Annotated in this window: 105 protein-coding genes and 6 tRNA genes (2 of these 111 only partly in view); 34 read left to right on the top strand and 77 right to left on the bottom strand. The window is 45.0% G+C overall.

What is annotated here, in order from left to right:
• From CSHOW_RS02830 to nhaD, 9 genes are all read right to left on the bottom strand, one after another.
• A protein-coding gene (locus tag CSHOW_RS02830; RefSeq protein WP_002948291.1) for a PIN domain-containing protein crosses the window boundary here: on the bottom strand, positions 1-706 show its 5' portion. 515 nt of this gene lie to the left of the window's left edge; only the first 706 of its 1,221 coding nucleotides appear in the window; its start codon is at positions 704-706; its stop codon lies beyond the left edge, outside the window.
• Between the two features lie 38 nt (positions 707-744).
• Positions 745-1,389, bottom strand: a complete 645-nt coding sequence (locus tag CSHOW_RS02825; RefSeq protein WP_002948288.1) for a cupin domain-containing protein — start codon at positions 1,387-1,389, stop codon at positions 745-747.
• A 133-nt stretch (positions 1,390-1,522) separates the two neighbouring features.
• The gene (locus CSHOW_RS02820; RefSeq protein WP_039895182.1) at positions 1,523-1,957 is read right to left on the bottom strand and encodes a very short patch repair endonuclease; all 435 of its coding nucleotides are present in this window, start codon (positions 1,955-1,957) and stop codon (positions 1,523-1,525) included.
• Positions 1,958-1,962: 5 nt separating this feature from the next.
• The gene (locus CSHOW_RS02815) at positions 1,963-3,267 is read right to left on the bottom strand and encodes a hypothetical protein (RefSeq protein ID WP_002948287.1); all 1,305 of its coding nucleotides are present in this window, start codon (positions 3,265-3,267) and stop codon (positions 1,963-1,965) included.
• Positions 3,268-3,269: 2 nt separating this feature from the next.
• Positions 3,270-4,244 carry an ATP-binding protein gene (locus CSHOW_RS02810; protein ID WP_002948285.1) on the bottom strand — a complete coding sequence of 325 codons (975 nt, stop codon included), beginning with the start codon at positions 4,242-4,244 and terminating at the stop codon, positions 3,270-3,272.
• A 167-nt stretch (positions 4,245-4,411) separates the two neighbouring features.
• The gene (locus CSHOW_RS02805) at positions 4,412-5,386 is read right to left on the bottom strand and encodes an ATP-binding protein (protein ID WP_002948283.1); all 975 of its coding nucleotides are present in this window, start codon (positions 5,384-5,386) and stop codon (positions 4,412-4,414) included.
• Complete coding sequence (locus tag CSHOW_RS02800) at positions 5,383-6,438, bottom strand: DNA cytosine methyltransferase (protein ID WP_002948281.1); 1,056 nt, start codon at positions 6,436-6,438, stop codon at positions 5,383-5,385. The genes CSHOW_RS02805 and CSHOW_RS02800 overlap by 4 nt, the downstream gene beginning before the upstream one ends.
• A 62-nt stretch (positions 6,439-6,500) precedes the next feature.
• The gene (gene guaA / locus CSHOW_RS02795) at positions 6,501-8,033 is read right to left on the bottom strand and encodes a glutamine-hydrolyzing GMP synthase (RefSeq protein ID WP_002948280.1); all 1,533 of its coding nucleotides are present in this window, start codon (positions 8,031-8,033) and stop codon (positions 6,501-6,503) included.
• 9 nt (positions 8,034-8,042) lie between these two features.
• On the bottom strand, positions 8,043-9,434 hold the full coding sequence (nhaD, locus tag CSHOW_RS02790) for a sodium:proton antiporter NhaD (RefSeq protein ID WP_002948277.1): 1,392 nt from the start codon (positions 9,432-9,434) through the stop codon (positions 8,043-8,045).
• 137 nt (positions 9,435-9,571) lie between these two features.
• On the opposite strand from nhaD, the gene CSHOW_RS02785 reads away from it, so the two are divergent.
• Together CSHOW_RS02785 and uvrC are read left to right on the top strand one after the other, a co-directional pair.
• Positions 9,572-10,054, top strand: coding sequence for a hypothetical protein (locus CSHOW_RS02785; protein ID WP_002948274.1), 483 nt, complete (start codon positions 9,572-9,574; stop codon positions 10,052-10,054).
• Positions 10,055-10,118: 64 nt separating this feature from the next.
• Positions 10,119-11,933 (top strand): excinuclease ABC subunit UvrC, encoded by a 1,815-nt coding sequence (gene uvrC / locus CSHOW_RS02780; protein WP_002948271.1) that lies wholly within the window; start codon positions 10,119-10,121, stop codon positions 11,931-11,933.
• Positions 11,934-12,178: 245 nt separating this feature from the next.
• Here the strand turns inward: uvrC and CSHOW_RS02775 are convergent, their stop codons facing one another.
• Positions 12,179-12,772 (bottom strand): tetratricopeptide repeat protein, encoded by a 594-nt coding sequence (locus tag CSHOW_RS02775; protein WP_002948268.1) that lies wholly within the window; start codon positions 12,770-12,772, stop codon positions 12,179-12,181.
• A 119-nt stretch (positions 12,773-12,891) separates the two neighbouring features.
• Complete coding sequence (gene dnaJ / locus CSHOW_RS02770; RefSeq protein ID WP_002948265.1) at positions 12,892-14,064, bottom strand: molecular chaperone DnaJ; 1,173 nt, start codon at positions 14,062-14,064, stop codon at positions 12,892-12,894.
• A gap of 161 nt (positions 14,065-14,225) precedes the next feature.
• Between dnaJ and CSHOW_RS02765 the strand changes: the two genes are divergently transcribed.
• Genes CSHOW_RS02765 through recR form a run of 3 tightly spaced genes read left to right on the top strand, consistent with a single transcriptional unit; the run spans position 14,226 to position 16,703 of the window.
• Positions 14,226-14,897: a response regulator transcription factor gene (locus CSHOW_RS02765; RefSeq protein ID WP_002948262.1), complete on the top strand. Its 672-nt coding sequence runs from the start codon at positions 14,226-14,228 to the stop codon at positions 14,895-14,897.
• The gene (locus tag CSHOW_RS02760) at positions 14,894-16,147 is read left to right on the top strand and encodes an ArsS family sensor histidine kinase (RefSeq protein ID WP_002948260.1); all 1,254 of its coding nucleotides are present in this window, start codon (positions 14,894-14,896) and stop codon (positions 16,145-16,147) included. Before CSHOW_RS02765 ends, CSHOW_RS02760 begins: the two co-directional genes overlap by 4 nt.
• Positions 16,131-16,703 (top strand): recombination mediator RecR, encoded by a 573-nt coding sequence (gene recR / locus CSHOW_RS02755; RefSeq protein ID WP_002948255.1) that lies wholly within the window; start codon positions 16,131-16,133, stop codon positions 16,701-16,703. Before CSHOW_RS02760 ends, recR begins: the two co-directional genes overlap by 17 nt.
• 290 nt (positions 16,704-16,993) lie before the next feature.
• Here the strand turns inward: recR and CSHOW_RS02750 are convergent, their stop codons facing one another.
• Positions 16,994-18,049, bottom strand: a complete 1,056-nt coding sequence (locus CSHOW_RS02750; protein ID WP_002948252.1) for a TRAP transporter substrate-binding protein — start codon at positions 18,047-18,049, stop codon at positions 16,994-16,996.
• A gap of 80 nt (positions 18,050-18,129) precedes the next feature.
• On the opposite strand from CSHOW_RS02750, the gene pyk reads away from it, so the two are divergent.
• Entirely contained in the window at positions 18,130-19,584 is a 1,455-nt protein-coding gene (gene pyk, locus CSHOW_RS02745; RefSeq protein ID WP_002948248.1) for a pyruvate kinase, read from the top strand.
• Here pyk and CSHOW_RS02740 read toward each other — a convergent pair.
• Genes CSHOW_RS02740 through gatC form a run of 9 tightly spaced genes read right to left on the bottom strand, consistent with a single transcriptional unit; the run spans position 19,560 to position 27,070 of the window.
• Positions 19,560-20,375: a shikimate dehydrogenase gene (locus tag CSHOW_RS02740; RefSeq protein ID WP_039895181.1), complete on the bottom strand. Its 816-nt coding sequence runs from the start codon at positions 20,373-20,375 to the stop codon at positions 19,560-19,562. The two genes, pyk and CSHOW_RS02740, sit on opposite strands and share 25 nt — an antisense overlap.
• On the bottom strand, positions 20,372-21,295 hold the full coding sequence (locus tag CSHOW_RS02735) for an SPOR domain-containing protein (protein ID WP_002948245.1): 924 nt from the start codon (positions 21,293-21,295) through the stop codon (positions 20,372-20,374). The genes CSHOW_RS02740 and CSHOW_RS02735 overlap by 4 nt, the downstream gene beginning before the upstream one ends.
• A gap of 9 nt (positions 21,296-21,304) precedes the next feature.
• Positions 21,305-21,847 carry a DUF1882 domain-containing protein gene (locus tag CSHOW_RS02730; RefSeq protein ID WP_002948243.1) on the bottom strand — a complete coding sequence of 181 codons (543 nt, stop codon included), beginning with the start codon at positions 21,845-21,847 and terminating at the stop codon, positions 21,305-21,307.
• Positions 21,847-23,091, bottom strand: a complete 1,245-nt coding sequence (locus CSHOW_RS02725; RefSeq protein WP_002948241.1) for a serine hydroxymethyltransferase — start codon at positions 23,089-23,091, stop codon at positions 21,847-21,849. Before CSHOW_RS02725 ends, CSHOW_RS02730 begins: the two co-directional genes overlap by 1 nt.
• A complete protein-coding gene (gene lysS, locus CSHOW_RS02720) occupies positions 23,091-24,593 on the bottom strand; it encodes a lysine--tRNA ligase (protein ID WP_232502002.1) in 1,503 nt (500 codons plus the stop codon). The genes CSHOW_RS02725 and lysS overlap by 1 nt, the downstream gene beginning before the upstream one ends.
• Complete coding sequence (locus CSHOW_RS02715; RefSeq protein WP_171992834.1) at positions 24,593-25,066, bottom strand: Fur family transcriptional regulator; 474 nt, start codon at positions 25,064-25,066, stop codon at positions 24,593-24,595. The genes lysS and CSHOW_RS02715 overlap by 1 nt, the downstream gene beginning before the upstream one ends.
• Positions 25,063-25,656 carry a CvpA family protein gene (locus CSHOW_RS02710; protein WP_002948235.1) on the bottom strand — a complete coding sequence of 198 codons (594 nt, stop codon included), beginning with the start codon at positions 25,654-25,656 and terminating at the stop codon, positions 25,063-25,065. Before CSHOW_RS02710 ends, CSHOW_RS02715 begins: the two co-directional genes overlap by 4 nt.
• Positions 25,656-26,771: a type IV pilus twitching motility protein PilT gene (locus tag CSHOW_RS02705; protein WP_002948233.1), complete on the bottom strand. Its 1,116-nt coding sequence runs from the start codon at positions 26,769-26,771 to the stop codon at positions 25,656-25,658. Before CSHOW_RS02705 ends, CSHOW_RS02710 begins: the two co-directional genes overlap by 1 nt.
• Positions 26,772-26,782: 11 nt before the next feature.
• Positions 26,783-27,070, bottom strand: a complete 288-nt coding sequence (gene gatC, locus CSHOW_RS02700; protein WP_002948231.1) for an Asp-tRNA(Asn)/Glu-tRNA(Gln) amidotransferase subunit GatC — start codon at positions 27,068-27,070, stop codon at positions 26,783-26,785.
• Between the two features lie 124 nt (positions 27,071-27,194).
• On the opposite strand from gatC, the gene CSHOW_RS02695 reads away from it, so the two are divergent.
• From CSHOW_RS02695 to hisG, 5 genes are read left to right on the top strand one after another with little or no spacing between them, the layout of a single operon-like run.
• Positions 27,195-27,761 carry a hypothetical protein gene (locus tag CSHOW_RS02695; RefSeq protein WP_002948229.1) on the top strand — a complete coding sequence of 189 codons (567 nt, stop codon included), beginning with the start codon at positions 27,195-27,197 and terminating at the stop codon, positions 27,759-27,761.
• Positions 27,758-28,768: a PQQ-binding-like beta-propeller repeat protein gene (locus CSHOW_RS02690; RefSeq protein ID WP_002948227.1), complete on the top strand. Its 1,011-nt coding sequence runs from the start codon at positions 27,758-27,760 to the stop codon at positions 28,766-28,768. The genes CSHOW_RS02695 and CSHOW_RS02690 overlap by 4 nt, the downstream gene beginning before the upstream one ends.
• Entirely contained in the window at positions 28,765-29,097 is a 333-nt protein-coding gene (locus tag CSHOW_RS02685) for a hypothetical protein (RefSeq protein WP_002948225.1), read from the top strand. Before CSHOW_RS02690 ends, CSHOW_RS02685 begins: the two co-directional genes overlap by 4 nt.
• Complete coding sequence (locus tag CSHOW_RS02680; RefSeq protein ID WP_002948224.1) at positions 29,084-29,713, top strand: type III pantothenate kinase; 630 nt, start codon at positions 29,084-29,086, stop codon at positions 29,711-29,713. Before CSHOW_RS02685 ends, CSHOW_RS02680 begins: the two co-directional genes overlap by 14 nt.
• Entirely contained in the window at positions 29,707-30,315 is a 609-nt protein-coding gene (gene hisG / locus CSHOW_RS02675) for an ATP phosphoribosyltransferase (protein ID WP_002948222.1), read from the top strand. Before CSHOW_RS02680 ends, hisG begins: the two co-directional genes overlap by 7 nt.
• 617 nt (positions 30,316-30,932) lie before the next feature.
• Here the strand turns inward: hisG and CSHOW_RS02670 are convergent.
• The 35 genes from CSHOW_RS02670 to hemB form a co-directional block, all read right to left on the bottom strand.
• On the bottom strand, positions 30,933-32,858 hold the full coding sequence (locus CSHOW_RS02670) for an EAL domain-containing protein (protein WP_002948218.1): 1,926 nt from the start codon (positions 32,856-32,858) through the stop codon (positions 30,933-30,935).
• A gap of 68 nt (positions 32,859-32,926) precedes the next feature.
• Positions 32,927-33,520 (bottom strand): LysE family transporter, encoded by a 594-nt coding sequence (locus CSHOW_RS02665; RefSeq protein WP_002948217.1) that lies wholly within the window; start codon positions 33,518-33,520, stop codon positions 32,927-32,929.
• 520 nt (positions 33,521-34,040) lie between these two features.
• Complete coding sequence (locus CSHOW_RS02660) at positions 34,041-36,203, bottom strand: endonuclease MutS2 (RefSeq protein ID WP_050770751.1); 2,163 nt, start codon at positions 36,201-36,203, stop codon at positions 34,041-34,043.
• A 192-nt stretch (positions 36,204-36,395) separates the two neighbouring features.
• Positions 36,396-36,743, bottom strand: a complete 348-nt coding sequence (locus CSHOW_RS02655) for a hypothetical protein (RefSeq protein WP_002948215.1) — start codon at positions 36,741-36,743, stop codon at positions 36,396-36,398.
• Complete coding sequence (gene murC / locus CSHOW_RS02650; RefSeq protein ID WP_039895214.1) at positions 36,740-38,029, bottom strand: UDP-N-acetylmuramate--L-alanine ligase; 1,290 nt, start codon at positions 38,027-38,029, stop codon at positions 36,740-36,742. Before murC ends, CSHOW_RS02655 begins: the two co-directional genes overlap by 4 nt.
• 542 nt (positions 38,030-38,571) lie before the next feature.
• Complete coding sequence (locus tag CSHOW_RS02645; RefSeq protein WP_002948212.1) at positions 38,572-38,931, bottom strand: MmcQ/YjbR family DNA-binding protein; 360 nt, start codon at positions 38,929-38,931, stop codon at positions 38,572-38,574.
• A complete protein-coding gene (locus tag CSHOW_RS02640) occupies positions 38,928-39,530 on the bottom strand; it encodes a DNA-3-methyladenine glycosylase I (protein WP_002948210.1) in 603 nt (200 codons plus the stop codon). Before CSHOW_RS02640 ends, CSHOW_RS02645 begins: the two co-directional genes overlap by 4 nt.
• Before the next feature lie 328 nt (positions 39,531-39,858).
• Positions 39,859-41,415 carry a flavocytochrome c gene (locus CSHOW_RS02635; RefSeq protein WP_002948649.1) on the bottom strand — a complete coding sequence of 519 codons (1,557 nt, stop codon included), beginning with the start codon at positions 41,413-41,415 and terminating at the stop codon, positions 39,859-39,861.
• A 378-nt stretch (positions 41,416-41,793) separates the two neighbouring features.
• On the bottom strand, positions 41,794-47,217 hold the full coding sequence (locus CSHOW_RS02630) for a DUF4214 domain-containing protein (protein ID WP_002947584.1): 5,424 nt from the start codon (positions 47,215-47,217) through the stop codon (positions 41,794-41,796).
• 415 nt (positions 47,218-47,632) lie between these two features.
• Positions 47,633-47,706, bottom strand: a tRNA-Arg gene (locus CSHOW_RS02625).
• 111 nt (positions 47,707-47,817) lie between these two features.
• Positions 47,818-49,896: an elongation factor G gene (gene fusA, locus CSHOW_RS02620; RefSeq protein ID WP_002947586.1), complete on the bottom strand. Its 2,079-nt coding sequence runs from the start codon at positions 49,894-49,896 to the stop codon at positions 47,818-47,820.
• Between the two features lie 12 nt (positions 49,897-49,908).
• Positions 49,909-50,379 (bottom strand): 30S ribosomal protein S7, encoded by a 471-nt coding sequence (rpsG, locus tag CSHOW_RS02615; protein ID WP_002947591.1) that lies wholly within the window; start codon positions 50,377-50,379, stop codon positions 49,909-49,911.
• A gap of 75 nt (positions 50,380-50,454) precedes the next feature.
• Positions 50,455-50,862: a 30S ribosomal protein S12 gene (gene rpsL, locus CSHOW_RS02610; protein WP_004322129.1), complete on the bottom strand. Its 408-nt coding sequence runs from the start codon at positions 50,860-50,862 to the stop codon at positions 50,455-50,457.
• Between the two features lie 99 nt (positions 50,863-50,961).
• The gene (locus CSHOW_RS02605; protein ID WP_002947599.1) at positions 50,962-51,351 is read right to left on the bottom strand and encodes a DoxX family protein; all 390 of its coding nucleotides are present in this window, start codon (positions 51,349-51,351) and stop codon (positions 50,962-50,964) included.
• Positions 51,352-51,456: 105 nt separating this feature from the next.
• A complete protein-coding gene (gene rpoC, locus CSHOW_RS02600; protein WP_002947601.1) occupies positions 51,457-55,965 on the bottom strand; it encodes a DNA-directed RNA polymerase subunit beta' in 4,509 nt (1,502 codons plus the stop codon).
• Positions 55,958-60,094 (bottom strand): DNA-directed RNA polymerase subunit beta, encoded by a 4,137-nt coding sequence (gene rpoB / locus CSHOW_RS02595; protein WP_002947602.1) that lies wholly within the window; start codon positions 60,092-60,094, stop codon positions 55,958-55,960. The genes rpoC and rpoB overlap by 8 nt, the downstream gene beginning before the upstream one ends.
• Positions 60,095-60,203: 109 nt before the next feature.
• Entirely contained in the window at positions 60,204-60,581 is a 378-nt protein-coding gene (gene rplL / locus CSHOW_RS02590) for a 50S ribosomal protein L7/L12 (RefSeq protein ID WP_002947609.1), read from the bottom strand.
• Positions 60,582-60,597: 16 nt separating this feature from the next.
• The gene (gene rplJ / locus CSHOW_RS02585; protein ID WP_002947610.1) at positions 60,598-61,080 is read right to left on the bottom strand and encodes a 50S ribosomal protein L10; all 483 of its coding nucleotides are present in this window, start codon (positions 61,078-61,080) and stop codon (positions 60,598-60,600) included.
• A gap of 110 nt (positions 61,081-61,190) precedes the next feature.
• A complete protein-coding gene (gene rplA / locus CSHOW_RS02580) occupies positions 61,191-61,895 on the bottom strand; it encodes a 50S ribosomal protein L1 (RefSeq protein ID WP_002947612.1) in 705 nt (234 codons plus the stop codon).
• A gap of 120 nt (positions 61,896-62,015) precedes the next feature.
• Positions 62,016-62,441 carry a 50S ribosomal protein L11 gene (gene rplK, locus CSHOW_RS02575; RefSeq protein WP_004322124.1) on the bottom strand — a complete coding sequence of 142 codons (426 nt, stop codon included), beginning with the start codon at positions 62,439-62,441 and terminating at the stop codon, positions 62,016-62,018.
• A 10-nt stretch (positions 62,442-62,451) separates the two neighbouring features.
• Entirely contained in the window at positions 62,452-62,985 is a 534-nt protein-coding gene (gene nusG / locus CSHOW_RS02570) for a transcription termination/antitermination protein NusG (RefSeq protein ID WP_100067254.1), read from the bottom strand.
• A gap of 6 nt (positions 62,986-62,991) precedes the next feature.
• Positions 62,992-63,171, bottom strand: a complete 180-nt coding sequence (secE, locus tag CSHOW_RS02565) for a preprotein translocase subunit SecE (RefSeq protein WP_004318614.1) — start codon at positions 63,169-63,171, stop codon at positions 62,992-62,994.
• A 14-nt stretch (positions 63,172-63,185) separates the two neighbouring features.
• Positions 63,186-63,261: transfer RNA gene (locus tag CSHOW_RS02560), tRNA-Trp, on the bottom strand.
• Positions 63,262-63,269: 8 nt separating this feature from the next.
• Positions 63,270-63,440 (bottom strand): 50S ribosomal protein L33, encoded by a 171-nt coding sequence (gene rpmG / locus CSHOW_RS02555; protein ID WP_004322121.1) that lies wholly within the window; start codon positions 63,438-63,440, stop codon positions 63,270-63,272.
• A 51-nt stretch (positions 63,441-63,491) separates the two neighbouring features.
• Complete coding sequence (gene tuf, locus CSHOW_RS02550) at positions 63,492-64,691, bottom strand: elongation factor Tu (RefSeq protein WP_002947618.1); 1,200 nt, start codon at positions 64,689-64,691, stop codon at positions 63,492-63,494.
• 63 nt (positions 64,692-64,754) lie between these two features.
• Positions 64,755-64,829 (bottom strand) — tRNA-Thr (locus CSHOW_RS02545).
• A gap of 132 nt (positions 64,830-64,961) precedes the next feature.
• Positions 64,962-65,038 (bottom strand) — tRNA-Gly (locus CSHOW_RS02540).
• Between the two features lie 8 nt (positions 65,039-65,046).
• A tRNA-Tyr gene (locus CSHOW_RS02535) sits at positions 65,047-65,131 on the bottom strand.
• Positions 65,132-65,188: 57 nt separating this feature from the next.
• Positions 65,189-65,264 (bottom strand) — tRNA-Thr (locus CSHOW_RS02530).
• A 118-nt stretch (positions 65,265-65,382) separates the two neighbouring features.
• Positions 65,383-65,823: a hypothetical protein gene (locus CSHOW_RS02525; protein ID WP_002947620.1), complete on the bottom strand. Its 441-nt coding sequence runs from the start codon at positions 65,821-65,823 to the stop codon at positions 65,383-65,385.
• 90 nt (positions 65,824-65,913) lie between these two features.
• Positions 65,914-67,167 (bottom strand): (Fe-S)-binding protein, encoded by a 1,254-nt coding sequence (locus CSHOW_RS02520; protein WP_002947621.1) that lies wholly within the window; start codon positions 67,165-67,167, stop codon positions 65,914-65,916.
• A 9-nt stretch (positions 67,168-67,176) separates the two neighbouring features.
• Complete coding sequence (gene hemN / locus CSHOW_RS02515) at positions 67,177-68,538, bottom strand: oxygen-independent coproporphyrinogen III oxidase (RefSeq protein ID WP_002947622.1); 1,362 nt, start codon at positions 68,536-68,538, stop codon at positions 67,177-67,179.
• The gene (locus tag CSHOW_RS02510) at positions 68,535-69,026 is read right to left on the bottom strand and encodes a DUF2603 domain-containing protein (protein WP_002947623.1); all 492 of its coding nucleotides are present in this window, start codon (positions 69,024-69,026) and stop codon (positions 68,535-68,537) included. Before CSHOW_RS02510 ends, hemN begins: the two co-directional genes overlap by 4 nt.
• 13 nt (positions 69,027-69,039) lie before the next feature.
• Positions 69,040-69,969 (bottom strand): ornithine carbamoyltransferase, encoded by a 930-nt coding sequence (argF, locus tag CSHOW_RS02505; RefSeq protein ID WP_039895143.1) that lies wholly within the window; start codon positions 69,967-69,969, stop codon positions 69,040-69,042.
• Between the two features lie 163 nt (positions 69,970-70,132).
• Entirely contained in the window at positions 70,133-71,104 is a 972-nt protein-coding gene (hemB, locus tag CSHOW_RS02500) for a porphobilinogen synthase (protein ID WP_002947625.1), read from the bottom strand.
• A gap of 61 nt (positions 71,105-71,165) precedes the next feature.
• Here hemB and ribA point away from each other — a divergent pair, with 61 nt between their 5' ends.
• The 7 genes from ribA (at position 71,166) to CSHOW_RS02465 (ending at position 75,085) form a co-directional block, all read left to right on the top strand.
• On the top strand, positions 71,166-71,738 hold the full coding sequence (ribA, locus tag CSHOW_RS02495) for a GTP cyclohydrolase II (protein ID WP_002947626.1): 573 nt from the start codon (positions 71,166-71,168) through the stop codon (positions 71,736-71,738).
• Positions 71,728-72,285: a 16S rRNA (guanine(527)-N(7))-methyltransferase RsmG gene (gene rsmG, locus CSHOW_RS02490; protein WP_002947627.1), complete on the top strand. Its 558-nt coding sequence runs from the start codon at positions 71,728-71,730 to the stop codon at positions 72,283-72,285. The genes ribA and rsmG overlap by 11 nt, the downstream gene beginning before the upstream one ends.
• A complete protein-coding gene (locus CSHOW_RS02485; RefSeq protein WP_002947628.1) occupies positions 72,275-72,499 on the top strand; it encodes a PP0621 family protein in 225 nt (74 codons plus the stop codon). The genes rsmG and CSHOW_RS02485 overlap by 11 nt, the downstream gene beginning before the upstream one ends.
• Positions 72,496-72,873, top strand: a complete 378-nt coding sequence (locus CSHOW_RS02480) for a hypothetical protein (RefSeq protein ID WP_002947629.1) — start codon at positions 72,496-72,498, stop codon at positions 72,871-72,873. Before CSHOW_RS02485 ends, CSHOW_RS02480 begins: the two co-directional genes overlap by 4 nt.
• Positions 72,870-73,205, top strand: a complete 336-nt coding sequence (locus tag CSHOW_RS02475; RefSeq protein ID WP_002947630.1) for a hypothetical protein — start codon at positions 72,870-72,872, stop codon at positions 73,203-73,205. The genes CSHOW_RS02480 and CSHOW_RS02475 overlap by 4 nt, the downstream gene beginning before the upstream one ends.
• 23 nt (positions 73,206-73,228) lie before the next feature.
• The gene (gene htpX / locus CSHOW_RS02470; protein WP_002947631.1) at positions 73,229-74,104 is read left to right on the top strand and encodes a zinc metalloprotease HtpX; all 876 of its coding nucleotides are present in this window, start codon (positions 73,229-73,231) and stop codon (positions 74,102-74,104) included.
• 144 nt (positions 74,105-74,248) lie between these two features.
• Positions 74,249-75,085, top strand: a complete 837-nt coding sequence (locus CSHOW_RS02465) for a TIGR01777 family oxidoreductase (protein ID WP_002947633.1) — start codon at positions 74,249-74,251, stop codon at positions 75,083-75,085.
• 492 nt (positions 75,086-75,577) lie between these two features.
• Here CSHOW_RS02465 and CSHOW_RS02460 read toward each other — a convergent pair whose 3' ends face one another.
• Genes CSHOW_RS02460 through pgp2 form a run of 3 tightly spaced genes read right to left on the bottom strand, consistent with a single transcriptional unit; the run spans position 75,578 to position 77,750 of the window.
• Positions 75,578-76,579: an alanine racemase gene (locus CSHOW_RS02460; protein ID WP_002947636.1), complete on the bottom strand. Its 1,002-nt coding sequence runs from the start codon at positions 76,577-76,579 to the stop codon at positions 75,578-75,580.
• Entirely contained in the window at positions 76,572-76,814 is a 243-nt protein-coding gene (gene cmeU, locus CSHOW_RS02455; RefSeq protein ID WP_002947637.1) for a CmeU family protein, read from the bottom strand. Before cmeU ends, CSHOW_RS02460 begins: the two co-directional genes overlap by 8 nt.
• Positions 76,815-77,750, bottom strand: coding sequence for a cell shape-determining L,D-carboxypeptidase Pgp2 (gene pgp2, locus CSHOW_RS02450; RefSeq protein ID WP_002947638.1), 936 nt, complete (start codon positions 77,748-77,750; stop codon positions 76,815-76,817).
• A 131-nt stretch (positions 77,751-77,881) separates the two neighbouring features.
• On the opposite strand from pgp2, the gene CSHOW_RS02445 reads away from it, so the two are divergent.
• The 13 genes from CSHOW_RS02445 (at position 77,882) to CSHOW_RS02385 (ending at position 89,572) form a co-directional block, all read left to right on the top strand.
• Positions 77,882-78,361, top strand: a complete 480-nt coding sequence (locus CSHOW_RS02445) for a copper chaperone PCu(A)C (RefSeq protein ID WP_002947639.1) — start codon at positions 77,882-77,884, stop codon at positions 78,359-78,361.
• On the top strand, positions 78,361-78,822 hold the full coding sequence (locus CSHOW_RS02440) for a hypothetical protein (protein WP_002947641.1): 462 nt from the start codon (positions 78,361-78,363) through the stop codon (positions 78,820-78,822). The genes CSHOW_RS02445 and CSHOW_RS02440 overlap by 1 nt, the downstream gene beginning before the upstream one ends.
• 28 nt (positions 78,823-78,850) lie before the next feature.
• Positions 78,851-79,429 (top strand): SCO family protein, encoded by a 579-nt coding sequence (locus CSHOW_RS02435; RefSeq protein ID WP_002947642.1) that lies wholly within the window; start codon positions 78,851-78,853, stop codon positions 79,427-79,429.
• A 156-nt stretch (positions 79,430-79,585) separates the two neighbouring features.
• On the top strand, positions 79,586-80,722 hold the full coding sequence (locus CSHOW_RS02430; RefSeq protein WP_002947644.1) for a hypothetical protein: 1,137 nt from the start codon (positions 79,586-79,588) through the stop codon (positions 80,720-80,722).
• Between the two features lie 15 nt (positions 80,723-80,737).
• Positions 80,738-83,332, top strand: a complete 2,595-nt coding sequence (nosZ, locus tag CSHOW_RS02425) for a Sec-dependent nitrous-oxide reductase (protein ID WP_002947645.1) — start codon at positions 80,738-80,740, stop codon at positions 83,330-83,332.
• 130 nt (positions 83,333-83,462) lie between these two features.
• Positions 83,463-84,224, top strand: a complete 762-nt coding sequence (locus CSHOW_RS02420) for a hypothetical protein (protein WP_002947648.1) — start codon at positions 83,463-83,465, stop codon at positions 84,222-84,224.
• Positions 84,221-85,456 (top strand): nitrous oxide reductase family maturation protein NosD, encoded by a 1,236-nt coding sequence (locus CSHOW_RS02415; RefSeq protein WP_002947650.1) that lies wholly within the window; start codon positions 84,221-84,223, stop codon positions 85,454-85,456. The genes CSHOW_RS02420 and CSHOW_RS02415 overlap by 4 nt, the downstream gene beginning before the upstream one ends.
• Positions 85,453-86,133 (top strand): 4Fe-4S dicluster domain-containing protein, encoded by a 681-nt coding sequence (locus CSHOW_RS02410; RefSeq protein ID WP_002947652.1) that lies wholly within the window; start codon positions 85,453-85,455, stop codon positions 86,131-86,133. Before CSHOW_RS02415 ends, CSHOW_RS02410 begins: the two co-directional genes overlap by 4 nt.
• Before the next feature lie 2 nt (positions 86,134-86,135).
• Entirely contained in the window at positions 86,136-86,708 is a 573-nt protein-coding gene (locus CSHOW_RS02405) for a c-type cytochrome (protein ID WP_002947653.1), read from the top strand.
• 9 nt (positions 86,709-86,717) lie between these two features.
• Positions 86,718-87,173, top strand: coding sequence for a c-type cytochrome (locus CSHOW_RS02400; RefSeq protein WP_002947654.1), 456 nt, complete (start codon positions 86,718-86,720; stop codon positions 87,171-87,173).
• A 3-nt stretch (positions 87,174-87,176) separates the two neighbouring features.
• Positions 87,177-88,082 carry a NapH/MauN family ferredoxin-type protein gene (locus tag CSHOW_RS02395; RefSeq protein WP_002947655.1) on the top strand — a complete coding sequence of 302 codons (906 nt, stop codon included), beginning with the start codon at positions 87,177-87,179 and terminating at the stop codon, positions 88,080-88,082.
• 10 nt (positions 88,083-88,092) lie between these two features.
• Positions 88,093-88,752, top strand: coding sequence for an ABC transporter ATP-binding protein (locus tag CSHOW_RS02390; protein ID WP_002947656.1), 660 nt, complete (start codon positions 88,093-88,095; stop codon positions 88,750-88,752).
• Positions 88,745-89,572, top strand: a complete 828-nt coding sequence (locus tag CSHOW_RS02385; RefSeq protein WP_002947657.1) for an ABC transporter permease — start codon at positions 88,745-88,747, stop codon at positions 89,570-89,572. Before CSHOW_RS02390 ends, CSHOW_RS02385 begins: the two co-directional genes overlap by 8 nt.
• Before the next feature lie 384 nt (positions 89,573-89,956).
• On the opposite strand, the gene CSHOW_RS02380 is transcribed toward CSHOW_RS02385, so the two are convergent.
• The 3 genes from CSHOW_RS02380 to CSHOW_RS02370 all read right to left on the bottom strand — a co-directional run bounded on the left by CSHOW_RS02380 (position 89,957) and on the right by CSHOW_RS02370 (position 95,037).
• Positions 89,957-90,736, bottom strand: coding sequence for a hypothetical protein (locus CSHOW_RS02380; protein WP_002947659.1), 780 nt, complete (start codon positions 90,734-90,736; stop codon positions 89,957-89,959).
• Positions 90,737-90,907: 171 nt separating this feature from the next.
• The gene (locus tag CSHOW_RS02375) at positions 90,908-94,390 is read right to left on the bottom strand and encodes an acyl-[ACP]--phospholipid O-acyltransferase (protein WP_002947660.1); all 3,483 of its coding nucleotides are present in this window, start codon (positions 94,388-94,390) and stop codon (positions 90,908-90,910) included.
• Positions 94,387-95,037: a MerR family transcriptional regulator gene (locus tag CSHOW_RS02370; RefSeq protein ID WP_002947661.1), complete on the bottom strand. Its 651-nt coding sequence runs from the start codon at positions 95,035-95,037 to the stop codon at positions 94,387-94,389. The genes CSHOW_RS02375 and CSHOW_RS02370 overlap by 4 nt, the downstream gene beginning before the upstream one ends.
• A gap of 130 nt (positions 95,038-95,167) precedes the next feature.
• On the opposite strand from CSHOW_RS02370, the gene CSHOW_RS02365 reads away from it, so the two are divergent.
• Entirely contained in the window at positions 95,168-96,571 is a 1,404-nt protein-coding gene (locus CSHOW_RS02365) for an amidohydrolase family protein (RefSeq protein ID WP_002947662.1), read from the top strand.
• 293 nt (positions 96,572-96,864) lie between these two features.
• Here CSHOW_RS02365 and CSHOW_RS02360 read toward each other — a convergent pair whose 3' ends face one another.
• The 4 genes from CSHOW_RS02360 to CSHOW_RS02345 all read right to left on the bottom strand — a co-directional run bounded on the left by CSHOW_RS02360 (position 96,865) and on the right by CSHOW_RS02345 (position 100,737).
• Positions 96,865-97,818 (bottom strand): TPM domain-containing protein, encoded by a 954-nt coding sequence (locus CSHOW_RS02360; RefSeq protein ID WP_171992806.1) that lies wholly within the window; start codon positions 97,816-97,818, stop codon positions 96,865-96,867.
• Positions 97,819-97,974: 156 nt separating this feature from the next.
• On the bottom strand, positions 97,975-99,006 hold the full coding sequence (locus CSHOW_RS02355; RefSeq protein ID WP_002947161.1) for a TPM domain-containing protein: 1,032 nt from the start codon (positions 99,004-99,006) through the stop codon (positions 97,975-97,977).
• Positions 99,007-99,165: 159 nt separating this feature from the next.
• Complete coding sequence (locus tag CSHOW_RS02350) at positions 99,166-100,125, bottom strand: TPM domain-containing protein (protein ID WP_171992805.1); 960 nt, start codon at positions 100,123-100,125, stop codon at positions 99,166-99,168.
• Positions 100,126-100,143: 18 nt separating this feature from the next.
• Entirely contained in the window at positions 100,144-100,737 is a 594-nt protein-coding gene (locus tag CSHOW_RS02345) for a LemA family protein (RefSeq protein WP_171992804.1), read from the bottom strand.
• A 264-nt stretch (positions 100,738-101,001) separates the two neighbouring features.
• Here CSHOW_RS02345 and CSHOW_RS02335 point away from each other — a divergent pair, with 264 nt between their 5' ends.
• The gene (locus CSHOW_RS02335; protein ID WP_236844702.1) at positions 101,002-103,245 is read left to right on the top strand and encodes a molybdopterin oxidoreductase family protein; all 2,244 of its coding nucleotides are present in this window, start codon (positions 101,002-101,004) and stop codon (positions 103,243-103,245) included.
• Between the two features lie 263 nt (positions 103,246-103,508).
• Here CSHOW_RS02335 and fdh3B read toward each other — a convergent pair whose 3' ends face one another.
• The 6 genes from fdh3B to tupB form a co-directional block, all read right to left on the bottom strand.
• On the bottom strand, positions 103,509-104,150 hold the full coding sequence (gene fdh3B, locus CSHOW_RS02330; RefSeq protein WP_004321074.1) for a formate dehydrogenase FDH3 subunit beta: 642 nt from the start codon (positions 104,148-104,150) through the stop codon (positions 103,509-103,511).
• Between the two features lies 1 nt (position 104,151).
• Complete coding sequence (locus CSHOW_RS02325) at positions 104,152-106,962, bottom strand: formate dehydrogenase subunit alpha (protein ID WP_081451800.1); 2,811 nt, start codon at positions 106,960-106,962, stop codon at positions 104,152-104,154.
• 46 nt (positions 106,963-107,008) lie between these two features.
• Positions 107,009-107,185, bottom strand: a complete 177-nt coding sequence (locus tag CSHOW_RS02315; RefSeq protein ID WP_004321077.1) for a twin-arginine translocation signal domain-containing protein — start codon at positions 107,183-107,185, stop codon at positions 107,009-107,011.
• Entirely contained in the window at positions 107,172-107,897 is a 726-nt protein-coding gene (locus CSHOW_RS02310) for a TorD/DmsD family molecular chaperone (protein ID WP_004321078.1), read from the bottom strand. The genes CSHOW_RS02315 and CSHOW_RS02310 overlap by 14 nt, the downstream gene beginning before the upstream one ends.
• A 300-nt stretch (positions 107,898-108,197) precedes the next feature.
• A complete protein-coding gene (tupC, locus tag CSHOW_RS02305) occupies positions 108,198-109,151 on the bottom strand; it encodes a tungstate ABC transporter ATP-binding protein TupC (protein WP_004321079.1) in 954 nt (317 codons plus the stop codon).
• Between the two features lie 94 nt (positions 109,152-109,245).
• Positions 109,246-109,938, bottom strand: coding sequence for a tungstate ABC transporter permease TupB (gene tupB, locus CSHOW_RS02300; protein WP_004321080.1), 693 nt, complete (start codon positions 109,936-109,938; stop codon positions 109,246-109,248).
• A 73-nt stretch (positions 109,939-110,011) separates the two neighbouring features.
• Between tupB and tupA the strand changes: the two genes are divergently transcribed.
• The gene (gene tupA, locus CSHOW_RS02295; protein WP_004321081.1) at positions 110,012-110,830 is read left to right on the top strand and encodes a tungstate ABC transporter substrate-binding protein TupA; all 819 of its coding nucleotides are present in this window, start codon (positions 110,012-110,014) and stop codon (positions 110,828-110,830) included.
• Positions 110,831-110,917: 87 nt separating this feature from the next.
• Here the strand turns inward: tupA and CSHOW_RS02290 are convergent, their stop codons facing one another.
• The 5 genes from CSHOW_RS02290 to fdhD all read right to left on the bottom strand — a co-directional run.
• On the bottom strand, positions 110,918-112,129 hold the full coding sequence (locus CSHOW_RS02290; RefSeq protein WP_004321082.1) for a hypothetical protein: 1,212 nt from the start codon (positions 112,127-112,129) through the stop codon (positions 110,918-110,920).
• A 56-nt stretch (positions 112,130-112,185) separates the two neighbouring features.
• Positions 112,186-113,511 carry an aminotransferase class V-fold PLP-dependent enzyme gene (locus tag CSHOW_RS02285; RefSeq protein WP_004321083.1) on the bottom strand — a complete coding sequence of 442 codons (1,326 nt, stop codon included), beginning with the start codon at positions 113,509-113,511 and terminating at the stop codon, positions 112,186-112,188.
• Between the two features lie 173 nt (positions 113,512-113,684).
• A complete protein-coding gene (locus tag CSHOW_RS02280; protein ID WP_004321084.1) occupies positions 113,685-113,873 on the bottom strand; it encodes a hypothetical protein in 189 nt (62 codons plus the stop codon).
• A 26-nt stretch (positions 113,874-113,899) separates the two neighbouring features.
• A complete protein-coding gene (locus CSHOW_RS02275) occupies positions 113,900-114,658 on the bottom strand; it encodes a winged helix-turn-helix domain-containing protein (RefSeq protein ID WP_004321085.1) in 759 nt (252 codons plus the stop codon).
• Positions 114,651-115,343, bottom strand: the 3' portion of a protein-coding gene (gene fdhD / locus CSHOW_RS02270) for a formate dehydrogenase accessory sulfurtransferase FdhD (RefSeq protein WP_004321086.1). Its footprint extends 90 nt past the window's final position; only the last 693 of its 783 coding nucleotides appear in the window; the start codon falls outside the window, past its right edge; its stop codon occupies positions 114,651-114,653. The genes CSHOW_RS02275 and fdhD overlap by 8 nt, the downstream gene beginning before the upstream one ends.

Below are 115,343 nucleotides of genomic sequence, written 5' to 3'. Positions count from 1 at the left end.
GCTCTTTTGCCTGGGCGCTTTGAGCGTGTAAAACCTCGCCGCTTAAATTTGACTCCGTTTTTAATTTTTCTCGCTCGTCAAGTTTTTGCTCATCGCCTTGAGTCGCCGGCCTAGATTTTGCGGAATTTGGCGCTGCGATACGCTTTACTTCGCCTTTTTGTGGGTTATCGAGCTGAGGCTTTTTGTAGATTTTTCTCGCGTCCTCTTTTAGCGCGTTATACACGCCGGCGCCGTTTTTGCTACCGAATTTTGAGATAAATTTCATATGAAGCTCACTTAGGCTTCCCGAGTTTCGTATCAGGATCGCGATTTCGTCTTGATTTTCTTCGATGAGCTGCGCCGTGTGCGAGCGATTGAAGTCAAATTTGAGCTTATGAAATTTGCCGCCGTTTTTATCTTGTTTATTAAAAAAATCTATCACGTCGTCGTAAAATTTATCGTTGCTGACGATATAAATTTTGTCTTTTTTGTGCGAGAGTTTACCCATTAAAAACGTAATTATTTTATCGGCATAGTCCTTGTGAGCGCTTTCTAAAAGTATGATTTTTATTTTGATTTTTCGCGCCAGAAACCACGCCAAAACGGAGATGCTTAGCTTTTGTCTATTGTTCGTTACGATGTAAATTTTATCTTTTTGTCCTAGCTTTTTTAGCGTTGCTAGATTATCTACGCTTATGTTTTCGTCATCTATTATAAATCTTGCCATATATTTCCTAAACGAGTCGGGGCAATCGCCCCGAAACTCTACATCTTATCTTTTGTTACGATGAGTAACATTTTAAATTTTTCCGAGATCTTTAACCCGTGCGGGATTTTACCCGGAAGCACGATGGTATCGCCCTTTTTGATATCAAAATGCTCGTCACCGATGGTTAGCTTCATCTCGCCGTCAAGCGCTATCAAAAGCGCGTCGCCCGGAGCCGCATGAGTGGAGAGTTGTTGGTCCTTTGAAAACGACAATAGCGACATCGAGCCGCTTTCGTTTTTGACGAGCGTTTTGCTCACGATTTTGCCTTCTTCGTATTCGACCGCATCTACTAGGCTAAAAATAGCCGCCTTAGGTAAATGATCTATCATTAAGTCCTCCTTAAAATCGATTGAGACGTATTTCGTCGGTTCGTTAAAAACTAGTTTTCGCCACACTTTTTTCTCTATCAGGCAGGCCTGTTCGCCGCCTAAGCGCATCTGCTTTTCGCCGTAGTGCAAGCTCGCACCGCCCTCCACGACCCACGCGAGGCTGTCGCAAAATAGCATCTCGTGATCTAGTTCCTCGCCCGCGTCAAAGGCAAATACGTCGACGTGAGCATTCTCGCAATCAAAAATCCTTTTGCTAACGACGCTTTTTGCGACGACTTTCGTGTCGGCGTTTAGATTGTAAATTTTACCCATTTTTCTTCCTTTCGTAAATTTACGCGTCATTGTAGCTAAAGTTTTTGGACGATTTGTTGATAAGGATTATCTCTTTATCGTATGTTATATTTTTGGTTCCAATATTTTTAGAATACATTAAAACTATACACTTTTAATAGTCGTTTATGTTGCATAACCTTATCTTATTTACAAGTTCGTCCAATGTTTTCTCTCTTTCTTTAATGCCTAATTCGCACTGCCAAACAACTAACACTTTATACCCTATGCCAGCTAATTCAACATATGTTTTTTCATCACGAATAATATTGTTTGATATTTTTTCTCTCCAAAATTCGGTGTTGGTTACCGGTAATGTTGCTTTTTTACAATTTTCGTGTCCGTGCCAAAAACAGCCGTTTACGAAAACAACCGCTTTGTATTTAGGTAAAACAATATCCGGTTTTCCAGGTAAATCTTTTGCATTCTTTCTATACCTAAAACCGTGTGCAAAAAGATATTTACGTACTAAAATTTCCGGTTTTGTTTCTTTTCCCGAAATTTTTGACATAATATCGGAACGTTTCGATTTTGAGAAAATATCCGACATATATTCTACTCTTTATTATTTTTTAAAGGGCCACTTAATTCCGGGATAATATTAGAAATTCCCAATCTGGCAGAATAGGAGGAATATTTTTGTAAAATATCGGCAAATAATCTCGATTTTGCCCTAAATATAATTTTATATTTTGAATCATTTTTAAGGTTTTCATCTGGAAATATAAAAGTGTATCGGAAATCAAAACAAAGTACACAAGGCTTAGTATCTATCTCTATAGGCCAAAAAAGATATTTATTATCTCCCTTGAATGCAGCATTCATAAATTTCCAAATTTTATCATTATCACTATTTGAAAGATCATATATAAAGCCGCCAATTAATTTTGAATTAATTTTTTTATGAGAAAAATCGCATGGAGGCGTCAACTCTATTCCAATAACTCTTGATTCCTTAGGTTGATTTTGTATTTTAAAATCAGACTTATTTTCTATAATTTCGTAAATATTTCCAGGCACGATAATATCTTGTTTTATATTAACACTATCTATAAAGTGTTTGGCATTTAATTTAGCATAATTAAATAGTTCTTCTTGTAAATTATTTTTCCATGGATTTTGAGGAATCGGGCTAAAAACATTCACACTATTTTTATTTTGCTGATTGATCAAATCGGAATAAAGTAATTCATCAAAAGCCTTATATGCGTCGGTCGTTAAATCGTATCCTTCCACTTGATCTTTAGGTATTCCGGTATGGCTCAATGCCATTTTATACAGGATATATATCAATTCGGTTTGTTGTTTATCATAATCCGTAACTAAAGAATATATATCAGATATTGCCTTACCACTGGCGGATTTAACGGAACTCATCCAGTTTACAAAAAAATATGCTGCCTTATCTTTTTGTAATATATCGTTTAAATCGTCTAAAATATTACCATATCCATTTTTTAAATAGTTTGATTTATCAAACGGCACAATAAACATAGGTAAACAATATTTGTCTTTATCCTCCAATAATTTATCTTTTAAGATTGAAATATCATCCGTATGTTTGGACCAAACTACTAATCCGTAACACCCATTTGTTTTAGGTAGAATTTTTAATAATATCGGTCTGATTTCCGTAGAAATATTATTTTTTATATTGATACTATCATCTAACGACAAATCCATAAAAATAAGTTGTCTGTATTTTTTAAGAGGTATTATGTCCTTAAATTGCTTATCTTGAGGATTTACTATTTGAATCTTTACGGAAATATCCTCTTCTTGCAATTTTTTTGCAAGTTCCTCTATTTCTTTCTCTTTGTCATCAATAATTACAACGCTATCAATAAAATCGGTTATCATAGTTATTCCTTTGTTTTTTCTTTTGGAAAACATAATGCAATAATTGCCTTATTAATTTGATTTTTTTCAACATCTTTCGGCAGTTCAATATCGTTTTCATCCAAAAATAATAGCTCGCCTTTCATTGCTTTCATCATTTCATCGGCTATATGCAGACCGAGCCCCATCCCTATGTTATGAGGCTTTCCGGTTATAAAAGGTTGAATTGCCGCATCTGTAGGAATATTAAATCCAGGACCGTTATCACTTACAATAATAGAGTTATAGTTTTTTATTTGATCTGTTATGTAAACGGATATTTTTCTATTTTCTTTTCGTGAATAACTCAACCAATAAATAGAATTATCCAATAGATTGGTCAAAACCGATATTGCTTCCGCCTGTGCCAAAAAAGCAGATATATTACAATTTTTAGGATTATTGTATACTTCTATTTTATGATCGGAAAATCTAAATTCATAATTTTCCAACGCTATATTTACTATATCCGACAATATTGTATCTTTAATCGCAGACTTTCTAATCATTGCCGTATAACCGCGAACTATTTTTTCCAGCCTTAAAGAAACTTTAATTATTTGATCTTTTTCTCCGTTTTTAACATAACCGAGTAATGCTGCAATCTGTTTTTCAATCTCATGGATAACAACACTTAAATTTAGTCCCGCATTTGCACTTTTTATAAGAACTTCTTTTACTTCTTTATATTGAATACTTATTCTGTTTAGATATTTTATAATATCCTTCTTGTCGACCTCATTAGTAACTTTTTTTTCAACAAGTTCCATAACTTCTGCCAAATCGGAAAGAACAGGTTCAATAACTTTATATGTTTTATATAGAGTTGTTAAACGGAATTTATCGACATTTCGTTGCCTAACAAAAATATTCAATACATAATTTATGGCATCTACGAAAGCGTTGTACACTTCATCTTCAATAAAGCCTTCTCTGTTTGTCTTTTCTCTCAGACCCAAACTTTCATTGCGTTTCAGTCTGACGTATCCCAAAATAATATTATTGCTAACATAGCTACCAACCCTATGCACTCTTTTTAAGTCTATACCAAGCCAATCGTTGTCTCGCTCACCATAATCATAGACCCTTACATTATCTCTATATACTCTTATTCCCCCGTTTTCGTTTAAATAATCGCTAATACTTTTTTTTCAGCATTTACATAATTAAAAATAACCGCATCTTTTTCAAAAATAATAATATCGAACTCTATCTCTCCTATTTGCAGTTCATCCAGATCAATCTCATATTCCACCAACTTTTTTTTCCCATCTTCTTCTTTTAGTCCTTTGAGATATAAGTCTTGCTCTCCTAAATTTGATAAATTCAATTTCCTCCCATCAATTTTATTCAATGAGCTCCATGGTCGAAATTCATAATTAAACTTTTTGATTCTATTACCATTTAAAATACAGCTACCAAAATACAGTCCGCCGTTTGCGATAATATCCTCGAGTTTCGGTAGCCCTTCAAAAATATTTTCATTGCTCCAAATATCGACTTTAAAAGAGTCATTATTGTCTGCAAACGGACTATTAAGGGATAATAAATTTCTATATATTTCTCTTATCTGCCTTCTATCCCATTTTGATTTTAGTTCTTCTATAATAATGGTTGTGCCTGTATTATTTTTTGAATATTGTTTTGGAACCGTATTTTCTATAACATCAATATCAAAATCATCAATCTGTTTAGCATTTTCCAATTCCGTCCAGTCTATCGATAACTCAACTTCTTTGTCATTTATGGTTTTTGAGAATAATCTGATTTTTTTGCCTAATTTATGCACACCTAATCTGCCTATGCCCTTTTCCCCTAAGGGATAACGTCCGCATTGATTTTTTTTTGCATTTTTTTTATGATTAGTACCCACGACAAGCCAAACATTTTTTATAATATTGGCATTCATTCCAAATCCATTATCAGAAATAACAATCTTTTCCAATTCTTTATTTCGGGAATAAAATTCTACCTTGCATTCTGTTGCACAGGCATCGTAAGAATTTTTTACCAACTCAAGAATTGCTATACTTTCGTTTTTTATTAAATCTTCACCAAAATGAGCAATAATCCTTGGTGTAATCGAAAAATGCTGCTTCATATACTATAATCCGTTTTCTTTATCGCTTCACCTAATTGTCTCGCATATTCAGGTGGTACAGCATTTCCAATCAACTTTGCAGCTGCCGCTATGCTGGTAGTTTTAAAAACATAATTTTCCGGGAAAGTCTGTATTGTCGCTCCTTCTCTTATAGAGATAGCTCTGTTTTCTTCAGGATGCCCGAAACGCCCGTTCGAAATACTAAAAAATTTTGTAGTAATGGTTGGTGCCGGCCTATTCCACCACATGCGTCCGTATGTATCTTTAAAACTATCGTCTTTACCCACAAAACATTTTAGTTGAAGGTCTGTTTCGTTTGCCCAATCAAGCCTACTTCCACCGTTATGTCTGGTTTTTTGCAGTCTTCTTAAGCTTTTATCGCTTAAGCCTGCTACCGTATGATAAAAATCGCTATCATCTCGATATCCAGCTTTTACTTCAGGAAAACCATTTTTTTTACCGATAACTTTATCAAGAGTAATCATTCCCGTACTCTCAACCGGCAAACAAATACGCATATTTTTTAAGCGTGTTGCTATTAATGAAAATCGTCTCCTATTTTGAGGAATCCCGTAACGACTCATATCAATTACTTTATATATAATGTTTTCGTAGCCTATTTTTTTTAACTCAGTAAGGAATCGCGGTAAGACGCTATCTTTATTGGTTATTATTCCAGGGACATTTTCAACAAGAATGTAGCCTGGAGTATAATACGCTACAAAACGAGCAAAATCCATTAATAAATCTTTAGATTGTAGCGAGTTGGTCTTATCTGAATTGATTATGCTGTAAAATTGACAAGGACTGCATCCCGCAAATATCAAGTTATCATCATTTCGATTAATATGAAAGTTCTGCTCAAAGTAATCAATTTTTAATTTCCGAATATCTGAATGAATAAAAACACTTCCTTTGTTATTATATTCATATGTTTCTTTTGCGTCTTTGTCAAAATCAATGCCGGCAACAACGTAAATCCCTGCCTGGCGGAGTCCACAAGTCATACCTCCTCCACCACAGAAAAAATCTATAGCTTTGTATCGTTTCATATTTTCCTTACCATTAGTTAAAATCTATAAACAATAAAGCAACCTGGATTTTAACAATATTCTCACTCCCACTCTATCGTCGCAGGCGGTTTGCTAGAGATGTCGTAAACTACGCGGTTGATGCCGTCTACTTCGTTTATTATACGGCGAGAGACGTTTTCTAGCAGATCGTACGGTAGGCGCGAGAAGCTAGCCGTCATACCGTCGCTAGCGTCCACTACGCGTATGCACACGGCGTTTTCGTAAGTGCGGTTATCGCCCATAACGCCTACTGAGTGCACGTTTAGCAGTACGCAAAACGCTTGCCACGTTTTGTTGTACCAGCCGCTAGATTTTAGCTCGTCGCGTAGGATCACGTCGGCTTTGCGTAGCAGCTCAAGGCTTGGCGTATTTACCTCACCCATTATGCGGATCGCAAGGCCCGGACCTGGGAATGGGTGACGGAACACGAGCTCTCGCGAAAGACCGAGCTCAAGTCCTAGCTGACGCACTTCGTCTTTAAAGATTTCTCTTAAAGGCTCGATCAGCTCAAAGCTCATCCAATCAGGCAGTCCGCCGACATTGTGGTGGCTTTTGATCGTCTTGCTAGATCCCACGACCGAGCTTTCGATGATGTCGGTATAAAGCGTACCCTGGGCTAAAAATTTGACGTTATCGTGCTTTTTGGCCTCTTTTTCAAAGATTTCGATGAAAGTTTCGCCGATTATCTTACGTTTTTTCTCTGGATCTGTTACGCCAGCAAGCCTTTCTAAGAAAGTTTTACTCGCATCTATGCTAACTAGCTCGACACCAAGCTTTGTTCTAAAAGTTACCTCGACCTGCTCGCGCTCTCCCGTTCTAAGTAGTCCGTTATCGACGAAAACCAGGATCAAATTTTGCGGTATCGCAGCAGCCAAAAGAGCTGCGGTTACGGAGCTATCTACGCCACCGCTAACGGCGCAAAGGACTTTTTTGTTGCCCACGGTTTCTTTGATTTTAGCGATCTGGGTTTTAGCAAAGCTGCCCATATTCCACGTGCTTTCGCAGCCACAGATATATTTGGCGAAATTTTTTAAAATTTGAGTACCAAACTCGCTGTGTTGAACCTCCGGATGAAACTGCAGAGCGTAAAATTTGCGCTTTTCGTCGCCAAACACGCAATAAGGCGAATTTTCGCTAGTCGCGATCGCCTCAAAGCCGTTAGGTAGGTTTTTTACGAGGTCGGAGTGGCTCATCCAGACGATTTGCTTTTCAGGCGTATCGGTAAAAAGCGGATGAGATTTTAGGACGTTAAGGCTTGCCTTGCCGTACTCTTTGTGAGAAGCCGGAGCGACCTCTGCGCCAAATTTATGCGCCAAAAGCTGCATGCCGTAGCAAATGCCTAAAATCGGCAGCTTTAGCTTAAATACGCCCTCGTCGCAAAAATACGCATCCGGTGCATAAACGCTAGCAGGCCCGCCGCTTAGGATTATGCCTTTTGGTTTTTTCGCTTTAATCTCATCGACCTTGACGTTAAAAGGCAAAATCTCGGTATAAACGCCCTGCTCACGCAAGCGTCTAGCGATGAGCTGAGTATACTGCGAGCCAAAATCCAAAACTATTATCGTGTTATTCATGATTGCCCTTTAAAAATACAAATGGAAAATTTCAAACTGTATGTACCAGATCACGACCGATACGATATAGCCGGCAACCACGGTCCATGCGTATTTCATATGCGCGCCGAAGGTATAGATGCCTTTTAGTTTGCCCATAACGCCAACGCCCGCAGCCGAACCGAAGCTTATCATAGATCCGCCGATACCCGCAGTTAAGGTAACTAATAGCCACTGGCTTAAATTTTCGCCCACATCCGCGCCCATCATAGGATTTGCTTTTAGCACGGCGGACATAACAGGGACGTTATCCACGATAGCAGACAGGAAGCCGACACCTATATTTACGGCAGTGGCGCCAAATTTATCATAAAGAGAAACGGCATAGTTTAAAAATCCGACGAAGTGCAGCGCGCCGACGGCGGCAAGGATACCGAAAAAGAAGAAAAGCGTGTTGTTTTCGATCTTTGACATATAGTGAAAGACGTGCATAGGCTCTTCGTTTTTATTAGTTTTTTTGTAGATGTAGGTGTAGATGCTAAGAAGCGAGAAGCCAAACATCATGCCCCACATCGCAGGTAGGTGAAAAAGCTGATGCATCATAACAGCCGAAAATATCGTAAATGCGCCAAGACCGATAACGACTTTACCGCCCTTTTTGATGCTTACTTTCTGCTCTGTCGCAGGGTCAAAATGCGGACTGCCCGCAGGTACGATGCGCGCTAGTAAGAAAGCCGTAACTAGCCAGCCGATAAATGAAGCAGGGAAAAGCGCGAAAAAGTCGATAAAAGGAGCCTTGCCCGCAGCCCACGCCATTAGCGTCGTGATATCGCCAAACGGACTCCATGCGCCGCCTGCGTTTGCGGCTACGACGATATTTATCGCGCCGGCTACTAGGAAATTCGTATTATTTCTATCTATCGTTAAAAGTACAGTGGAGAGGATAAGAGCGGTAGTTAGATTGTCGGCGACCGGGCTAATGAAAAACGCCAAAACGCCCGTTAGCCAAAAGAGTCTTTTGTATGTATAGCCTTTTGAGACGAGGTTGTATTTTAGCGCGTTAAATACGTCACGCTCGATAAGCGCCTCGATATAGGTCATCGCGACCATTAGGAAAAATACAATCTGCGAAATCTCTAAAATCAGGTGATTTACCTCATTTTGCAACAAATGCACGTCTAGGCCGTTTGCCAGCATATAAAAGCCGATAAGCAGAAACATAAAAGTGCCGATAAATATGGCCGGTTTAGCCTTGTCGATGTGAAAATTTTCCTCCGTAGCGATGAAAAAATATCCCACGACGAAAATGATGAGGCTCGCGATACCCACCCACGTAGTCGTTAAATTTAAAGCCTCGCCCGCAGCGTCGCCGCTACCGAAGGCCAAAGCGAAAAACAGACTCAAAAGTCCGACGATCTTCATTTGTTCTCCTTGATTTATAGTTTATTTATCTTTTCGGTTTTACTGTTTGAGGGCTCGGACGGCACTTCATAGAACGGATCACCCTTGTGGCCGCAACCTGCTATAAAAATTAACAAAAAAAATGCTAAAATCGCCTTATGAAAGACGCTAAAACTATTATTCGACATATTGTTGATAATCCTTTTTATAAAGAGTTAAAAAACCGTAGCGAATGCGGGGAATTTTTACGGCTTTTAAGCCTAAATCATCGCAGGCTCATCGCCTTTTGCTACGAGAAAAACGGCATTTTGTTTTTCGCCCTGTTTCATCCGCTAGGACTTCAGGAATTAAAAAGCGATAGTAGTATAAAAATGTTAAAAGGCTTATTAAAAATCTATTCTAGCGTAAATTTTGACGGCAGGCTCGCTCGCGTGACGGACGTTAAATTTTTTGTGACAAAGCATTTAAAATTTAAAAAAGCGACTGACCCATACGAAAAAAAGCGAATTTTTACCTACGCCGAGCCATCTAAAGGCGAGTTTATAAATTTAGCCAAAAGCGAGCGGATTTTCGAAGGATTTGAAAAAATTCGCCTTGCTATCAAGCAAAATTTAGCTAAAGAATCAAGCGAGGCGCGATGAATCAAATTTGGCCGAATTTAACCCCAAACGGCAAAAGCTCAAATTTACTAGCGGGAGCTAAAATTTGCTAATCGACGAGATCCGCTCGTTGCCCGCCAAGCCCGGCGTTTATCAGTATTTCGACAAGGCCGGCAAGCTGCTTTACGTCGGCAAGGCTAAAATTTTAAAAAACCGCGTCAAAAGCTACTTTTCATTTACGCCCGAGCTCGCCCCCTCGCCCAAGGTCAGCCCGCGCATACACAAGATGATCAGCGAGGCCGTACACCTCGAGTATATCGTTACTCCCAGCGAAGCCGACGCGCTGATACTAGAAAACTCCTTCATCAAGCAGCTAAGGCCCAAATACAACATCTTGCTGCGCGACGATAAGACTTATCCCTACATATACGTAAATTTGGACGAGGATTTCCCGCGCTTTGAGATCACGCGAAAGATCGTCCGAGGCAAAAATATCAAGTATTTCGGCCCCTATTTTCGCGGCGTGCGCGAGCTTTTGGATGCGCTAAGGCTAAGCTTTAAACTCGTGCAAAGCAAAAGCGCGCTCAAAGCCACGGGCGCATATCTACCTTATCAGATCGGCTACTCCGAGGCCCCTCTCATCAGCAAAATTTCGCCCGCAGACTACGCCAAGGTCGTAGAGAGCGCGATCGCGGCGCTAAATAATCCTCTTTCTATGCTGCCAAAGCTCGTAAATTTGATGAACAAATACGCCCAAAACGAAAACTACGAGCAAGCCGCCCTCGTGCGCGATAAGATCAACGCTATCAAAGACCTAGACGTCAAAATCGAGGTCGATCTGGCTAAGCTCGAGGACTTTGAGGTTTTTGCCGTGGGCGCGGAGCAAAATTTGCTTTGCGCGGTGCGTTTTAGCGTGCACGGCGGCAAGATCAGCGGCGTGTATCAAAACATCACGAACGCAAAAATGAGCTCGCAAGGCGATCTAAACGACGCTTACAAGCAAATCGTTTTAGAGAGCTTCCCGGCTGGCGCGCCAGTCGTGAGCGCTAAAATTTACACGCTAGAAGCCTTTGAGGACGCAAGTCTAGTAGAGGAGATTTTAACCGCTCGCCACGGCCGTAAATTTAGCATATCGGTGCCTAAAATCGGCGAGAAAAAGCGCATCTGCGAGATGGCGCTAACAAACGCACAGGTCTTTATCCAAAAGTACCTAAAAACCCACGACGACGCGTTTTTGGACGAGCTAAAGGAGTATTTTGGCCTCGCATGCGCGCCGCATGTCATCGAGACCTTTGACAACTCGCATATGTTCGGCGCGGCCGCAGTCGGCGCGATGGTGCGCTTTGAGCACGGAAACTTCGCCAAGGAGCACTACCGCCACATGCACCTCTCCCACGCAAACGACTACGATCAGATGCGCCAGATGCTAACAGAGCGTGCTTTGCGGTTTGACAAACTTAGTCCGCCCGATCTCTGGCTCATCGACGGCGGCCAGGCGCTGCTAGACCTCGCCTCGGATATCATCGCTAGCAGCGGCGCAAACGTCGATATACTCGCCATCTCAAAAGAAAAAATAGACGCCAAAGCCCACCGTGCAAAAGGCGGCGCGAGGGATAAAATTTACGCTAGCAGCGGCGTATTTACATTGCCCGTCGGCGACAGACGACTACAGTTTTTTCAGCGTCTTCGTGACGAGGCGCACAGATTTGCCATTACCTTTCATCAAAAAACCAAGCGCAAGGAGGATCTGGGCGCTAGCAAGCTAGCAGACGCCGGCGTATCGGCGGGCAGTATCGCAAAGCTCGTTAAATTTTACGGCAGCTTTGAAGCGATAATGACCGCAACGAGCGAGGAGATAGAAAAGGTGACGAATAGGAGCGTAGCGGCTAAAATCGAGCAGCTAAAAGAGAGTGAAATTTGAAGCTTATTTTGTAAAATTTGCCCTGAAATTTGAGCCAAATTTGACGCATTTGTTTTCGTTAAATTTGAAAGGGCAAATTTAACTCGCCGCTTTTGGGTAAATTTCGCCGCGGTTATTTGCAAATCAATCCGTCAAATTTGACGCAAAAAGCGATCAAATTTTCGCGCTAAACGCAAAATTTACGCGGGCGATTACGTAGCGCAAATTTAAATTCCGCGCCGCCGCCAAGGCCTGCTTCGGCAAATTTAGCGTTTCGCGGCTTTTTCTATCGCTTCGGCGGCTTCGCAGCCCTCATTCCAGCCGTAGGCGCACGCCTTTTGCAGATAGTTTTTTGCGCGAGCCACGTCTTTTTCGCCGAGCATTGCGTTGTAGTAAAGCGCGCCGAGATTAAAGCACGACATCCCGTCCTTTGCCTCGCAGGCTTTGCGCCAGATTTCGCCCGCTTTTTGCGCGTCTTTTTTGACGCCGAGCCCCTGCTCGTAAAGTGAGCCTAAGTTCGCACAACCCAGCAAATACCCGCTATCGCAGGCTTTTTTATAGAGCTCGGCAGCCTTTGGCTCGTCCTTTTTAACCCCTTCGCCTTTGCGGTAGGCGACGCCCAAATTTACGCAAGCGCGCACGTACTCCCCGTCGCACGCCTTTTTAAACAGCGCAAACGCCTTTTCGTAGTTTTTGTCCAGGTCGCACTCTTCAAGCTTGATGCCGATGTAGGCAAGCCCTAAGTTATCGCAGCTCTCAAAATCGCCCGCGTCGCAATCTTTTTGAAGCCAGTCCGTATCGCACCCCGCCGCATTTAAAGAAACCGCCGCAAAAGCGGCTAAAAATATAAATTTATTCATCTTGTATTTTCAATGCCGAATTTAACGCGCCGTTTTGTAACGAGCGCAAATTTAAGCCCGAGCGACTGGGCAAATTTAACAAAATATTGCGCCCGTCAAAAGGCAAATTTGACCTAAATTTACGCCTTTTTGCTCTTTTTCTTGCCTTTACTATCGGCCTCTTCACCCTTAAACCACCCTTTTATCTTGTCCAAAATTCCTTCGTCTTCTTCTTCGTCGTAGCTCGCCTTGCCCGCCTTGATACCGAAGCTTTCTTGCAGCTGATTTAGTAGAGAGATCTGCTCGTCCGTTAGCTCTTTTGGAGTTTTTATGGAGATTTGAGCTACGAGCCTGCCGTACCTTTTGCTATTTACGTTTTTTATGCCGAGCCCGTCAAATACGAACTGCTGCTTGTCTTTTGCGCCGACCGGTAGCTTTAGCTCGGTCGTGCCTTTTAGCGTCGGGATCGTGATCGTCTCGCCCAAAACCGCCTGCGTGAAAAATACCGGAATCTCGATATAAACGTCGCTTTCGTGACGCACGAAATGCTCGTCGGCCTCAACTTCGATATGCACGTATAGATCGCCTCTAGCGCCGGTTGATGATACATTGCCCTTTTCGCTCACGCGCATACGCATACCGTCGTCGATGCCTTCGGGGATATTTACTTTCACGCTTTGGCGTTCTTCTTTGTAGCCGCTACCGCCGCAATCAGAGCATCTATCCTTGACCGTTTCGCCCGTGCCGTTACAGTACGGACATTCCTGCACGAAGCTCATAAAGCCCCTTTGCTGCGATATCCGGCCCCTGCCCTCACAGTGCGGACATACGTGCGTTTTGCCGTCTTTCGAGCCGCTGCCTTTGCAGGTTTGGCACGGTTTTTTTATCGTAAATTCTATCTCTTTTTCGGTGCCGAACACCGCTTCGTTAAATTTGATCCTAAGAGCTATCTCTAGATCGAGCGGATATTTGTCGCTGCTTCTTTTACGGCTGCTTGCGCCAGGGCTAAATCCGCCGCCAAAAAACGAGTTAAAGATATCGCCCAAATCAAAATCCGCGCTAAATCCGCTAGAGCTAAAGCCGCCTCTGCCCTCAAGCCCCGCTTTGCCGTATCTATCGTATATCGCGCGCTTTTCCTCGTCGCCTAGCACCTGGTAGGCTTCGTTTACCTTTTTAAAATTTTCTTCCGCCTCTTTGTCGCCTTGATTGCGGTCTGGATGGTACTTTAGCGCTAGTTTTCTAAATGCTTTTTTTATGGTTTCAGAGTCGCTATTTTTACTGATTTCTAAAATTTCGTAGTAGTCTATTTCCACAAAATCTCCTAAAATTTTTAAATTTAAAGGGCGATTTTATCTTATTATTTATAAAAATTCAAAGCGGGGGAGAATTTTAAACGAGGATATTAAATTCGGAAAAAAAATTTAACTTTTTTTGGTTATAATCATTTTCGTTAAATCTATTTGAAAGGCTTAAAATGATTAATGTTTTAATGATTGAAGACGATCCGGAATTCGCGCAAATCCTATCCGAGTACTTGAGCGATTTTAATATAAAAGTAACAAATTTCGAAGATCCTTATTTGGGACTAAGCGCGGGAGTAAAAAATTTCGATCTGCTTATCCTAGACCTTACCTTGCCTGGCATGGACGGCCTAGAAGTGTGCAAAGAGATCCGTAGCAAATACAACATCCCTATCATCATCTCCTCTGCTCGCAGCGACATCAGCGATAAGGTCGTGGGCCTGCAGCTAGGCGCGGACGACTATCTACCAAAGCCATACGATCCAAAAGAGATGTACGCGCGCATAATGAGCCTAATCCGCCGCTACAAAAAGACCAACGAAGTGCAAGAAGAGGTCGTAGATACGCTGTTTAGGATAGACGAGCGCAGACACGAAATCTACTACAACAACGAAAGCCTAACGCTAACGCCGGCCGAGTATGAAATTTTGAGCTACCTTATCAAACAACATAGCTTTTCAGTCTCTCGCGAGCAGCTGGTTTATAACTGCAAAAGCCTAAAAGACAAGGACTCAAAGAGCCTAGACGTCATCATCGGCAGACTAAGAACCAAGATCGGCGACAGCTCAAAAGCGCCTAAACATATATTTTCGGTACGCGGAATAGGCTATAAACTCATAGGATGAGATACTCCTTAACCACGAAGATTTCGGTAGTTTTCGCGCTGGCGTTTTCGCTTGTTTGCATTTTGTTTTATACGTTTGCTAGCATACAGCTAGATAACGCGTTAGAAAAGATAAAAAACAAGCAGCTAAACGCGATAAACTACCTCATCGCCTCATACGAAAAGTCAAATCCGCCTAGCGATTTGACTAATTATTTTAGAAATTTCGGACTAACCTACGTCAAAAGCGACAAAACCGTCGCAAACGTCATAAGCACGGGCAAGACGGTCTTTGCCAAGCAAACGCAGCTGGGACTATTTCAGTCATTGCTTTTTCAGGATAGTTTGTATCTGCAGATCAAAAATCCTTCGTTTCAAATTTTACTCGAAAGCGACGATACGAAAAACATAAACGACCCGATTTGGGTGGGTTTTATCCTCACGACGGCGCTTCTTGTATCGCTTTACGTTTCGGTGATGAAGTCGCTGATGCCGCTTAAAAAACTAAGCTCTGATATCAGGAAATTTGGCGCCGGAAATATGGACGTAAATATCGCCAAACCCGACTCCGACGACGAGATCGCCAAGGTCGCGATAGAATTTGACGCCGCAGCTAGCAAGATCAGAGAGCTTTTGCGCTCTAGGCAGCTGTTTTTACGTACGATCATGCACGAGCTAAAAACGCCGATCGGCAAGGGGCGCATAGTCTCTGAAATGGTGCAAAATCCTACGCACAAAACGCGCTTGATAGCGATATTTGAGCGCCTTGACATGCTCATAAACGAGTTTGGCAAGATCGAGCAGCTGCTATCCAAAAACTACGCGCTAAACTATCAGGAGTCGTACTTTTCAAACATCCTTGACCAGGCGCGCGACATGCTGATGCTCGATAAATTTGAAGAAAAAGTGAGCGTAGATATCCGCCGAGATATATTGCTACGCGTGGATTTCGGGCTCTTTTCGCTCGCGATAAAAAATCTCATAGATAACGCCCTAAAATACGCCGACGACAAAAAGGCGCAGGTTATCTGCGACGCGGACGGTATCGTCGTGAGAAATCTAGGTCAACCGCTGCAAAATCCTATCGAGTACTACATGCAAGCCTTTATCCGTGAAAAGGGCAGCAAAAGCAGCGGCATGGGGCTAGGCCTTTACATCATCGACCACATCTGCCGTATGCACAAATTTAGCCTAAAGTATTCCTACGAGGACGGCTTCCACTCATTTAAAATTTGCACCGATCCAAAGGAAAGCGTTGAAAAAAGGGCTTGAAAAATTTAACGAACTCGTGGCAGCCTTTGAGCGGTTGCCCGGCGTTGGCAAAAAGTCTGCCCAGCGCTACGCCTATCACGTATGCCTAAAGGATAGCTTCGGCGGACTAAAGCTCGCTCAAAGCATCGAGGACGCCGTGAGATTTACGGGCAAATGTCAAATTTGCGGCGGGCTTAGCGAGGATGAAATTTGCGACATTTGCAGCGACGAAACGCGAGATAAGGAGCTACTAGCAGTCGTAGAAAGCCCAAAGGATATCCTAGTTTTCGAGCAAAGCGCGATCTACCGCGGTCGCTACTTCGTGCTAGAAGAGATAACGCCAGAGCAAACCGAGAAACTGCGCGAGGTCATCCGCCAAAACGGCGTAACCGAGATTATTTTCGCGCTAACGCCGGGGCTTAGCAGCGACGCGGTGATGGTATTTATCGAGGATAAGCTAAGCGATTTGGGAGTCAAATTTAGCAAGATAGCCCAAGGCGTACCAACGGGCGTAAATCTCGAGAACATCGATCTTCTATCACTCATGAAAGCGCTTGATAGCAGAACTGAGCTATAAATTTAAGTCGGACGCGTGAGGCTTTTTATAAATTTAACGCTACGTTTTTAAATTCGCTCGAATTCAAATTTAAGACTAGGCAAGCAAATTTCAATCGCATTTCAAACAGATAGACATCCTCAAATTTAACCCGCTGCCAAAGCTAATCAAATTTACAACGACTCAAATTTAGTACGTAGTCCGAAAATAAAATTTTACAAGCACGATAAAGAATAAAAAGAAAAATTTAAAAAGAGAAATTTACGACCCGAAGGCCGTAAATTTAAGCCGCCCGAAACGAGCGAGAGAAGTTATTTCGTAGTTTTTTGGATATATGAGAACTCGGAAATTTTCGTCCACTCGCGAGCCTTAGCCAAAAACGCTCTTTGAGAGTCCAAAATCTCCTTAAATAGTGGATCTTTCGCCGCCTCTTCGTCTAGGATTTCGTCGCTCGCCTTTCTAAGCGCGTCCATAACGTCCTGCGGAAACGAGCGAACCTCGATATCAGGATACTCGGCCTTCATTTTGGCCCAGTACTCGGCGTTATCAAAGAACGAGCGGCTATTTAGCATGCTAGCTACCTCGTTAGCCGCAGCCTCGATCACGGCCTGAAGGTCGGCAGGTAGCTTTTCGTAAGTCTTTTTATTTACGAAAAACTGAGTCTGACCGCTCGGCTCTTGCCAGCCGGTGTAGTAGTATTTAGCGATCTTGTGAAAGCCAAGACCCATATCAAACGCAGGGCTAACCCACTCGACCGAGTCGATCGTGCCCATCTCTAGCGCCATATATAGCTCGCCGGTTGGGATAGTGTTTATCGTCGCTCCCACGCGCGCCATAACCTCGCCGCCAAAGCCAGGGATCCTGATCTTTAGGCCTTTTAGATCATCTACGCTTTTGATCTCTTTTTTAAACCAGCCGCCCATTTGCGTGCCGGTATCCCCCGCAAGGAAAACTTTAATATTGTATTTGTCGTAAACTTTTTCCTCTAGCTGCTTGCCGCCGCCGAATTCATACCAAGCGCGAAGCTCAGTTGCGGTCATACCGAAAGGTACGGCGGTAAAAAACATAGTATTTGCGTCCTTGCCCTTGTAGTAGTAAGACGCCGTGTAGCCGATATCGTACTGGCCGCCTTTTACGAAGTCTAGGATACCAAACGGGGATTTGTGCTTAGAGGGATAGTCTATCCTAACCTCTAGCCTGCCATCGCTTAGCGTCTCGACGACGCGCTTAAATTCTTTCGCCGCATCGCCCAAAACCGGAGTCGTGCTCTCCCAGGTGCTGGCTAGCTTTAGCTTATAGGTTTTGTCCGCTGCGTTCGCGCTTAGCGCTAAACCGAAAGCAGCCAAAACCGCTAAAAACTTTTTCATTTTTGCTCCTTAAAATAAATTGGCCGATTATACTTATTTTTTTTAAAAATTTGGTAAAATTGCGCAAAAAAGGGGCATCCATGAATAAAAAAACCAAAATCCTAGCCACGGTCGGACCAGCCAGCGAATCCATAGAGGTTATGGAGCAATTAGTTTTAGCAGGAGTCAATGCTTTTAGGCTAAATTTCAGCCACGGTACACACGAATACCATAAATCCAACATAGATAAAATCAGGCAAGTAGAGGCGAAACTCGGGCGAAAGATAGGTATATTTCAGGATATCTGCGGCCCAAAAATAAGAGTCGGCAAGCTAGACAGAAGCGAATTTAAACTAAAAGTCGGTGATACGCTAATCTTTGTAAAAGACGAAATAATCGGCGAGCAAGTAGACGAAAATCACTATAAGCTCTGCATAAACCAGCCTCAAATTTTGGCCGCGTTAAAAACGGGCGAGTACATATATCTATGCGACGGACAGATCCGCGCTAAAATCACGCAAGCAAGCGCCCAAAAAGTAGAAGCCGTGGTGGAAAACGACGGGATACTCCGCTCGAACAAGGGCGTAAATTTCCCAAACACCAAGCTAAATATCGAGGTTATCACGCCTAAAGATTTAAAAGATTTGGAATTTGGCGCCAAAAACGGCGTTCATTTCGTCGCGATCTCTTTCGTACAAAACGCAAACGACATAAGAAAAGCTAGGGAGATACTAAAGGGCTTTGGCTCCAAAGCTCAAATTTACGCCAAAATAGAAAAATTTGACGCCGTGGAGAATATCGACGAGATCATCGAGGCCAGCGACGGTGTGATGGTCGCTCGCGGAGATCTGGGTATCGAGGTGCCCTACTACAAGGTGCCGACGATCCAAAAGCTCATTATCAAAAAAGCAAACGAAGCAGTTAAACCCGTCATCACCGCTACGCAGATGATGCTAAGTATGGCCGAGCACGAAACGGCTACGAGAGCCGAGATCAGCGACGTGGCAAACGCCGTACTAGACGGAACTGACGTAGTCATGTTAAGCGAAGAAAGCGCAGTCGGCATAAACCCGGTCGCCGTCGTAGAAGCGATGAGCAACACCATAATCCAAACGCAGCAAATTTATCCTTTTAACAAATTTGATTTCGACCGCTATGATGACACGGACATGATGGCGTCTAGCACCGCCAGGCTCGCCTCTGCGCTAAAAGTAGACGGAATAATCGCGCTAACATCATCGGGCGGCTCGGCAGCAAAACTAGCCAGATACCGCACCGATATAGATATCATAGCCATAACGCACAACGAGCAGGCTGCATATAGGCTGACTCTTTGCTGGGGCATAACGGCGGCGTTCGTGATAGAAAAAGAAGAAAGGCTGCACACGCTCATGGCTAAATCGATCAAGGCAGCAGTCGAAAAAGGCTACATAAAAGACGATAAAAGCTATATCATGACGGCGGGATATCCGACGGGAGTGGCGGGCAGCTCGGACTTGATCAGGATTTTAAGAAAAGCTCAGATAGATTATTATCTAGAAGAAGCCGATAAATAGAGGGCTTTTCGCATCGAGGCCTCGATTTTGGCCTCGTCAAGCGAGCCCCCAAAAAATAAATTTAACGCTAAAACCGCCTGAAAAAGTAGCATCTCAGCGCCGTCTTTATGCGTGAGCCCGCTAGCGGCGGCTAAATTTAAAAAAGGCGTTTTTTTGCCGTAAATAACGTCAAAGGCAAATTTGCTTTCATCAAAAATCGGACACAAAATCTCGATCGGTGCGGGCAAATTTTCGTCTTTTAGTCCTGCCGAGGTCGTATTTACGACGAGATCAAATTTGCCGCAATTAAATTTGCCAAAATTCGCCCAGCTAAATTTTTCAATTTCAGCAAAATTTGCCAGCCTCTCCTCGCTTCTATTTAGCACGCAAACTCGCACACCGAGGCTTTTTAAAGCGTAGGCTACTGCTCTAGCCGTTCCGCCAGCGCCCAAAATGAGAGCCGAATTTATATGTCCAAAACTCTCTACTGCCCGCAAAAACCCGGGCGCATCGGTATTGTAGCCGTAAATTTTATCGCCGCGAGCTACAAGGGTATTTACGGAGCCGATTTTGGTAGCCGTTTCATCTTCGATATCGCACTGCGCGAGCGCGGCTTCTTTGTGAGGTACGGTTACGTTCGCGCCGCTTAGTTTTAGTTCTTTAAATTTGGAAATGAGTTGCGAGCTGTCCGCTAACTCGTAGCGAGTATAGAGGGCTTCGCGAGATAGACCGAGCTCGCCGAGAGCTAGGTTGTGCAGCCTCGGCGAAACGGAGTGAGAGATAGGGTTGCCAAAAACGGCAAAAACCATCATTTTATATTTACGATAAAGGCGTTTGGAGCCGCGCTTTGCTTGATTTTAGCAAGCTCGCTTTTTAACTGCTCGCCGCTATAAGGGCCGACTAGAACCTTGATGATTTCATTGCCGTTTACGTTCGTCCTATATAGCTTATAGGCGTATCCTGCGGCTTTTAGTTTGCCAAGCTCAGGCGCTTTTTCATTAAAGTGTTTAACGGCAAAAACTTGCACGTAACTACCGCTGTGAGCATCGCCGCCGCTAGCTGCAGGAGCTTGTTTAGCCGGCTTTTGTTTTGCTTGTTTTTCTTTAGCTACATCGTTTTTAGGCTGTTTTGCAGCTTTTTCTTGCTTAGGCTCTTTTTGTTTTACTACGTTTACGTGCTGCTTAGGCTCGGCTTTTGATTCGCCTGGCTGAGCGCTTGGAGCGTCATTTTGCTTTAAAGCACCTTGTATAGTAGAAGACTCGGTCGGCGTAGGAGCTGGCACACCTGCATCTTGTTGCCTTTTATCCTCTTTTTCCTTAAGCGCTTTTACCATATCCTCAAAGCTATCTTGGCCTTTGTTTTCAGGCACGATAGGCACCTGCTCAAAGGCGGGATTTGGCTGCTGCGCCTGAGGCTCGGATGGCGGCGGAGCGACTGGCGGGACGTTAGCTTGTGCTACTTGCGGCGCAGGCTCGTTAGGCGGTGTAGCAGGCACGCTCACTTGTTGAGGGATACTTCGTGTATTGTCCGGCTCAGGCGGCAAAACCAGCCTAGAGTCCGTTTGCGCAATCTGATCGTTAGTTTCGGAGGAATTTAAAAATTTCATCACGATGAGAACAGCTAAAAAGATGATGACAAAAACTGCGACGAGGATGAGTATCCTCTTAACGCTTTTGCTCTTTTTATCCTCGTTATTATCAAGCATGATGTCTCTTAGCTCGTTATATTCCATTTTCACTCCTTACATATGTTTTGACCAGCTTGCGCCGCGCTCTTTTTGATAAACTTTGTACGGCAACGTCAAGATATTAAATTCTTTCGGTAACTCCATCGTCGGAAACACTCTCCACTCTTTAACCAAACGCGAACTAAGCAACATAGATAGTTTATTCGCTATCTGATAGCCCTCATTTAGCGTCGTGTGCCCTTTGTGTATATAAAGGTGCAAGTGCCCCGGCGTCTTGCTCTCGTAGGCGGTAAAATTTATAAATCCCTCCTCGCGGAGCAAAAGCTGAGCTCGGTGCCAAAAGCGCTCAGGCATCCTACCGTTGTAGTCAAAGACGATATTTTCTACCTTATCGCCCGGCAGTATCAGCGAGTGTGCGACCGTGATCTTACCCTCGTCGTGATCTTTTATCACCTGATAGCTTAGAGGCTCGTTTATGAGCTCAAATTTGTTGAAAAACGTCCGCCCTTTATACTCAATCTTACTTACGATATTGTCGCGCTTGATCCAGTAGTGGCTCGTGTTCATTTTAATTAGCGCGGTGTCTATACTCTGCATTAATAAGTCGCCTTATCATAGATGATAAATTTGCTCGCAAGCTCTTTTAGTTCGGCTTTTACTTTTTCTTGAAGCGCTGCGTTATTGATATCGCTTAGCACGTCGGCGATTTTGTTTGCGATGATCTCAAATTCCGCCTCTTTCATGCCGCGAGCCGTAAGCGCCGGACTTCCGATGCGGATACCGCTTGTAACAAACGGGCTTCTTGTTTCTCCCGGAACCGTATTTTTATTTACCGTTATACCCGCATTGCCAAGAGCTATATCGGCATCTTTACCGCTAAATTCGCGATTTAAAAAGCTCATTAAAACCAGGTGATTATCCGTACCGCCGCTAACTAGATCAAAGCCGCGTTTTACTAAAATTTCGGCTAGTTTTTTGATATTTGCTTTGACTTGCTTGGCGTAAATTTTCCATTCAGGCGAAAGGTTATGTTTAAAGCCAACCGCCTTTGCCGCGATAACGTGAACGAGCGGTCCGCCCTGAATGCCAGGGAAAATAGACGAATTTATCTTTTTAGCGTACTCTTCGTTATTTGTCATGATGATACCGCCTCGAGGTCCGCGAAGCGTCTTGTGAGTAGTTGAGCTCACCACGTCGCAGTGCGGGAACGGGCTCTGATGCTCGCCGGCCACGACTAGGCCCGCGATGTGCGCTACGTCTGCAAATAGTATAGCGCCCACAGCATCGGCGATCTCGCGGAACTTCTTAAATTCGATCTCGCGAGTGTATGCGCTTGCGCCACACACGATCATCTTAGGTTTTACGATTTGCGCGATTTCCATTACTTTATCGTAGTTTATGCGTCCGTCAAGCTCCACGCCGTAGAAAAAGCTCTGATAAATTTTACCAGAGCTGCTTACTTTTGCGCCGTGAGTTAGGTGTCCGCCATGGCTTAGATCCATGCCTAAAATTTTATCGCCCGGATTTAAAAGCGCGCCGTAAACACCCTGGTTTGCCTGCGAGCCTGAGTTTGGCTGTACGTTTGCAAATTCGCAACCAAAAAGCTCTTTGCAGCGATCTATCGCTAGCTGCTCAATCTGATCGACGTATTCGCAGCCGCCGTAGTAGCGTTTGCCTGGATAGCCTTCCGCGTATTTATTGGTTAGAATCGAGCCCATTACTTCCATTACTTCAGGATAGGTAAAATTTTCACTCGCGATCATCTCGAGATGGTCGCATTGGCGTTTTAATTCCAAATTTACTAAATCAAAAATTTCTTTATCATAACTTTGCAAACTCATTAATTCTCCTTGGTTTCGTTTTTTTGCGGTCTCATCGCCGGGAAAAGTACCACGTCGCGGATGGATTTTTTATTGGTTAGTAGCATCACGAGCCTATCTATACCGATGCCCTGCCCCGCAGTCGGAGGCATCGCGTAGCCAAGAGCCCTCACATAGTCCTCGTCCATCTCGTGAGCTTCATCGTCTCCTGCATTTTTAGCTTCGATTTGTGAAGCGAAGCGGCCGTATTGATCAATCGGATCGTTTAACTCGTTAAAGCCATTTGCTAGCTCGCGCCCTGCGATAAACAGCTCAAATCTCTCCGCGATATTAGGATCTGCATCACTTCTGCGAGAAAGCGGGCTGATCGAAATCGGATAGTCTATGATAAACGTCGGATCGGTTAGCTTGCTTTCTACATAGTTATCAAAAAGCTCGGCTTGCAAATGCCCTAAATCAAGCTTTGCGTTTGCCTCAAAGCCGTCCGCCTTGAGCTTAGCTAAAATTTTATCCTTATCGCCGATGATCGCCTCGTCTAGACCGCCGATTTCTACGAGTGCTTTTTTGTAGCTTATGCGTTTAAACGGCTTGCTAAAATCGATCTGCATACCGTCAAATTCGATGATTTTAGGCATATCTAGTTTATCAAGAAGCACGTTAAATAGCTCCTCGGTTAGCCCCATCAAATCGTGATAAGTATGCCACGCCCAGTAGAACTCAATGCTGGTAAATTCTGGATTGTGCGTTAAGTCCATACCCTCGTTGCGGAAATTTCTATTCATCTCGTAAACGGCATCAAAACCGCCCACTATGAGCCGCTTTAGATAAAGCTCAGGCGCGATGCGTAAAAATCTCTCCACGCCAAGTGCGTTATGAAACGTAACGAAAGGCTTAGCGTTCGCTCCGCCAGGGATAGGGTGCATCATCGGAGTCTCGACCTCCAAAAAGCCCTTATCCTCGAAAAATCTGCGAATCGTGCTAACGATAACCGAGCGGCGCTTAAAATCAGCTCTGACCTCTGGATTCATTATCATATCGAGGTATCTCTGACGATATCTAGTCTCTATATCCGTTAGTCCGTGAAATTTCTCTGGAAGCGGCGAAATGGCCTTTGACGCTAAAGTTAGTTCGCTAACGTGCATAGAAAATTCGCCCGTTCGCGTGACGAAGGCATATCCGCGCACGTATATTATGTCGCCTACTTCGATATTTTTCTTTACGACCTTAAACCAATTAGGATCAAGCGTCTTATTACTAAAGTAAATTTGAAGATTGCCGTCCTCGTCTTCAATGTTGGCAAATATCGCCTTGCCAGCATCCCTGATGAGCTTTACGCGTCCGGCGAGGCTTACTAGCTGACCTTCGGCACTCTTTTCTTCAGTGTCTATAATGTGTTTAAATTTAAGTCTAAATTTAGTTATATCCATATCGCGGCGCAAAAAGTGCGGATAGGGATTTACGCCCGCGCTTCTTAACTCATTTGCAGTCTCTAGCCTCTGGATCTCCAGTTGATTTTCAAATATCACTTGCCGCCCTTTGCCTCTTTGGCATTGCACTCTTTGCACACTCCGTAAAGCTGCATCATGTGTCCGGTTAGCTTAAAGCCATGCTCTTTTGCGATATTTGCTTGTCTTTTTTCTATGGTTGCGTCTTCAAATTCGATGATAGTTCCGCATCTGCGGCATATCATATGATCGTGGTGAGGTTTGGTTGCGAGCTCGAATTTTTTACCTTGCGAACCAAAGCTGATGGAGGTTACCATCTCGGCTTCTTCGAGTAAATTTAGCGTCCTATAAACGGTCGCGATGCCGACGTTTAAGTCAGGATAGGTCTCTTTAATGAAAAAATAAAGTCTCTCCGGAGTGAAGTGCTCGTCGTTGTTGTAGAGCGTCTTTAGTAGAACTTCTCGCTGTTGCGTGTATTTTAGCCCGTTGTCTCTCAAAATTTTTTTAAATTTCTCAAGAAGCGCGTCGTATTCTAAATTCTCAATCATTATTTGTACTCCTTAATCGTCGAATTTATCTCTAAATTTGGTCTTTGCTCCTGCATAGAGGCGTCAAACGGCGTTTCGATATTTCCCACGCCGCCTGATATGCCTTTTACGTTAACATTCATTATCCATTTGCCGGTATCCAGCAAAATCGGGTACAGTTTACTTCCCCTAAAATACGGCTCTATTTTGTTGTTTAAAACTTGAATATTTGAAATAGTCACTATCAAAACCGCAAAAACTAGGAAAATTTTAGCACTTCCGATGACAAATCCGCCCATTTTATCCAAAAATCCAAGTCCGCTTAACCCTACTAATCTCGATAAAAATGCGCCGATACCTAAGCAAAGTATCCAGAATACGATAAGCGTCGTTAAAAATCCAGCAAAAAATAAAATAGAATCGCCCTCTATTTTATAAACATTATCGCTTATCAGACGACCGACTCTAATACCGAATCTACTAGCCACGACGATACCGCCGATTAGACCAATGAGGCCAAATATTTCCTTTATCAGTCCGCTTATCACGCCTTTTATACCCAGTATCAAAACCAATGAAACGACGACTACGTCAAATAGAGTAACAAAATCCATTACATACCTAACAATGGTGCGAGTTCTTGCTGATTGGTTGAATATCTCATCGCCATTTCTTTCGTGATTTGATTTGCTCTAATAGCTTTCATTAAGGACTGCGTTTGCGTCATCATGCCGGTTACTTGTTGGTTTAGCTGCATTTGGGAGTAAATTTGATGCACCTTGTTTTCTCGAATAAGGTTTGCGATAGCGTTATTATTTATCAATATCTCATGTATAGCAAGCCGTCCGCTACCGATTTTAGGAAGCAGGCTTTGCGATATAACCGCCGTTAGCGAAACCGAAAGCATATTTCGCACCTGCAGCTGCTCGCCGCCCTCAAAACTATCTATAATACGGTTGATAGTCTGAATAGCCGAGTTTGTGTGCAGCGTGCCAAATACCAAGTGGCCAGTCTCTGCTGCCGTAATAGCCGTAGATATCGTTTCTCTATCTCGAAGCTCGCCCACCAAAATAATATCAGGGTCTTCACGAAGTGCGCTTTTGAGCGCCTTGGCATAAGACTTGGTATCCACGCCTATGTTTCTATGAGAAAAAAGACCTTTTTTATTCGTATGTACGAACTCGACAGGATCTTCTACGGTAATAATATGCTTTCTTTCGTTTAAATTTATCTCGTTTAGCATCGCGGCAAGCGTCGTCGATTTACCGCTACCCGTAGGTCCGGTGACCAAAATTAGCCCTTTTTCGCGCTTTACCACTTCTTTAAAAATAGCAGGCGCTCTAAGGTCGTCAAGAGACGGAATATCTGTCGGAATAATACGAAATGCGGCAGCCAAATCGCCGTTCATAGTATAGTAATAGTTGCCCCTAAAACGTCCAACGCCGGGAAGCTCTATTGCGAAGTCAAGCTCTCTATTTTCCTCGAGATCACTTTTTTGCACGTCGGTTATGAGCGCATAGCAGATATCTTGTATATCGTGCCCCTTTAGCACGCCGAGCTCAAGTGGCCTCAAGGTTCCGTCTATTCTGATCTGCGGCTCGCTTCTTGCGACAAGGTGCAAGTCGCTGGCCTTATTGTGGACGACCGTTTTTAATAACGTCTCCAAGCTTACGTCTATTTTCTTGGGCTCTAAACTATCATTTTGAGTTTCTTGCCTTATTTGCTCCATATAAAATTTCCTTATTCTATAATTTTCGGCACGACAAAGAAGTGTTCGCTACTCATCGGAGCGTTTTTAAGTATAGTTTCTATCACGTCAGAGCTCACGCTTACGTCTTCTCTTAACGGAGTTCCGCCTTCTCTAGAGCTTACTACCGCCCTAGAAGCGCTTAAATCAAGCTCGTCTAGTATACCCGCAAAGCTCAAAATTTCACTGAGTTGACCTTCGATTTCCCTTCGCTTGTCGCTCTCGACTTTGAGCGAACTAAGCTTTTCAAGTTTGGTTAATAAAGTATCGTCTATCTGCATAAAACCTCGTCAAATTTTTAAAATTTTCCGCATTATAACACAATTTGCCTTGATTTTTATGCTGTTTTATATTTATTATGCTACAATTACGAACTTTCAATAAACTAAAATTTAAGGAACAAACTTGGCCATCAAAGATGATATTGATTCTATAAAGGAAGAGTTAAATACTCAAGAACAATTTTTAGAAAACATAATCAAAAGCGAAAGATTTTTTAAAAAATATAAAAAAATTATCATCGGCGCGCTCGCCTTAGGCGTGATCGGCGCGGCGGGGTACTATATAAACGGCGCTTTAAAAGAAAAAGAGTTTAAAGCCGCAAACGCCGCATATGCAAAACTGATACTTAATCCAAAAGACGAGCAAGCAAAAGCCGAACTAAAGCAAAAAGACGCCTCGCTTTACGCGCTTTACGAGTTTAAAAGAGCGCTTGATAACAACGACACAAACGCGCTAAAATCGCTAGCAAACGAGCAAATAGATCCGCTTTTAAAAGATATCGTAAAATCCCAGATAAACGAGCCTAGCGGCCAAATTTTGACTTCATACAAGGCCGTTGTTAGAGGGTATGAGCTAATGAAAGAAAATAAAATCGACGAAGCAAAAAACGAATTTAAAAAGGTTCCTTTAAATTCTCAGCTTCAATCCATCGTCAAAAATTTAGAACACTATCAAGGAAATGCAAAATGAGAAAATTTCAAGCTATTTTAGCGGCTGCGCTCTGCGTCGCGGTACTCGGCGGATGCAGCACGAAAAGGCAGTATTTCGAACCGACCGACGTGCAAAATGAAAAAATTTCAGAAAACAGGCTACCGGCTAGCATCGCGACGGCGAGCATAAACGGAGCGGTACTAAAAAACGGTATGGCGATAACTAAAAACGGCCTACTCTCGCCCGAGATAAAGCTGCCAAAGGGTGCAACCTTGTTAAATTCCGCCGACGGTAAATTTATCAGCTCCGATTTGGATGGAAATTTGATCGTTGCAAACAGCTCAAACGAAATTTTATTTCAAAGAAGCTTCAATGAAGCAATCGTTTCAGCCGCTCTAGAAGATAATAAACTAGCCCTTTTAAGCGCGGGCAATGTCATATATCTCATCGACATTGCAACAAACGATACTTTGCTCGAGTTTGAAAGCTCAAACGTCTATGCCCAGGACTCTCGCGTCGCTGCGCCATTATTTATGAGCTCGCTCGTTATATTTCCTACGCTTGACGGAAAGATCATGATCGCAGATAAAAACCAAGGCCGAATTTTACGTGATGTGGTCGTGAGTAGCGAGCAGTTTTTTAACAATATTATCTCGCTCAACGTCGTAAACGACACGATGATAGCCGCCACCGGAAAACGTATCGTCTCGATAAATCCCGAAAAAACGGTTTATTATAACGGCGAAATCAAAGACATCGTCATAAACGGCGAATATATATATATCTTGCTAAAAGACGGCAAAATCGTGCTTAGCGACTTAAATTTGAAACAAATCAAAGACGTATATTTTAAATTCGCCATCTTTTCAAGCGCCACCGTCTATAACGGCTCGCTTTATATAATGGAAAAAACAGGATATCTCATCAAGACAGATCTAGCGCTCGACAATGCCAAAATTTACGAGCTTTCAGACGAGGTCGAGAGCCAAATTTTCGCCGGCGCGAAAGAATTTTACTACGACGATTACAGTTTAGAGCTTAAATGACGAAACAAGAAATTTATCAAGTTCTGGAAGCCAAAAAGATTATCTTAAAAAATTTAAGCTGGATGGAGCTTGATAAATTTACTAAAAAAAAGACCCTTGTCGCGCTCACGGGCGTTGATATGAAGGGCTTTTATACGCTTTTGTTTTTTCGCAGCGCAAAGGCTAGATTTTTAAGCAAAGAGTTTGAAACAATCAACGAAATAGCCGGCAAAATCACCGAGCAAACAGGAGTAAATTTTAAGAAAAAAGCTATTTTTTATAGCTCTGATATCTGCTCAAAAACTGTAAATTTAATGAAAGAAAACGGCTACAAACATGACTCTATGTGACGTAGGCAATACCAACGCCACCTTTTTTGAAAATGGTAAAATCACCAAAATCAGGATTGAAAATTTTAAATATTTTAGAAGCGATGAGAAGATTTATTTTATCAGCGTAAACGACGAAGTAACCAAAAGGTTGCAAAATTCGCCCAGATTCGTAAATTTGGAGCCCTATTTTGAACTAGATACTATCTATAAAGGCCTTGGTATCGACCGCGTGGCTAGCTGTTATGCCGTAAAAAACGGCCTCATAATCGACGCTGGCAGCGCCATAACGATGGACGTGATGATGAATTCTATGCATCTTGGCGGCGCGATAATGCCCGGCATATCGCATATTTTAAAGACCTACGAGGCAATTTCGCCTAGGCTAAAAATCTCGCTAAATTCGCAGATCGACCTCGACGCACTCCCGCAAAAAACGACCGACGCGGTGAGCTACGGCATCATCAAACCGATCCTGCTTCTCATAGAAAACATGGCAAACGGCTCAAAAATTTACTTCACGGGCGGCGACGGCGAATTTTTATCGCGCTTTTTTGCCACGAGTATCTACGACCGCATACTCGTCTTTCGCGGGATGCAAAAACTAATCGAACAAAAAAAGGACATCTTATGCTAACGGTTGCTCTACCTAAAGGCCGCATCGCCGACGAGACTCTCGCGATTTTTAGGAAAATTTTTCAAAGCTCGTTTGAGTTTGAGGATAGAAAACTACTGATGAGCGAGGGCGATTTTAAATTTCTAATGGTTCGCAACCAAGACATCCCGACCTACGTCGTAAACGGTGCTGCAGATATCGGCGTGGTGGGTCTTGACGTACTTGAAGAGCACCGTCCTGACGTCGTGCGCCTACTTGATCTAAAAATCGGCAAATGCCGCGTCTGCGTAGGTATAAAAGAGGGCGAGGAGCTAAATTTAAACGCTCCCGAGCTAAAGATCGCCACCAAAATGCCGCACATCTCGCGCAACTATTTCGCCGCAAAGGCGACCGCGCTAAAGATCATCAAACTATACGGCTCGATCGAGTTAGCACCGCTGGTCGGGCTAGCCGACGCAATCGTGGACGTCGTTGAAACTGGCACTACGATGAAGCAAAACGGGCTAAGAGTCGCCGAGACCATCATGCACAGCTCCGCTCACCTCATCGCAAATAAAAATAGCTTTATCATCAAAAAAGACGAAATTTTATCGCTTTACGAAAAAATCAAAGCGCAAATTTAAGCTAAATTTGTAAGTCGAATTAACCTGCGTCTTTACGATGCAGGCCGCTAAATTTAGCTTTTTTATTTCTGTAAAAAATATCTTGAAATTTGATAGTTTATAATCACAATACTCGGCGATCAATCTTGATAAAATTTAAACCATACAAAGCTCGCGAGCCAAACTACAAAAACCAATTATACTTATTTTTGGGCGCATGGACAAATCTTATCCTTGCGCGATATGATGCTTTTTTCGCAATCAAACAGGAAGCGCCAAAACCCAATAAAAATTAAAGTCAAATTTGACGCCGTTGTCGCAAAAACAAAAGTCTAAACCAAACTTAGTACAAACACAAGAAGGCAATTGATCCATAAATAATTACAAAACTTAATGAACCAGGCCCTAAAGCGCGTAAATTCGGCAACTATCTCAACGAGATTTAATTTTATAAAGCTTTACTTGGTAGTTTGTTTACAAAAACCGGTCCGCTTTAAAATTTCCGCAAGAGGCATTATTGTTTTTATTAAAAGTTAAAATGATGTAAAAATCGGCGATAATTCATCAAAAAAATCAAGGCTAATTTACAAGACGGCAAAAGATTAAAGCCTCCAGCAAAATAGCGTCGCAGTTAAATTTTAATCCTCATAAAGGCTATCTCTAGGCTCGCCCAGATAAAAACCCTGAAACTCGTCCACGCCAAGCTCTACGCATGCATCAAACACCTCTTTTGAGCGGACAAATTCGGCTATTACCGTGATATCAAGCTTTTTAGCAAAGGCGATGATCGCGCCTGCTATAGCGCGAGAGTCCTCGCTCGTGTCGATATTTTTTATGATGGAGCCGTCGATTTTTATGCAGTCGGGCTTTAGTTTCAGGATGTAAGAGAAGTTACTATAGCCAGAGCCAAAGTCGTCTATAGCGATCTTGACGCCCATCCTGCGCACGCGCTCGATAAATGTTCCTATACGCTCGATATTTTCGACGTTTTCATCCTCTAGTATTTCAAATATCACGCGTCCGGCAACTTTGTATTTATTTAATTTTTCGATGATAAACACGCTTACGTCGCCGTCGGTCATATCGCGCCCGGATAAATTTACAGAGATTACGGCGTCGGGCCTATCGGCGATTAGTTTAAAGCTTTTTTCGATCAACATTTTTTCGATATCGGTATAGCGTTTGATGCGCTTTGAAACCTCCAAAAAGACGCTTGGAGAGATGATTTCGTTACTGTTTTGGATGCGGATTAGAGTTTCGTGCTTTACGATTTGCTTTTCTTTATTAAATATCGGTTGATAAAACGGCACGATCCTATCGTTTATGATAGCGTTTCGTATCATATTTGAGCGAGTGATTTGCTCGGCGTATTGCGGCGTATCGTCGATGTTTTTAAAGTAGCAAAAATAGTCCTTTCCGCTTTGTTTAGCAAACTCAAGCGCCACCATCGCCTTTTTAAACGTATCGGTCTCATCAAGCGCAAAGCCCACCGTGCAGTGTATCTCTATCTCGCTTTGCTCGCCGTCAAGTGCGGTGATATCGACGACTAGACCTTTGATATTATCCAAAAGCTCGGTAGCTAAATCCTCATACCTATCGATAAAAAACGCCGCATCCTCGATAAACGCAAACTGATCCGGCCCCACTCGGTAAACCGTCATATTATTATCATCTGCGAATTTTTGCGAAATTTGCGTCATTCGTACTAAAATTCTGTCGCAAACTGCAGTGCCGAAGTAGTTATTCATTTTTCTAAATTCGTCGATATCCACAATGATGATTTTAGGGCTTTTCATCGCCTCCAGATCACGCTCCAGAGCTGTTTTATTAGGCAAACCCGTAAGAGAATCTCTATAAAGCCGCTTTTGCATCTCGGCATTATTGGCTACGAGCTTGGCATTAGTTTTCATTAGGGAGACTTGATTATTTCTTATACTTCTATAAAAAAGCAAATATTGAAAAATACAAATAAGCACCATTACGCTCGTTACGATAAATGTATTTTTCATATTCACGACAAACCACTGCGCAAAAAGCGGATCGTCAAAACCGGAAATTTTAACGCCTTGAACCATATTGTAGCCTATTATTGCGCCGTCTATATTTTTAAAATAGCAGATCTCGGCTTTATTGTCTGGGATTAGTTTTATACTTTTATAGGCTCCGTTGCGAGCCAACTCTGCATGCGCATTGGCGTCCATACCGCAAAATTTATAGGGTAAATTTTCCCCGATTAAGCTTGGTTGTTGCGAGCTAGCCAGGATGATGAGCTCGTTTTTTTCGCCTGTTTGCTTCACCATCCACGACGGGATAGACTTTGCTAATTCGCTATACCTTTGAAACTCCTCTACATCGCGCTTTGCCACGTCTTTATAAATCATTTGCAATATGTTCATATAAGACTCTACCTTACTCTGTATATCGACGTTTGAGATATAGTTGGAGGAGTCTTGTAGTTTTTTATAAAATATAAAACCCATAGCCAGACACGAGCAGATCACGAGTACGGCGATCGGCAGGACGATAAACTGCGTCATCGATTTTTTAAAATCTAAATTTTGCATTAAACTTCTTTAAAAAAATTACTCTCATTTTATCATTATTTACTTAAGTTAATTATAAAAGCTAAATTTTATAAAAATAGTTTATAAAGTAAAAAGAAAGCAAACCCCAGCAAAATGACCGCACATACGTAGTTTAGCCATTTTGCGATGTTTTGCGAGATAAATTTGGCGCTTTTATGCACAGCAAACGGCATAGAAACGATCCAGATAAATATCGCCGCTACTAGCCCCGCCACGACCGCGCCCGCGTTTTCAAAACTTTTAGCAAAGCCGGCCACGCTTAGCCAAAATCCGACGGTGTACGGGTTTGCAAGCGTGACGAAAAGGCCTTTTGCGTAGTTTTTGCCAAATTTGGCCTCGGCGTCTAGCGTGTCCGCCGTTATAGGTTTGTTTGCGTTTTTAAATATGGCGTAGGAGATGTAGACTAGATAACAAAATCCAAAAATCCCGATGATTTTTTCTACCGTTTCGCCCTGCAAATACTCAAGCACGCCAAACGCCAAAAGCAGCAGATACGCCGCGTCCGCGCTCATGGCGCCAAGCCCGATGGCAAACGCCGACCAAAACGACCTTACCGCAGCACTCATTATCATCACGTTTACGGGCCCTAGCGGTACAGCCGCGCTAAAACCCAGCAGCAATCCCTGCAAAAACGCGTTCATTTTCGTCCTTTTTCATTTTTGTATTTTGGATTTTACCTAAATTTGAGAGATTTTGAGGTCGTTAAATTTGAACAAAACACGCAAATTTAAATTTAGAATTTGGAAAATTTACTCACCGAGACCCGCACCTTTAAGGCGTCAAATTTGGTTTGGTTAAATTTAGCGTTGTGCATTAAAATTAATCTTTCTTGTTAAGGGGGAAGGGGCTTAAATTACGCTCTGCTTTGCAGTTGCGAAGCGTAGCTGAAGCAAAAGAGCTCCCTTCCCCCGACGTGAGAAGTTGCTGCGCTATGCGCAGATTTAGATTTGACGCTATCGCGTCGCAAGTTTAATATTTAGCATTTTCGCGGTGCGGGTCTCGGTGGGTAAAATTTGAACATAAGACGATAAGGCGAAGTATTTTTTCTTTAGACGAGGCGGAAAACGACGGAGGCAAGGGAGCGGACTAGTCGTCCGTGACCGAAGCCGACCGAGTTTCCAACGAAGTATAAAGAAAAAAGACAAGCCGCAGCAAGGCAAATTAAAGCCTTACTATCTGCGCTCCAAATCCCCCCTGCCCCGCCGGCGCGTCGAAAAACTCCTTCACGCTCGGATGTTCGCGCAAGAAATTTTTGACCGCGTAGGCGAGCTTGCCCGTGCCGATGCCGTGATACACCTGCACCTCGTCAAAGCCCATCACCAGACTATCTGAGATAAATTTATCCAGCTTTTGCACCGCCTCGTCCGCGCGCAGACCGTGTAGATCGAGCGTGACGCTGGCGTTTTGCGGCTTTTGCACGCTTAGATTTATGCCCGATTTTTTCGCGGGCGCCGGCGTTTCGCCGCTGATTTTTAGCTGATTTATCGGCACGCGCATGCTCACGTTGTCGGTTTGTATCACGGCGTCGTTTTTACTTAGGCTTGCGACGACGCCCTTTATCTTGCCGTATTTGACGCGGTCGCCAACTTTTAGCTCGGGCGGAGCGGAGATTTCTGGCTTTTGCACGGCGCGTTTGGCCTCGTTTGCGCGGTTTAGGGCGCGCTGTTTTTCTTTTGTGTCATCTAAATTTATCGCACGTCTAGCCTCGTTTATCGCCTTAAAATATTCCCGCTCTAGCCGGATTATAACCTCGTGCTGCTCGGCCTCGGCCCTCTCTTTTTGTTCTTTTAAATTTTCGATTAGCGAGTCTAGCTTTTGCTCTTTTTTCTCGGCGCTTTCGAGCTTTTCTTTGAGCTGCACCTCTAAATTTAACGTCTTTGTGATGATTTCGTTTAGATTTTCTTTGTCCTCGCCGTAGATTTTTTTCGCCTGCGCGACCAAATTTGCCGCGATGCCGTATCTAGCCGCAGTCTCAAAGGCATAGGACTTGCCGATCGTACCCTTTAAAAACTCAAATTTAGGCCGCGAGTTTTCCTCGTCGTATAGCGCGGCGACCAGCTCAACGTCGGGGTTTTTAGCTAGCAGCATAGCAAGGCGCTTGTGGTGGGTGGTGATGATCATTTTGATATCCTGACTCATCAGCCGCTCGATCATCACGCCATACAGGCTCGCCGCCTCCTCAAAGTCCGTTCCCAGCTCGATCTCATCGACTCCGATGAGCAGATTTTTCTTCGTAAAAAGCTTAGAAAAATGCACCATACGGCCGGCAAAAGTCGAGATGTCGTTTTTCACGTTTTGCGGATCTTCGATGATAGCGTCAAATTCTTTGAAATTTCCGATCTGCGAATTTTGCGCGTTTATGCGCATCGGCAGTAGGTATTTAGCTAGAAAGGCTGCGGCTATCAGCGATTTTAAAAGCATCGATTTACCGCCTGCATTTACGCCGGTTATCAGCAGCACCTTTTTGCTAAAGTCGATGCTGATGCTTTTTGGATTTTTTAGCGCTGGGTGGGCGAAATTTGCCAGCTTTAAATTTGACCCGCCGCTTGGTAGCACGAACTCAAAATCTGCACTTTTAGCCGTAAAAACCCGCGCACAGTAGGCGTCAAATACGTCAAACGCGCCGTTTATAAATTTTAAAAACGGCAAGGCCTTGTGCATCGCGGAGCTAAAAATTTTGCAGTGCTCATAGACGATTTCCTCTTTTTTATCCAGCAGCTCGCTTTGCTCTTTTTTGAGTTTTTGGATGTTTTCGGGCGCGACGTAGAAGTATCCGCCCGAGCTTCTAGCCACGACCGTGCCCTTTAGCACGTGGTTAAACCCGCCACGCACGAGCAGCGCCTCGACGGAGCTGATGTAGTGCACCTGCGTATCGACGAGGTAGGGCGCGACGCTTTTTGAGTAGATGAGACGGCGCAGATCGGCGTCTATTTGCGCTCTTTTGGCGCTAAAAGCGTCTCTGATACCACTCAGGCGCTCGTCCACTTCGTCTTTTAGCTCACCGTTTTTGTCAAATGAGTTTGCGAGCTTTAACATCGGCTGCGGGATCTCGATTTTAGCGAGCCACTCGCCTAGTTTGCCTTCAAATTTGAGCGTTTTTAGATAGGTAAAGTAGCCGATTATCTTAGCAAACTCAAAAATCTCGCTCACGTGCAGCGTGGCTTGTTTGCTCAGGCGCATAAGCGCGTCGTCTAGGTTTTGAGCCGGTGCGGGCGGATCAAACTGCTTTTGCGAGAGTTCTAAAATTTTTTCATAATGCAACCTGCTGTCACCCGCCATAAAAAGCGGCTTTGGGCGCGCTAGAAAGGAGTTAAACCGCTCCATATAGCCTTGCAGGTCTAAAATTTTTATAAGCCGCTCAAAGCCTTCCGCGTTTGTAAATTCTTTTTGCTCTCGGTGCGCCGCGGCGTCTGAAATATCGCCATTCCTTTGCTCGCGATAGACGTTATTTTCTCGCCCGTTTGCCTGCAAAACGCCGCCTCGGGTCAAATTTTGATTATCTTTAAAATTTCGCAATTATTTGCCTTTAAATTCGCAACCATCAAGCGCGATCTTGACGCTGTTTAGCTCCTTTGCCGCGCGTTTTGCGATGAAAGAGGATGTGCCGAACTCATAGTTAAATTTAGTGTTATTAACGTCGAAATTTCCGCATTTTAGGGTTTTGCCTTGATTAAAAAGCGCGACTAGCTCCAGCCTTTTGCCCTGCTCGCTTTCTAGCCTGGTCTCGTAAAAGTACAGCGCCGCCGCGACAAAAATAACCGAAAAAGTGATGATAAATTTCGCCTTTTTACTTAGCTTCTCGTCGCTCACGCTAAATATCGCGATCGCGGCAAGCACGCCTAAAAGTACGATTATGACCCTCATACGTCGCCTCGCAGCTGATATGTGATGTCGCCGGCACCAAAGCCGATCACCAAGCCGTCATCAAGCAAATTTTTCACGCCAAATTCGTCCGTAAAGACGATCCCCTCGCCCTCGCGCGCGACTTTTTGCGTCATCACTGGGTTGTAGCGCTTAAACTCCTCTTTTAAATTTATATCTATGGACGCCTCGCCCGCTGCGTAAACAGGCAAGATAACAAGCTCGTCTATGCCCTCGAAGCACTCCTTAAAGGCCTGTAAATTTGCGCTCAGACGCGTAAATCTGTGCGGCTGAAAGATCGCCGTGATCTTGGTGATACCTAACAACTTAGCGTATTCAAAGACCGATTGCAAAGTGGCCTTGATCTCGGTCGGATGGTGCGCATAGTCGTCGATGAGTACGAATTTTCGGCTTGCGGTTAGGATATCAAAGCGCTTTTTGATGCCTTTAAAATTTAGCAAATTTTGCCTAATTTGCGCGAGAGACGTTTCATTTAGCGCGGCCAAGATCGCAAGAGAGGCGTCCACGGCGATATGCTCGCCCATGCCCAGCACTTCAAATTTGCCTAGATTTTTTAGATTAAACGCGGTATAAGGCACGAAATCGCGCACGATCATGCTAAGCTCGGTGATATCGGTGCTCGGATAAAGGCGTACGGCGTCGAGCTTTAGCGTGCCCAAAAACTCGTCCTCGGCGTTTATCACGCGCACCTTGGCTCGCTCTAAAAATCCGCGATACGCCGCGTGAAATTTCTCTAAATCATAGCCGTAGTGCTCCATGTGCTCGGGCTCGGCGTTGGTCACGACGGCTAGATACGGGTTTGAGTTGAGAAAACTACTATCGCTCTCGTCGGCCTCGAAAATAACGTTGTCGCAGGGCTCGTATTTCATATTTGAGCCAAACTGCTTAGCTATCGCGCCGATGATGACCGAGCCCTCCACGAGGCTAGAGAGCATCGCCGAGGTCGTGCTTTTGCCGTGCGCGCCCGCTACCGAAAACACGCGCTTGCCCTCTAGTACCATCGGTAGCGCCTCTTTGCGCGATAGGCAGTGCAATCCTTTGCTGCGCGCTTCGACAAGCTCGATGTTATCGGGCTTTATCGCGGCAGAGTAAATGACAAAGTCCTGATCCTTGATCGCGGCCTTACTATGCGGCGTGATGACGTCGATACCCTGCGCAGCTAGCTCGCGCGTGGTCGGGCTTTCTTTGATGTCGCTACCGCTGATTATGAAGCCCTTTTCGTGCAAAAAACGCGCGATCGCCGAGATGCCGATACCGCCGATACCGATGAAATGGACTTTTTTGCGCTCGAAATTTTGCTCCTTTGCGCGCTCTCTTTCGTCGGCATGGGTCGCTTGTGCGTTTAAATTTGACTGCGTTAAATTTAAGCGACCGAAATTTGACGCGCCGCCCGCCTCTAACGTGCGGTGAAGCCCGCTTTCTTGGTTAAAATTTCCTTGTTTTAAGTTTTCCACTCGTTTTCCTTGCTGGTTCCTAAAATACCAAATCCCGCGCCCAAGTCTGCGGCTTTAGGCTTATTTTACCCGCAAACGGCATATCTTTTAGCGCCTCGCCGCTTGCCGTTACGCTTAAAGTTCGCGTGATTTTTCTTTAAATTTATTAGCCCGATTTTAGCGAAAATGAAATATCAAGACGCTGAAAAGGCGAAATTTACGCGAGTTAGCCGTTTAAAATCGGCAAGGCACTAACCGCCCGAATTCGGCGCAAAGAGTTTGCGTTAAATTTAGCTCCAAATTTAGCCGCTCTCTAGCAAGCCGGGTTCGCCAAAATCAGAAAAAGCGCTTAGCTAAAACGGGCTCTTTTAGGCATTTTACCGCGTCAGCTCAAAGCTAAGATCTATCAGATCCTCCACCTGCCCTGGCGCGATTTTGGAGCTTAAATTTACGCTGATCCAGTGCTTTTTATTCATATGATAGGCGGGCAAAATTTGATCGCCATCGCGCAAAATCGCCGCGAGATCGGGCTTGCATTTTAGATTTAGTATTTCTAGCTCATGAGCACTTTTAAGTCCTAGTTTGCCACCGTCCACGCGCATAAAAACGGCGAACCATTTTCGGTTTTTCGCGTGGCGAAACACGGCAAACTCGGGATGCTTGTCAAATATCCGCTCGCCCTGAGAGCCGAATTTCTCCTCGATGTAGCTAAAAACTCGCTTCCGCACAGGCATCATCTGCATCCTTTGCAAAAGCAAGCGTCCAGATGATCGTCCACTACGCCCGCGCTTTGCAAAAACGCATAGGCACTCGTGGGTCCCAGAAATTTAAATCCGCGCTTTTTCATATCTTTTGCGATAAACTCTGCAAGCGGCGTGGTAGCAGGGATCTGCTTTAGGCTTTCGTAGTGATTTACGATGGGCTTGCCGTCAAATTTGGGATCAAATTTAGGCAAAAGATAGCCCCAAAGATAGTCGTAAAAGCTGCCAAACTCGCTTACGACGGCAAGGAATGCGCGGGCGTTTGCGGCGAGCGAGTTTAGCTTTAGGCGGTTTCTGATGAGTGCTGGATTTTGCATAAATTTTGCCGTCTGCTCCTCGCCGTAGAGCGAAATTTTGCGTGCGTCAAATCCATCAAATGCCACTCGCATCGCCTCGCGCTTAAGCAGCACGGCATGCCACGAGATGCCTGCTTGAAAGCCCTCAAGCACGATGAGCTCGAAAAATTTCGCATCGTCCTTTACTAGCCTGCCCCACTCCTCATCGTGATATACGCGCTCTAGCTCGCTTTTCTCTGCCCAGTCGCAGCGGATTTTAGGTTTTTGAGTATTTTGCAAATTTAGCTCCTGGCTTTGATAAAATTTGAGAGATTGTAGCGAAATTTGGGTTAAGAAAGATGATGTAGAATCAAATTTTACACAGCAAAATTTGATTTTGAAATTTGGTAAATTTTATGTTTTAAATTTAAAAGTATCGCAGGCTAAATTTGACCTGCGATACGAAATAAGATTTGCAAGTATTTCGAGGCGATTTTTGGGGTTGCGCGGCTAAAATTTTGCGCAGGCTAGACTTCTGCTTGCAGTTGCGAGCAGCGCGAAGCAAAAATTAGTCTGCCAAGCAAAATTTTAGCAAGCTCCACAAAAAGCGTCCAAAAGACGCCTCAAATTAGCCTATATTCTCACCGGCTATCATACCAAACGTTAAGCAGTCAGCAATCGCTACGCTACCTAAGCGGCTAGCTCCGTGTACGCCGCCCGTGATCTCGCCTGCGGCAAATAATCTTGGGATCGGCATCTCGGTTTGCAATGAGATAACCTGAGCTTTGGTATTGATATCGATACCGCCCATAGTGTGGTGAAGTTTTGGCGTACCGCGCATAGCGTAGAAAGGTGGTTTAGAGATATCTACGCCGTTTGTAGTGGTTTTATCCATAGGTTTGCCAAAGTCTTCGTCTTTGCCTGATTTAACGAAGCTGTTATATCTCTCGACCGTCTTTTTTAGCTCGTCAGCAGGGATTTTATAAGCCGCAGCCAGTTCGTCTAGGGTCTCAAATTTCTTTAGTACGCCGGATTCCAGCGGTTTAGTGTAGTGTTCAGGTATGACCATATTTTTTACGCCCTCAGAGTCGCAGAAGTTGATAGGATAGATATCCGCTTTTGCGTCGATTACTTTAAACATAGCTTGAGAGCGGGTGCGGCGGTCCGCTAGCTCGTTCATATAGCGTTTGCCGGTTCTTGGATCTACTGAAATTCCGTAGCGGAAACTTCCGTTTACGTTAAACATAGAGCCTACGCCAAAGCCTTTTTCATCAGGGCATGCCCATGGACCAAACTGTATCCAGCTTAGCTGCACTGGAGTTGCGCCGATTCTAAACGCCTCTTTCATAGCGCCTGCTGTTGCGCCAGGGTGGTTGGTGCTATCCGTAGTAGGTAGGATAGATGGGTCTTGAACCTGTCTAAAGAATACGTCGCGGCAAAATCCTCCCGCAGCCAGTACTACGCCTTTTTTAGCTTTTATAGTCTTTTTAGTTCCGGTAGTGTTTTCAGCGTCGTCTTTTTGGCTCTTTGGATCAAATTTATAATCCTCTCTGATGATCACGCCGTCTACGCCGCCATCTTCGCCTAGGACGAATTCGTCAAATTTAGCTCTTTGTCTTAGCTCGCAGCCTTGTAGATTTTTAAAGTATTCTACCATCGGCTGAACGATACCTGAGCCTGAACCGTTAGCGGTTTGAAGCGATCTAGGTACGCTGTGTCCGCCTGCGTGAGTAACTTTATCTATGTATTTAGCGCCGCATTTTAGAGTTAGTTTATATGCGTCTTGCGCGCGAGTAGCGATGGTGTCGATGAGATCTACGTGGTTTAGTCCGCGGCCGGCTTTTAGGCAGTCTTTGATAAATAGCTCGTTGCTATCTTTGATGCCTTCGGCTTTTTGTTTATCGCTGTTTGGAACGGCAAATATTCCGCCGTTAATAACGGAGTTACCGCCTACGCGTCCCATCTTTTCTAGGATTAGGACTTTATTGCCCTTTTCGGCTGCGGTGATACCGGCTGCTAGTCCTGCAAAACCGGAACCGACGATTACTACGTCCCACTCTTCGTCGAATTTGACGTCTTTAGCGTTAACCGCAGCTTGCGCATTTACTCCGCCTAGAGCTAAAGCTCCGGCACCTACCATACTTAACTTAACAAAATCTCTTCTTGAAACGTTTGAGTTTTTCATAGCTTCTCCTTTAAATTTATGTTAGCTATCTACTTGTAAATCTTTAATTTACGACTCTACTCTAAATACCTTTATTACTTTTGGCGTCTTTTGGGCGTCCTCCTTAGATTAAATTTATTTTAGCTAGTGTTATTATAGGACTTAACTTTAAAGAATAAGCTTAAATGAAGGTGTAATTTGCAATTTATTAGTAATATTTAAAGATTTATTTAGCCTAAAGACGTGATTATATCGGGGTAGGGGTGGAATGAAAATAAAATCAAATTTGGTGTGGTTGGGTTTGGGCGGATTAAGGGCTATAAAATAAAAAACTACTAAAAATAATACGAAGATAAAGTCAGATAAAAAATCAGGCGGCATAAGCCGCCTGAGAGAAGATTAAGCCTGATCGAGACTATCGATAGTGATAGTACCTTTTTCAGGATCAACGGTGTATTTTAGGTTTTCTAGGTTTACACCGGCAAGTCTTACGATAGTGTCTTCAGTACCTATCGAATTGGTAGTGCCTGCAGCTACAGCTTTTTTATCATAAACTAGGTATGTATCGCCCTTCCAAGAGAACGCATATAGTCTATCGTTGTGAGCGTCGTAATATCCGTTATCGCCGCCACCCCAGTTGATGTGTCTTACATAGCCGCTTACAGTTTGACCCCACGTAGTAGCGCCGTCTGCATCGCTATAGTAAGTCGCGCTAAATCTAAGACCGTCGTCTCTAACTTGAGTAGTATCATTCCATAGTCTATTGTGAGCTATGGCGTGATTTACCGCTTGGACTAGAGTATCTAGGCCGGCAACCGTACTCAAATCGGTAAGTTTAGAGTTTACGGTTAGTTTTACGATATTGTGCGCATCGTATATAGACTTATCGCTACTGCTGATATTGCTTATATACTTATCGCTTGTATTGGACGTCTCTATGACGACGGCTTTTCTTAGGTTTGTAGCAGTAGGCGCCGTTGCGGCAGGTCCTATTTGTCCCGCTACGCCTGAGCCTTGTATGATTACGTTGCCGTGGGCCGAGATAGGCGTACCGCCAAGAACCGCGCCGGCAGTACCGTGAACACCGTGAGCATCGGTGTATTCGTTAGAATATAGCACGCCGTTCACGATAGTGTGTTGGTTTTGCCCTGCGCCAAGCTCGTAAAATTTACCGTCTGTATTTAAACGCCAAGTGGCTGCAGGTACCGAAGCAGTAGGGTCGGACGCAATGTTGCCAGTATGGTTATGATACTGAGCCGTAGTGCCATCGACTTTCGTAACGGTCCAATCAACCCATGTTGTGCCGGTTGGAGGAGTACCGCTAGAGTGACCTGAGATCCAATTGCTCGGAACACTATTATAGCTAACGCCCGTTAAACTTACGCCAGTGCTCTTAGTAGTAGACAAGTCAGCCGTAATAGGAGCGGAACCAGTCTCTACAAACGGTTTTGTAGCGCCGTTTAGGAATGTTTCAGTAGCATACTGACCGTCCGCATTTTTTCCGCCCACGGAGATATTTTGGCTACCGCTCGCTACGATAGTTTTGTCATTTGTAGCGGTACCTGTCTGCCATGCGAGGTCGCCGTATTTAGCAGTATACTCATATCTGTCACCGCCGGCATGACCGTCTGTACCGGATTGAGATACTACGCCTTTTTCTACGCCAGGGAGTATAGTAGGTTTAGTGTTTGTAGAGTATTCATAACCGGTTACTTTACTACTTGGAGGGGTTGTAGACGTATCGTTTTGTCCGTTTACGGTACTACCGGTGATATCTACAGGTTTATCGTAGACAGGAGTTACATGTTGGACGTCTTTAGCTAGTTTGTTATTAGCAACCTCGGTATGGAAATATCTACCGTTTGTAGCCGGGTTATTGTCGCCTGTAGTTCCAGGGTGGTTATAGTCATAGAATTTTACCTTGATATCCGTGGCGTTTCTAGTATGGAACTGCGAATTTGTATAAACAGCATCTTTGTTGTCGCCGGTAGGGTCTTTAGGATCATAGCCGTGCGCAAACCAGTCGGCAAGTTTGATTCTATCGCCAGCCTCAATATTTTTGATAGTTACGATTTTACTTACGCTAGCATCGGTTTTTGCTCTACTTACGTCAAACAGATCGCGTCCTTTGCCGCCGTCGATGATGATCTCGGTGTTTGTCGCCAAAGTACCTACGTGGATGATGTCGTCTCCGTCGCCTAGATCTACGTTTAGCTTACCGGTACCGTTATTTGCAGCCATATCGTTAGCTAGCAATACCACGTCGTTACCTTGAGTACCCTTGATCTCCTTAAGTTTCTCGTGAGCATTTGTGCCTAGGTCACTCTTTTCTCTTACTAGTTCAGTAGACGGTCTTGTTAAGTTTGTAGTTGTTCCGTCGACATTTTTATGGCTCCACTTAGTACCGTTGAAAGTAGGCACATCGTTACCAGTAACGCCAGCTCTAGTACCAAAATCAGGTAATGTTGAAGTAGCCTTAAAGTTAGCTGTAGACGCGGTGCCGTAGTTGTCTGAAAGAGGATTTTTTAGATTTGAGTTGCCTGCATTGCCGAAACCTTGATTTGCGGTACTATTGTGCCAAGTGCTATAACCTGAATTAGTAGATCCGCTATGGCTCGTCGTATCCGTGCTATAAGGAACGGTAGATAGATTTACCCACGAAGTAGATCCTGCTTTTACTTCGCTTAGATCGATAGTCTCTAGCTTTGAAGTAGTCGCAGTGTTAAATTTAGGATTTACTATAAGGTTTATGTTTTCGCCCTTAGCGACAAATTTTTTAAGGTCGTTAGGAGAAGCCGTACCGTCATCAAATTTGACATAAACATCGGTTTTCTCACCGGTCTGGACGCCGCTTACGTTAAGATTTACGACATCTTGCTTATCTCCAGGATTTGTTCCGGTTCTAGCTCCGCCGAAATTTACTTTAATCGCATTTGGAGTTGAGCCTTGACCGGTATTCCATCTATCGCTAGCTAGTCCGGTGTCTATTTCAGGGCTATAATACGTAGGCCTAGTAAATACAGCTCCTTTGAAATTAACATTTTGTCCAAACAGCTCGCCTATGTTATATGAGCCTGCCATTTGAGACATATCTATCGTATTGTTTATGGTTTTGTCGTTACCGACTTTACCCACCGAATTCGTATACGAAGATGAGCTAGTATACTGTCCGCCGCCGCTTGCAATGCTAACATTGCCTCTTGCATTGCCAGGATTGATCTCTATATCTCTTGCAGCTATATTACCTATCAAAAGATTTGTAATGTTGTTACCGTTTACGCTAAACGTACCTTCGGTAACGATAGAGTTATCAGCTGTTGCGTACTGGAAGTTCCAAGTCGTAGGAGTGGAATCAAAATAGCCCTTCATTGTAGAACCGGTAGTCGGGTTGTTTGCAGCAGTGGTTATATTGTTTATGCCGTTTACCATCTCGACGTTACCGCCAATGTCATTCAAGGTTACAGAAATAGAACCTTTTGTAAATATACCCTTGCTTGCCTTAAATGAATTTAGGTGCTCAGCAGTGATGGCTATAGACTGAGTAGCAGCAGCAGCCGCTGAAGTACCTTTACCGATTATGTTATCCACGAAATAAACATTACCGGTTTTGATATTATTTGAAGCAAGACCTCTAGCGTTGATCTGCTCGATGTCATTAAACTCTCTAGTGCCGTAAGCGTCAAAGTTGTCATCGGTATTAATGTTGAAAGCTTTTAGCTTCTCAAAGAAAGTAGCATCTAGGTTACTTAGAATGCTTGACTTTGAATTTACGGTTAGTTTCTCAAGAGTCTTCGGTGGCAACGGAATAGTAGAAGATAGATCATGAACCGCTATGTTTGTAAGGCTCATGCCCGTAATGTTAGCTACGCTATTACCATATGTACCGATAGAGTTGAAATTTACGGTTATATCTTTAGCTTTTGGAGCTATGATGCCTATACCTTCGTTTGCATGCATTTTGTTTGAGTCTACCCAAGCAGCGGTAGCGCCGGCTCCGCCGATCTTTTGAGCATATACGTTTTTATCTACGTTTACGGTTACTCTTTCGCTCTCGTCAGCAGCTACATAAGCTGTAACCTGGCTGCGAAGTCCAGGAGTAACAGCATTTATGATAGCATTGCCGTTAACGTCTTGAGGGTCGATTGTGTTTGTTATATTGATCTCTTGTAAATAACCGTTTTTAAACTCGACTCTACCGTAAGGGCCAGAGGCTACATCGGTATTTTCCGGATCAGGCTTGTCTACCGTAACGCTTTTTATAGTAGAGTTTGTAACTACTAGGTTGCTCTTTGTTTTTGTGGTGTTAAGAGCCGTTACGTCTGAGCCAGCAAAATCTATACTTGCAGTATCATTTGCCGTACCGGTGTCTACTTTTTGTATATTTACCTTTTCTATGTTGTTTACGGTAAATTTGTTCTCTTTTGCTTTTAATCTTTCGATATTTAACGTATCTTTACCAGCACCGCCGTCTATATCGAAATTTGTTTTATTTGTTGCGTCTACATCTTTAAAGTCAAGCTTTATAGTGTCGTTACCGCTGCCGCCTTTTATAACATTTGTAGCACCGATAGGAGTGTGTTGACTAGGGTTAAACTCATACTCTAAATTGTGAGTAAAAGCAGAAGCATCGACCTTTTCTAAGCGATCGCTTTCCACCATAAGCTTAACATCGGTAGTACCTTTAACAGATATTGTTTTATAGTGGTTTGTATTATCGCCTGATTTTATAAATACAGTACTTTTCTCGCCTTTTGTAGTTATATTCAAATTTTCGATATTCGGGATATCTATACCTGTACCTGCAACGCCGACCACGTTATCTATAGCATTTTTATGCAAATTTACATTATCTAATGTTAAATTTTGCGTATCATTTGTGCCAGCGATAGTTCCGGTGTTATAATTTAATTTAAACGACTCTGTACTGCTTTTTAGATTCTCAATGGTTAAATCGACTAAATTGTGAGGATTTATGAAATTTATACCATTTTGGCTATCTAAACTTACTTTCTTAAGGCCCTCTATATTGCGAGCATTGAAAGTTTTTTGAGTTGTAGCGGTGCTTGTCAAATTTAGGTTATCGATATTTTTGATAAAACCGGTAGTCATACCATTAAAATTATCTTTTACGGTAACATTTAGAGTATTCTCACCTGTACCGCCATCGATTTTATCGGTAGGCTTAAGGGTATTTGTAGCAACGAACGAATCCACAACTGCATTAAAAATATCTTGTCCAACTCCACCGGTAAGATCGTTTGGTTCAGTGGTGAGGGTATGTACCGTAGAAGCAGCAAGGGCATCTATTTTTGCTTTTTGCTCTTCAAAATTGGTATCAGTCGTAGTTTTTATAATTTCCTGAAACGGTTTATAATCATAACTTCCAGAAACACTTGTTTCTATGTTAGCGATTTTTTCAGCCATATAAGCTGAAATAGCCGTCTTGTTTTCGAAAATTTTAGCTGCAACCGGATCTGCCGCTTTAGCTTCAGCAGACTGAGCTACTTCAAATAGTTTTACAAGAGTCTCGCCTCTTGAATGACCTAGCTGAAGGTGCTTAACCCATGCGTTAATACCATCAGGATCTTTTGTGTAATCTTTACCAAGAATGTTTTTATAGATAAGCTCTATATAGTCTTTGTCTTGGTCTATTCTGCCGCCATAGTACTCTATAGCTGCCGGGGATTCTAGCATTAATTGGGCTATCTCGGCCTGTGTTTTGTTGTGGCCGAAATTAATCCATGCCTTGAATCCAGCGCCTTCGGGGGCTCTGTTAAATAACGCCACATAAAGCTGCGCAACCTCTGCTTGTGTTACTGCCATTAAGGACTCCTTTAAAGTTACTTGATGTTTAGTGTTCTATTTTACAGAATACTATCGCCAATTATACCATAATTTTCTAAAAAAGGAGGGAAATGATTTTTTATTTGATTAACTGATGATTGCTGAATAATTATAATTTATGGATTATATTCATAAGATATTTAGCTTATATTATATAATTTATCTGCATTTTCTTACTATTATATATTAGATTGCATTAAGAAATTTGTATCCATATAGCTACGATAACATATCACAAATACTTGTTTCAGAAAATTTAGATAGCTTTTTATTTTTGCAAGCTAAAGAATAGACACGATAGGCATCAAAAAAATAACTAAAAATCTATATTATGTTTAAGAAGCAACAAATACTCAACAAAAAAGTGAGATTGAATTCGTATATTCCAAAAGAATGTCCCCAGCGAGATTCGAACTCACGGCCTCAGAATTAGGAATTCTGCGCTCTATCCAGCTGAGCTATGAGGACAAAAAATAAAAATACGTCAAAATTTTGTAAAACAAAAGCTGTTTTTACCGCAATAGGTAAAATGAAAAACTAAATTTAAAGGCGAGGATTTGCATCCCCGCTAAATTCGGCTTAGCCGTTTCTTTTCTTAATAATTTCTTCGCTAACGTTCTTTGGAACTTCCTCGTAGTGGTCAAATTCCATAGAATACGTCGCGCGACCTTGCGTCATAGAGCGAAGGTCTGTAGAGTAACCAAACATCTGAGCTAGCGGGCAGAAAGCCGTGATGATCTTGCTTCCGTTGCGCTCGTCCATAGAGTTTACTTGACCGCGGCGTTTATTTAAGTCGCCGATAACGTCGCCCATATAGTCTTCAGGTGTCTCAACCTCAACCTTCATCATAGGCTCAAGGATAACCGCACCCGCTTTTCTAGCACCCTCTTTGAAGCCCATAGAAGCGGCAAGCTTAAACGCCATTTCAGATGAGTCGACCTCGTGGTAGCTACCGTCAAATAGGGTAACTTTAACATCCTCGACCGGATAGCCGGCAAGTACGCCGCTTTGTAGTGCCTCTTTGCAGCCTTTTTCAACCGCAGGGATGTACTCTTTAGGAACTACACCGCCTTTGATGTCGTTAACAAACTCAAATCCGCTAGCCGCAGGTAGCGGCTCAAGGCGTAAGAATACGTGTCCGTACTGACCGCGACCGCCTGATTGTTTAGCGTATTTATACTCTTGCTCGACTGTTTTGCGGATAGTCTCGCGGTATGCAACTTGCGGCTGACCTACTTCGGCATCAACTTTAAATTCGCGTAGCATTCTATCTACGATGATCTCAAGATGAAGCTCGCCCATACCGCTGATAATGGTTTGGCCGCTCTCTTCGTCGGTACCTACTCTAAAGCTTGGGTCCTCTTGAGCTAGCTTTTGAAGCGCGATAGCCATTTTTTCTTGGTCGGCTTTAGTTTTTGGCTCTACGGCAACGCTGATAACCGGCTCAGGAAAATCCATCTTCTCAAGGATAACCTTGTCTTTTTCGCTTGCAAGCGTATCGCCTGTTAGAGTATTTTTTAGACCCACAACCGCACCGATCTCTCCTGCGTGAAGAACCGAAATTTCCTCACGTTTGTTTGAGTGCATTTTTAGCAGACGGCCGATTCTTTCTTTATTGTCTTGAACGGTGTTGTAAGCATAGCTACCGCTCTCAAGGCTACCGCGATAAACGCGGATAAAGGTAAGCTGTCCAACAAACGGGTCGGTCATAATCTTAAACGCAAGAGCCGCAAATTCGCCGTTATCAGTGCTTTCTACCGTTACTTCGCTGCCGTCTTCATAAACGCCTTTGATCGCCTCGATCTCATCCGGTGCAGGCAAATACGCTACGACTGCGTCAAGTAGGGGCTGGATGCCTTTATTTTTAAATGCCGTTCCGCAAAGCATCGGAGTTATCGTCATTCTTAAGCAGCCTGCTTTGATCCCTTTTTTGATCTCTTCTTCGCTTAGCTCCTCGCCTGAGAAAAATTTCTCCATCAAGCTATCGTCGGTTTCAGAAACCGCTTCGATTAGCTTTGCACGGTACTCTTCGGCTTTGTCTTTTACCTCTGCAGGTATTTCTATCTCTTTATAATCGGTCGGTTTCTTGTCGTCTTCCCAAACGTAAGCTTTCATCTTAACAAGATCGACCACGCCTCTAAAGTTATCCTCTGCACCGATAGGAATTTGAATAGGCACTGGATTTGCTTTTAGGCGGTTTCTGATTTGAGACTCGACGTTAAAGAAATTTGCGCCGATTCTGTCCATTTTATTTACAAAAACGATTCTTGGGACGTGATATTTATTTGCTTGTCTCCAAACGGTCTCAGACTGAGGCTGTACGCCGCCGACTGAGCAAAATACCGAAACGGCACCGTCAAGAACGCGCATAGAACGCTCAACTTCGATAGTAAAGTCGACGTGACCCGGAGTGTCGATCAAATTTATCTGGTGATCTTTCCAAAAGCAAGTAGTCGCCGCAGACGTAATCGTAATGCCGCGCTCTTTTTCTTGTTCCATCCAGTCCATCGTAGCAGCGCCGTCGTGAACCTCGCCGATCTTGTGACTCATGCCCGTAAAGAACAAAATTCTTTCGCTGGTCGTAGTTTTACCGGCATCGATGTGAGCGGCGATACCGATGTTTCTAACCATATGTAAAGGGGTTTTTCTATCTGCCATACTAGCCTCCTCTTACCAGCGGTAGTGAGCAAACGCTTTGTTAGCTTCTGCCATTTTATAGGTGTCTTCCTTCTTCTTGAAAGACGCGCCTTTTGAATTTGCCGCATCAAGTAGCTCGTTAGCTAGCTTGTCGATCATGGTTCTTTCGCTTCTTTTTCTAGCAAAACCGATGATCCAGCGGATAGCAAGAGCTTGCTGGCGAGCCGGGCGAACTTCTACCGGTACTTGGTAGGTAGCACCGCCGACGCGACGAGATTTAACCTCCATAAGAGGCTTAATGTTTTCGATAGCATCGTTAAATACGTCTATACCTTTTACGTCGCCGCTTTTTTTCTCGATAGCTTTGATAGCGCCGTACATGATCTCGGTAGCGACGCTTTTTTTGCCATCGTACATAAGAGAGTTAATAAATTTAGTGATTACCTTATTGCCGTAAATTGGATCCGGCATTACTTCCCTGACGGGAGCTTTTCTTCTTCTCATTTGATTATTCCTTCAAATTTTATAAATTTTACTCAAACCTATGCCGCTAATAGCATGGTCTGCGAACCTAAATTTTTATTTCTTTTTACCTGCTGCGGCTGCTGCCTGACCAGGTTTTGGACGTTTAGCGCCGTATTTTGAGCGAGAAACAGTTCTTTTCGCAACGCCTGCTGTATCAAGAGCGCCGCGTACGATGTGGTATTTAACGCCCGGTAAGTCTTTAACACGACCGCCGCGCACTAGCACGATGCTGTGTTCTTGTAGGTTGTGACCTTCACCGCCGATATAGCTGATTACTTCAAATCCGCTTGTAAGCCTAACTTTGGCAACTTTTCTCAAAGCCGAGTTTGGTTTTTTAGGAGTCGTAGTATAGACCCTGGTGCAAACTCCTCTTCTTTGAGGACACTCTTTTAGCGCTGGAGATTTTGACTTAAAAGTCACTTTCTTGCGCTCTTTTCTGACCAATTGATTAATGGTTGGCACAGTAATTCCTTTCGACTAAATTTATTAAAAAGACTTGATTTTATTTAAATTTGGCTTAATATAAGGTAAATTTCATCTTTAATGCTGAATTTTATCGCACTAATCTTTTCTAATCGCGTATTTTCCGCTTCCGTTAAAGATGATGCAGAGCGACAAGGCGATGTAAAGATATAAAATTTCAGCCTTGAAGCCGCCAGTGCTTGCAAGATCTAGCAAATTTCCAAGCCCGTGATAGGCGTACATTATCGTTAGGCTCGTGCCGATTACGAGTAGCGTGCCGATCCTTGAAAATATCTCTAGAATTATCATTATCGGAGCAACAACTTCACCGACATAGGAGCCGTAAGCCATAACTTCAGGCAAGCCGGCTTTTGTTAAAATACTTTTTACGCCGCCTATGCCGTGTAAAATTTTCGCAAATCCGTGCATAAAAAGACAGACACCAAGCCCCAATCTCGCAAATAAAATTCCCAAATCGAAATTTTTCATTTTTACTCCAAATTTTCAAATTTAAAGGATTGATTTTATCTGATTAGTTTTAAAGCGAGGTAAATTTAAGCCTCGCCGAATTTAGCGAGGCTTGGGGGTTAAATTTTAGTTTTGTTTTAGCTTGATCTTTTGATCTTGATAAAGACCCGTTCCGACAGGAATCATGCGTCCTAGGATGACGTTTTCTTTTAGATCTTCGAGGTGGTCGATCTTAGCTGCGATAGAAGCCTCGGTTAGAACCTTAGTCGTCTCTTGGAACGATGCCGCAGAGATCACGCTATCGCTTCCGATAGCGGCGCGCGTAACGCCTAGCAAAATAGGCTCGGCGATCGCAGGATTACCGCCCATTCTCATTATACGTTCGTTTTCTTCCTTAAATCTCGTTCGAGAGATCATATCGCCGGTAATGAAATTCGTATCGCCGCTATCGACAATCTTAACCTGACGAAGCATCTGAGAAACGATGATCTCAATGTGTTTATCGGCGATCGCAACGCCTTGAGAGCGATAAACTTGCTGAATTTCGCTGATCAAATAATAGTGTAGCGCCTTTTCACCCAAAATTCTCAAAACGTCGTGGCTTGAAATTAGTCCGTCGGTTAGCTTCTCGCCCGCGTGGATAAATTCGCCGTCGCGAACCTGAATTTGACGAGTTTTGTCTATCAAATACTCGGCAGTTGCACCGTCATCGGCCTCGATCACGATGCGTTCTTTGGAGCGAAGCGGCTTTTCAAATCTTACGGTGCCGTCGATTTCAGCGATGATAGCCGTATTTTTTGGACGTCTAGCCTCAAATAGCTCAGATACGCGCGGCAAACCGCCCGTGATGTCTTTTGACTTCGCGACAGCCTTAGGCGTCTTAGCCAGGATATCAGCTTGTTTTACCACTTCGTCGTTGGCTACGAATATCGCGGTTTTTGGCTCTAGCTGATAGCGGATCATTTTGCCCTCATCGGTGCTGATAACGATCGTAGGCTTGATGCCCGAAGGCAGATACTCGTTGATAACTAGACGGCTCTGGCCGGTCGCCTCGTCGTACTGCTCGGCGGCGCTATAGCCTGGCTCGATATCCTCGTATGTCACCCTACCTGCAGCCTCGGCGATGATCGGCGTAGAGTACGGATCCCACTCGGCTATGACAGTTTTCTCTTGGCTTTCAGGCTCCGAGATGACCGCTTTGCTATCCACGATATCGCTATCGTTTGCTTTGATGATAGAGTTTCGCGGGATATAGTAGCGAACCGCCTCTCTGTCGTCTTCGTCGGCAACCACGACAAATAAGCCTTTTTCGGTTACAACGTGGCCTTTTTTGATATTTCTTAAGCGCTCTAAATAATCGCCCTTTAGGATATAAAATTTAAGCACGCCGTTTGCGCCTGCAAGGATTTTCTTAGCGATAGGCTCGCCGTCTTCTACCTTTATCTCGCTTGCAAACGGGATACGCTTCGGTACGTTCCAGCCCTCTTTGATGACCTCTGCGATACTTTCGTTCTCTTTGACCGAGTCGCCGTCAGCATAAGGGATGTAAATTTTACCCTCGACCTTACCGCTAACGCCGGCTAACTCGTTAGGTTTAGCTAGGTCGCCTCTTCTTAGAGTATATTTGATCTCTTCTTTTTTACCTTTTACGATGATGTTTACGTCCTCGTGAGCAACCTCGATCTCGATCTTTCCGTCAAACGGAGCTTTGATCTTAGGCTCGACGAGCAAGACGGCTGAGTTTCTGCGGTTTGCTACGATTCTCTTGCCGCCATTTTCGTAAACGCTTAGATTATAGTATCTTATAAAGCCCTCTTTTTGCGCGACAACTTGGTAGTCTTGCTGCTCAGTTGATGCTGTACCGCCGATGTGGAAGGTTCTTAGCGTTAGCTGAGTACCGGGTTCGCCGATAGATTGAGCCGAGATGATACCGACGGCTTCGCCTGGTTTTACCAGCTTTCCTTCGCCCAAATTCACGCCGTAGCATTTCGCGCAGACGCCTTTTGCTGCTTTGCAAGTTATCGGCGTTCTTATGCTGACAGATTTTATACCAGCTTCGGTTATCGCTTTGGCTTTTTCTTCGTCTATCAGCGTACCTTCGCTAAACAGCACCTCGTTTGCTATCGGATCGATTACGTCGTCGGCTAGTACGCGGCCTAAAATTCTCTCTTCTAAACTCTCGATAAGCTCGCCGTTGTCGGTGATCTCGGTGATCTCGACACCCTCGTGCGTGCCGCAGTCGTGCATAGTGACTTTCACGTTTTGCGCGACGTCGATTAGCTTTCTGGTTAGATATCCGGCATTCGCCGTTTTTAACGCGGTATCTGCCAGACCCTTTCTGGCACCGTGGGTTGAGTTAAAGTACTCAAGGACGTTTAGACCCTCACGGAAGTTTGATATGATCGGCGTCTCGATGATCGATCCGTCAGGCTTCGCCATAAGACCACGCATACCGGCTAGCTGGCGAATTTGCGCCGCAGAACCTCTCGCGCCGCTGTCAGCCATCATATAAATCGAGTTAAACCCGCCCTTGTCCCCCTGGATAAGCTTCATCATCTCACCCGCGACGACGTTATTCGTATCTGTCCAAATGTCGATGATTTTATTGTATCTCTCGGAGTCCGTTAGCAAGCCCGCGCCGTACTGATTTTGTATCTCGCGGACTTTTTTCTTGGCTTCGTTGATATATTTTTGTTTACTATCAGGCACGATGATATCGGCGATAGAGATCGAGATGCCGGCTTTTGTCGCATAGCGGAAGCCCAAATTTTTGAGCTTATCCAAAAATCCCGCCGTTACCTCAAGGCCGCCGTTTTTATAAACGTAATCAACCAAATTTGCGATATCTTTTTTCTTCATGACCCTGTTCCACATATTTTCAGGAACAAAATCAGGCAGAATCGAGCGGATGATTAGGCGGCCTGCGGTCGTAAATAGCGTCTTGCCGTCGATCATCGTTTTGATTTTCGAGTGTACTTCTAGGCAGTGCGCTTCCTCGGCGATCATTACTTCGTCTACGGATGCAAAAATTTTATTTGCACCCTTGCTGTCGGTCTTTTCTAGGCTTAGATAGTAGATTCCCAAAACCATATCCTGGCTAGGAACTGTGATAGCCTTACCGCTTGCAGGAAGCAAGATATTCATTGAGCTAAGCATCAAAATTTTGCACTCTGCTATAGCCTCCTGAGATAGCGGAACGTGAACAGCCATCTGGTCACCGTCGAAGTCAGCGTTAAACGCGGCACAAACTAGCGGGTGTAGCTGGATAGCCTTGCCTTCGACAAGCACAGGGTGAAACGCCTGGATAGATAGTTTGTGAAGCGTCGGAGCGCGGTTTAGCATGACCGGATGATCTTTAACGACCTCCTCTAGGCACTCCCAAACCTCGTTAGTCTTATCCTCGATCATCTTTTTAGCTTGTTTTACGGTCGTAGCGTAACCCTTCTCCTCAAGGCGAGCTAGCAAATGCGGCTTAAACAGCTCAAGCGCCATTCTTTTCGGTAATCCGCACTGATCCATGCGTAGTTTTGGACCAACGACGATAACCGAACGACCGGAAAAGTCAACGCGCTTACCGAGCAAATTTTGACGGAAGCGGCCTTGCTTGCCTTTAATGATTTCAGAAAGCGATTTTAACGGGCGTTTGTTTGCGCCTTTTACAGCATTCGCGCGTCGTCCGTTGTCAAATAGCGCATCGACGGACTCTTGAAGCATACGCTTTTCGTTTCTGATGATAATTTCGGGCGCGTCAAGCTCCATAAGGCGTTTTAAACGCGCGTTTCTGTTGATAACGCGGCGATACAGGTCGTTTACGTCAGAAACCGCAAATTTACCGCCGTCAAGGCTAACAAGCGGGCGAAGATCCGGCGGAAGGACCGGTAAATTCGTAATCATCATCCACTCAGGACGGTTGCCAGAATTTAAAAAGCTCTCAACGACTTTTAGTCTTTTTACTATGGTTTTTTTCTTGGCTTCCGAATTTGTCGCACTGATCTCATCTTTTAGGGTATTTAAAAGCTCGACCAAATCGATATTTGCTAGTAAATCGCGGATAACTTCGCCGCCCATCCTAGCTCTAAATCCGCTCTCTTCAAAGCGAGAAGCTAAAGAAACGTATTGCTCTTCGTTTAGAACGTCGAAAATTTCGACCTTTTTGCTATTTTCGGTGTCATAAAACGCATCGCCAACACTCTCGACGATATATGCCTCATAGTAAAGTACGCGCTCAAGGTCTTTCATCTTTATGCCGAGCAGCGTTCCTATGCGGCTCGGAAGCGAATTTACGTACCAAATGTGCGCAACCGGAGTCACGAGCTCGATGTGACCCATTCTGGAACGGCGCACCTTTGAGCTAGTTACCTCGACGCCGCACTTTTCGCACTTGATGCCTTTGTAGCGCATTTTTTTATACTTACCGCAAAGGCACTCGTAGTCGCGGATCGGACCGAAAATTTTAGCGCAAAATAAGCCGTCGCGCTCAGGTTTTAGCGTACGGTAGTTTATGGTTTCGGGTTTTTTGACCTCGCCGTGGCTCCATGATTTTATCCTCTCGGGACTTGCCAAACGAAGCTGAAATGCCTCAAAATCGCGCGGTCTGCGTTCTTCTTTTATCTCAATAGGTTTTAACTCACTCATTATTTTCATCCTCATCGTATATCTCGACATCAAGCGCCAATGATTTTAGCTCGTTTGTTAGAACGAAAAATGTCTCAGGAATGCCAGTTTCAGGCACGTTTTCGCCTCTAGTTAGGGCTTTATACGCAGACAAGCGTCCCTCGACGTCGTCTGATTTGACAGTTAGCATCTCACGAAGCGTATGGGCCGCGCCGTACGCCTCAAGCGCCCAAACCTCCATCTCACCGAATCTTTGTCCGCCAAATAGCGCCTTACCGCCGACTGGCTGCTGAGTAACTAGGCTGTACGGTCCCGTGCTTCTAGCGTGGACTTTTTCGTCGACTAGGTGATGAAGCTTTAGCATATACATACATCCGACGTTTACGCGCTCCTTAATCTTTGAGCCCGTGCGTCCGTCGTAAAGCTCGGTCTTCCCGTCCATATCGATCTTAGCTAGCTCGAACAGTTTCATCAGCTCATCGACTCTAACGCCCTCAAATATAGGCGTGGCAAATTTGACGCCGTTAGCCCAGTCTCTAGCGTAGTCTAAAAGCTGCTCGTCGCTCATTTTGCCTAGAGTTTTTTTAGCATCCATAAATTTAGACGCCGAAGCTATCTCGATCATTTTGGCTCGTAGCTCTTTTATCCACTCGCCTTTTTTCTCTTGGAAAATTTGATTTATCTGCTCGCCCAAACGGTAGCCGACAAGACCCAAGTGGCTTTCTAAAATTTGACCGATATTCATACGGCTAGGAACGCCTAGCGGATTTAACACGATATCGACCGGCTGACCGCTCGGAAGATACGGCATATCGACTTCTGGGACGATGTTTGAAACGATACCTTTGTTTCCGTGGCGACCAGCCATCTTATCGCCCACTTTTAGTTTGCGCTTGGTTGCGATGTAGACTTTGACGAGCTTAACTACGCCGCTTGGCAAGATGTCATCTTTTTCTAAAATTTCCATCTTCGCGTCATGCTCTTCTTTGAGCTTTTTCTTCTCGTTTTGGAAATGATTTTTTATGTCGTCGTATGATTTTTGAACGTCTTTTGAAAAGCCTTTAACGATCGCGCTTAGAGTAAAACGGTTGATGTTTTCAAACTCCTCCTTATCGATCTTCTCGCCTTTTTTATAGGTTTTTTTACCGATAGTTTGAGCAGAACTCAAAGGCGTTTTGCAAAGTAGAGCGCCCACTTTTAGCATCTCTTCGCGGTCTAGCATCAAGAGCCTATCATGGTGTTCTTTTTCAAAAGCCGCTTTTTCTTCTTCATAAACTTTATTTGAGCGATTATCTTTTTCGTGACCTTTTTTAGTAAAAATTTTAACGTCTACAACGACGCCTTCCATAGAAGCTGTCGCGTAAAGGGATTTATTTACCACGTGACCGGCTTTTTCGCCAAAAATCGCACGAAGTAAGCGCTCCTCGGGCGTTGGCTTAACCTCGCCTTTTGGAGAAACCTTTCCGACTAGGATCATGCCGGGTTTTACCTGTGTGCCGATTTTTATTATGCCGCTATCATCGAGATGGAGTAAATCTTCCTCTTTGATATTCGGGATATCCTTAGTGATCTCCTCAACGCCGTCTTTTAGCTCGCGGGCTTCGATCTCTTTTTCATAAATATGCACACTCGTAAACGCATCCTCTCGGATCATTTTTTCGCTGATTACGATCGCATCCTCGTAGTTATAGCCGTTCCACGGCATGAAAGCTATAAGCGCATTTTTACCGATAGCCAGCTCACCGCGCTCCATAGACGGACCGTCGGCGATGATCTGCCCAGCCGCTACGCTTTCGCCTTTTTTAACGATAGGGTGTTGGGAGAATGTCGTATTTTGGTTGGTTCTTAAATTTTTCTCCATAGAGTAGTGATCGATATATGGACCTGCCTCGTCTTCGCCAAGGATAAAGATATTTTTATTGTCCACCTTTTCGACTACTCCAGCGCGTCTAGCCTTGATCGCCTCCCATGCGTCGCGCGCTACAGTACTCTCCATGCCAGTTCCAACGATAGGAGCGGACGAGCGAAGTAGCGGCACTGCTTGGCGCTGCATGTTTGATCCCATGAGGGCACGGTTTGCGTCATCATGCTCCAAAAACGGAATAAGCGATGCCGCAACACCAGCTATCATACCGGAGCAAAGGTCGATAAGCTTAACATCCTCGCGTTTAGCCAGTATCATCTCGCCGTCTTGTCTAGCCTCGATCAAGTCCTCTACTATATAGCCGCTTTCATCAAGCGCAGTAGAGGCCGGAGCGATAACCAAATTTTCCTCTTGAGTTGCCGTTAGATAAACGATCTCGTCAGTTACTTTGCCGTCTACGACTTTTTTATACGGGGCTTCGACGAAGCCGAGATTATTTACCTTCGCGTAAGTAGAAAGCGTGTTGATAAGGCCGATGTTTTGACCTTCCGGGGTCTCTACCGGGCAAATTCTACCGTAGTGAGTCGGATGAACGTCGCGCACCTCAAAGCCGGCTCTATCTTTTACGAGACCGCCCTCGCCCAGCGCCGAAAGTCTGCGCTTATGCGTAACTTCGCTAAGCGGGTTAGTCTGATCCATAAACTGGCTCAACTGACCGCCGGTGAAAAATTCCATTATCGTCGTGGTTATCATTTTTGGATTAACCAAATCGTAAGGCATAATCTCCTCAGTATTACCCAGCGTCGTAAATTTATCCCTGATAGCCTTTTGCATTTTTACAAAGCCTAGGTGAAGCTCGTTTGCCAAAAGCTCGCCGATAGAGCGGATACGACGGTTGCCGAGGTGATCGCGGTCGTCGATATGTCCTTGTCCGTTTTTGACCTTTATCAAATATTTTGCCGTTTTTATAATGTCTTCATTGGTCAAAACCGTTACGTATTCAGGTACTTCAAGTGCCAGCTTGTGGTTCATTTTCATGCGGCCAACACCCGTCAAATCATATCTTTCAGGATTAAAGAATAGATCGTTTACGAAAGCGCGAGCAGCATCTTTAACGACCGGTTCGCCTGGACGCATAACTTTATAAATTCTTATCGCCGCAAGATCGTTTTCATCGTCGACGTTTTCGGTTTGACGTAGTAGTTTTAGCGTCTCGTTATCGGCGATAAACGAATTTATGATAGCGTCGTCCACGCCTGCTGCTAGGTCGTTTGCTATCTCGATACTCTCTTGATCAGCCAAAATTTTAACCAATTTATTTTCATCAAGCTGTGCAAGAGTATCATAAAGCACTTCACCGCTGTTTTTGTCAATAACCGGGTGAGCCAAAAACCTATTTACCAAAATTTCAGTCGGATATTCGACAAATTTGACGCCGTCAGCGATGATCTTATCAGCCTTTTTCTTGGTTAGTCTTTTTCCGGCCTCGTGTAAAACATTGCCTTCTTCGTCTTTTATGTCGTATTCAACCCTGCCCTGATAATCATCTGGGTTAAATGGCGTCAAAAATTTATTATCTTTTATTGTTAAAGTTTGTATAGGATAAAATAACTTGATAATATCTTGTTTTTTATATCCAAGCGCCCTAAATAGGATAGTTACCGGCACTTTTCTGCGCTTGTTGATACGCACATAAAGTACGTCTTTTGTGTCGTATTCAAAATATAGCCAGCTACCGCGGTCAGGAATGATTTGAGCCGTATAAATAAGCTTATTTACGACTGTCGGGCTTTCCTCTTCTTTAAAGATAACGCCGGGACTTCTGTGAAGCTGATTAACCACGACACGCTCGACGCCGTTAATAATAAATGAAATTCTATCCGTCATCAAAGGAATTTCGCGAACGAAAATTTCCTGCTCTTTTATATCTTTTATACCGATCTTCTCGCCTGTTTTTTCATCTCTCTCGTGAACGATCAGCCTTATTTTCATTTTTAAATTTACAGAATAAGTAAGCCCGCGCTCCATGCACTCTCTGATCGTATATTTTGGTTTTCCGATTTCAGAGCTTACGTATTCCAAGCTTAAGCGGTTTTGCGGATCATGTATAGGAAATATTGATTTGAAAACTTTTTCTATACCGCTTTCGCCTTGATTTTTATCTACGTTTAAAAACTGGTCAAAACTCTTTTTTTGTAATTGTAGTAGGTTAGGAACATCGATCTCTTTGGCAACATTTGAAAAATCAACCCTAAGACGATTTCCTGAGTATAAACTATTTAGCATATTCTACCTCATGGTATAAGTTTGAAAGAAAGTAAATAACCGCACGTCTGCGGCATCTTTGTAAAAATTAAATAAGGAGGCGTCGCCTCCTTTGTAAAAATAAGTGAAATTATTTAAGTTCGACTTTAGCGCCAGCTTCTTCAAGCTCTTTTTTAGCTGCTTCAGCCTCATCTTTGCTAACACCCTCTTTAATAACAGAAGGAGTTTGCTCAACTGCGTCTTTAGCCTCTTTAAGACCAAGACCTGTAAGAGCGCGAACAACTTTAATAACGTTGATTTTCTTGTCGCCGCCGTCAACTAGAACAACGTTAAATTCTGTTTTCTCTTCAGCTGCATCAGCTGCGCCGCCTGCTGCTGCGCCGCCTGCTACCATTACTGGAGCAGCGCTTACGCCAAATTTCTCTTCAAATTCTTTTACTAGTTCGCTTAGCTCTAATACTGAAAGATTAGAGATAAATTCTAATACGTCCTCTTTGGTAATTGCCATTTTTTATCCTTTTATATTATGCTGATTTTTCTTTTTTTTCTTTAAGCGCATTTAGTCCAATAGTGAAATTTTGGATAGGCGCATTCCAAACTTGCAAAAGCATAGCAAGCAACTCATCACGGCTAGGCATCTTAGATAGAGCTTTAACCTTCTCAACGCTTGCAACTTCACCGTCAATATGAGCGGTTTTGATTTTGAATAGTTCGCTGTTAGTCTCTTCAAATTTAGCCGCAACCTTAGTAGCTGAAAGCTGATCGCCCCAGATAAAGATATTTGTATCTTTTAAGACCATACCAGACTTTTCAACGTTATTAAGAGCGATATTTGCAAGAGTATTTTTTACGATTTGAACTTTTACGTTTAAAACTCTAGCAGCATCTCTTAATGCTTCTAGTTTTTTAGTGCTAAGACCGCGATAATCGCAAACTATAATCGCTTCATTTTCTTTAAATTCGGCTTCAAGTTTACTGATTATTTCAGATTTTTCGTTTCTCGTCATCTAGTTTTTCTCCTTTCCGACTAGTGATTTCAAGCAGAGCGGCATAAAAGCACGATTAAGCAAAAGCCTCTGCTATCTCCAATCTAAGATAAAAATTTATTAGCTATAAATTAGCGTAGATCCATAAGCTCTTGAGTCTCAAGCAAAACAGAAGGACTCATAGTTAATGATAAAGCGGCGCTCTTAATATATCTACCTTTTGCTGCCGCAGGTTTTTGTCTATTTACCGCTTTGATAAGAGTTGAAATATTATCGTTTAATTGCTCTTTTGAAAAGCTAACTTTACCAAGGCCAGCGTGTATATTTCCTTGCTTATCTACGCGGAAATTAACTTGACCGCTTTTTGCGTTATTAACAGCTTGAGCTACATCCATAGTAACAGTGCCTGTTTTTGGGTTTGGCATAAGACCTTTTGGTCCTAAAATTCGTCCTACTTTACCAACTAAGCCCATTAAATTTGGAGTAGCGATAAGAACGTCGAAATTCATAATTCCTTTTTGGATATCCTCAACAAGCTCGTCGCTACCGACTATGTCAGCACCAGCAGCTTTTGCTTCATCGGCTTTTGCATCTTTTGCTATAACGGCTACGCGAACGGTTTTACCAGTTCCTGCAGGAAGCACTACCGAGCCTCTAACCATTTGATCGGCATGTCTTGGATCGACGTTAAGTTTTAGTGCTATTTCAACTGTTTCGTCAAATTTAGCGCTTTTTAGTAATTTTACAGTATCAATAGCATCTGCTAAAGAGTAGGTTTTAGTGGTATCAACTTTTTCAAGTAGCTTACCAAATCTTTTTGTAGTTTTTTTTGACATTAGTTTCTCCGCATTTTTAAATTTTATGCTTCCACATTGTCAAATTTAAAATACACGCGCTATAAATATTAACGCGTGTGCATAAATTTAACTTTATAAAATCCTTATGTGGTAAAAGGATTAATCTACTACCGTAATTCCTATTGAGCGAGCTGAACCAGCAATGATTTTAGCTGCCTGCTCTCTATCTTTAGTATTTAAGTCGGCAATTTTTTTCTCAACTATTTCAAGTACCTGAGCTTTTGTGAGCTTGGCTACTTTATTTTTTAACGGATTATCCGAACCTTTTTCTATTCCTGCAGCTTTTTTAATCAAATCCGTAGCAGGCGGTTGTTTTGTAATAAATGTAAAGCTTCTATCAGCATAAACGGTGATAACGACCGGAACCCTAAAGCCAGCCATATCCTTTGTTCTTTCATTAAATGCTTTACAAAATTCCATAATATTAACGCCTTGCTGACCAAGAGCCGGACCTACCGGAGGACTTGGATTTGCTTTCGCAGCAGCAATGTGTAATTTAATTTCGCCTATAACTTTTTTAGCCATAAACTTCTCCTTATACTATCTTCTCGACTTGTGAATATAAAATTTCAACTGGGGTGCTTCTGCCAAATATTGAAACATTTAGCCTTAGCTTTCCGTGTATCATATCGTACTCTTCTACTATACCAGTAAAATTCGCGAAAGGTCCTTCCGTAATACGAACATTTTCTCCGTTATCAAAGAAAATTTTTGGTTTAGGAGCAGCTCGCTTTTGGACTTTTTCTAAAATTAAATTTATATCTTTTTCGCTTAACGGCGTAGGTTTTTTTGCTTCACCTATAAATCTACCGACTTTAGGAAGAGACTGAATCTTGTGCCAAAGAGCTGTATCCAAATCAAGATGTGCAAAAGCATATCCAGGATAAAGACTTCTTTCGTTTATTTTTTTCTTGCCGTTTTTGATTTCTATTACATCTTCAGTAGGAACTATAATCTCTTTTAGTTGTTCTTCAATGTGATTATCTCTAACTAAATTTTCAATAGCTCTCTTTACGCTCATTTCGCTACCGGCATAAGTTTGAATCGCATACCATTTATGTGCCATGATTCAACCTTAAATCAGTTTTGAAAGAGAGAAAGACATAATTGCATCAACAAGAGCTAAAAAAAGTGAAACAATGGCTACTACAGCAAAAACTGTTATAAAAGCATTTCTTATTTGCTCTTTGAGCGGAAAAATTACCTTTCCGATTTCGGCGCGAGAAAGCTTTATATAATTTATCATTTTTTCCATTTTTAACCTTTTGATGGCAGGGCAAGAGGGATTCGAACCCCCAACCATTGGATTTGGAATCCAGCGCTCTACCGTTGGAGCTATTGCCCTAAAAAGCCTTAGCTCTTTAACTTAACTTCTTTATGAACAGTATGTTTTTTTAGTCTTGGGCAATATTTTTTTAGTTCCAATTTTTCGGTTGTCGTTTTGCTATTTTTTACCGTAGTATAATTTATATCACCTGATTCAGAACATTTAAGACCGACTTTTATTCTATTACCTTTTGCCATAAATTCCCTTCAAAAAAGCGGAGAAAAACTCCGCCAAAATATAAAATTAAATTATGCTAGAATCTTAGAAACAACGCCTGAGCCGACTGTTCTACCACCTTCACGGATCGCAAAGCGAGTTCCCTCTTCAAGAGCAACTGGCGCAATAAGCTCAACAGTTATCTTTAGGTTGTCACCAGGCATAACCATCTCTGTTCCTTCTGGAAGAGTGATAGAACCTGTAACATCAGTCGTTCTTACGTAGAACTGTGGTCTATAGTTGTTAAAGAATGGGGTATGACGTCCACCCTCTTCTTTTGTTAGGATATAAACCTCTCCCTCAAATTTAGTGTGAGGAGTAATTGATTTAGGTTTGCAAAGAACCATACCGCGCTCAACATCTTCTTTTTTTGTGCCTCTTAGAAGAACGCCTACGTTATCGCCTGCTTCACCTTGGTCCATTTCTTTTCTAAACATCTCGACGCCGGTAACTGTAGTAGTTTGAGTTGGTCTAATACCTACGATTTCGATGGTATCGCCGACTTTTACCACACCTTTTTCAATTCTACCGGTAACAACCGTACCGCGACCAGAAATAGAGAAAACGTCCTCAATAGGCATCAAGAAATCTTTATCTGTTGCGCGTACTGGAGTTGGGATATACTCGTCAACTCTAGCCATAAGCTCAAGAACCTTTGCAGACCATTCGCCGTCTGTTCCAGCCTTAGCCTCATTAAGAGCTTGTAGAGCCGAACCTGCTACGATTGGAGTATCGTCACCAGGGAAGTCGTACTCGTTTAGAAGCTCGCGAATTTCCATCTCAACTAGTTCAAGAAGCTCAGCATCGTCAACCATATCAGCTTTGTTCATGAAAACAACGATATATGGAACGCCTACTTGGCGAGATAGCAAGATGTGCTCTCTGGTTTGAGGCATTGGGCCGTCAGCAGCAGAAACAACTAGGATAGCACCGTCCATTTGAGCCGCACCGGTAATCATGTTTTTAACATAGTCGGCGTGGCCTGGGCAGTCAACGTGAGCATAGTGGCGATTTTCAGTCTCATACTCAATGTGAGAAGTAGCGATGGTAATACCGCGCTCTTTCTCCTCTGGAGCGTTGTCGATATTATCATAGTCTTTTAGTTCAGCAAGACCTTTTCTTGAAAGAACAGCAGAAATTGCAGCTGTCAAAGTTGTTTTACCATGGTCAACGTGACCGATAGTACCAATGTTTACGTGTGGCTTGTTACGTGAAAATTTTTCTTTTGCCATCTCTTCCTCCGTAATGATATTTGCGTTTTAAATTTATGCTTAATTTTTCTTCTCTAAAATCCGTGGAGCTCATAGCGGGACTTGAACCCGCGACCTCTTCCTTACCAAGGAAGTGCTCTACCTCTGAGCCATATGAGCGTCAAACTCTTGGCATTAGAGAATTTTTGAAAAAGCATAAACAACTAAATGAAATTAAAAAGGTGTGCCGTAGAAAATGTATAAAATTTAATATTTTTATCATCTTACAGCTCCCAGTTTAGTTCCAAAATCTGGAGCGGGAAACGGGGCTCGAACCCGCGACCCTCAGCTTGGAAGGCTGATGCTCTAGCCAACTGAGCTACTCCCGCGCGTAGCATGGTGGTGAGACGTGGATTCGAACCACGGAAGACATAGTCAGCAGATTTACAGTCTGCCCTCGTTGGCCACTTGAGTATCTCACCCTATTTTAAAAAATAAATGCTTTGCAATGGTATTTCTGGTCAAACACTGTTATGAAATGGAGCTGGTGAACGGACTTGAACCGCCGACCCACTGCTTACAAGGCAGTAGCTCTACCAACTGAGCTACACCAGCATCCTGATTTATGAAAGTTGGATTATAGCCCAATTTCTTTTCAAAGTCAAGCTTTTTTTAAAATTTTTTCGAAATAAGGATAAAAAATTAGAATTTAGCCGCACATGCAAGCTAAATTTTAGCCCATTGGTTCCGGAGCCTCTTTAAAAAATAGATCCGGCTTCTTTCTTAATCCTCGTTTTTTCGGCATATTTACGTCTTTTTCTTCTGCAGTGGTTTTAGAATCAAGGGCGCCTTTATCGTCGTTGTTTTCATTTTTTACTATCCCGGCGTACGCCTCTTTGTATCCTAAGGATTTTATTTTATTAATTAAAATTTTAATTTTTTCTCCGCTTAGCGGCTTTGTTCTTATCGCTATGGCGCGGTATCTACCAAATTTACCGCTAACGACCTTTTCGACGCCCTCAAAGCTGCCTACTTTTCTTTCGACGGCTACTCTCGCGCTTTCTATTGCTTTTTCGCTTACGTCGTCGCCAAAAGCGCTCACAAAAATATGATATTCGTCGTTTGCAAACAGTGCGCTAAAAAACATCAAAACGACGACTATCGCTTTTTTCACGAATTTCCTTATATTATTTATCAAAATTTGGCGGCGCCCGACGACCGTCTCGTCATTATACTATAAAAAATATAAACTAAGCACCGAGCTTTAGCCGAGCGCTTTTGCGATTAGTTCTATCGGATTCTCGCACTTCACGTCTGAGCCACCGATATGTAGCGCATTTGAAATTTGCATTTTACAGGCGCTACACTCGGCGCTTACGATCTTTGCGCCCGAGTTTTTTATCATTTCTGATTTTCTTTGTCCGGCTGCGCGGCTTAGATGATATTTTTCAGACTGCATCGTCACTCCACCAAAACCGCAACATTCGTTTGGATCTTCCATTTCGGTCATTTCGTAGTTTTGAGCGAGCAGTTTGCGAGGCTCTTTAAAGACGCCTTGCATTTTTCTAGCATGACAAGGGTCGTGGTAGGTAACGGATGTCAAGTTTTTACCCTTTTTGGCCAAAATTTCAGCTAAATTTGTAAATTTTTCAAAGTACTCCGTCGCTAAAAATATCTTCTTGCTCACAGCTTTTGCTCGCTCTCGCCACTGCTCGTCGTCATGAAAAAAGTGCTCATAGTCGATCTTTATCATCGCCGAACAGGTCGCCTCAGGCACGATGATAGCGTCTAGCTCGCCCAGCATTTTTTCAAAATACTCGATATTTCGCTTTGCCAAAACCTCAACCGTCGCAAAATCCCCCGTAAAATACGCCGGCGCGCCGCAACAGGCCTGTTTTTTCATCAAATTTAAATTTAATCCTAGCTCGCGAGCTATCTTAACGAGAGCCTCGCCGATGCCCGTATACGCGTAGTTTCCCATACATCCGATAAAAACGCCGATAGTTTTATCACCGCCGTTATCGATAAACTCGGCGTGCGAGTTTAAAAAGCTCTTTTTGCTAGCGGTTGGCAAAAGCCGCTCTTTTTTCACCATCGGCAGGCTAAATCTCGGGCTCATCGCGCCTTCGCGAATCTTAAACGCGCAGCTTTGAAACACATATCCCAGCTTTGCCGCCAAATCCATAACCGCACGATGACGCAGCAACCAAAAAAACGCCTTTTTATACCACGCGATGCCAAATTTATCGGCGATGTCGCGTCGGACGTTTTCTATCGCCGTATCCACGCGCAAGGAGTTTGGACAGACCTCGACGCAGCTCGTGCATAAAAAACAGCTCTCAAAGATATTTTTTGCGCTTTTATCAAGCTTTAGCTCGCCGCGCTCATAAGCTCCCACGAGATCCAAAAAACCGCGCGGAGAGGTCGTTTCGTCGGAGTTTATCTTGTGGATCGTGCAGACTTGGATGCATTTGCCGCATTTTACGCATTTATCTGAAATTTCGCTAAATTTAAACATGTCCGCCCATCAAACCGTTTTAGAAAATCGGCGTAAATTTTCCGGTATTTTTTTCAAATACGCGTCAAAGCACATCGCGATATTGCGGATGATTAGCGTGCCGGTCTCGTTTACGCTGATTTTTTCAGGTGTTACGGTTACGAATTCGCTCAAATTTTCAAGCTCGACCAAATCATCCTTAAAATACTCGAAAAATTTGATGTCAAATTTGGCCTCGACCGCCTTGATATCAAGCGCAAAGTTACTCATCAGGCTCATGATCACGGCTTTTCTGATTAGATCGTCGCCAGTTAAATATATGCCCTTGTAATACGGCAAAACGCCGCTATCCAGGGCTTTTTCGTATTCGTCCATGTCCTTGAAATTTTGCGCGTAGTATCTTTGCCCCTCGCCTATGCTAGTTAGTCCGATGCCGATGAGATCGGCTCCGCCTTTGGTCGTGTAGCCTTGGAAGTTACGATGAAGCGTGCCGTTAGCAAGTGCGGCAAAAAGCTCGTCGCCGGGCTTTGCAAAGTGATCCATACCGATCATTTTGTAGCCGTTTTTGATAAAAAACTCGGCCGTGTATTTTAAAATTTCAAGCTTGGTTTTAGGGCTAGGCAGCGTAGCTTCGTCAAATTTACGCATAGATTTTTTTATCCACGGCACGTGCGCGTAGTTAAACACCGCGAGGCGGTCCGGAGATAGCGTCAGAGCCTTATCCAGCGTCGCTTTAAAACTCTCTAGCGTCTGATACGGAAGGCCGTAGATAAGGTCCATATTTATCGAGTTTATGCCCTTGGCGCGCGCCATATCCACGGCGTTTTTGGTGATTTCGTAGGGCTGGATGCGGTGGATCTCTTTTTGCACCCGCTCATCAAAGTCCTGCACGCCGTAGCTAACGCGGTTAAAGCCGTGCGAAATCAGCACGTCAAGCTGCTCGGGCGTTAAAAATCTCGGGTCGATTTCGCAGCTGATTTCAGCCTCTGGCGAGAAGTTTTTAAATTTAGCCTTTATCATTTTGATGATTTCATCGAGCTGATCCGCACCGTAAAAGGTCGGAGTGCCGCCGCCAAAGTGCATTTGCAGCACCGGCGCGCTCGTGTCGAGATTTGCCGCTAGTAGGTCAAGCTCTTTTTGCAGATACTGCATATAGCGCGTTTTGCGGTCCTCTTTGCTCGTATAAATCACGTTACAACCGCAAAAATAACAGGCGCTGCGGCAAAACGGCAGGTGCAAATAAAGCGAAAGCGGGCGCGAGGCGTCGCGGTTTTTTAGCTCCCGCAGGTAGTCCTCGTAGCTAAATTTATCGCTAAACTCGGGCGCGGTCGGATAGCTCGTGTAGCGCGGTCCCGGGCGCGAATACTTCACGTAAGCGTCAAAATCTATCATAGCGTTTTATTCCTCGCGTTTTTCATTAAATTCTGCATATCGACGAACAAATTCGGATACTGCTTTTTGATACCCTTTACCAGTTTTTCCAAATTTACGTCTATGCTTTTTTTATTTTTATTTTTTGCGGCGATCTTGCGTATCTCGTCCATCGCCACGACCCAAACGTCGGCGAAGTCTATCGGCACGTTTTGCCAGATCGTCTTTTCAAGCCTTAGCTCGAAATTTTCTTTTTGGACGTTACGGTAGGCTTCGATGAGCTGCGAGAGCGATTTTAACGAAACCATCGTGTGCAAATTTTGATTTTCGTCAATGCCAAACCACGGCTCCACTCCGTCCCACGAGCCGCTTTTTAGGCTGAGGCTCATTTGACTCGGATCGCTCGTCGGCACGATCTCAAATATCGTTTTTTCGCCCTCTTTTATCCCGAGCTCGCCCGAAATTTCGTCGATTTTTTCGTACGTTTTTTGTAGATTTTTTTCTTTCATTTACTTCCTTAACTTACCCATTTCTGCGGCGATCGAGCCAAACCATCACGCCTTTTTGCGCGTGCAGGCGATTTTCCGCCTCGGCAAAAATCTCATCCGCATGCGCTTCAAACACCTCCTCGCTCACCTCGTATCCGCGGTAAGCCGGCAAGCAGTGTAAAAATATCGCTTGCGGTGCGGCTAAACTCATCAAATTTTCATCCACGCAAAAGCCGGCGAAGTCTTTTAAGCGCTTTTCTTTTTCGGCCTCTTGCCCCATCGAGACCCAAGTATCGGTAGTAACGAGGTTAGCGCCCGATACGGCCTCTTTTACATCGTGGGTTAGATAAATTTTGGCTCCCGAGATTTGAGCGTTTTTCATCGCTAAATTTACAATGTCGGCGTCCGGCTCGTAGCCCGCGGGCGTAGCGATCCTTAGCTCAAAGCCAAGCTTGCTAGCTAGCATCAGCCACGAGTGAGCCATGTTGTTGCCGTCACCCACGAACGCCGCTTTTATCTCGTCTATTTTTAGTCCGCATTCGACCGCCGTCATGAGATCGGCCATCAGCTGCGCGGGATGAAACTTATCGCTAAGGCCGTTTATCACGGGTACGCGGCTAAATTTGGCAAGCTCTTCTAGCGTTTCGTGGCGATTAACGCGAGCCATGATGAGATCGCACATTCGCGAGATCACGCGCGCGGTGTCTTTTATCGGTTCGCCGCGCCCGATCTGGATGTCGCTCGAGCTGAGAAACAGCGCGTGCCCGCCAAGCTCGTTCATCCCCACGTCAAAGCTCACGCGCGTTCTAGTCGAGCTTTTCTCAAATATCATCGCCAGTTTTTGATCTTTTAGATACGGCTTAAAATCTCGCGCCTTTGCCTCTTTTTTTATCTGCAAGCCCAAATTTAAAATTTCGATGATTTCGTCTTTGCTAAAATCGTTTAACGTCAAAAAGTGCCGCATTTTGCCCCCCTTAAATTCCCAAATTTGCCCACAAATTTTCAAGGCGAAGTATCGCGAGATAGATTTGCTTGTTTTGAAGTAAATTTCGTCCCAAGATAAGGCATGTAGCCTATCGCAGGGCGAAATTTACGAAATCAAGCAAAGATACTCGCGAGACGAGCCGCTATTTTCTTAGTAAAGCAGCGGCTTCTTTGGCATGATAGCTTATTATCAGGTCAGCCCCCGCCCTCTTAAACCCGACTAGCGTCTCCATCATCACGCGCTCGTAGTCGATGACGCCCGCTTTTGCTGCGGCTTTTAGCAGAGCGTATTCGCCGCTCACGTTATACGCGCAGATCGGCAGTCTCGTAGCCTCGCGCAGATCGCGGATTATGTCTAGATACGCAAGGGCGGGCTTTACCATCAAGATATCGGCCCCCTGCGCCTCGTCTTCTAGGCTCTCGCTCACGGCCTCCAGGCGGTTTGCGGGATCCATCTGGTAGCTCTTTCTATCGCCGAAACTTGGCGCGCTCTCCGCTACGTCGCGAAACGGCCCGTAGTACGCCGAAGCAAATTTGGTCGAATACGCCATAATCGGCAAATTTTCGTATCCGCTCAAATCCAGCGCACCGCGCAAGGTAGCGATGATGCCGTCCATCATACCGCTTGGAGCGATCATATCGGCGCCGTTTCTGGCGTGAATCAGAGCTTGTTTAGCGGAGATCTCTAGCGTCGCGTCGTTATCGACGGTCTGGTGGACGTGATCTAGGATGCCGCAGTGACCGTGATCGGTGTACTCGCAAAAGCAAAGATCTGTTATCACGACCAGATCAGGAAATTTATCCTTTATCGCTCGAAGCGCGGTCGCTATGATACCCTCGTCGCTTAGAGCGTCGCTGCCTACGCTATCTTTTAGGCTAGGGATTCCAAATAAAATAACCGCTTTTATGCCCAAATTTCGTACGATTTCGCACTCTTTTAAAATTTCGTCCAAACTCATCTGAAAGACGCCCGGCATCGAGCTTATCTCTTTTTTCACACCCTTGCCCTCGACGACGAAAAGCGGATAGATAAAATCGCTCGCGCAAACGCTAGTTTCGCGCACCATCTCTCTGATTGCGGGATTTATCCTGAGCCTTCTAAAACGTTTAAACATAATTTTCCTTTTACTTCGCTACAATTTACGCTTAGTGTAACATAATAGGAGTTAAAAATTTATGAATATCGAGCTTTCAAATACGGCAAATTTACCCTCTCGTTTCGGGATATTCGAGATAAAGGCCTTTAAGGAGGGCGAGAAGGAACATTTGGCGATATATAAAAAACCTTTCGGCGAGGTCGTAAACGTCCGCATCCACTCCGAGTGCCTAACGGGCGATGCGATCGGTAGTCTCAAGTGCGACTGCCGCGACCAGCTAGAGGCCAGCCTAAAATACATCGAGGAGCACGGCGGCATGGTGATTTATCTACGCCAAGAGGGGCGAAATATCGGCCTACTAAACAAAGTAAACGCCTATCACCTGCAAGACGAGGGCCTTGACACCATCGAGGCAAACCATCAGCTAGGCTTTAAGGCCGACGAGCGCACGTACGAGATCGTGGATTTTATCTTAAAGCACTTCGGCATCGAAAAGATAAATTTGCTAACCAATAACCCGAAAAAACTGTCGGGACTAAAGTGCGTGCAAATCGTCTCTCGCGTGCCGATCGTCATACACGCGAACAAATTTAACGAAAACTACCTGCGCGTGAAAAAAGAGCAGATGGGGCATATGCTAGATGAAAATTGACCTGCCGAGGGACTTTGATGCGCAAACGGCGAAATTTAGCGAAATTTTGGCTAAATTTAACCGCGTGCACAGCCTAACTAGCTACAAAAATTTAAACGAGCAGATAGCCGATAGCATAGCTCCGCTTGAAATTTTCCCGCAAATTTTGGACGCTAAAACGGCGATCGATGTGGGCAGCGGAGCGGGCTTTCCCGCGATATTTCTCGCGATGATTTTAAGGGAGTGCGAGTGGCATCTCTTTGAGCCTAGCCCGAAAAAATCGGCGTTTCTAAGCTATGTCAAGGCTGAGCTAAATTTAACAAACGTGCGCGTAAAATCTTGTAAGATCGAGGACGGCGAGCCCTTTGCGGCGCAGCTGATCACGAGCCGCGCGCTGATGAAAACGAAAGATTTACTTGGGATTTGCAACGGCTTTTTTGACGCGCAAACTCAAATTTTACTCTACAAAGGAAGCAGCGTGCAAAGTGAGCTAGAGGGGCTCAATGCTCAAATTTACGGGCGCGGCAACCGAAATTACGTATTTATAAAGGGCGGCGATGTTATTTAAAATTTTGGCTTTTTTAGCGGTTTTAATCGCGATTTATATGATATTTTTTAAAACCCGCGTCAAAAGAGGCGTAAAAGGCGGCGCAAAAAAAGAAGACAAAGATGCCGAAAATTTCGTCGAATGTAAAAAATGCGGCACCTTTATAGAGGCAAAAGACGCCGTAATAAGCGGCGGCGGATACGTCTGCGAGGACTGTATAAAGGATAGAAAATGAAACTAATAGGCCACGAGCTAGTACCCTATGAGCCGCTGTTTTGGCGCGAAAACGTAGAGCAGATCGAAGCGGGCAAACAAAATTTGTTTAAATTTGACGCAGCAGCGATAGAGCGCGCGCAGGAGCTCGGCGCCCAGTTTTGCGTCGAGACGGAAAATCTAAACGAAATCATCGTCGCAAACGCGGCCGGAGCGAAATTTATCGTCGTGCCCCGCGAGCTTGCCGGCAAAACGGCAAAACTGGCACAGGATTATCTATTTGACGCTCAAATTTGTGTTATTATAGAGAGCCAAAGCGAGCTAGCCGCGCTTAGCGAGACTGGCGCGGACGCCGCGATATTTAAAACCGCCGTAATAGGCAAGGATAAACGATGATAAAATTTCCGCCGTTATATCTGAAATTTTTAGAAAATATCGAGGGCGAGGAGTGCGTGGAGGTTTTTAACGAAGCGGGAGCGGGTGCGTATCTATACGGGCGCGCGTCTCTTGCCGAGCGAAACGAAACCTACGAAGTAGCGCTTTATGAGCCAAATTTTTATATGATAGGCCAAGACGGCGACCTGGGATTTTTTATAAAATTAAACTCGGACGATGCGATTTATCTAAACGATCTAGGCGCGCTGGGCTCGGCTCCGATGCGCATGGCGGAGAAAGATATTTTCGCCCTCATAGAAAAGATAAAAGACCGCGGCGAGATATTTTCGTAAAATTTTACGAGCAAAGGAAACAAATGGAACTTTTTAAAACCGCATTTTTGATGACAGTGCTAATGCTGCTTTTCGTAGCCGTGGGCGGCGCGATAGGCGGCACTAGCGGCATGCTGGTGGCATTTTTAGCTGCGCTTGGGATGAACTTCTTTTCGTATTTTTTCTCGGACACCCTCGTGCTAAAGCACTACCGAGCCGTACCCGTTGACGAGGCGCATGCGACGGGACTTTATCAGATCGTGCGCGAGCTTTGCGCGAAGGCAAATTTGCCGATGCCAAAGATCTACATCATCCCAGAAGCCGTACCAAACGCATTTGCCACGGGTCGCAACCCTAGCCACGCCGCGGTAGCCGTGACCGAGGGACTGCTAAATATACTAAACAAAGACGAGATCGAGGGCGTGCTAGCTCACGAGCTAAGTCACGTGCGCCACTACGACATCCTAACGGGCTCTATCGCGGCGGTTTTTGCGGGAGCGATCGCGATACTGGCAAATTTCGCGCAGTTTGGCGCGGCAAACCGTCAAGGCAAGCAAAATCCGCTAATGTTAATCGCCCTAGCCGTCATCATGCCGCTAGCCGCCACGATCATACGCATGGCGATCTCGCGGGCGCGGGAGTTTGAGGCCGATAGGGGCGCAGCGATGATAACCGGCAAGCCCCAGCACCTAGCCGGCGCGCTGCGAAAGCTCGAGGACTACGCGCGCGGACGTGTGATGGCAAACGCCGACGAACAAAGCGCGCATATGTTTATCATAAATCCATTTAGCGGCGTAAAAAGCGCGCTGGGTTCGCTATTTCGCACACACCCGAGCACCCAAGATCGTATCGCCGCGCTAGAAAATTTACGCTCGCAACTAGATGGCGAAAACGGCGTGAAAGAGTATTTTAGAAAGTAAATTTGACGGCAAATTTAAGCCCTCGTTTTGCCGGCAAATTTAAGCGAAATGGCTTGAGCGTTAAATTTAACGCTAAATTTAACCCTGCGTCGCGTCAAATTTAGCCGTACGCGTCAAAATAAAAATTTATCAAAAAGGCAAAATATGAAAATAGCCGTAAACGGCACGAGCGGATTTATCGGCGGCGAGCTTTGCAGATTTTTTAGAGCCAAAGGTCACGAGGTCGTAGCCATACCGCGAGCCGCCTACGCAGACAAAGACGCGCTCAAAAACCTCATCGGCGGCTGCGATGCGGTTATAAATTTAGCAGGCGCTTCTATCGCCGCAAGGTGGAGCGAGGCGTATAAAAAGCAGCTTCGCGCAAGCAGGATAGAGACGACTCGCGCGCTGGTTTGCGCTATAAACGAGCTAGAAAATCCGCCCTTTTTCATCAGCGCTTCGGCTGTGGGTATCTACGAAAACGGCCTTAGTCACGACGAGAGCTCGGTCAAATTTGACCGCGGATTTTTGGGCGAACTAGCATGCGAGTGGGAGAGCGAGGCCGCCAAAGCGCGGACGCAAACGGCGATATTTCGCCTAGGCGTGGTGCTGGGGCGAGGTGGCGCACTGGCTAAGATGCTGCCCGCATTTAGGCTCGGTCTTGGCGGAAAGCTCGGTAGCGGAGAGCAGGCGTTTTGCTGGATTCACATCGCTGATTTGCTGGAAGCGTTTAAATTTACCCTACAAAACCGTCAAAGCGGCGTCTTTAATCTCGTTTCGCCACACCCTAGCACCAACGTCAAGTTTACTCAAATTTTAGGCGAGGTTTTGGGGCGACCGACGTTTTTTAAAGTGCCTAAATTTGCGTTAAATTTGATGTTTGGCGAGGGATCAATCGTGCTACTTGAGGGTGCGAAAGTCTATCCCAAAGCCTTGATAGAGAGCGGATTTAGCTTTAAATTTAGCGATCTAAAAACGGCGCTTGAAGATATTTTAAAGTAAATTTGAGAATTGGCGGAATGCAAATTCGCATGGCGGCAAATTTACGTCGCGGCTTTAAAAATCCAAACGACCCACGCTAACCCTGCGTAAATTTGACGCCGCTACGAAAATTTAGCCGCATGGAATCTTGTCCGATTTTATCGCAAATCCAAATTAAAACGCGGGCGTAGAGGCATAAGAACAAATACGATAACGCCTTAAAACATAAAATGCTTTGCCCGCTGATATGGCGGGCTACAAATCGGTAATCAAAAAAATTAGCACGATGCCGCCCAAGAAAAAAGCGATAAATTTTTTACCGCCAAACGATGTCTTAAATTTACAAAACCACGGGCTGGTATAGGCAAAATTCGGCGTAAATTTGAATCAGACGGCAAATTTACGTTTTTGAAGATAGCAGACTAAGCTCATAAATTTGAAAAGCTAGCTTTTGTCACTAGTTCTGCACGCAGGGTTTGCTACCTGCGAGCTCAAGCGGACTTGCGAGAAGTTTTACTCAAACCGCCTTGAGATACTAGGCGAAAGCTTAGTCAAAACATCATAACTGATCGTACCGAAAAAATCCGCCCAAACGCGCGCATCGTCAAATACGCAAATTCTATCGCCCGCGTCTTCGCAGCAAAAGCTATCCATCGACATTTTGCCAAGCAGTCGCTGTCCGCCCGCCGTCTTTAGCTCGCCCTCGCCCGTGTATCGCAGCAGCCCGTCGCCGTAGCCCAGGTCGTAAACGGCGATTTGCATATCCTCGCTCGCGCAAAATTTAGCGCCGTAGCCCGCGCATTGCCCTTTTTTTAGTACTCTACCGCTAACTTTATGCGCCCAGAGCGACGCCACGCGCTTTAGCCCCAAACTATCGTCAAACTGCGCGTAGCCGTAGGCGGCGATGCCCACGCGCACGTACTCGTCCGCTAGCTCGCCGAAGCGCTCGGTCGCAGCAGAGTTATGCGAGTGAAAGACCAAACCGTCGCCGCAAATTTCGCGCACCACGGCTTTTGCCGCGGCGAAATTTCGCCTCTGCACGAAATAATCGCTACTAAGCTCTTCGGCGCTTCTAAAGTGCGTAAATGCGCCGCAAATTTGCAGTCCGTGCGCCAAGGCCGACTCGCATGCCGCGCGCACTTCGCCCACCGAGACGCCGTTTCGGTGCATGAGCGTATCGACGGCGATATGCACGCGTGCGCCTTTTTTAAATTTAGCAATCAGCGAAATGTCGTTTACTGAGTAGATAAATCGCTCGCTCTCGCCGCCGTTAGGAATATGCGAAAGGATGAGAATATGCTCGAAAAACGGCTCCAGCTCGCGCGCCTCGACTTCGTTTTTGACCGCACAAAATTTAATACCGTAGCTCGCCGCCTCACGCCCCACAAGCGCCGCTCCGTGACCGTAGGCATTGTCTTTTAGCACCAAAATCACGCGATCTTTGCCGCCTGCTTTGGCGCAAATTTTGGTTAGATTATGGATGTAGGCGGATCTGTTTAAAACGAGTTCAGACATTAAATTTTACACCAAACGCCTCATAAACGTTAGGAAGTAGCTTCCTAATACTATAATCGTAAGAGTAAAATTTGGCGTAGAGAGCCTTTAGATCAGCTTCCTTAACCGCCGCAAAGTCAAACACGTCCGTGCCCGCAACCTTTGGCACCTGGCGGTCTAGCTCGGCGAAAAACTCGCTCCTAGCCTTTAAAATTTCCTCGATTTGATTTTTTACTATTTCTTTTTTTTCTTGCATTTACTTCTCCGTTAAGATTTTAAATTTATCTTTATCTAGGCGCACATAGAGCTCTTTTTTTCCTTTAAATTCGTGACTAGGCGCAGCGTAATCCTCATCAAAAACCACCCTAAAAAGATTTTGCCCTTTGACGTTTGGATACGGCGTCACGCTAAAATTTGAAGCTTTTATGCTCTTTTTTTCGTTTAGCGCGAAAATTCTCTTTTTATTTTCGGCAAATTTGGCTCTCGTTAGCGCATTTTTGCCCTCTATCTTTACAAATTCGTCCGCGTAAAAGCCGAGGTAAATTTTAGTTTCGTTATCTCGCCACGCCTGCAGCCATTCGTGCAGATGCGCCAGCACGCGCGCGATGTCGTCTTTGCTAGCGTCTACCTTCTGGCTTTCGCTGATTATCACGACGCCCTCGCTGCCGATTAGTTTGCCGAATTTTACCAGCGCGTCGTTGTTAAACGCCACGCAGCCGCGCGTTTTTACTTCATCGTCGCGTTTGCCTTTCATCGGCAGACCGTGTATCCAGATGCCTCCGCCCGTTTTTTGAGCGGCTTTGTCGTGGGCGTTCGGGTATGATAGCGACATAGCGAGCGGCCCGTAAAAGGGATCGGACGGCGTAAATTTATCGGTAACGTCATAAACTCCGACCGGCGTTTTTAGGTCGCCTTCTTTAAATTTATCCCCGCTTTTGCCCGTTATCACGCTTTGCGAGAAAATTTCCTTCAGCGCGCCGCCTGCATACTCGAAGCTTTGCAGGGTTTTTTGCGCTTTATTTACGACGATGATTTTGGTCTTAGCCTCGTAGTAGCCGTATCTGACGTCGGCTGCGCCTAGCTTTTTTAGCCAGTATTTAGCGCCCGTCAAATTTGCGTCCGCTAAAGCCTCGGCGAGTAAAATTTGAGAAAAAAAAGCATAAAAAATAAGTAAGCCGAGTAATTTTTTCAAAATTTCCCTAACGTTGAGTATTTTCGTAATAAAGGCCAGAATTATATTACATTTTCTCTTAAAAATTTTAAAAAGCTTTTATTTTGTGTTACAATAGCGAATATCAAAATTATACATAAAGGACGCAAAAAATGAAAAGCAAATTTTTAGCTTTATCTCTATTAGCCGCCTCTTTGGGCTTTGCAAATGCCGCAGATATCGAGATCGTTGATATCTACGCCAAGGCTACACCTCCCGGCGCAAAAAATACGGCTCTGTTTTTCGACATCAAAAATAACACAGATAAGCCAGTAAAACTAGTCGGCGCTAGCTCTCCGGCGGCCGCTACGGGCGAGATACATACGCACAAAGAAGTAGACGGCATGAAAAAGATGGTGCAAATAGAAAATATCGAGGTGCCTGCGATGGGCGAGGCAAATTTAAAACCGGGCGGTCTGCACGTAATGCTGATGAATATCAAAGCTCCGATCAAGGAAGGCGACAAACTAGACGCTACGCTAGAGTTTGATAACGGACAAAAACTCGAGCTAAAAGATATCGTCGCAAAAGCGGTCGTAGCTAAAAAAGACGGCGAACACGGACACGATCACGGCGGACACCACAAGCATTAATGAAAAAATTTCTCATTATTTTAGTCCTTCTAGTCGGCGTTTTGGGTACTTCGGCGTACCTGTTTTTTAAACCGCAAGCACAAGAGGACTTTTTGAGCGCAGAGGACGTGGGGGCAAATTTAACCCCGCTTCCCTGCGATATGAACGCCGAGCACTCATGCGGCGTAGAGTTTCGCGGCAAGACGGTTAAATTTAGCCTCTCGCCAAAGCCCGTTTACACTATGCAGCCTACGCTAGTGCGCATCGAGGGGCTAGAAGGGTTTAAAAACCCGAGCCTTGAGATCCACGGCGTAAATATGGACATGGGTATGATTAAGGCCGAAGTAGAAAAACGCGACAACGCCTACATATCAAACATCGTGCTAAGCGCGTGCCTGATAAACATCATGAGGTACCGTTTCGAGGTGCTAGAAAACGGTAAAAAAAGCGGACTTTATATAGACTTCGACTTGCATCAGTAGATGCAAATTTCACTTGAAAGGGCGGATGATGAAAAAGCTTCTTATCGTACTTATACTGATTTTAACGGTTCTTGGCGTAGGTTATCTCGCATTTTATTCAAACAAATACGCCCCTAACGGTCAAAGCGCAAACGTCGCCGAGGGTCTAAAAAATTACGATTTTACCGGCAAGGGCACAAACGGCGCGGTGAGTCTAAAGAGCTTTGAGGGTAAAAATAAGATTATATACTTTGGCTACACCTCGTGTCCGGACGTCTGCCCTGCGACTTTAGGTATCTTAAGCGGCGTGTTAAACGAGCTTAAAAGAGACGATATCGTCGTGATTTTCGTCACTCTCGATCCGGAGCGCGACGAGCCTAAAAACGTCGATGAGTACGCAAAGTATTTTTATCCGAATTCTTACGGCATAGTATTAGACAATCTGCCTAATGTTGCAAAAAGCTACGGCGTGAAGTATCAAAAGGTGCTGCTGGAAAAATCGGTCATGGAGTACTCCGTCGCTCATAGCTCCTCGCTATACGTACTAGATAAAAACGATAAATTCGTCGCCGAGATCTCCAATCTAACGGCGCAAAATATCAAAAAAACGCTGGAAAATCTGAAATAATAACAGCTTTATTATTTAGTTGTTATGAGTGTTACGTTATAACACAGAGATATTTTTTTATGCTCAATTATTAACGATTTTGATTTAAATCAATATACTTTAAGCCTTCCGGTTGTATAGTTTCATTAATAGAAAATTTAAATTTGAAAGACATTTATGAAAATTATAGCGCTCGTATGCGCTCTATTTGTTTTCTCCTTCGCAAGCGATTTTAGTGCTACGGCTAGTCTCGACGTAAAAAGCTGCGCCTATAGCGAGCAAAACAAAACCCTACCCGTCTACGATACCAAAAATTCGCTAAACATACTTAATAAAAAAGACCTAAAAACCATAAACAAATTTGACTTTAAAACAGACGAGATAACCTCGCTAGCCTTTGACCACGCAAATTTATATGCAGGATTTGCTGGCGGCGAGATAGCTAAATTTAACGATGATTTTAGCTCTTTTGCCGGCATGCTAAATCTTTCAAATTTAAGCCTTGATACGCAGATAACGCACCTTCACGTCGCAAACGGCAAAATTTACGCAGTCGCCGGCAAAGACGCCTTTATCTCCTACGATCTTGCGTCAAAAAAGCTGACGCGCGCAAATCTTGACGGCGCATACCATATCGCAACCTGTCAAATTTTAAGCGACGCCGCACTGATAACTAGCTGGGATAGATCGGTTTTTAGCGTAAATTTAAGCACCATGAAGGCAAAAAATCTAGGCAGATTAAAATCCGTAGCTTTGAGCGCGGCGGAGATAAGCTCAGGCGTGATTTTCGGGCTTGCTAGCGGCGAGATAGCGAGCCTCAAATTTGACGCTGGGGAAAATTTGACGAACAAAAAGTTAGCAAGCAAGCAAACTGGTACAACAAATTTGGATACCGAAGCAAATTTGACGCAAACAAACGGCAAAGACAACTCTAGCTCAAATTTAACCGCCGTCAAAAACGCGCAAAACAAAGCGGATCTAAATTTGACTAGCGGCACAACAAACGCAATTTTGATGAACTCTACAAATTTAGAAACAAAAAACTCGGCGAGCACAGAGACCAAAGCCGCCCCGAACCTAATCGTCCAAATTTACAAAATCTCAAATTCGCGCGTTAAAAGCCTGCTGGTCGTGCAGGATAAAGTTTATGTCGGGCTTGGAAACGGCGAAATTTTACGAAGCGACGCGGAATTTAAACAGATAGAAAAAATAGGCAAAAACTCTGACGCCGTGATAAAAATTTTTAACGACGAAGATAGCGTCATAGCCGTTAGCATAAACGGCGAGATCCAAATTTACAAGAAAAAATCTTAGGAAAGGAGATTTTCAATGAACAAACTACTTAGTTGCGGTATCGTTGCGGCTGCGGGCCTCGCGTTTTCCGTTAGCAGTGCGTGTGCGGCGGATAGCGATTTGCAAGCTATCATGAAAGCGCGCGGGCTAACGGAAAAAGACATCCTAGCGGCCGCTAAAACATATCAGCCAAGCGGTAAAAAAGACGACTACATCGTATTTTCCTCAGGAGGCCAAAGCGGACAGGTAATGGTTTACGGCGTGCCTTCAATGAGGATTTACAAGTATATCGGCGTCTTTACGCCCGAGCCTTGGCAGGGATACGGCTACGACGAGGAGTCTAAAGCCATCCTAAAAAGCGGCGCCATCAGAGGCAAACAAATCACGTGGGGCGACACTCACCACCCTGCTTTAACCGAGAAAAACGGCGAATACGTCGGCGATTATCTTTTCATCAACGACAAAGCCAACCCTCGCATCGCGGTTATAAATTTGCACGATTTCGAAACTACTCAAATCGTCGTTAATCCAATCGTAAAAAGCGAACACGGCGGCAGCTTCATCACTCCAAATAGCGAATACGTCATCGAAGCGGCGCAGTACGCGGCTCCGCTAGATAACGGCTACCACTCGATAGACGAGTACGAAAGCGCATACCGCGGCGCGGTAACGTTTTGGAAATTTGACTATCCAAAAGGTAAGATAGACGAGAAAGCATCCTTCTCGCTCGAGCTTCCTCCGTACTGGCAGGACCTAAGCGACGCCGGTAAGGGCGAGAGTTTCGGTTGGGCGTTTACAAACTCGATAAACTCCGAGATGTATACGGGCGGTATCGAAAAGGGCTTGCCTCCGTTTGAAGCGGGCGCGAGCAGAAACGACACTGACTATTTGCACATTTATAACTGGCAAATTTTAGAAAAGCTAGCTCAGGATAAGAAAAACTACATGGAGATAAACGGTCATAGAGTAGTTACCATAGACGCCGCGGTTAAAGCCGGCGCGTTATTTTTGATCCCTGAGCCAAAGAGCCCGCACGGCGTAGACGTCACTCCTGACGGCCGCTATATCGTTATCGGCGGCAAGCTAGATACTCATGCGACGGTTTATGATTTTAAAAAGATCAAAAACCTAATCGATAAAAAAGAGTTTGCCGGCACCGATCCGTACGGCATCCCTGTGCTTGATATGGCAAAGAGCTTGCAAGGACAAGTCGAACTTGGCCTTGGACCTCTGCACAACTCTTTTGACGAAAAAGACGGCATCATCTATACCTCTCTTTACGTCGATAGCCAGATCGTGAAATGGGACTACAAAAATCTAAAAGTTCTAGATAGGATCAACGTCCACTACAACATCGGACACCTTGATACTATGGAGGGAAAATCGTCAAAACCTAAGGGAAAATACGCTATCGCTCTTGATAAACTTTCGATCGATCGCTTTAACCCGGTCGGCCCTCTTCACCCGCAAAACCACCAGCTAATCGACATAGCCGGCTCAAAAATGGAGCTTTTATACGATATGCCGATACCTCTGGGCGAACCTCACGACGTAGTTTCGATCGCGGCTAGCAAGCTAAAACCGGCTACCACCTATGCCATGGGAACAAACTCTCGCACCGGTAAAGAAAGTCCGTTCGCAACTCTTGCCGGACAAGAAAGAGTCGAGCGCAACGGCAAAAACGTAACCGTCTATGCTACGATGATCAGAAGCCACATCAATCCTGAGCATATCGAGGTAAATAAAGGCGACAACGTAACCATCCACCTAACCAACCTGGAGCGCGCCCAGGACGAGACTCACGGCTTTACCGTGGATCTTTATAACATCCACGCGTCTTTAGAGCCTGGTAAAACAGCGACCGTAAATTTCGTAGCGGACGAAGAGGGCGTATTCCCTTACTACTGCACAGAGTTTTGCTCTGCGCTGCACCTTGAGATGATGGGTTACTTGCTAGTTAAAGATCCGAACAAAAAATACGAATCCGCCAAAGCAAGCAAGCTAAAAACCCTAAGTCCAGAAGCTCTAAAAGCCGAATACGATAAAGTAATCGCTACAAACAAAGCTACCGACGAAGTTATCCAAAGCGTCGTTACGTATTTAAAAGAGAAGCATTATGAAAAATATCCTAAGGTAAAAGAGCTAGTTACCGACGCTCTGGATCAGTACGGCAAAATCCCTGAAGTAAAAGCAAAAGCCGACGAAGCCTACAAAAAAGGCGACGTAAACGGCGCGATACTATGGGAGTACCAAGTATGGCAGTATATGGTTAAAACCGCGGACGTCGGCCTAAGAGCTAAAAACAATCTCGCTAAAGAGATCGCCACACCTATGAGCCCGGCTGCCGCCAAAGGCGAGGAAGCCTATCTAAAAGGCGGTTGTAACGGCTGCCACGTCATCGGTCAGGTTAGCTCGGGTCCAGATCTAACCGGCGTTCTTTTGCGTCACGAAAACGGCGAGAAATGGGTGTTTGACTTTATCAAAGATCCAGCTAAATTTTACGGCGACGAGTATATCAAGTCTATGATCGATTACTTTAACCTAAGAATGCCTAATCAGCACATGAGCGATCAAGAGATCAAAGATATCATCGAATACCTAAAATGGATCGACGAAAACGCGGGAATGTAGTCTAAATTTGAGCTTAGCGGCTCGAATTTAACCGCTAAATTTAAGGCTCGGAGCGCGTAATCCGAGCCTTTTTCGTTAAATTTAAAAAGTGTTTCGCGAAAAATTTTTTAAATTTAATAAAGGAGAAACGATGAAGAAGTATCAAATTTACACTATTATCGCGTTAGTCTTGATGACCGTTTGTTTTACGATCCCGGTGCTGGGCTTTTTCGGAGCCAAAGCTAAGATCGCCGCGGGCGAGCCTCTCGCCGGGTATTCGTATAAAATTTACGACCTTTACACCTCGTTTCAGTACAAAAATCACTTGATGCCAGACGACGTAAAAGCCAGCCTACAAAAAGCGATCGAGCAAAAAGCCGAGATCGGCACGCCATCTTTTCCTATCTGGTACGTCGCGCTTGAAGCGCCAAACTACCCAAAAGACGCCTTTCCAGACGGTATTCCGGTTTATTTTCACGTTGACGGATACAGCGGCGACGTGCACGAGATGAACACCATAAACCACTACATCGGCATGTATCCGATGGAGCACGGCGGCAACGTCGAGCGCGCGATTGCGCCTTATTATCTGCTTATTTCCACGCTTTGCATGCTAGCCTTTTTATACTACGACGGCAAATTTAACTCCCTGCTCATGGTGCTTCCGACCATAGCTCCGCTGCTTTTCATGGGCGCGTTTGCGGGCTGGCTTTACTGGTACGGGCACAATATGCAAGAGTGGGGCGCGTTTAAGATAAAACCGTTTATGCCGACCGTGCTTGGCGACGGCAAGGTCGCGCAGTTTACAACGCACTCGTATCCTAGCATAGGATTTTGGGTGATGATGGCTATGAGCGCGCTTTGTATACTAGCCGTATTTTCAAAGAAAAAAGAGCTCAAAGACGCGAAATGAAATTTAAGCTTTTGCTCTTTTTCGCGCTAAATTTGACGGCCTTCGCCGGTCCGCTGCAAGACGCTATAAACGCTGCGGAACCGGGCGACATCTTGCGCCTAAACGACGGACTTTATGAGGGAAATATAATCGTCGATAAGCCGCTCTCGATAATAGGCAAAAGCGATGGCGCCGTGATACGAGGCGACCGCAAATCAAGCGTGATAAAAGTAACGGCAAAAAACGTAAAGCTCATAAATTTAAACATCGAAGGCAGCGGCACGAGCCAGATGAACCTAGATGCGGGCATAAGCTGCGCAAAGGGCAATAATATTTTAGTCGAGAAAAACCGCTTTAAAGACGTGCTTTTCGGTATCGAGCTATCAGAATGCAACCAAGCCGTCATCAGAGATAACAACATCACCTCAAAAGAGGGCTTTGACGTGCCTAGACGCGGCGACGCCGTGCGCGCGTGGTATTCGCACGAAAACTTAATCGAGCGCAACTACGTCTATAACAGCCGCGACATCGTAGCGTGGTTTTCCAGCAACAACATAATCCGCAAGAACTACGGACAAAACAACCGCTACGCCGTGCATACGATGTACTCTGCGGGTAACCTCATCGAGGATAACGAATTTAGCGGGGGTGCAGTGGGGATGTATTTTATGTTTTCTACGAATTCCCTCGTGCGCCGAAACGTGATAATCAACTCAAACGGAGCCTTTGGCGTGGGTATCGCGCTAAAAGATACCTCGGGCTTTACCGTGAGCGAAAATACCTTTTTGTATAACTCGCGCGGCATCTACTCCGACCGCTCGCCGCTAAATCCGGGCACCGTAAATTTGATCGAAAATAATCAAATTTTATACAACGTCATCGGGCTGCAAATGCACGCGACGCAGGAAAAAAGCGTGTTTAAGGGTAATGATTTTATCGGCAACATGGAAACGGCTATCAACGACACGCCCGGCTCAAAGATCGAGCTAAACGAGTGGAGCGGTAATTATTTCGACGAATACGAGGGACTCGACGTCGATAGAGACGGTATCGGCGATACGCCATACTTGCACTTCGTTTACGCCGACAAGCTTTGGCAGTACTATCCGGCTCTGCGCTTTTTCTACGGTTCTACCGTGATTAGCGGGCTAAATTTCCTAGCTAAGCTTGCGCCGTTTTCCGAGCCGCTTAAGCTTTTAGAGGACGGCTCTCCTAAAATGCGCCCCAATAACGCCGAAAAGGCAACGCTATGAATAGACGAAATTTTATCGCCCTAACGGCAGGCGCGGCGGCCGCAGGCTACGGCATCGGATATTTTTTACCCAAAACGCGCGCGGACGAGCTTTTTTTGCGGCCTCCCGGAGCGGTTAAAAATTTCGAATCGCTCTGTATAAAATGCGGCCAATGCGTGCAGGTCTGTCCATATCACAGCATCGGGTTGCTAGACATCGCGCAGGGCTACTCAAACGGCACGTCCTATATCGACGCGCACGAGCGAGGCTGCTATCTGTGCGACCTTTTCCCTTGTGTTTTGGCCTGTCCCAGCGGCGCGCTAGATCACGCTACGACGCAGATCAGCGACGTAAAGATGGGCGTGGGCGTGCTGCGAGGACGCGAGGCCTGTCTAGCGTACAAAAACGAAAACGTAAATTTAAACGGCATTACGAAAATGCTTGAGCGTAAAATTTACAACGACCGCGAGCAAGCCGTAAAAGACGCCGTCCAAAATAGCGTGGACAAGCCCTGTGATCTATGCGTGAGCCTCTGTCCGGTCGGAGACGTCGCCATAGCGATGGCTAAAAGCGACGGGCGAAATTTGCCCGAATTTAAACAAGGTTGCGTCGGATGCGGCGTGTGCGCCGAGGTTTGCCCGGCACAGATCATCGACATAGCGCCAAACCGCGGCTATGATGAAATTTACAAAGGATAAAAATGAGAAATAAAATTTTAGGCTGTCTCGTCGCCCTCGCTGCTGCCATGCTGATAACGGGCTGCGAGAGCAAAGATGATAAAAAAAGCGCGACGCAAGCGGCAAAAACGCAAGCGACGCCCGCCGCCTCAGGCATGATAGAGACGCAAAAAGCAGACTCAAACGCAACCGCGCAAAAAGACTACGATCAGTTTATGACCTACGATATAAACGGCAAAAAGAGAGTCAAATTTGGCCTGGACGACGAGGAGACCGAAACTAGCCGCTCGGTAGGCGCACTAGCGATGGTGCGAAGCCCGCTGCAAAGCATAAATTTAAAACTCATCAAAGGGCGGCTTAGCAAGGACTTTATCGTAAAATGCTCCGCCTGTCACGATGACTACGCCAACGGTATCATCGGCCCGTCGCTGCTAAATAAAACCTCGGATCAAATTTACGACATGATCGCCGCGTATAAGAGCAAGCAAAAGGCAAATCCGCTGATGAAAGACCTAGTCCAAACCCTAGACGAGGCGCAAATCCGCGCCCTAGCAAACGAAATCAGCGAATTTAACGAGCAATTTAGAAAAAAATAGGAGGCTAAAATGGGAAAGAAAATAGCGATAATCTTTGGAGTTTTGGTACTTGCACTCATGGTTTTTATGCTGACTAGCCAGCCCTCAGCACCCGTAAAGGACGCTAGCAGGCCCGAGCTAAAGCCGGCGCAGCAAACGCAGCCAAAGGTCGTAAACGAAGAGCTAAATTTGCAAGATAGCGAAGAGATCAAAAAGATAAAACAGCTACAAAACAGCGTAGCAAATCAGCCAAGCGAGGGCGTTAGCAAACGATACCTAACATCCTGCGCGCCTTGTCACGGAGCAAACGGCAAGGGCGTAATGGCGCCTAAAATCTCAGGCAAAAGCAAGGACGAAATTTTAGCTAGGCTAAAAGACTACAAAGAAAATAAAGTACCAAACAGCCTAATGAAGGGACTTTTAAACAACGTATCAGACGAGGATTTAGGCTTGTTAGCTGATGAAATTTCAAAATTTAAAGAGTAGCGGATGGATAAATATAGCACGCGTTGCACGGTCTCGAAGGTCGATTTTTTCGATACGCTGACGATAAAAAACGGCGAGGGCAAAAAAAGCCTCAGCTGGCGAGGACGCCGCCTCGTCGTGATCGCGCTAGTGCATACTTTGTTCGTGCTTTCTTACCGCGCGGATATTCAAATTTTAGAAGGCGACATCAGCGGATCAAGGATTTTGGGATTTCATTTGACCGACGCTTTTATGAGTTTTCAGGTGTTTGCCGCGACGCACGAGTTTCCGATAAATTTGATCATCGGCACGGCTACGATTTTACTTTTTTACGCGCTCGTGGGCGGTCGAGCGTTTTGCGGCTGGATTTGCCCTTATACTTTTTTGGGCGAGATCGGCGAGAAAATCCACGAAAATTTAGCCGCTAAAAAGATAATCAAACGCCGCGAGTTCGATCCCAAATGGCGCTACGTCTTTACCGCGCTTTTTATCGCGATGAGTTTTGCTAGCTCGCAGCTCGTGTTTGAGATATTTAGCGTGACGGGTATAGTGTCTAGGTTCGTCATCTACGGCTATTTTCACGCGATTTGGTTTGCGGTTTTTATACTTTTAGTCGAGATTTTCTACTCCCGCAGAGGCTGGTGCCGCTACGTCTGCCCCATCGGCGCGACGTACTCGCTGCTAACCCGCACCAACGCCGTTAAAGTTAGCTGGAACAAAGATCGCTGCGACCACTGTTTGGTCTGCATCGATACCTGTCTCGTGCCGCACGTGCTAGAGATCACGAAGAAAAACGCTAAACTAGACGGCGACGAAAATAAAAAAGAATTTCGTCTCGTGGGCGGCGACTGCACGCTTTGCGGGCGCTGTATCGACGTGTGCCACCACGACGCGCTGAAATTCGACAACGGCTTTAAAAAGCTCATCTAAAAGGATAAATTTGATAATCTTAAAAGACATCACCAAGGCTTTTGGCTCGCAAAAGATACTGCAAAACGTAAATTTAAGCATAAAAAAGGGGCAAAAAACGGTCGTGCTCGGGCAAAACGGCGCCGGCAAAAGCTCGCTGATGCGCATAATACTTGGCGAATTTAAGCCAAACAGCGGCGAGGTGCGAGTAAACGGCTTTGACCCATTTACCGCGCGCAAAGAAGCCCTTAGCGTGATATCTTTCGTCCCGCAAACGCCGCCGCCGCTCAAATTTAACCTAAAAGAGCTTTGCGAGTTCGTCTGCAAAAGTTCAAACGTCGCTCAGGAAAACATAGAAAAATTTTGCGAGAAAATGGAGCTTGATCTAAAAGGAAATTTTCACAAGCCCTTTTATAAACTCTCAGGCGGTATGAAGCAAAAAATGCTAATCGCAATCGCCTTTGCTAAAGATACCGAAGCTATGATGTTTGATGAGCCAACGGCAAATTTAGACCCCAAAGCCAGGCGAAATTTTATGGACTTGCTAGGCGAGTTTGCGTGCGAAAAGACGCTGGTTTTCATCTCGCACAGGCTTGATGAGGTGCAGGGCATATCAAACCGCTACGTCGAGATGGATCTGGGGCAGATCATAAAAGACGAGCTAATCTCTCAAGGAGGCGCGCATGCGTAACTTGCTACTCATCGCCAAACTAGACGTCGCCGAGTCGCTACGCTCGCGCTGGTTTCTCATCTATATGCTAGTTTTTATGGGGCTTATCGTTACTTTTATCTTTAGCGGCGTGACGGACTCGCGGGTGCTGGGCTTTAGCGGGCTTACGCGGCTTTTGCTGCTTTTTATCCAAATTTGCATCGTTATCGTGCCCATTTTTATCCTCATCTCGACCGTGCGCAGTATCAGCGCCGACCGCGATACGAACCTGCTTGAGTATATGCTTAGCTTTCCCGTTAGCCTGGGCGAATACTATTTCGGCAAGGCTTTGGGGCGCATTTTCGTCATTTTCGTGCCGCTTTTGCTCTCTTTCGTTTTAGCCGTGGCTGCCGGTCTAGTTAAAAAAATAGAAATCCCGTGGGATATCCTAAGCCTCTACACTGTCTTACTTTTCGCACTTAGCTTCGTATTTTTGTCGTTTGGATTTCTCATCTCCTCAATGATCAAAAATCAAGAAATGGGTCAAGGCGTCGCGTTTTTGCTCTGGCTTATCTTGCTAGCGTTTTTGGATCTCGCGCTGATGGGCTTTTTGATGAAGAGTAACGTGCGCGAGGATATCATCTTTTTTATCGCACTCATTAACCCTATCGAAGTCTTTAGGATCGCGGCGATTAGCCTATTTGATCCAAATTTAGCCGTTATCGGCGTGGCGTCAAATTTCGTGCTAAATAACTTTAGCGTATTTGGCTTCGTGCTTTACTCGATTTGTTACCCGCTGATTTTGGGCGCTATTATGCTTGTTGGAGGGTATTTTATCTTTAGCAGCAGGGATTTGGTGTAAATTTAGCTAGTCTGCGGTAGTCGTTTGGCGTTTAGGCAGGCTAGTTAGTCGTTTTATTAAGCAAATTTGACCGCCGATGCGGATAAACCGCGATGAAACGACGCTATTTTCTATGCTATCCATAACCGCTAAAAACCAAAATTTATCATCGTTACGAGGCGTATTAGATTTAAGTTCAAAATTCGCCTTTTATTTTATCGCGGTGATATATTTATTTAGGACGCTACTTTACCGACCGGCGGCTGGGTATCTTGACTTCATATATAGTAGCTTAGCAACTGTTTTGAATAGTTGCCGTTTAAATTTAGATTAAATACAGCCATTGTTTATCTTTTGTATTGATTTTTTTATTTTAAAATTTTCAATGAAAATTATATAAAACTTTTAGCGCATCTCTATATCTCTACCGCCCAAATAATTTTCTTCCAGCGGATAATTTATATTACCGCAGTTATCAAATTTAAAACCTTTTCCGATACCGACTACGGCATTTTTTCTCTCTTTATAGTATTTCTTCACGATAATAAAATTTTCTCTCGTGTCATAAATATACTCCGAATGGTTAAATTGCATATAATTGCCGTTAAATATAGCAAATTTATCAAGGAACAAAGTGCCTGTAACAGTTTTCTCGCCACCGTCAACCATAACTATCGGTCTGTCAAATCCAACGCTCGTATCTTTCAAATTTATTTTTAAATATTTCTTCGGATCGGTTTTTTTAGCTTTTAATTCTTTCATCAGTATCTGCTCGGTCGTTTTCCCCTCTTGATAATATTTTTCTAATACTTCAAAACAATTCGATAAGTTTATATTTTCTAGTTCATAGTATGCAACCTCGTATCTACTGGACCAAAGACTACCGAAGGTTTTCAACCTATAAGCATCGATCATCCAATATAGCTTTACATCATAGTCCAAATATGCCCCTGCTACTCTTTTATACAACTCCTCTTTGGGTAAAATTCTGTCCTCTTTTAGGCAGTATCCTTGCTTGTATTTGTCGTAGTCGGAGAGAGAAACTATCACAAAGCCTCGCGAAGTGGAAAAATCTGGCACGATGCGGATAAATGCGGCGCAAAGTATCGCCGTAAAAAGTACGACCGACCAAACTATCTTTTTAAGTTTGTTACCGAAGAGTTTTTGTTTTAAATTTAAGTTCAAAATTTGCCTTGTTGTTTTATTTTCATTACGATTATATTGTGATTAAACTTAGGTGTTTATAAGCGGGTATCGCTGTTTTAAAATTTAATCTTACAGGGGTCTTTTGCCGGAGCTTAGACGATAGGCAAATTTGACGACCTAGTCGCCAAATTTGCCTCTCATAGCATAAATTTAAGCTTCCTCCGCCGCACCCAAATTTCCCTCGCCGGCGACCAACTGGGCCGCTAGCTTTTTGCTTGATTTAAAGTCCACTTTGCCCGTTCCCAGCACCGGTACGGCCTCTACTTTGTAAATCTTTGAAGGCTGCATGATAGATGGTATCGCAGAAGCTCTGATGCGCGCGACTAGCTCCTCCTCGCTTATCTCGCCGCTAAAGAGCATTACGACTTGCTCGCCCTTTTTCTCGTCGGCGACGTTGGTGCAGACAAAGGTCGCCTCATCACCCAGCACGGCTGAAATTTGGGCCTCGACCGCGCCCAGGCTTATCATCTCGCCGCCGATTTTGGCAAAGCGCGAGAGCCTATCGGTGATAGTTAAGAAGCCCGCCTCATCCAAAAAGCCGATGTCGCCGCTATTATAGTAGCGCACGCCGTCTAGCTCGACGATCGCCTCTTTCGTGCGCTCCTCATCCAGATAGTAGCCCTTCATTACCTGATGGCCGCCGATTAGTATGAGGCCCGCCTGCCCGTTTTCTAGCTTTGCTAGGCTCGTTGGATCGCAGATTCTTATTATCGTGCCGGCCGTCGGTAGGCCTACACTGCCCTCTTTTGAGAAAACAAGCTCTTTAAAGAACTCGGGCTCTAGCACGTTTGCGGTATTTACGCTGACAACGGGCGAGGTCTCGGTCGTGCCGTAGCCTTCGTAAATTTCGACGCCAAATTTCATCTTAAACTCGCGCTTAACGGCTGCGTTTAGCTTCTCTGCGCCCGCTATCGCGTAGCGGATCGTAGAAAACATCAGCGGATTTAGCTTTTTGTTTTTGGTGTAGAGCCTAAAAAACGTCGACGTGCCAAACATTATCGTCGCGTGGTATTTAGCAACCATCTTGCCCACGGCAAAGGCGTCCGTGGGATCAGGCACGTGAGCGGAGGCGATACCTTCGCTAAGCGGGAAAAAGGTAGCCGCGGTAAGCCCGAATGAGTGAAATATCGGTAGCGACGCTAAGATAACGTCGTTGCCGTCCGTATTTACGATCTCTGAAATTTGCTTGATGTTAGCCATTATGTTTTTATGCGTTAGCACGATGCCCTTTGGCGTGCCTTCGCTGCCGCTGCTAAAGAGTATCGTAGCATCGTCGTCGATGCGAACGTCGCGAAAATAAATAAGCTCAAGCAGCCAGCGCGGCATCAAAATCGCCTTTAGCATCGCGCAAATTTTATCAGCCTTGCTTATGCCTTGCGCGACGTCTTCGAGATAGATGAGCCTGCCTTTTAGCGACTCTTCCAGCTCAAAGCCGCGTGCCTTTAGCTTGGCTATAAACTGGCGAGAGGTGATTATGCTTCTTAGCCCCGCCTTGTCCGCGCAGCCGATCAAATTTTGCTCGCTAAGCGTGTAGTTTAGATTTACGCTTATTTTGCCTCTGATAAATAGCATCAAATTTATAATGCTACCCATCACCGAGGACGGCAGTATCACGCCGACGTTTCGCTCTTTTAAAAACGAGAATTTAAATTTAGACAAAAACACAAGCACCGTCGCGATAACCTTGAGATTGTTTAGATCAGCACCCGTGCTATCTACCATCGAGCGTTTAAACAGATCCGCTTTAGCGTGTTTTAGCCAGCTAAACTGCATAGGCTCTAGAGTTTTTAGATACTCCGCCCAGCTAAAAAACGACAGCTCGACCACTTTTTCGCGCACCTGCGGAGCTTTGGTCTCAGGCGCCAAAGGCGCGCCGAAGCTCACCCTGATAGCGCGCTTGCCGTCTATTTTGCGGCTGATTTTTTGGTAGTATTTTTGAGCGCGCGAGAAGCTAGAGCCCCAAAGACCCCGCAGATAAAACGGCACGATGACGGAGTTCGTATCGCTTGCGGCTATCTCGTAACCGTGCTGGAACTCGTCTATCTGGCCGTTATAGCTGATATGACCCTCAGGAAACAGCGCCACCACGTCGCCGGCATCCAGGCACTCGCGGATCTTTTCTAGCGCGCTTTTGCTGGCTCCCGCGCCAATTGGGATCACGTCAAATAAATTTAACAGCCATTTTAGGTACCAAATTTCATAAAAACTCTTATGCATAGCAAATCTGATCGGACGCGGAGATGCCATCTGCAGCACCGCCCAGTCTATCCAGCTCATGTGGTTGCCAAGCAGCAACACGCCACCTTTTTGCGGGATATTTTCGACGCCGTCGACGTTGATCGTATAGCCGATCCTAAAAAACGGCATGATAAGCAAACGCGCAAAAAGATGCGGCAGATATTTTATCGTCGCCAGCGCGCAGATAAGCACGCAAAACGACGTAATGACGAAAATCTCCGGCGTACTAACGGCAAATATACTAAACGCCATCGCAAGCAGCAAAAACGCCGCCATAAAGATGTTTTGGATAAAGTTACTGCCCGCTAGCGTGCGGCCCATCTGCTCTTCGGAGGTAAAAAACTGGATATTTGCGTTTAGCGGCACGATGAAAATGCCGCCGCTAAAACCGAACAAAAACGACGCCAGCGTCATAAACGCAGCACTTGAACCCTGCGCGAACATAAGTAGCGAAACAAAAAGCCCAAGCGCCCCAAAAGGCACGATGCCCATCTCGATGTGATTTTTCGAGTAACTGCCCGCTAGCGCAGAGCCCGCAACCAGACCGATGGTGCTAACGGCTAAAATCGCCTGCACGATCATAACATTGTTATCCGCGCTCATAGCCTTGTAGTGAGCCGGGAAAACGGCGATAACCAGCTGCGCCACCGCCCAAAAAACCGAAAGCCCAAGCGTACATAAAAAGGCGTTTTTGTTGTTAAAAATGTGCCTCGTGTTTTCTTTTAGGTAGTCTAGTTTAAAGTACTTTTTCGCGTCAAATTTCAGCCCTGCGTCAGTCGCCTCGAAAAACGGAATCTTAAACGTAAAAATCGTCTCGGCTACCGAGCAAACGAAAAGTATCGCGCCGATAAACCAGACCGATTTTATCATCTCTGCGGCATCCGTGCTAGTAGCGGCGTAGCTCTCGAAAATCGCCGAGAAAACAAACGAACCAAGCAAAATCGCCACGATAGTAAAGGCCTGCACGATACCGTTTGCAGCGCCCAGCTTCTCGCCGCCCACGATTTTTTTGATTAGTCCGTATTTAGCGGGGCTATAGATCGCGCTTTGCACCGCTAGCAGCAGCGTCGTGCCAAACGCCACGTAAAACCAGCCGCAAAGGTAGCTTATAGTGATAAAAAGCGTGAGTAAAATTTCGCTCGCTGCCGCGTATCTCGTGATGCGGGTGCGCGAAAATTTGTCGTTTAAAAAGCCCGAAACGCTAAAAAGCATGATGTAGGGAAGCAAGATCAGCAAATTTACGAGCGAGGTCAGGATGATCTGTAAATTTTCATCCTCGATGCTCTTAAAAAGTATGTTTTGGATCGTGATCTTGTGGCCAAGATCCACGACCGCATTGATAAACATAACGATCAAAAAGGGCAAAAAGCCCCTAATTGAAAAAACGCCTTTCATTTGTTCTCCTTTTTGTAGGCATCGAATGTGTGAAAATTTAAGATATACGGTTTTAGGATCAAGATATTATCGAAAACAAGCTTTAAAGCCGCGTTTTTATCCTTTGCTTTCGCGTAAATTTCGCGCGCGCACTCGGCTTCGATTTTGGCCGTTTGCTTGGCTAAATTTATGTAGGTCTGTAAAATTTCCCGCCCGCGCTCGCTCTTTTGGGTTTCTAGCACGATTTGCAGGATCTCGACCTCTTTTTCCGTTAGCTTGCCGCCTCGCATAAAGATAAATCCGTCTTTTATAAATTTATCCAGCTCAGCCTGGCTGATACCAAGCCTCTCGCACGCCTGCTCGGCGCTTAGCGTCTGGGCGAAATTTGACCCCATAAAGGTATCGAGCGAATCAAAAAGCGCCTCGTAGCAACGCTTAAAGCTAAAGCCCTTTTGCTGCGTGAGCGCCTTGACCTCCTTTAGGCTTAGGTGGAAGTTACTCTGGACGTATTTGATGAAATTTAGCATCAAAAGCGTATCCTCGCCATACTGATGGACGTTGTCTTTTACCTTCACGGGCTCTGGCAAAAGCCCTTCCTTGACGTAAAAGAGTATCGTTGATTTGGGCGTTTGCGATAGTTCGCAAAGCTCGCTCATCTTGTAGCTCATCTCTTTCCTTTCGTTAAATTTGACGAAATCTTACGCAAATTTAGCTTAGAAAATCATAAAGTGTAAAGCACCACTTGACACTTTTTAAAATTTAGGCTATGATTTCGCCAAATTTTAAAAAGGAGAAACGATGTTTCGAAATGGTTTTTATAATGCATGCGAGGGTTTGGAGGCTTTTGGTTTTGGTGTAAATTTGAGAGGCGGAAAAACGGCGACAAATATGACGCCAAACTCAGCCCGCGCAAACGCCGCAAACTTTGGCTTAAATTTGGCTCGTAAAACGGAGACAAAATTAACTCGCGCAAATTTAGCCGAGCAGAACGCGCGAGTAAATTTGAGTTCAAATTTGAGAGTGAGCAAGACTGCCGCGCCAAAAACGCTCAGGTTTTGCCAAAACGCGAGTCAAATTTGCGCCAAAGATAAATTTGCCAAAGCGGGCGTAAATTTGACGGCAAGCGAAGCAAATTTGGGCGGGTTTTCGCGGGGTAAATTGAACGAAATCGCCGCGATAGAGAGCGAATTTGGCGGCTTGCAAAGCTCAAATTTAACGCAGATAAAAACCGTCGATATCCACTCGCATTTGCTTAGCGCGGATGTGAAATTCGACCGATTTTACGACAAACTAGCGCTTGCATTTTTTGCTAAAAAATTTGACATAAACAGGCGCGAGCTTATAAAAAACGGCTTTGAGGGTTACAAAAGTAACTTCGCGCGGCTGATTAAAAACTCAAATTTTGTCCAAAAGTCCGTGGTTTTCGGCGTCGATGCGAAATTTGACGCGAGAGGAAATCTCGTGCACAAGGACAAAACCGTCTGCGCCTCAAACGAGGATGTTTTTGCATTTTACGAGCAAAATCCGAGCGAAGTCGTGCCGTTTTTTAGCGTAAATCCAAACCGCAAAGACGCGCTAAATTTGATCGAAAAGTACCATAAAATGGGTTTTAAGGGCGGCAAGCTACTGCACTCGTACTGGGAGACGGATCTAAACGACAAGCGCTATGAGCCCTATTTTAGGCTACTTAGCGAGCTTAGGCTGCCGCTTGTTATCCACGTGGGCGACGAAAACTCGCTGGCGTCAAACAAGGCGCTTGAGAGTATCGAGCAGCTAAAATCCCCGCTAAATCTTGGCTGCCGCATCGTCTGCGCTCACATGGGCGCCTCAAGCGACGGCGCTTTCACGGCACTCTCGCGAGATCCCGAAAAATTCGGCGCAAACTACTTCACGCTACTTGGCTGGCTGCGCGAATTTGACGGGCTTTACGCCGATGTTTCGGCGCTGCTTTGCATAAACAAGGCCCGCATCCTGCCGCATCTAAAAACCCAAACGCAAATCCACGACAAAATTCTTTTCGGCACCGATTTTCCCGTGCCTTTTAGCGTAATTTTAAGTAGCTACGACCTGCCGTTTCGCGAGCGCCTCGCGCTAAACCGCATCCAAAATCCGCTCGATCGCTATGTGCGCGCGATGAGTTTGTATTTTGGCGAGAACTCGCCGATTTTTAGCAATTATAAAAAGATTTTAGGGGAGATTTGAGCTTGGATTTGGGGTGCAAATTTAATAGCGGGCGTGCAAATTTGAGCGCAGTTGGTAAAATTTGCACGTATTTTGACGGCGGTAGATTATAAGGTCAAATTTATGCGCCTTATCTACTGCGCCTAAAAAGCTGCAAATTTGACGACAACTAAATTTAGCAAAGCGAGCGAATTTTACGGCATCTCGGGCCAAATTTAACTACCGACTTGCGTTTTTAAATCAAATTTACAAAGAAAAAAGCGTCAAATTTAGCAAGCTCTCCAAATTTGACGCCAAATTTAAGCCTCGCGACTCTACCACCTGCCGCTAGCTCCGCCGCCGCCAAAGCCTCCGCCCCCTCCGCTAAATCCGCCTCCGGAGCTTCTACTGCCTCCGCTAAAGCCTCCGCCGCCGTAACCGCCAGAGCCGCCACCGCCGTACAAGCCTCTACCGCCGGTTTTCATATTTCGCATTAGATAAAAAAGTAGCACGAAAAGAACGAGCAAAACCCCGCCTCTAACAAGCAGATTCTCGATACCAAACGTCCCTGCGACTACGCCCGAGATAAAGCCTGATAGCGTCGCGCTAGCTCCGATTCGCAGAGCTGCCGCGCCGAAAATAGCCGAAGCAAATACCATCACCATGCCCACTACTATCCCGTAGGCTTCCACAGGCGTCTCATCTTGCTTTTCTATCTCCTTTTTAACCCCCTCATCCCCATCAAGCAATGCAATGATCTTTTGTATGCCTATGTTTATACCGTTTTGGATATCTCCTTTTTTAAACTCAGGTATTATGTAGTAGTTTATGATACTACTGCTAAGAGCGTCCGTTAGAGTACCTTCTAGGCCGTATCCTACCTCTATGCGTACTTGTTTGTCGTTTGGAGCTACTACTAATACTACTCCGTTATCTTTACCTTTTTGTCCTATACCCCAACGTCTAGCTAGTTCTATGGAGTACTCTTCTATTTGAGCGTTACCTAGAGATTCTATAGTAGCTACTACTACTTGATTAGTGGTATTGTTTTCGTGAGTGGCTAGTAATGTTTCTAGTTCGTCTTTTGTGCTCTGGCTTAGTACTCTTGCCTGATCTACTACCCTGCCGGTTAAGGCAGGGAAATTTGAACTCTTTTCGTTTGATGTTTGAGTAGTTTTTTCTTTTACGGTTTTGTTTTGTTCGGTAGCATTATCTGCTGCCGATAAATTTATAGCCGTAAGTCCTAAAAGCGTAAAAACGCAAAATAAAGTAGATAAAATGCGTTTCATTTTTGTACCTTGGTTGGGTTATTTGCATTGCTCGGCGTCAAATTTAAGCCAAGCAAGCATGCGTCTTAAATTTTACCACAAATTTACGCATAACAAAAGTAAATTTAAGCGCCGAATTTAAAAGATTAAATTTTGCGCCAAATTTTAAAACCGCGGCTACCACTTTCCGCTAGCTCCGCCTCCGCCAAAGCTTCCGCCGCCGCCTCTAAAGCCTTTACCATACCCATCGTCTCCGTCAGGACCTTCATAGTCGCCCTTTTCGATACCCTCATCACCAGCGTCACCCTTGTTCTTAGCCAGAATGTTTCTTAAAGCTATGCCAAGAAGTATCGCAGAAAGCGCAGCCGTTATACCGCCTCTGGCGGCGAAATCCTCGATGCCCAATCTTGGCGCTACCCAAAGCGAAATAGCGCCGCCAGTAAACGCGCTAACTCCGATAATAGCGCACACTTGTCCGATTATGCCGAACATATTTCTAGCGAATATCAGCAGCGCGCTAAATAACATCACATAGCCTTCGACCGGAAATTCGCTTAATTTTTCTATATCTTTTCTGACGTTCTCATCGCCCTCAAGTAGTGCAAGGATCTTTTGCGCGCCTATCTTTATGCCGCCCTCTATATCGTCTTTTTTAAACTCCGGAACTATGTAGTTATCGATGATGACTTCGCAGAAAGCATCTGTTATCGTGCCCTCTAAGCCGTATCCGACCTCGATACGCACCCGCCTATCGTTTGGTGCCACTACTAGCAACACGCCATTATTTTTATCTTTTTGTCCGATGCCCCAGTATCTACCCAGCTTTAAAGAATAATCGCTGATATTCACTCCGCCCAGAGTTTTTAGGGTAACTACTACGACCTGATTGGTCGTGTTGTTTTCGTGAGCGGCTAGCACGCTTTCTAGCTCCTCTTTGACGGAAGGACTAAGTATGCCTGCCTGATCTACGACTCTGCCCGTTAAAGCGGGAAAATTTAGCTGTTCGGCGATTTTTTGCGATACGTTTTCCTCTTTGGCGACCACACCCGGCGCATCTACCTGGCCGGCTGTTTTATCCATTAACGTAACAGGATGCAACTGCTCGGAGTTTTTTTGAGGCTCTTGCGTCTCATCAGATGGGACTAACAACAAAAGCCCCAAAACTAGCGCAATAACAGTATATAAAATATTAGTTAAAATGCGTTTCATCTTTATACCTTATCTATGGCGTCTAAAAAAGCCTGTAAATTTTACGGCATCTCGGGTAAAATTTAAAACGCCGACTTGCGGTTTTAAATCAAATTAGCAAAGCAAAAGCGTCAAATTTAGCAAGTCCTCCAAATTCGACGCCAAATTTAAAGCGACAATCTACCACCTACCGCTAGCTCCGCCTCCGCCAAAGCTGCCGCCTCCGCCGCTAAAGCCGCCCCCGGAGCTTCTGCTGCCTCCTCCGCTAGAGCTACTACTGGAGCCGCTCGACGATGATCCGCCTCCGCCACCTCCGCTACCGACCTTCACGTCTTTGACCAAGTAGAAAAATCCCGCGGCAATCCCGAGTACGACGGCAAGTTGAGCTGTGATATCCTCGATACCGAAGCATAAATTTACAAAAAGGCCAATGATGCTAGCGACCATGACGCTAAGGCCGATATTCATGATCATATCGCCTAAAAAAGCCGATGCGATTATCGCCGCAATACCGCCCATTATCCCGTAGACCTCTATTGACATATCATAGTCGCCCTTAGCTTCTATCTCCTTTTTAACCCCCTCATCCCCATCAAGCAATGCAATGATCTTTTGTATGCCTATGTTTATACCGTTTTGGATATCTCCTTTTTTAAACTCAGGTATTATGTAGTAGTTTATGATACTACTGCTAAGAGCGTCCGTTAGAGTACCTTCTAGGCCGTATCCTACCTCTATGCGTACTTGTTTGTCGTTTGGAGCTACTACTAATACTACTCCGTTATCTTTACCTTTTTGTCCTATACCCCAACGTCTAGCTAGTTCTATGGAGTACTCTTCTATTTGAGCGTTACCTAGAGATTCTATAGTAGCTACTACTACTTGATTAGTGGTATTGTTTTCGTGAGTGGCTAGTAATGTTTCTAGTTCGTCTTTTGTGCTCTGGCTTAGTACTCTTGCCTGATCTACTACCCTGCCGGTTAAGGCAGGGAAATTTGAACTCTTTTCGTTTGATGTTTGAGTAGTTTTTTCTTTTACGGTTTTGTTTTGTTCGGTAGCATTATCTGCTGCCGATAAATTTATAGCCGTAAGTCCTAAAAGCGTAAAAACGCAAAATAAAGTAGATAAAATGCGTTTCATTTTTGTACCTTGGTTGGGTTATTTGGCGAAAGATACGTCCGGTGCGCTTTGTTCGGACTCGCTTGCTTCAAACGTCGCACGAGTTTTGAGCTCTGGATAAAAAATTGCGGCTATAAACTTATCCGGTATCTTGCGAAGGGCGATGTTATAGTCCTTGACCGCTGCGATATAGTCCTTTCTAGCGACCGCGATGCGATTTTCCGTACCTTCAAGCTGACTTTGAAGGGAGAGGAAATTTTGATCGGCTTTTAGCTGAGGGTAGTTCTCGGTGATAGCCATTAGCCTAGATAGCGCGCCGCCTAGAGTTTTTTGAGCGTTTTCAAACTCTTTTAGCTTAGCAGGATCGTCTATCGAGCTAACGTCGATCGTCATCTGAGAAGCCTTGCTTCTAGCTTCCGTTACTTCCTTAAATACGCCTTCCTCGTGGCTAGCGTAGCCTTGAACTGTTTTTACCAAATTTGGGATAAGATCGGCGCGGCGTTTGTATTGGTTTTGCACCTGAGCCCATTTCTCTTTGACCGTCTCGTCGAGTACCGGAAAGGCGTTAATATACTTCATGGCGATACCGCCGATGATACCTAGGATAACTAGAAAAGCAACTAGATTTTTCATGGGTGCTCCTTGAAAAGATTTTCTATCTCCATTATACATCTAAATACATTTAAAAGTAATAATTTTTAAATAAATTTTACATTGTGTTAAACATATACCTAAAAATTTCCCTAAAAATAAAAAATTTAAAGCAAAAAAGTAATATGCTAAATTTGCATATTACTTAAATAATTCTTAAAAAATTATACTAATTTTAAAACTAAATTTATATTTGCCGTTGTATAATAATCTCATAAATTTCAGTAATACCAGAAAGGAGCGAAAATGGAAGAGATAGTAAAGACTACCTGTCCATATTGCGGTACGGGCTGCGGCATCGATCTTATCGTGCGAAACGGTAGAATCGTAGACGCCAAACCCAGCAAAGATCACCACGTAAACGACGGCGAACTTTGCCTAAAAGGAATGTTCGGTTGGGAGTTCGTAAACTCTCCTAAACGCTTAAGTCGACCGATGATGAGAAAGCTAAACGGCGTCTACGACAAGCGCGGCGAGCTTGAAGAAGTGAGTTTTGAGGAGGTTTATGATTTCCTCGCGGATAAATTTAAATCCACCGTCGCAAAATACGGCCCAAACTCGATCATGGGCTTTAGCTCTGCGCGCTCAAATAACGAAGACAACTACGTTTTCCAGAAATTTTTCCGCGCTCAGGGCAGCAACAACGTCGATCACTGCGCCCGTCTTTGACACGCTCCTACAGTGGCAGGTCTTGCCAGCACGTTAGGAAACGGAACGATGACTAATGATTTGGTCGAATTTGCGACCGACACGGACGTATTTTTACTCATCGGTACAAACACGAGCGAGTGCCACCCGATCATCGCTATGCAGATGCAGCGCGGCCTTCAGCGCGGCGCGAAGATGATCGTCGTAGATCCAAAGCGCACCGATATGGCCAAAAAAGCCGATATTTTCTTGCAAATCCCGATCGGAGCGAATATTAAAACGCTAAATACGATGATGCATGTCATAATCGCCGAAAATTTACAAGATAGCGAATTTATAGAAAAATACTCCGAGGGCTTCGAGTATCTAAAAGAGGCGGTTAAGGACTTTACGCCTGAGCGTTTCGAGCGCGAAACGGGCGTAAAAAAAGAGCTCATCATAGAGGCAGCTAGAATGTATGCTAAAGCAGGCGCGGCGGCGATTTGCTACACGATGGGTATCACGCAGTTTAGTGACGGCACGTCAAACGTATTTTCGCTATCAAATTTAGCCGTTTTAACGGGAAATTTGGGCAAAAAAGGTGCTGGCGTAAATCCTCTGCGCGGTCAAAACAACGTCCAAGGCGCATGCGATATGGGCGCGCTGCCTAACGTCATCCCGGCCGGCGCGGTAAACAGCCCTTACGCACAGGAGCAAGCGCGCAAAGTATGGCACTTTGAGCTAAATCCGGTTCCGGGCTTTAAGCTAACGCAAGCACCCGATAAAATGGATAGCGGCGAGCTAAAAGTCCTCTACGTCTACGGCGAAAATCCCGTAATGAGCGATCCTTGGACCGAGCACTTCGTCCACGCCGTGCACCATCTAGACTGCTTTATCGTGCAGGATCTTTTCTTTACCGAGAGCGCGCATAAGGCCGATGTGGTGCTACCTGCCGCGGGCTGGGGCGAAAAGGACGGAACCTTTATCAACACCTCTCGCCGCGTCCAACGCACTCGCAAGGCTAGCGAACCCGTTAGCGGCGTGGAGCCTGATTGGAAGGTCGTTTGCAACATCGCAAACCGCATGGGGCTAGAGGGATTTGACTTTGCGGGCCCTGAGCAAATTTGGAACGAGTTAAGGGAGCTTATGCCTAAATTTTTCGGCGGCATAAGCTACTATAGACTAGGCAAACTAGGCGGTATCAGCTGGCCGTGCCCAGACGAGGAGCACCCGGGTACGCCGGTGCTTTACGCAGATCACAAGTCCATGCTGCCTGGCGGTAAATTCCGCTTCGCGCCGGTGCTTTACTTAGACGACAAAAACGAACGCGCAAAAGCAGAAGCCGAATTTAGAGCCAAGATGAATATCCCGGAGGGCTACCCAGTCGGTAGCGGCGCGCTTAGCGAGGTGCCAGACGAGGTCTATCCGTGCCTATTTACGACCGGACGCAAGGTCTATCACTACCACACGGGCACGATGACTAGAGAGTGCCCTGCCCTAGAGTATGGCGCGGGCGTAGAGGGCGCACTCATAGAGGTGAGCCCGGATATCGCTCGCGAGAGGGAGCTAGAGGAAGGCTGCTACGCACTCGTACAAAACAAACGCGGCCAGATCGCGGCAAAACTGCGCGTCAATCCGGACCTAAAAGAAGGTACGATATTTACGACCTTCCACTATAGCGAGGCCGACGGTAACGAGCTAGCCAACGCGGGCGATCCCGATCCGCTCTCAGGCATCACGCCGCTAAAGATGACGATAGCAAATATCAGGCGTCTAAGCGAAGAGGAGTTTATCAAATTTAGAGAGCAAAACGAAATGTCGATGCACTCGGCAAATCCGTATTTGTCGCCTGTTAGAGCGTAAATTTAGGGCGGGAGACCGCCCTTTTCTACTTAAATTTTATCTACATATTGATTTCAAATTTTACTCGTGTCAAATTTTAATGCCAAAGCCAAAATCTAGCGTCAAATTTAATGAGATTTTTGCAATAAATGAAGCGGGATAAATTTGATAAAATTTAAAACCGAGTCGAGTAGAATTTAAATCTGAGTCAAATTTGACGCAGACAAACCGCGTCAAATTTGGTGTTATAGTTCGCCCCGCCAAAGCGAGCGGAGCGGATAAATTTAGAAGCTGTATTTTAGCCTGTCGCCCGCGTAATAAGCAAGCTTCCAGGTCGGAGTTTGTTTTAGGTCTTTAAAGCCGTAGCCGCGAGCCTTGACTCTGTCGCCGTAGATTTTTTCTATCATTGCAGATTCGCCTACTAGCAGCGCCTTTGTCGAGCACATTGCGGCACAAACCGGCACTTTGCCTTCGGAAATTCTATCCTGGCCGTACTCTTCGCGCTCGGCTTCGCTATTTGTCGGTAGCGGACCGCCTGCGCACATCGTGCACTTATCCATCGAGCCTTTCGCGCCAAATACCCCCTCGCGCGGGAACTGAGGCGCGCCGAACGGACACGCGTATAGGCAGTATCCGCAGCCGATACAGATATCTTTGTCGTGTAGTACGACGCCGTCGGCTCTGATATAAAAGCAATCGACCGGGCAAACGAGCGAGCATGGAGCATCCTCGCAGTGCATGCAAGCTATCGAGGTCGAGATCTCTTTACCTGGCACGCCCTCGTTTAGCGTGATGACGCGGCGGCGGCGGATGCCAAGAGGCAGCTCGTGAGCCTCGTCGCAAGCCACCGCGCAGCCGTTACAGTCGATGCATCTATCGTCGTCGCAGTAAAATTTAAGTCTATTGTTGTCATTAAATTCGCTCATTTTACGCCTTTTCTATGCGGCATAGACCGCTTTTTGTTTCTGGGATTTGAGTGACTATATCGTAGCCGTAGTTAGCGACGGTATTTGCGCTCTCGCCTACCGCATAAGGCTTGGTGCCGTCAGGGAAATTACCCGTCATATCGACGCCCTGCATGTATCCAGCCCAGTGAAACGGCAAGAATATAGTATCTGGTTTAACCGACGGTACGACTCTAGCTCGTACTTTGATTTTCGTGCCTTCAGGCGAATGAATCCATACGAAATCCCAGTTTTTAATGCCGTGTTTAGCCGCAAGCTCAGGATGGATATCTGCAAACATCTCAGGCGTGATGCGAGATAGATACATACTAGCGCGCGTTTCCATGCCAGCACCGCTAAAGTTTACAAGGCGTCCCGTGGTTAAATTTATCGGGAACTCTTTTGAGAAGTCCTTACTTAGCTGCAAGCTCTTGTATTTCGTAAATACGCGGTAGTGATTCGGCTTATCCTCAAAGCTCGGATACTTCTGCGCAAGGTCTTGGCGAGGCGTATGTAGCGGCTCTCTGTGCTGCGGTATCTGATCGACGAATGTCCAAACTATCGCTCTAGCTCTTGCGTTGCCGTACGGAGCGATGCCCTTTTCCATGCATTTTTCAGCGATTATACCGCTAGCGTCGGTTGCCCACGTCGCTCCCATTTTTTCGCGCTCTTCATCAGTTAGCGTTATGCCTAGTACCTTTTCGATATTATCTTTTTTGATCTCCGGATATCCGCCGCTTTGAGCGCCGCCTACAGGCGCGCTACCGTCGCCAGCTAGCTGATTTACGCCGTTATGCTCTAGGCCGAAGCGGTTTCTAAAGCCCATGCCACCTTGCATTACCGGTTTATTTATATCGTATAAATTTGGACTACCAGGGTGCTTTTCCGTCCAGCAAGGCCACGGCAAGCCGTAGTATTCGCCGGCTACCTCGGTACCCTCTTTGCCCATTAGCGTTTTTTCGTCAAATTTATCCCAGTTAGCCTGATGGCGTTTTAGACGCTCCGGCGTCCAGCCGGTTAGGCCGATGCTTTTTACGATACTAGCGATCTCGCGAGTGGCTGCTTCAGGCCACTCGATCTTGCCCTCGGAGTCTCTGATCGTGCGAGTTAGCTCGTCATAGTAGCCTAGCCTTTTGGCAAGCTCAAATAAAATTTCGTGATCGGGCATACTCTCAAACAGAGGCTCTACGACTTGGCTTCTCCACTGGCCGCTGCGGTTTGTTGCTACGACAGTACCGCTAGTTTCAAACTGCGTCGCCGCAGGTAGTAGATAGACGTCGTCTTTTTTATTTGTTATAACGCCGGCGTCGTTTACGAAAGGATCAAGCAGTACCAAAAGCTCAAGCCCGTCAAGGCCCTCTTGTACTTTTGCCTGTTGAGCTGTCGAGGTGATACCGTTGCCGATGACGATTAGCGCCTTTAGGCTATCGCCAGCGTTTTCTATAGTGTCGTTGCCGTTTTTGCCGTCAAGCACGCCCGCCCACCAGCGAGCTAGGGTAAATCCCGGTTTAAACATCCATTCAGGTTTTACAAAATTTCCTTGCAACCACTCGTAGTCCACTTTCCACATTTTAGCGAAATATTTCCACGTAGCTTCGTTTTTAGCGTAGTATCCAGGCAAGCTATCAGGGGCGTTTGCCATATCGCTAGCGCCTTGTACGTTATCGTGACCGCGCAAGATGTTGCAGCCGCCGCCTGATACGCCCATATTTCCTAGTATTAGTTGCAGGATCGGAGCGATACGAGTGTTTGAGCTGCCTATGGTGTGCTGAGTTAGACCCATCGCCCAAACGACCGATCCCGGTCGATTTTTAGCAAAAACTTCGGTTATCTCTTTTAGCGTCGCAGCAGGTACGCCAGTGACATCCTCGACCACTTCAGGCGTCCATTTTGCGGCCTCTTTGCGGATCTCGTCGATACCGTACGTGCGGTCTTCTATAAATTTCTTATCTTCCCAGCCGTTTTCAAAGATGAGATTCATCATACCGTACATAAAAGGTATGTCCGTGCCTGGGCGAATTTGAGCGAAATAATCAGCCTTAGCCGCAGTTCTCGTGTATCTTGGATCGACCACGATCAGCTTCGCGCCGTTATTTTCTTTCGCTTTTAGAAAATGTCTGAATCCTACCGGGTGGTTTACAGCCGGATTTGCGCCGATTATAAAGATAGACTTCGCGTTTTGGATATCTCCAAGGTGATTAGTCATAGCTCCATAACCCCACGTATTCGCCACACCGGCGACTGTTGCGCTATGTCAAATTCTAGCTTGGTGATCTAGGTTGTTTGTCCCAAACATCGCAGAGAATTTACTGATGTAGTAGCTCTGCTCGTTGCTATCTTTTGCTGAACCCAGAAACATAACTTGCTCCGGGTTTTTCTCACGGTAAGCTTTTAGTTTTGCGCCGATCTCATCAAGCGCGTCTTTGTAGCTGATGCGTTTCCATTTGCCGCCGACTTTTTTCATCGGATATTTTACACGGCAGTGAGAGCGCACCATATCGATGACGTCGCTGCCCTTACAGCAGTGACCGCCAGCGCTTACCGGGTGATCTTGGGCCACCTCTTGGCGTACCCAAACGCCGTTTTCTACCTCGGCTAGCACTCCGCATCCAACAGAGCAAACCGAGCAAACGGTTTTTACGATTTTAGAGTTTGGAAACGGATTTGCCATCTCTTCTTTGGTCGCACTTCTGGTTATGCCGCTAGCAGCCAGTCCGCTCATGCTGCCCGCAACGCCCGCTAGCGCGGCCATTTTTAAAAACGATCTTCGCCCGACTGCGTTTGAGTTGGACATAAGACGTAAATTTGCCTCAGACATATTTATCCTTTCTTAAATTTTATTATTTCGCTTGTTCGTAGTATAGATCCCAGTTTTTGCTTCTTTTATAAAGCACCTCGGTCTTTTTACTTTTACCGTATTTTAGGTTTGACGCCGTAGCCGTTATGGCTCCTGCCGTAGCCGCTACCGCGCCGGCGATGCCGGCCTTTTTTAAAAATTCTCGCCTATTTTTTTGCATTTTCTTCCTCCATAGCTTTTATCTTTCTCACTCGGTTTTTTTGTCTTCTTATGGCTTCGGATCTTGAAACTCCGTCCAAAGTCTTTTTGTTTTCGCCGTGATTTATAGGACGCGGCGCGCTCAAAACTACGCGCTCAAACTCGATAAATCCTTGCAGTAGCACCGCGACGTCCTTGTAAATTTCGCTACTTTCGTGATTAAAAAGACTCTCTATAAACTCATCGATGTTTGGGTTTATGATCTCTTTAAAAAGCTGTTCCTCAAGCTCGCCGTATAGCTCCAGCTCGCCCTCGCGCGCTATAAATTCGCTCATTAGCGCAAACACGAAGCCTACGTTGTCTTCACTTTCTTTAAATTTAGCCTCATCTCGCCTAAGGTCGGTGCGGGCTAAGATTTTACGCACTTTCGCGCAGGCATGCCCGACCTCGTAGCCCTCGTCGTAGTACGACAGCGAGTTTCTAAGCGGGCTTGGCGGAGCGTGGAAAATGTCATCAAACTCATCAGCTAAATTTTTAGGATTTTTCTCGTCAAATTTTGCTTGTATATGCATTATCGCAGCGGCTGATTCTTCGTTTAGAGCGTGCGCTGCGGCAAGTCCTAGCATCGCATTTAGGCCGGTAAATCTATCGCCACTTAGACTAAAAACGAAAAAACGCGAAAAAAGCGAGTAGTAAAGTCCTCGTCCCGCCGCAAATTCGCCCTTGCTGGTCATCGCTTTCCTTTATCATTTTTGTCTATTTTTTGAGATTTTTCTCGATTGTGAAACTATACTACTTTTTGGCTTATTTCTTATACTTAAAAAAAAATAAATTAAAAAAATTAATATACGCTTAAATATGCCTTAATTGCATATTACTTGTAGTGAATTTTAGGGGGTAAAAGAAATATGAAATTTGCGCATATATCTCGCATTTACGCTTCATTTTGATATTTACTTTTAACTAGACTCTTTTAACGGGCGTTAAACGAGTCTAAAATTAAAATTTGAAGCGAAATTTGTAAAATTTGAGGCTCATTCAAGCCCCAAAAACGCTCCTTCGTCAAATTTAAAATAAATATTTTCGCCGACGTTAAAATTTTGCGAATTTGCCGCCAGCGTTTTAATCAAAAAGTCGCCGACCTTGATTTTCACCAAAAGCTCTTTGCCAAGATAGAGCGAAACCGAGTGCAAAATACCGCTCAAGCACCCATCTACAGGAGTTTTGCTTAGCGTGATTTTGCCGGGATTTACGGCAATCTTTGCAGCGCTACGCAAATTTGACGGCAAATTTACGATAGCGTTTTCGTCAAATTTCAAAACCCCGTCCCGAGCGTCAAATATATTTTTGTATTCAAATTCGCACACACGCCCCTTGTGCAAAAAGACGTTTTCTTCGGCAATCGCGGTTAGCCATTTGTCGTCGTGGCTAGCGATCACAAAGCCGCAGCCGTATCTTTGCCGCATGTAAAGCACCGCCTTGCCAAAAAGCTTTGAAGTGCCCACGTCAACGCTATTTGTCGGCTCGTCAAGCAGATATAGCCGCGATCTAAGCGCCAAATTTAACGCAAAGCTAACGCGCTGCGTCTGCCCGGAGCTTAGCTCAAAGTGGCGCTTGTTTAAAAAACTCTCGTCAAGCCCGATCAAATTTAACGCCTCGCTCGCTCGCTCGTCAAATTCCCCTAGCACTCCGCGGCTTTTTAAAACGGCTTTAAAATTTTCCCTCACGGAGCGTTTTAAAAGCGCGGGCTCTGGCAACAAAACGCTAACGTCGCGCAGTAAATTTAGACTAGGCGCGCTGCTTCCCCATAGCCGCACCTCGCCGCTAGTGGGCTTTTGCAAAAACGACATCACTCGCATCAGCGTACTTTTGCCGCTGCCGTTACTGCCCGTTAGCGCGGTGATTTTGGTGACGTCGATATCAAGGCGCGGGATGTTTAAAATCTCGCTTGCGCCGTAGTTTAGGCGTAAATTTCTAACGTTTATCACTTTGCGCCTTTCTCGTTAAATTTAAACAAAAGGCTCAAGCTTGACGCGTCCTGCCCGCTTTTTACGAGCGTAAAATTTTCAAATTTATCAAATTTCATCTATCCAGCCTTTTTAGCGCATGTATCGCCAAATTTACCGCAAATGCGATAAAGATAAGCACCAAAGCTAGCGCAATACCCATCGCAAACTCGCCCTTGTTCGTCTCCAGCGACACCGCGGTCGTGATCGTGCGGGTAAAATATTTGATATTTCCGCCGATCATCATCGCCACGCCGACCTCAGCCACGATACGCCCGTACGCCGTCGCTACGACCACCATCAGAGCATATCTTAGCTCGTAAAGCACGCAGCCAACGAGCCTTGGCGGGCTCAGGCGTAAATTTAGGATGGTTAGATAGTGCTTTTTGTCCATATTTTCCACGACGCTAGCGCTTAGCGAGATGATGATGGGTAGTGCTAGCACGAACTGGCCGAGCATCACGGCCTTTAGCGTAAAAAGCAGCCCAAACTCGCCAAACGGGCCGTTTCGCGTGATAAACGCGTACAAAATGAGCCCGATCGCAACGGTGGGCATCGCAAGCGCCGTATCGCTGAGCAGACGCAAAATCCTGCGCCCTTTAAAGTCGTAAAATCCCAGCGTAAATCCAAGCGGAAAGCCGACTAAAATCGCAAAAAATATCGAAACGCTCGAAGTGTAAAGCGTCGCCCTGATCGCCGAATACGTCTCCTCGTCGCCGCTAAAAAGCAGTCTAAAGGCCTCCAAAAATCCGTTTAGTAGAAAATCCAAATATTATTTCTCCGTGTGTTTATATGGTTAATTTAATGTGCTATAATAGCATACTTTTTAAAAAAGGAGAAAAATGAAAAAAGTAATATTAGGCTCGCTAATCGCGAGCGTTTTGGCGTTCGCGGGCGATAGCGAACTCATCATGGCTACCACTACCAGCACCGATAACACGGGGCTACTAGACGCGATCTATCCTGCGTATAAGGCAAAAACCGGCGTCGATATCAAATGGACTGCCGTAGGCACCGGAGCGGCTTTAAAACTAGGCGAAAATTGCGATGCGGACATACTTTTCGTGCATTCGCCAAAGGTTGAAAAAGAATTCGTAGAAAAAGGCTTTGGCGTCGAGAGAAAACCCGTAATGTACAATGACTTCGTCGTCATCGCCGATAAATCTATCGCGGATAAATTTAAAGGCAAAGACATAAAAGAGAGCTTTGAGCTGATCAAAAAAGAGAACATCAAATTTTTCTCTCGCGGCGATAAATCAGGCACCGACAACAAAGAAAAAGGTATCTGGAAAAAAATTATCGGCGAAGTACCTGAAAAAGACAGCTGGTATATGCAAACAGGCCAAGGCATGCTAGCTACCATCAACGCGGCAGCCGAGCAAAAGGGCGTGACGTTCACCGACCGCGGCACCTACATCAAGTACGAGGACACCAAAAAAGGCGCGCCTGAGATGGTCATCATCAATGAGGGCGACAACGATCTAAAGAACTTCTACTCGCTAATCGCGGTAAATCCGAAGCACTGCGCTAAGGCCGACATCGAAAACGCAAATAAATTTATCGAGTGGGCGACGAGCGAAGAGGGTCAGAAATTTATCGGCGACTTTAAGCTGCTAGATAAGCCGCTTTTCACGCCTGACGCGAATACTCGCAAGAACTAATTTAATTTACGCGCAAATTTGAGTCGAATTTACGGCTTAAATTTGCGTGATTCGGGCGCGCTTTGCGCCCTTTTTATAAATCAAAATTTATTTTGCCTCTTCTTCAAATTTAAACTCTCCGACGTTGTTTTTAAATGCTTCAAAGTATTTATTGACAACGGCTTCATCTTTAGTATACGCTTGATATAATTTTAGTAATTCCAAAGTCGTTATTATTAATATACCTTCACTTTTTGCATAGCTTATTTGATTGGCATGTATCGGCTCCCTTTTGCCAGGCTCTATGTCACGTTGAGGGTTAACTATTAGCAAGCCTTTTACATTGCCAGGAGACTTGGTATCGTCTTCGGCTATTAAATCAGTTACATGTTTCTTACACTGTGCTATATTGCTATTTTTGACGTTTGTATTTATTCCCTTTATCTCTACCATAAAGTTAACATCTTCAAATTCGAATCTAAAATCTTCTTTTTTCACATCTGTAAAATGACTGTCTGTTAGTTTGAAAATATCTACTAAAATTTCCTTCACTACACCAACTAGCTCATCTCCTGTTGAATATAGGATTGATTTGAATTTATTATTTTCATCAATTTGCCTATCTATATCTTCAATTTGCCGATATATATCCAATAATTTGTTGCGTTTGTTTTTCAGCATTACATCATCGAAATACTCAAAACCATTAAACCAATCAGGAACATCGGATTTTTGGAATCTAGAAACAATAAATGATATTAAAATTTCTAAATCATTAGTTGCGTTTTTGATAAGAAGAGTAGTCGAATATAGCCTCTCATTATGTTTGACTATTGTGCTCTTACCTCCATTTGACCATTTGATAGTCTCGCCATCCACATTGTCAAATATAAAATCGGAATAAAAATTTTGCTCGTCTATGGTTGTTGTACTTATTTCATATCTTAGCCGCGCATAAGACAAGGTTAATTCGCATAGTTCATAATTAATTTGCTTGATAATATCTTTAATTAAAATAGTTTGAGCAGTTAAGCCTCCAGAACGAAGCAATGATACTTTTGTGTTCGCAGGCATTAATATGATAGACATGCTTTTTTTAGAGTTCTCCATAATTTCTTTTAATGTTTTAATACAATATATGGCCCTGTTACATTTTTGGTCTTCAAGACTGAAACTCCACAATTTGGGACTATTTAAATCTATAATATTTAGATCAAACTCATCAAAACTCATAGGACAATCAAAAGTTCTAATGGTGTGAAGTATATGCGGATCATTTACTTTAAATATTTCAGAATAAGATATTATTTGAATTTTCATCTGTTGCGCCTCTTTAAATTTATTTATTTTGCTTCTAATTAACCGCTATTGTAAAACTAAATTTTCCCGCCGAACATCTCGTACATTGCCTTTTCCTCACCCCAAATTTCGCGGTGCTTTTTGATGCAGGATTTTATCGCGCCCGTGAGATAGCGCACGTCGCGCTCGGTGTGCGTGTAGTGCAGGCTCACGCGCACGAAGCCGGGCTTACTTTCTGGCATGCGCCCCTCCTTGATACCCAGCAGATCGTGAGCATACGGGCCCGCGCACATCACGCCTGCGCGCGTCTGGATACCGAAGTCGTTGCTAAGGCTCGCGGCGAAATCATACGCCGAGACGCCGCGCACGTTAAAGGAGATTATCGGCAGCCGCGGCGCGCCCTTTGGAGCGTAGTTTATGACCTCGTCAATGCCCGCTAGCTCGCTCTCAAAAAGCCGTGCTAGCTCGTCCTCGGCGCTTTTTATCCTCTCAAAGCCGACCTCGTTTCGCAGCGCATAAGCCAAATTTGCCCGCATTAGCCCGGTGATAGGCGGCGTGCCGCCCTCCTCTAGCTGCTCGGGATTTTTTAAAAAAACGTGCCCTTCGCGGCTGGCGTAGGCGACCGTCCCGCCCGCGGCAAATGTTGGCACGTCGCTACTGAGCAGCTCCTTTTTGATCGCCAAAAGCCCGCAGCTAGCAGGTCCGCCAAGTAGCTTATGCGGCGAGAGGAAAATCGCGTCAAAGTAGTCGCAATCTAAATTTGCGTGCGAGCTCAGCGCCGCGCAGTCAAAGGCCACGATCCCGCCCGCAGCTCTGATTAGCTCGCTGATCTTTTTGTAGTCGCTAACGACGCCCGTGACGTTTGAGGCGGCGCTAAACGAGCCGATGATGCGGCGTGCTGCGTTTAGCTTTAGGATGCGCTCGAGTGCGAGCAGATCGATCTCTCCGCCCTCGCTAAGAGGCACGCGCAGGTAGTCGCAAAGCCCCTCGCGAAAGCTAAGTTCGTTTGAATGGTGTTCGTAGGGCGAAACGAGCACGAGCGGAAGCTGCGCGGCGCGCAAATTTACCTCGCCGATCGCGCCTCTGGTCGCAGGTGGCAGGTAGATGCCAAGCAGCTCCTGAAATTTCTTGATCGCGGCCGTCGCACCCTGTCCACAGGCGATGAGATAAAATCGCTCGTCAAGCCCGAGCAGCTTTTTCAGGCTCTCGCGCGCGCCCTCGTAGCGCCGCTGCGTGATGATAGCGCTTGAGCTACTGTCGGAGTGGGTGTTGGCGTAGGTTTTTAAAACGTCCGCTATCTCGCGCTCTACGGGCTCATAAGCAAGCCCCGAAGCCGTGTAATCAAAATAGTGCACGCCAGGTTTTAGGATGATATTTTTTTTTATTTCGTCTAAATTTGCCATTTTTTACTCTTTAAATTTGATACGGTAATTATAGTAAATTTTCGCAAATTTGGGGCTTTTGCGGTGGAAAGACTAGGAAATTTGGAGGTTAAATTTAGCTGTTCGTTGCGAGTTTTTAAGGCAAAGAGACGCTAGCCGCATAGGCTCGCAACCCTTTGCGAGAGGCGGAAATTTTATTTATTTATAAAATTTTTCTCTAGCCACTCGATAGCTTTTGCTTCGGTTTCGAAGCGTCCGCTTTTAGCGACTTGATTTTGCCCCTCGTAAAAGCGGATCCTGATACCGTCTTGGACGCTATCTACCTTTACTCTGGTGATCTTATCTTTGTTTAGATAGACCCTATCGTTTAGTTTTACGTACATTTTTTCTCCCTTAAATTGATGTGGTTTTATTTCTTTTTATCTTCTTTAGTTGCGTCATTTTTCTCGCCGTCTTTTTTCAAAAACAACTCCTTAAAGCGCTTATCCGCAAAATCCTCGATGTCGTTTTGAAGCTGCCTATAGGCGTTTATGAGCTCATGCGCGCGCTCGTTTAGCGTCGTGCCGGCGTTTTCGCCGCCGCCTTGCCTAGTCGTAAAAAGCTCCTCTTTTAGATTTTTTTGCAAAATTTGCAGATGATTCCAACATTTTTTATAGTTCATTCCTAGGATTTCGGCGGCCTTTGAGATCGAGCCGACCTCGGCGATGACGTCTAGGACTTCGGTTTTGCCCTTACCGAAGATCAGCTCGCCCTCGTCGTTTTCTATCCAAGTTTTGGTTTTTACTCTCATCTTTTTTCCTTTCTTCTCCTTAAAGCACCCTAGCTGGCAGTATTTTACGTCGATTTTATAGTCTTTTAGCGTCGAGCGGATCGTCTTTAGCCCCACGCCCGCAGCCACGTCTCTAGCGTCTTTGCACAGGATCCTGTCTTTTTCGTCGGTCATCTGCTTTAGCTGCGTCATAACGGTGTATTTGCCGCGTCCGTTTTCCAGCCCGCCAAACTGCCCTAGCTCGCAGTTGTCGATCTTTACGCCCATTTTTTCGGCTTCGTCGCTAACCAGCCCGACCTCTACGCCCAGTTTTGCGGCGATCTTAAACGCCGCGCCGCAGTCCAGCCTGCCCTTTGGATTTAGCAGTTTTGTTATCAGTTCTCGGATTTGCTCACTCATAGATTCTCTCCGCGCCGCTATATACGTTTATGTTTTCGCCGCGCGCAAAGCCGCACAGCGTGAGGTTAAATTTACGCGCTATCACGACGCCAAGGCTAGTAGGAGCCGTGCGCGAGACGAGCACGGGGATGCCGTGCATGACGGCTTTTGCGACCATCTCAGAGCTTAAGCGCCCGCTCACCATCAAAAACGAATTTTGTAGCTGCGAGCCGGCTAGTATAGCTTTGCCGACGGCTTTGTCTATGGTATTGTGCTGAGCGATATCCTCGCCGATGTGAAACTGCTCGCCGCTCACGAAAAGCTTGGCCGTGTGCACGCAGCCCGTCATCTCGTAAAGCTCGCACTGCGTGTAAAACTGCCCCATCTGGCGCAAAATTTCGTCTTTGTGAAATTTTACGTCGGCCTTTATAGAGCGTGCCGCCATAGCCTCAGGGTCGATGTTTGCCGTCGAGCTGCGTCCGCAACCGCTAATTATCACCTTTTCCTCGTCAAACTGCTCGAGGCGCTTTTCGTTGATTTTAGCCTTTACCCACACGCTTAAAGCGTCGCCTGAAAGCTCTATACTCTCGATATCCTCAGGACTTGCGATCAAATTTTCGCTGATGAGATAGCCCGTAGCTAGAGCCTCCTGATCGGTCGGTGTCGCCATGAGCGCGCCGAAACGCTTGCCGTTTATGTAGATCTC

The organism is Campylobacter showae, from assembly GCF_004803815.1.
GTDB classification, from domain to species: domain Bacteria; phylum Campylobacterota; class Campylobacteria; order Campylobacterales; family Campylobacteraceae; genus Campylobacter_A; species Campylobacter_A showae.
Note: the sequence above shows the minus strand (reverse complement) of the source record. Positions and strands in the feature narration are given on the sequence as shown.

Excerpts from the sequence above, each read along its gene's own strand:
- CSHOW_RS02825 (WP_002948288.1), bottom strand. The coding sequence starts at position 1,389 with ATGGGTAAAATTTACAATCTAAACGCCGACACGAAAGTCGTCGCAAAA.
- CSHOW_RS02820 (WP_039895182.1), bottom strand. The coding sequence starts at position 1,957 with ATGTCGGATATTTTCTCAAAATCGAAACGTTCCGATATTATGTCAAAA.
- CSHOW_RS02815 (WP_002948287.1), bottom strand. The coding sequence starts at position 3,267 with ATGATAACCGATTTTATTGATAGCGTTGTAATTATTGATGACAAAGAG.
- CSHOW_RS02805 (WP_002948283.1), bottom strand. The coding sequence starts at position 5,386 with ATGAAGCAGCATTTTTCGATTACACCAAGGATTATTGCTCATTTTGGT.
- CSHOW_RS02800 (WP_002948281.1), bottom strand. The coding sequence starts at position 6,438 with ATGAAACGATACAAAGCTATAGATTTTTTCTGTGGTGGAGGAGGTATG.
- guaA (WP_002948280.1), bottom strand. The coding sequence starts at position 8,033 with ATGAATAACACGATAATAGTTTTGGATTTTGGCTCGCAGTATACTCAG.
- nhaD (WP_002948277.1), bottom strand. The coding sequence starts at position 9,434 with ATGAAGATCGTCGGACTTTTGAGTCTGTTTTTCGCTTTGGCCTTCGGT.
- CSHOW_RS02785 (WP_002948274.1), top strand. The coding sequence starts at position 9,572 with ATGAAAGACGCTAAAACTATTATTCGACATATTGTTGATAATCCTTTT.
- CSHOW_RS02775 (WP_002948268.1), bottom strand. The coding sequence starts at position 12,772 with ATGAATAAATTTATATTTTTAGCCGCTTTTGCGGCGGTTTCTTTAAAT.
- CSHOW_RS02765 (WP_002948262.1), top strand. The coding sequence starts at position 14,226 with ATGATTAATGTTTTAATGATTGAAGACGATCCGGAATTCGCGCAAATC.
- CSHOW_RS02760 (WP_002948260.1), top strand. The coding sequence starts at position 14,894 with ATGAGATACTCCTTAACCACGAAGATTTCGGTAGTTTTCGCGCTGGCG.
- CSHOW_RS02750 (WP_002948252.1), bottom strand. The coding sequence starts at position 18,049 with ATGAAAAAGTTTTTAGCGGTTTTGGCTGCTTTCGGTTTAGCGCTAAGC.
- pyk (WP_002948248.1), top strand. The coding sequence starts at position 18,130 with ATGAATAAAAAAACCAAAATCCTAGCCACGGTCGGACCAGCCAGCGAA.
- CSHOW_RS02740 (WP_039895181.1), bottom strand. The coding sequence starts at position 20,375 with ATGATGGTTTTTGCCGTTTTTGGCAACCCTATCTCTCACTCCGTTTCG.
- CSHOW_RS02735 (WP_002948245.1), bottom strand. The coding sequence starts at position 21,295 with ATGGAATATAACGAGCTAAGAGACATCATGCTTGATAATAACGAGGAT.
- CSHOW_RS02730 (WP_002948243.1), bottom strand. The coding sequence starts at position 21,847 with ATGCAGAGTATAGACACCGCGCTAATTAAAATGAACACGAGCCACTAC.
- CSHOW_RS02725 (WP_002948241.1), bottom strand. The coding sequence starts at position 23,091 with ATGAGTTTGCAAAGTTATGATAAAGAAATTTTTGATTTAGTAAATTTG.
- CSHOW_RS02710 (WP_002948235.1), bottom strand. The coding sequence starts at position 25,656 with ATGGATTTTGTTACTCTATTTGACGTAGTCGTCGTTTCATTGGTTTTG.
- CSHOW_RS02705 (WP_002948233.1), bottom strand. The coding sequence starts at position 26,771 with ATGGAGCAAATAAGGCAAGAAACTCAAAATGATAGTTTAGAGCCCAAG.
- gatC (WP_002948231.1), bottom strand. The coding sequence starts at position 27,070 with ATGCAGATAGACGATACTTTATTAACCAAACTTGAAAAGCTTAGTTCG.
- CSHOW_RS02690 (WP_002948227.1), top strand. The coding sequence starts at position 27,758 with ATGAGAAAATTTCAAGCTATTTTAGCGGCTGCGCTCTGCGTCGCGGTA.
- CSHOW_RS02685 (WP_002948225.1), top strand. The coding sequence starts at position 28,765 with ATGACGAAACAAGAAATTTATCAAGTTCTGGAAGCCAAAAAGATTATC.
- CSHOW_RS02680 (WP_002948224.1), top strand. The coding sequence starts at position 29,084 with ATGACTCTATGTGACGTAGGCAATACCAACGCCACCTTTTTTGAAAAT.
- hisG (WP_002948222.1), top strand. The coding sequence starts at position 29,707 with ATGCTAACGGTTGCTCTACCTAAAGGCCGCATCGCCGACGAGACTCTC.
- CSHOW_RS02670 (WP_002948218.1), bottom strand. The coding sequence starts at position 32,858 with ATGCAAAATTTAGATTTTAAAAAATCGATGACGCAGTTTATCGTCCTG.
- CSHOW_RS02665 (WP_002948217.1), bottom strand. The coding sequence starts at position 33,520 with ATGAACGCGTTTTTGCAGGGATTGCTGCTGGGTTTTAGCGCGGCTGTA.
- CSHOW_RS02660 (WP_050770751.1), bottom strand. The coding sequence starts at position 36,203 with ATGGAGCGGTTTAACTCCTTTCTAGCGCGCCCAAAGCCGCTTTTTATG.
- CSHOW_RS02655 (WP_002948215.1), bottom strand. The coding sequence starts at position 36,743 with ATGAGGGTCATAATCGTACTTTTAGGCGTGCTTGCCGCGATCGCGATA.
- CSHOW_RS02645 (WP_002948212.1), bottom strand. The coding sequence starts at position 38,931 with ATGATGCCTGTGCGGAAGCGAGTTTTTAGCTACATCGAGGAGAAATTC.
- CSHOW_RS02635 (WP_002948649.1), bottom strand. The coding sequence starts at position 41,415 with ATGAAAAACTCAAACGTTTCAAGAAGAGATTTTGTTAAGTTAAGTATG.
- CSHOW_RS02630 (WP_002947584.1), bottom strand. The coding sequence starts at position 47,217 with ATGGCAGTAACACAAGCAGAGGTTGCGCAGCTTTATGTGGCGTTATTT.
- fusA (WP_002947586.1), bottom strand. The coding sequence starts at position 49,896 with ATGGCAGATAGAAAAACCCCTTTACATATGGTTAGAAACATCGGTATC.
- rpsG (WP_002947591.1), bottom strand. The coding sequence starts at position 50,379 with ATGAGAAGAAGAAAAGCTCCCGTCAGGGAAGTAATGCCGGATCCAATT.
- CSHOW_RS02605 (WP_002947599.1), bottom strand. The coding sequence starts at position 51,351 with ATGAAAAATTTCGATTTGGGAATTTTATTTGCGAGATTGGGGCTTGGT.
- rpoC (WP_002947601.1), bottom strand. The coding sequence starts at position 55,965 with ATGAGTGAGTTAAAACCTATTGAGATAAAAGAAGAACGCAGACCGCGC.
- rpoB (WP_002947602.1), bottom strand. The coding sequence starts at position 60,094 with ATGCTAAATAGTTTATACTCAGGAAATCGTCTTAGGGTTGATTTTTCA.
- rplL (WP_002947609.1), bottom strand. The coding sequence starts at position 60,581 with ATGGCAATTACCAAAGAGGACGTATTAGAATTTATCTCTAATCTTTCA.
- rplJ (WP_002947610.1), bottom strand. The coding sequence starts at position 61,080 with ATGACGAGAAACGAAAAATCTGAAATAATCAGTAAACTTGAAGCCGAA.
- rplA (WP_002947612.1), bottom strand. The coding sequence starts at position 61,895 with ATGTCAAAAAAAACTACAAAAAGATTTGGTAAGCTACTTGAAAAAGTT.
- rplK (WP_004322124.1), bottom strand. The coding sequence starts at position 62,441 with ATGGCTAAAAAAGTTATAGGCGAAATTAAATTACACATTGCTGCTGCG.
- secE (WP_004318614.1), bottom strand. The coding sequence starts at position 63,171 with ATGGAAAAAATGATAAATTATATAAAGCTTTCTCGCGCCGAAATCGGA.
- rpmG (WP_004322121.1), bottom strand. The coding sequence starts at position 63,440 with ATGGCAAAAGGTAATAGAATAAAAGTCGGTCTTAAATGTTCTGAATCA.
- tuf (WP_002947618.1), bottom strand. The coding sequence starts at position 64,691 with ATGGCAAAAGAAAAATTTTCACGTAACAAGCCACACGTAAACATTGGT.
- CSHOW_RS02520 (WP_002947621.1), bottom strand. The coding sequence starts at position 67,167 with ATGTTTAAATTTAGCGAAATTTCAGATAAATGCGTAAAATGCGGCAAA.
- hemN (WP_002947622.1), bottom strand. The coding sequence starts at position 68,538 with ATGATAGATTTTGACGCTTACGTGAAGTATTCGCGCCCGGGACCGCGC.
- CSHOW_RS02510 (WP_002947623.1), bottom strand. The coding sequence starts at position 69,026 with ATGAAAGAAAAAAATCTACAAAAAACGTACGAAAAAATCGACGAAATT.
- argF (WP_039895143.1), bottom strand. The coding sequence starts at position 69,969 with ATGCGGCACTTTTTGACGTTAAACGATTTTAGCAAAGACGAAATCATC.
- hemB (WP_002947625.1), bottom strand. The coding sequence starts at position 71,104 with ATGTTTAAACGTTTTAGAAGGCTCAGGATAAATCCCGCAATCAGAGAG.
- ribA (WP_002947626.1), top strand. The coding sequence starts at position 71,166 with ATGAATATCGAGCTTTCAAATACGGCAAATTTACCCTCTCGTTTCGGG.
- rsmG (WP_002947627.1), top strand. The coding sequence starts at position 71,728 with ATGAAAATTGACCTGCCGAGGGACTTTGATGCGCAAACGGCGAAATTT.
- CSHOW_RS02485 (WP_002947628.1), top strand. The coding sequence starts at position 72,275 with ATGTTATTTAAAATTTTGGCTTTTTTAGCGGTTTTAATCGCGATTTAT.
- CSHOW_RS02480 (WP_002947629.1), top strand. The coding sequence starts at position 72,496 with ATGAAACTAATAGGCCACGAGCTAGTACCCTATGAGCCGCTGTTTTGG.
- CSHOW_RS02475 (WP_002947630.1), top strand. The coding sequence starts at position 72,870 with ATGATAAAATTTCCGCCGTTATATCTGAAATTTTTAGAAAATATCGAG.
- htpX (WP_002947631.1), top strand. The coding sequence starts at position 73,229 with ATGGAACTTTTTAAAACCGCATTTTTGATGACAGTGCTAATGCTGCTT.
- CSHOW_RS02465 (WP_002947633.1), top strand. The coding sequence starts at position 74,249 with ATGAAAATAGCCGTAAACGGCACGAGCGGATTTATCGGCGGCGAGCTT.
- CSHOW_RS02460 (WP_002947636.1), bottom strand. The coding sequence starts at position 76,579 with ATGTCTGAACTCGTTTTAAACAGATCCGCCTACATCCATAATCTAACC.
- cmeU (WP_002947637.1), bottom strand. The coding sequence starts at position 76,814 with ATGCAAGAAAAAAAAGAAATAGTAAAAAATCAAATCGAGGAAATTTTA.
- CSHOW_RS02445 (WP_002947639.1), top strand. The coding sequence starts at position 77,882 with ATGAAAAGCAAATTTTTAGCTTTATCTCTATTAGCCGCCTCTTTGGGC.
- CSHOW_RS02440 (WP_002947641.1), top strand. The coding sequence starts at position 78,361 with ATGAAAAAATTTCTCATTATTTTAGTCCTTCTAGTCGGCGTTTTGGGT.
- CSHOW_RS02435 (WP_002947642.1), top strand. The coding sequence starts at position 78,851 with ATGAAAAAGCTTCTTATCGTACTTATACTGATTTTAACGGTTCTTGGC.
- CSHOW_RS02430 (WP_002947644.1), top strand. The coding sequence starts at position 79,586 with ATGAAAATTATAGCGCTCGTATGCGCTCTATTTGTTTTCTCCTTCGCA.
- nosZ (WP_002947645.1), top strand. The coding sequence starts at position 80,738 with ATGAACAAACTACTTAGTTGCGGTATCGTTGCGGCTGCGGGCCTCGCG.
- CSHOW_RS02420 (WP_002947648.1), top strand. The coding sequence starts at position 83,463 with ATGAAGAAGTATCAAATTTACACTATTATCGCGTTAGTCTTGATGACC.
- CSHOW_RS02415 (WP_002947650.1), top strand. The coding sequence starts at position 84,221 with ATGAAATTTAAGCTTTTGCTCTTTTTCGCGCTAAATTTGACGGCCTTC.
- CSHOW_RS02410 (WP_002947652.1), top strand. The coding sequence starts at position 85,453 with ATGAATAGACGAAATTTTATCGCCCTAACGGCAGGCGCGGCGGCCGCA.
- CSHOW_RS02405 (WP_002947653.1), top strand. The coding sequence starts at position 86,136 with ATGAGAAATAAAATTTTAGGCTGTCTCGTCGCCCTCGCTGCTGCCATG.
- CSHOW_RS02400 (WP_002947654.1), top strand. The coding sequence starts at position 86,718 with ATGGGAAAGAAAATAGCGATAATCTTTGGAGTTTTGGTACTTGCACTC.
- CSHOW_RS02395 (WP_002947655.1), top strand. The coding sequence starts at position 87,177 with ATGGATAAATATAGCACGCGTTGCACGGTCTCGAAGGTCGATTTTTTC.
- CSHOW_RS02385 (WP_002947657.1), top strand. The coding sequence starts at position 88,745 with ATGCGTAACTTGCTACTCATCGCCAAACTAGACGTCGCCGAGTCGCTA.
- CSHOW_RS02375 (WP_002947660.1), bottom strand. The coding sequence starts at position 94,390 with ATGAAAGGCGTTTTTTCAATTAGGGGCTTTTTGCCCTTTTTGATCGTT.
- CSHOW_RS02370 (WP_002947661.1), bottom strand. The coding sequence starts at position 95,037 with ATGAGCTACAAGATGAGCGAGCTTTGCGAACTATCGCAAACGCCCAAA.
- CSHOW_RS02365 (WP_002947662.1), top strand. The coding sequence starts at position 95,168 with ATGTTTCGAAATGGTTTTTATAATGCATGCGAGGGTTTGGAGGCTTTT.
- CSHOW_RS02360 (WP_171992806.1), bottom strand. The coding sequence starts at position 97,818 with ATGAAACGCATTTTATCTACTTTATTTTGCGTTTTTACGCTTTTAGGA.
- CSHOW_RS02355 (WP_002947161.1), bottom strand. The coding sequence starts at position 99,006 with ATGAAACGCATTTTAACTAATATTTTATATACTGTTATTGCGCTAGTT.
- CSHOW_RS02350 (WP_171992805.1), bottom strand. The coding sequence starts at position 100,125 with ATGAAACGCATTTTATCTACTTTATTTTGCGTTTTTACGCTTTTAGGA.
- CSHOW_RS02345 (WP_171992804.1), bottom strand. The coding sequence starts at position 100,737 with ATGAAAAATCTAGTTGCTTTTCTAGTTATCCTAGGTATCATCGGCGGT.
- fdh3B (WP_004321074.1), bottom strand. The coding sequence starts at position 104,150 with ATGAGCGAATTTAATGACAACAATAGACTTAAATTTTACTGCGACGAC.
- CSHOW_RS02315 (WP_004321077.1), bottom strand. The coding sequence starts at position 107,185 with ATGCAAAAAAATAGGCGAGAATTTTTAAAAAAGGCCGGCATCGCCGGC.
- CSHOW_RS02310 (WP_004321078.1), bottom strand. The coding sequence starts at position 107,897 with ATGACCAGCAAGGGCGAATTTGCGGCGGGACGAGGACTTTACTACTCG.
- tupA (WP_004321081.1), top strand. The coding sequence starts at position 110,012 with ATGAAAAAAGTAATATTAGGCTCGCTAATCGCGAGCGTTTTGGCGTTC.
- CSHOW_RS02290 (WP_004321082.1), bottom strand. The coding sequence starts at position 112,129 with ATGAAAATTCAAATAATATCTTATTCTGAAATATTTAAAGTAAATGAT.
- CSHOW_RS02285 (WP_004321083.1), bottom strand. The coding sequence starts at position 113,511 with ATGGCAAATTTAGACGAAATAAAAAAAAATATCATCCTAAAACCTGGC.
- CSHOW_RS02280 (WP_004321084.1), bottom strand. The coding sequence starts at position 113,873 with ATGTACGTAAAACTAAACGATAGGGTCTATCTAAACAAAGATAAGATC.
- CSHOW_RS02275 (WP_004321085.1), bottom strand. The coding sequence starts at position 114,658 with ATGAGTGAGCAAATCCGAGAACTGATAACAAAACTGCTAAATCCAAAG.